The following is a 115343-nucleotide window of genomic DNA, read 5'->3' as shown; positions in this document are numbered from 1 at the left end:
GTATATCGTCAATTTGAAGCAGAGCTTGCTAGACAGTATTTGGACGGCGAAGATTATTTAACGCTGCTCGCAGAGCAAGTTCAGAACTCGGCTTATTTGCGTTCAGCATCCCTATGGATTGATGGTTTTCATGGCTTTACACCACAAGAATTCAATGTGCTTGGTGCATTGTTTGCTGCTTGCAAACAAGTGACGATTACGTTGTGCTTAGATCGTGAGCTGCAAGCAGGGGATAGTCCGGATGAATTGGATTTATTTCATCCCACAGCTACGACGATGGTACGATTGCAAGATATGATATGGCAACTTGGACTTGATGCGGCTGAAGTGATTCATCTCGCTCCCGAGCGTTCACCTCGATATGAAGATAGCCCTGCGCTTGCTTATTTGGAGCAGAATTTTGATCGTCGAATCGGTGGCGGAGCGCCTAAATACAAGCCCTTGCTTGGTGAGAAGATTGAAGACCAACTCGTTATTAGGGAAGCTGTCCATCGTCGTGCAGAAGTTGAGGGAGCAGTGCGTGACATGCTGCAGCTAGTTCGAGAACAGGGTGTGCGTTGGCGTGAAATGGCTATCATGGTGCGGAACATGGAAGGGTATCAAGACCTGTTAAACATGGTACTTACGGATTATGAGATACCACACTTTTTCGATCAGAAGCGTTCGGTTCTTCATCATCCTCTCGTGGAATTTATAAGGTCTGCACTCGAGGTTATTCAGCATAATTGGCATTACGATGCAGTGTTTCGGTGTATCAAAACGGATTTACTCTTGCCTGCTGGAGCGACATCGCTAAGGACAGAATTAGATAAATTAGAGAATTATGTACTTGCATTTGGAATTCAAGGCTATAGATGGACGGATGGCAAGCCATGGACGTATACATTTCGTGCCAATTTGGAGCAAGCAGAGGGTGAGGTTAATGAACAATCGGCTGAGCTTCAAGCGCTAAATACGAGCAAATCGTGGGTCGTAGGTCCTTTATTGGCGTTGTCCAATCGCCTTGCACAAGCACGTACGGTCAAAGCGCAGGTCGAAGCGGTTTATGAATTATTAGTAACTGTGCAGGCACCAGAGAAGTTAGAAGCATGGGCGCAGCAAGCAACGTTAGATGGAAATCCAGAGAAGGCTCGCGAACACGGGCAAATGTGGAACAGTGTCATGGATATGCTGGATCAATTAGTAGAAACCATGGGCGATGATGAATTATCCTTGGAATTGTTTAACGGTTTGATTGAAACAGGAATGGAAAGCATGAAACTAGGGTTAGTTCCACCATCCATGGATCAATTACTGATTGGCAGTATGGACAGGACACGCTCAAGCGGGATTAGATATGCCTATATTTTAGGTGTGAATGACGGGGTTATTCCTGCACAGATGGCTGAAAAAGGTGTCCTCACAGAAGCAGAACGCAGTGTTCTAATGGACTCTGGATTGCCAATGGCCGATGGAAGCCGTCGCAAGCTGCTGGATGAGCAATTTATTGTGTATACATCATTAACTGTTCCTGGCAAGCGGCTTTGGTTGAGTTACCCGTTAGCAGATGAAGAAGGGAAATCGTTATTGCCTTCGGAGTTGATCAGACAGATGCGACAGCTTTTCCCAAGTACGGATCAGACGCTACTTCTAGCGGAACCTTCAGCGGAAGCTTCCGAAAGCGAACAAGCTGCTTATCTGGCACATCCGACGCAGGCGATCTCTTATTTGGCTGTGCGTATGAAGCATTGGATGTTAGGCGGGCGTATGTCGGAATTATGGTGGGATGCGTACAATTGGTACGCGGAACGACCGGACTGGCAGCTGAAACTGCAATCAGTTGTTCAGGCATTGCAATACACGAACAAAGAGAAGGGGCTATCCATCCCTACTAGCCAAATGTTATATGGACAGCACTTGCGTGCTAGTGTTTCACGAATGGAGAAGTATGTGGCATGTCCGTTCTCGCATTTCATTTCTCATGGCCTAAGGCTGCAGGAACGTCGCGTCTATCGCTTAGATGCTCCGGATATTGGACAATTATTCCACGCAGCGTTGAATCAATTCGTCCAGAAGCTGCAGCAGGATCAGCTAGATTGGGGTTCACTTTCCGCGGAGCAATGTATGGAGAGGTCTGCACAGGTGGTAGATGAGCTTGCACCGAGACTACAAGGAGAAATTCTGTTGAGCTCGAGCCGCTATGCTTATATAGCTAGAAAATTAAAACAAGTGGTAGGAAGAGCAGCTGTCATTCTCGGAGAACATGCGAAACACGGTCAATTTCAACCACTCGGTTTGGAGATTGATTTTGGACCAGGCAAGGATTTACCTTCACTAACATTTGAATTGGAAAACGGCTGCACCATGGAGATTATCGGCCGAATCGACCGTGTGGATCGAGCGGATGGTGAAAATGGCGTTCTTTTACGAGTAATTGATTATAAATCCAGTCAAACAGCTCTGCAGCTTTCAGAAGTTTACTATGGATTATCCCTACAAATGCTGACTTACTTGGATGTTATTCTTACACATGCAGAGACATGGCTTGGAGTCCAGGCAAAACCTGCAGGCGTGCTCTATTTCCACGTGCATAATCCAATGTTACAACAGAAAAATGCGCTCGATCCTGCTTCCATCGAGAAGGAGCTGCGTAAACGATTCAAAATGAAGGGATTAATTACCGCTGATGCTGAAGTAGCTGGTTTGATGGATGATGAGCTCATCCATAGTTCGGGGCATTCCCAACTTATCCCTGTTGCACTAAAGAAAGATGGGAGTTTTTACTCGACTTCATCTGTTGCTACGGACGAGCAATGGGATACGTTGCGCACGTATGTACGCAAACAAGTAAAACAAATTGGTACGAGCATTACGGATGGGCATGTTGATATCGCTCCTTATCGGTTAGGGAAAAAATCAGCTTGTATGCACTGCTCGTATTCATCGATTTGTCAAATAGATCCTTTATTTGAAGGGAATGACATTCAAGTCTTTCGACCACGTGCGAAAGATCAAATATGGACGGATTTGGCTGCACAGGTTGCCAGTCGTGAAGGTAGAAAGGAGCGTACAAGGTGACACAACAGCAAGAACCTAAGCCTATCGGTAGTACATGGACGGATGATCAATGGGATGCGATAACCCTCAAGGGTCAGAATATGCTAGTTGCTGCTGCTGCGGGATCTGGTAAGACAGCGGTGCTCGTTGAACGTATCATCCAACGAATCTCCAATGAGTGGGAGCCCATCGATGTTGACCGACTACTCGTTGCTACCTTTACGAAGGCTGCAGCTTCCGAAATGAAGCATCGGATTCGAGAAGCGCTTGAGAAAGAACTTATGAAACAGCCCCATTCTCAACATCTGCGTAAGCAACTAGCACTTATGGGGAAAGCATCGATTACTACACTGCATTCCTTTTGTTTAGAAGTTGTACAACGTTATTTTAGTCTTATCCAATTGGATCCTGGTTTTCGGATTGCGAATGAAACTGAAGCTGATTTGCTGCGTCAAGATCTGCTTGGAGAGATGCTTGAAGAATATTATGCGGCGAGTAATGAGAATAGTGCCTTCTGGCAATTAGTGGACTCTTTCAGTGGTGAACGCAATGATAGTGCGATTATGCAGCTCATCCAGAAGTTATACGATGTATCGCGCAGCCATCCTTGGCCAGAGCATTGGTTAAGAGGTACGGCTTCTATGTTCGGGCAACGCGTAGAAGAAGCTAATCATGTGAGTATGGGTGAAGCTGCCGAGGTGGTGGAAGAAGCATTGCCTTATGTTGCCGCGACATCTGCACCTGTGGACTATTCACTTTGGGAACAAAGTCTTATTCGAGATCTTTCACTCGAACTTGAGGGAGCAGCGGACTTGCTAGGACAAGCCCTTCATATTGCTGAATCCCCAGGAGGTCCTGCTCCTTATCTCGATAATTTACGGGAAGATTTACTGCTCGTTCAGAACTTGCTGGAGACAACGACATACCCGTGGTCTGTCTTGTATCTTGGTTTTCAAACGGTCGAGTTCGGCAAGCTCAAAGCTTGCAAAGGCGATGACTATGATAAAGGAATGCAGGAAGAAGTTAAAGAACTACGGAACAAGGCCAAAGAGCAAATTAATAAATTAAAAGAAGAATTGTTTGGCAGGACACCTGAGCAATTTCATCAAGAAGTTGCCCTAATGGCGCCTTTGCTGCATGTCCTTGTTGATCTCATTGTTGATTTTGGTCAAAGATACCAAGCGGCTAAAGCAGCGAAGGGTCTGATTGACTTTGCTGATTTGGAGCATTACTGTTTGCAAATTCTTAGTGCGCCTGGTTCTATGCCTGGCGAGTTATATCCTTCTGAGGCAGCACAAGCGTATAGGAAGCAATTTGCTGAAGTACTCTTGGATGAATATCAGGATACGAATCGTGTCCAAGAAGCTATAGTTGAGTTGATTTCGACAGCCAAACCTGGAAATCGATTCATGGTTGGCGATGTAAAGCAAAGTATTTATCGGTTTCGACTGGCAGAGCCAGGCTTGTTTCTAGAGAAATACAAAGCTTATCGTTCTAATAAAGAATCTGCGACTGATGGAGAAATGAATGGTGGAAGAATTGACTTAGCAAGAAATTTCCGCAGCCGACTTCAAGTCGTCCATGCAGTTAACTTTATTTTTAAACAAATGATGAATGAGACTGTCGGTGAAATTGCTTACGATGAGCGGGCAGAACTGGTGTATGGGGCTGGGTATCCGCCTTCGGCATCTGATTGTTCGGTTGAAATGCTGATCATAGACCGTGCGAAAGACGGAGCCGATAAAACTGATGCGTTTATGGAAGAATCGGAAGAAAATGGGGACGAATCGAACGCTGATGGCACCGAAAGCGGGACTGACCCAGCTATGGAAGCTGAAGAACTGGAAACTGCACAGCTAGAAGCACGTACCATTGCGCGTCAAATCAAGGGCTTGTTAGGTACTGATATTCAAGAAGCCTTCCAAGTGTTTGATAAAAGAACGGGAGGCAATCGGCCAGCAACCTATCGAGATATTGTGATCTTACTAAGAGCAACGCAAGCTTGGTCACCGATTATCATCGATGAGCTTAAGAAACAGGGAATTCCGGCTTACGCCGAGCTCAGCACGGGGTACTTCTCGGCAACCGAAGTCGAGACGATGCTTTCTTTATTGAAGGTTATTGACAATCCGTATCAAGACGTACCTTTAGCTGCTGTTTTGAGATCGCCTATAGTGGGGCTGACTGCTGAAGAATTGGCACAAATTCGAGTTGCGGATAAGTCTGTCGCTTTCTATGAGTCTGTTCTGCGAACCGCTGGGCCAAATACCCATAATGACAATGAGCAGCTGTCCTTGAAATTGACTGCGTTTCTTGAACAATTGGAACAATGGCGAAATGACGCAAGGCAAGGCTCTCTCGCTGATTTAATCTGGCGTATCTTTAGACAAACGGGCTATTACGATTTTGCTGGCGGATTGCCTGGCGGCATGCAAAGACAAGCCAATTTAAGAGCGCTATATGATAGAGCTAGACAATACGAAAGTACTTCCTTACGGGGCTTATTCCGTTTTTTACGGTTTATCGAGCGGATGAAAGAGAGTGGGGGCGATCTTGGTACCGCTCGTGCGCTGGGGGAACAGGAAGACGTTGTACGTATTATGTCTATCCATAAAAGTAAAGGTTTGGAATTCCCTGTCGTATTCGTCGCAGGCATGGCGAAAATGTTTAATCAACGGGATTTGAATGAAGCATTTTTATTGCATAAAGAGCTTGGCTTTGGTCCGAGATTTGTAGATACGACGCTGCGTATCAGTTACCCGACACTACCGTCTCTTGCCATTAAAAAGAGGCTGAAATTAGAACTTTTGGCAGAAGAAATGCGTGTCCTCTATGTAGCACTTACAAGAGCACGCGAGAAATTATATTTGTTGGGTACTGTGAAATCTCTCGATAAGCTTCTGCGTGGATGGGGGCGTCATTTATCTAGGGAGGCTTGGTATTTACCCGATTTTGAGTTGGCAAAAGCAAAGAGCTATCTGGATTGGGTAGGACCGGCATTACTTCGTCATCCTGATGCTGTATTGTGGCGAGAAAAAATTGGCATAAGCGATATATCTTCTGATATACGTTTACTGCGGGATGCCTCGCAATGGAAGTTGTCTGTCATTACGCCAGAAAGCTTGCGGCAATTGGATGTACTTGAGGATTCCACTTTCGTGCCGGATCAAGATCGATTTATGGCGATTCAGCAACGCGAGGTTGTTACTACATCGGGGAAATGGAAAGATGCTTTAAATGAGCGATTGTCTTGGCAATATGAATTCCAAGATGCACCTAAACATTTTGCCAAGACGACAGTTTCTGAGATGAAACGTTTATCTGAGGTCAATCGCATCGCGGATGAGTTAGAGTTACCGAACGCTATGGAAACTGTGCCTACTCTGGGGGAAGTAACACTTTCCAATCAACCAGCTCCTTTAATTTGGCGTAGACCAAGATTCATGGAAGAGAAGAAGCTGACGGCGGCAGAGAAAGGGACTGTGGTTCATGCCGTTATGCAAAATATGTCTCTAGCGGAATTGCCTACTGAGGCAAGTATTCAAGGGACACTTCAAGAGATGATAGACAAACAGACCATGACGCAAGAGCAGCGTGATGTCGTAGATATTCCGGTTATTTTGAAGTTTTTTGAGACATCCGTTGGCAAAAGATTAATCCAGTCACACCATGTTCAGCGCGAGGTTCCATTTAGCTATGGACTCCCTGCAGTTGAAGTATACTCGGAGACGGATTCATCTACGCTTGGCGAGACCGTACTCATACAAGGTGTAATTGACTGTCTATTTGAAGATGAGCTAGGTCTCGTTCTCGTTGATTACAAAACGGACGCGGTTCGTGGCAGCACGGAAACAGAACTTCAACTTCGGTATGAGAAACAAATCGGCTTGTATGCACGAGCTGTGGAACATATTTGGAAACGCCCGATACACGGGAAGTACCTCTATTTCTTTGATGGAGCCAAGTTAGTAGAAATGTAGTCAATCAGTTGAAAGTAAGGCCAGGGCAGGAAGGAGATGAGACATGCGAATTTTGCACACAGCGGATTGGCATTTTGGACGAGCTTTGGAAGGACGAAGTCGGATGGAAGAGCAGGTCGCTTTTATGGATGAACTCGTACGAATTGTGGAAGATCAAGCGATTGATCTCGTGTTGATTGCAGGAGATATTTACGATAGTGTGAATCCTCCTGCTGCAGCGGAGCAACTGTTTTATGAAGGTATTGCGAGATTAGCTGATGGCGGGAGAAGGCATGTAGCGATAATTTCGGGCAATCATGACCATCCGGATCGGCTTGCAGCTTCGGGCCCGTTAGCAGCAACCCAAGGAATTACCTTGATTGGTTTACCGATTCAAGATATTCAGTCAATAGGCATACCACGTACAGGTGAGCTTGCACGTCTAATTGCATTGCCATATCCTTCGGAGTCACGTTTGAAAGAGCTGCTGTCCGAGGTTGCTGAGGAAGAAGTGCTGCGCAGCAAATATTCAGAGCGGGTTGGCGCACTTATTCGCAAACAGGCTGCTTCCTTTGAAGCGAGTACTGTTAATTTAATTATGAGTCACTTATATGTTCTTGGGGGTCATGAAACGGAATCTGAACGACCTATCCAGGTTGGTGGTGCTTATACGGTCGATACATCTGCTTTGGCAGCAGGTGCTCAATACGTTGCACTTGGTCATTTGCATCGTCCACAAAATGTGAAGGGGGCATCTCCTATTCGTTATAGTGGATCCCCGCTAGCCTACAGCTTCTCAGAAGCGGGCCAAGCCAAATCGGTTACGATACTTGATCTTGCACCAGGACAGGCAGCTGAGCCCGAGGAGATTTTCTTGACGTCTGGTCGCCCGTTAGTGAGTTGGAAGGCGAAGGAAGGCATTGGCCAAGTCCATCAGTGGTTAGATGAGCAAAGGGATAGCACGGCATGGATAGATTTGGAGATTACAATGACATCGGCCATGTCGATTGAACAAATACAATTATTACGCAAGTCGTATGAAGGTTTCATTCACATTCGACCTATCTATCCGGAAATGGAAGTTGTTCGTGCGGCGATGCCAAGAGCGGCAATTTCGATGGAAGAGCATTTCACGCGCTTCTATGCTCGCCAAACAGGAGGTGCGCAGCCAGAGCCTGCACTAATTCAATTATTCCTGGAGTTGCTGCAAGAGAAAGATCTTGGAGATTCATCTGGCGGAGAGTAATTGAGCTGGGATGAATGCACATAAGTGAGAATGTGGCAGGTGAAGATTTCCCTAACGAATGCCTGTGGATAAGTTTGCGGTGTGAATGAAAGGAGTATAGTACAATGCGTCCGATTCAGTTACAAATGTCTGGTTTGCAAAGCTATAGAGAGCTGCAAACGATAGATTTTAGCCAACTCGTGGATGCAGGCGTGTTTGGTATTTTTGGACCAACGGGCAGCGGGAAATCATCGATCTTAGATGCGATAACGCTATCCCTTTATGGCAAGGTTGAAAGAGCAAGCGGCGGCACGCAAGCGATTATGAATCATGCGGAGCAAACGCTGTTCGTTTCTTTTACATTTGAACTGACGAACGCCTCAAGCACAGCTCGCTACCGAGTAGAGAGGCAATTCAAGCGCGGATCAGAAATGTCAATTAACGGAACGATTTCACGTCTCTTACATATTCGAGATCAAGAAACCATTGTGCTTGCGGATAAGGCAGGCGAAGTCAATCTCCAGATTCAGAACATTTTGGGTCTGTCGATGCAGGATTTTACAAGAGCGGTCGTGCTTCCACAAGGAAAGTTTGCTGAGTTCCTGACGTTGACAGGTAAAGATCGTAGGCAAATGCTGCAGAGGCTGTTTCATCTTGAAACCTATGGGGATCAATTAAGCGCAAAAGTGAGTTCTAAAGTAAAGGAAACGGACAGTGTCATTAAACAGCTCATTGCTGAGCAGCAAGGCTTGGGTGATGCGACCGCAGAGGCTTTGGAAGAGGCGAATAGAAAGCTTCTTGAAACAGAACAAGAAGCTGTTCGAAGTCGAATTTATTTGGAGGGGCAGGAAAAGGCATACGAAGAAAACAAGCAAATTTATCAGTGGATACAAGAATCGGAAAGTCTTGAACATGAGCAACGGAAGCATCATGAACAAGAGGAGTTTGTTACGGAGAAAGAGCAGGTCTTGAAACTTGCGGAACAAGCGGAGCGGATGATTCCTTTCTTGGATCAACATCAATTAGCTGCTAAAGATGTGTCCTCAAGCGAAATGCTTCTTGCGAATGCAACGTCTTCTTTAGCACTTGCAGAAACAGATTATCAGCGAGCATTGATCGCTTTTGATAAAGCTGAACGCGCACTAGTCGAGCAAGAAGGACCATTGATGCTGCGTTTGGATCAATTGGAACAAGCACTTGTGATTGGACAGGAGCTTGAACAAGTACAATCGCAAATTCAAAGGGCACAAACACAAGAAGCTGAAGTGAAATCAGCCTTAGTGACTTTGCAAGCGGATCTGTTAAAAGCGCATGAAACGAAACAGAAAGCAGTAGCCAAACAAACAGAACTGAAAGCTCAACTAAAACAGGTTGAAACGGATACTGCGAAAAGGCAACAGCTGCAAAGAGCTGTACAGGAGAAAAAATCAATACTACTTCTTCAAGCTCAAGAGTCGGAAGCTCAAAGAAATAAGGATGACAAAGTAAAGACTCATAAAACTGTGGAGCAATCGAGAAATCAGATTGTGGATAAACAGAGGGTGTTGTATGCCCAGCTTATAAATTGGTTTGAAGCTAGTGCTTCGAGTGAACAGCGATTGCAGAAACAACAAGGTCTATTTACAGCTTTCTCAACCGGGCTTCAGGGGTGGTTGGAAGAGCAAAGAATGCAATTGAAACATCAAGAACGTCATGCCTTGGCAGCATTGTTGGCTGCTGAACTAGAGATGGGGGAATCGTGCCCCGTATGCGGATCCCTAGAGCATCCAGCGATTACTAAGAATGGTGAGAATGCAGACAATGTGGATACTGCAAGTGTTTCCGAAAATGTATTGCAACGCATCGAACCTTTCTTGCAGGGAGCAAAAGAACAACAGTATCTAGGGTTGCAACTCATTCGAAGAATGAGCGATCAGCATAAGCAAGCAGCGCAATTAAGTTTCCCTGATGAAGTCATAAATAGGCAACAAGTTGATAAGATTGAAAATAATCTGGGGCTTCAAGAAGCTGCGGTTGCTCAAGAAGTAGTAGCTCAAGTAAGTTCATTTAACGATTGTATGGCCATGAGCATGGAAGATTGGCAAAAGGCTTGGGAAAATGTGAATTCAGATTCTCAAGTCGTAGCTGCTCAAGTGGAAGAGTTGGAGAAAGCTTATGATCAGTTGATCAAAGAGCATGCACAATTGACACAACAAGATCTAGTCCTAGGTGTGCAAGTGGAAGCGGCGGCTAGTTTGGTTATGGAAGCTGAAGCTAGACTAAGCAGTTTAAAGGATGGGATTCAAGATCAGGCTCGTCAGTGGCAAGAGGGATTCGCAGAGCTGAGTTGGGATACTGTTGAGGCACGACTACAACAGCTCTTAGAAAATGAACGAATAGCCGATGAGCTGCGCGGTCGTATCGAGAAGAGTGTTACTTTCCTCGAAGAACTTCTTGTTAATATTGAGAAGCTTCAGCTTGCAGCGCAGGAGCACGATCGAACAGCCTTGCAGCTCCATGAGCGGCTGCAAGGGTTCGCGCAGCTCGCCGCCGACAAGTCGCGGCAGCTCGCTCTGCGCGCGCCTGGCGCGGCCGTGCCGCAGCTCATCGCGGAGGCGACCTCCGCGCTAGCGCAGCTGCGGCAGCTCGCGCAGCAGACCAAGCTCGCGCATGCTGCTGCGCAGCGAGAGCAGTCCCTGGCGGCGCAGCGCCACAGCGCCGCCGCCGAAGCCGCTGCCGCCGCGGCGCGGCAGCTCGCGCAAACCGAGCGCGCGCTGGCCAGCGCGCTCGAGAGAGGCGGCTTCGCTTCGCGCGAAGCCGCAGAGGCAGCGGCGCTGGCGCCTGAGCAGCGCCGCCAGTGGGCGCAGCTCGCGGCGGAGCACCGCGAGCGCGAGCAGGCGCTGCGCGCCCAGCTGGCGCAGCTGGCAGCGAAGCTGCAGGGCCGCGTGCTGAGCGCGGCCGAGTGGGCGCAGTCGCAGGCGCAGCTGAGCGACGCGAAGAACGGCGCCGAAGCCGCGCTGGAGGCGCGAGCCAAGGCGGCGCAGGGCGCCAGCGAGCTCGCTGCGCGGCACATGCGCTGGTGTGAGCTCGAAGCGCAGCGCGCGGAGCAAGCGACGCTGTTAGAGCGGCTTGGCAAGCTGCAAGCCGTGCTCAAAGCCAATGCCTTCGTCGAGTACCTTGCCGAAGAGCAGTTAATGCAAGTGAGTCGTGCGGCATCCGAGCGACTAGGTGAGTTGACACGACGACGTTATGGGATTGAAGTCGACTCTGGCGGTGGTTTCGTTATTCGTGATGATGCGAATGGCGGGGTGAAGCGACCAGTGGGCACACTGTCTGGTGGGGAAACCTTCCTTACTTCGTTAGCTTTAGCCTTAGCATTGTCTGCACAGATTCAGCTAAAAGGCGAATATCCTTTGGAGTTTTTCTTCCTAGATGAAGGCTTCGGAACGCTAGACCAGGAGTTGTTAGACATGGTTATTGGTGCATTAGAGAAACTTCATACAGATCGATTAGCTGTTGGCGTCATTTCTCACGTACCTGAGCTTCGTGCAAGGCTTGTCCGCAAGTTAATTGTTCAACCCGCAGAACCGTCTGGTCGTGGAAGTCGCATTACTCTTGAGGAACTTTAAAGGTTTCTTAATCAAAAAAAGGTTAATGACGCATGATGATCGGTCATTAGCCTTTTTTTCATTTCCTACCTACCCCTTAGGTAAAGATATCTTACCGAAACGTACAAGTTGGCATACACTGCACCAACTTGACGAAAAGGGGAATGTGCATGGCAACATTTCATGAAGCACTGAAACATAAGAATCGACTCTCGCCTGTCTTATTGAAAAGGGCAGAAGTGATGGGGGTAGGCGTTGGATATGCAGATCCCAAAAAGCCATCAGCGGGTGCGAGCGTTATTGTTTATACCCACCAAAAAATCGTCCCATCGGGATTAAACAATCTTAAAAGTGTTGCTTCGAAATTAGGTTCTTCAGTTCCTGTACGCTTTCTCTCTGCGGATTCTTTCAAAGCGCATGTAGTAAAAGCACCTAAACCGAAATTGTATAAGGTAACTACGTTTCAAAGTAGGAATCGTCCAGTGCCTGGCGGCGTGAGTATTGGCAAAACAAATCCTTTCTCGACAGGAACAGCAGGGTTAATCGTAATTAAGAATAATCAACTTTACATCTTAAGCAACAACCATGTGTTGATCAGAGATAATTCTTCCGCATTCTCAGAAACGGTTCAACCTGGACCAGCGGATGGCGGTGCATCCGGGTCAGATCGTGTGGGGAGAGCGTATCAATTTGTTCCATTACGTCCTGGTGAAGTTAATTTTCAAGATTCCTCGATTGCCCTTCCAACCTCAAACAGTCTACTAAACCCAAGGTATCTACGGAATTCATCAGGCGACTTAGTTACAGTGCCCGGGCATCTTCTGAGTTATCCTGTCGGACTTCAAGTGTTTAAATCGGGCCGTACGACAGGTTCTGTTAGAGGAGTCGTGGAGTCTAATAATGTGGATGTACGTGTCTCTTATGGCGGCAGTTTAGGTACACTGCTGTTCCGCAATCAGACTGTCATTGTAGGAACTTCGGGTCCAGTATCACTTCCAGGTGACTCAGGCTCAGTGTGGCTCCGCGCCAGCGATCGTTATGCGGTAGCGCTCAATTTCGCAGGTCCAGCAGATGGCTCTCGTTCCATTAGTAATCCGATCGGTGTAGTAATGGCTTCTTATGGTGTACGTACGGCTATTCCAGCTGCAGGTGGCACATATACCGCCGGTAAAGTGAAAGGAACTGCACTTCGTGGAGATGCTTCTTATGTGCAGCCTTTGACGGAACAACAACGGAAACGTACTAGAGCAATTTTGGTGAAATCGCACAAATAGAAGCCGAACTTATGGCTCTGAAGTCTAGCTTTGGTGGCCGAATAGGCAAAGGAATTACGATGAGTTTATGCTATCCGTAATTCCTTTTACATACTTACAGATGAATGCTTACCTACTGGCGAATCCAATTTCTGGTCGAATCGTCTGCCCCTCGAGTTCCAAGCCATAAGAAATAGATGTTAAATAAGCTAATTGCTTTTCATCATAAGCTGTGCCCTTTGAAACAATTTGATTTTTCTCAATGTAAAAAGGCTGAAACGACAACTCGATTTGCTCTTGAACAAGCTTCAAATGGAGCAGTCCTGTGTCTGCTTTGGGACCCGTTACATAGTCCGGGAACAGAAAATTACCAATGGAATAAGCAATTGGCTTGCCTTTGTAATATTCAAAACCTTGCAGCACATGCACGTGACTCCCGATGATTGCATCTGCACCTGCATCTATCATTTGTTTGGCGAATTCACGCTGCCATGCCTCAGGGCGATTGTTCATTTCCACGCCCCAATGCAGATAAATGAGTAGATAATCGGCGCCTTCGCGTTCTCGAGCAATCGCCTCAAGCACAGGCTTTCTATCGTAAGCTTGCGCAATACCAGGTTTGTTCGTACCTGCGAACCAATCCGCGGTTGGGATGAATCGAGAAAAAGCAAGAAATCTCACTGATTTTCCCTTCAGATTCACGCTCTTTGCTCGGTACGCTTCTTGTGCGTTCAAACCACCTCCCACATAGAGTAGGTTAGCCTTATTGAGATGAGTTAAGGTGTCGAGAAATCCCTTTTGCAAGAAATCCATAGAATGATTATTGGCTACGGATACCATGTCGAAACCAGCATTTTTCAGCCCGGTAAGGGATTCAGGATTGGATTTGAAATTATAGATCTGATTCGTATCCTTCTCTTTCTCTAACGTAACCGCCGTTTCCAAATTGACAAAAGCGAAATCAGCTTGAGCGATATCGGATTGAATATGAAGAAAGGGATAGTCAGGTCCATATTGATTGATCGCGTCTTTGACTGACCCATCGAACATCGCATCGCCAGCAAAGAGGATATGTAACGGTTCAGAAATATTTGTTTGCTTTGGTGGTGGTTGTACATATACGACATTGGAGGAAGTCTCGCTACCGCTTGTATTTGAATCAGACGGAAGTGCGTAGCTGCCATTCTCAGTTGCCTCTGGTGTAATGACAGTTGGTGCGGGGGAGAACGCGAATTGACTGCTTAAGTCTTGTGTAGTGGCTTCACAACCAACAAATAACATACTTAAACAAACTGCCATTAAGATAATTACTCTTTTATTTGTCATGGGATGGTAGCCCCTTCACGCGCTATTTCACAATATTCTAACAGCGGTTAATTGCAAAAGGGATCGAACCGTCGTAGTGATCTCATTAAATTCAGATCAATTTTGCGTGGTACGCAGGGAGAGGATTGTAATTTTTTTGACTTTTATGCTACTTTTTCGTTGCTCAGAACGTATCAAGTACATGCGAATAACTTAGAGCAATAGGAAAGGATGTCTGTATCTCTTGAAAATGAATAAACGAATAGGAATTCTATCACTTGCAGTTGGTATTCTTGCTGCAGGTATGGCGGGGGCGCCAGCACCAACTCGTGCTGATGTTGTATGGGATCATTGGACAACAGCGGAGTCGTTGCAAGCTTCTGGTAATTCCAAAGCTGCCGTACCCCATTGGATATATCTGGCTGACCATTACGCAAGTGCAGGGGACTGGGAGAATGCAGCCCTTTTCAGTGGCAAGTTAGACCAGTATTTTGACAATATCGGTGACTATGATCAAGCGATTCGTTATTATGAACAGGAAAATCAATATTGGGTCAATGCGGGTAAAGATTGGGGCGCTGTCAAATTGCAGCGTGCAGATCAAATTCGGACAACTGTTGAATTGTATCGGGAAGAAAGTAGCGAGGCCATCGTCCAAGAGCGAACTTCCCCAGATGGCACCCGATTGGCTAAGTTTGAACCTGCATACGGGACGTATTTAGGCATGTATTCCGAGCAAGACCCTAAAGTCGGCAATACCTTTACCAAGATGCAATCCGTCTATGGCAAAAAACATGCGATTTACCTAGCTTATGCGCATTGGGGACAAAGTTTTCCGTCTACCTATGCGAAGCGGGCCAAAGACGCTGGCGGTGCTTTGCAAATTGCGTGGGAGCCGGATAATGGCCTAGATCCTGTTACAGACGGAGCTTACTTACGCAGCTGGGCCAAAGAGGCGAAAGCCGCTGGAATTCCAATTTTTCTACGATTTGCAGGGGAAATGAATGGCGCTTGGGTGAAATGGCATGGGAATCCGGCACAGTATATTGCGAAGTTTAGAATGCTTCATGATGTATTTGCGGCAGATGCGCCTAATGTGGCTATGGTGTGGAGCCCAGGCGATGTACCGGCCAATGATATCGATCCCTATTATCCTGGCGATGCGTATGTTGACTGGGTTGGTGTCAGTTTATACATTGAGCCTTACGAAAATGGAGATCCTTCGCTTCCTTCCATGCTTGCGACAAGCAATGTAGAGAGACTTACAAGGTTGTACAACACTTATGCTGATCGGAAACCATTGATGCTGAGTGAGACGGGTGTTCCGCATTATTCCCATTCAGCTGATGAGGATTACACGGAATGGGCGAAATTAAACCTGCAACGTTTATATGAAATCATGCCTTACAAATACCCAAGATTGAAAGCCATCACGTATTTCAATGTGGATCAGCAAATGAATAATGCAAAGAATGATTACTCATTATCAACTTCTTCTGATATTCAAAGCTATTACAGCAAGTTGATTGCTAATCCTTATCTTCTTTCTGAAGTGAAGGACGGAGCTAAACCATCAGATCGTGTAGGATATGTACCGATTGATGCTAATCATCAATCATTTACGAAGCAAACGAGGATCATTCCTTTTATCAAAATTCCCCAGGTCTACATTGGTAAAGTGGAGTATCTGCTAAATGGGAGAGTTATTGCATCCCAAACGAGTTTGCCATACGGAATCGATCTCAAAGCTGGTGAAGTACCAGAAGGATCCGTGCTGCAGCTTCGTATTTTGAATACATCTGGTCAACAAGTAGCCTTTCGTACATTTGGTATATCCTCACAAGTTTCCGTGAATATCAATGGTGCTGTTCAACAGTTTGAACAAGCTCCTGTCATTGTGAATGGCTCAACGTTTACGCCGCTTCGCGCGATCTTTGAAGCTATGGGAGCCAAGGTGGACTATGAAGCGTCAACGCGATCTGTCACAGCAACCAAAGGAAGTACAACTGTGAAGTTGACGCTTGATCAAAGAACAGTGTATGTCAATGGCAAGCCGATTGAATTGGAAGAACCAGCTCGATTGGTGAATGGTTACACGCTTGCACCTGCTAGATTCGTAGGAGAAACCTTTGGTGGTAATGTGAATTGGGATGGAGCAACAAGAACGGTAAGCATTACTAGCAAATAAAGCGCAAAAAGCTGTTTCAATCTCTGACAACGTGTCAGATCTTGAACAGCTTTTTGTTTGTTAAAGTTTAGTAGTTATACATTTTGTAATGCTTGTTCCACTTCCTGTACGATGGCTAATGCCGCGCTGCGCGCACTCGAGAATGCGCGTTCAGCCAGCTCACCTTTACCTGTACAGCCGTCTCCACAGAAATAGAACGGAATATTCTCAACACGAGTTGGCAAAAGTCGGTTGGTTGCAATGTTTTTCACACTGGATACCATTGCTTTCTTCGAAACCCGCTTAACCGCAGTAACATCACGCCAGCCTGGGTAATGTCTATCGAATAGAGCCTCCATCTGTGATGTTTTATTGTCCAAATACGCTTTGCGTTCCTCATCGGTGTCGAAGTTATCGCTGAGGTAAGCGATACCCTGAAGCAATTGTCCACCTTCTGGAACTAACGTATGGTCTGTTGCGGAAACATCGCTGATGAATAGTTTATTATCCATGTCACTAATGTAACTGAATGGTCTAGCAACGACGTGGCTTAAGCCTATGTCATAAACCATTACCTCGGTTGCCGTGTTGGATTCGTAAGGAGCTAAGAAGGGTTCCCAAGCCGAACCTTTGAGTAATTTGACTACTTGTTGAACAGGCATTGCGAAGATGACTTTATCAAATGCCATTTCACGCGTTTTCGTTTTCAGTACGAACTTACGATCCTCATAACGAAGTCCGTCGACACCTTCCTGTAAGGCGATTTCCCATTTGCCGGAAGTGGTCAATTTCTGTTTGAGTTGATTTGTAATAACAGCCCAGCTGCCTAAGACATAGTTAACAGGTTTACTAGACAAGAACAAGTTGTGATAGTACTCGCTAATTACAGCGCCGGAGACGTTGCGTGCATCCTCAGGGGTAATGAAGAAGTTGGAGCAAACCAAATGCTCCCATAGCTCTTTAACATCTTCATCCGCATTGGATTCGGCAAGATAGTCAGCCAATGTCGCGTAGTTCTTAATATTGTGGATATTAGCAATAATGGCAGCAATTTCACCAACAAAACGAACTTTTTGAATCGTGCTAAGCAAATCCGTTTTGAGGAGGTTAATCGCATCTAATGGTGCGGTTGTAAGTTGGTTATGTTTGGCATAGACGACTTTGCGTTTATCGACTTGTTTAGAGGAGAAGGAAAGCCCGAGCTCGCGTTCCATTGTAGTCAAAGTATGACGATCAATACCGTAAATAGCGTGCGCGCCGTAATTTAGCGTGAAACCTGCTTTCTCATACGTGAAAGCTCGCCCTCCAAGCTGTGGACTACGTTCAAATAATATACCTTCTACATGGGGGTTTTCGGATAAATACGCGGCAGCTGTTAACCCAGCTAATCCTCCGCCAATAATGGCTACTTTCATTCGCTTTTCCTCCTTGGGGGTGGGTTCTACCTGCAGCGATGCGTAAGGTTCTTCTGAACGGAGACCTACCCATAACCAGGCTAAGTTGTTTTTCATCATGGAGAGCAGATCGGCATCTTCTTGATTGCACCAAGTGAGAATCGTTCCGGTATACATGCATACGAGCAGTTCAATCTTTTTTGGCTCCGGGAGCCAGTGCAGTAAGCTTTGAGACAAGACTTTTAATTGCTGGAGCTCTTCCGTTTTTACCGTATCATTCTGTAAAGAAAGTGCCTGCAAACTGCGAATGAGTCGGGGTGACATGTGAATATTCGACGCTAAGTCTAAAAATAGACGATTAATATGGCCTTCTAGCGATTGTACCTTCGAAGGGGGCTGTTTGACCCACTCTTGAATCAGCAGTGTTTGTTTACTGTATAACGCTGTAATAATGGCATCTTTACTCTTGAAATAATGATAAAAGGTTCCTTTGGACGTACTGGTTGCCCCGATAATATCATCAACAGATACATTCTCGTAGCCTTTCTCCATGAACATCGTTAGGGCAACTTCCATCATGACATCACGCTTTTTGCGGGTCGAGGCTCTCATGAATTGACTCATCCGCTCACTCCATTCAAACAATCCGTTTACACTTATTATATGCAAAAATAGACTTGCAGTCTACAAGTGAATTGACCGGCGTCAAATTGGAACCGCGGAATAAATAATCTAAATTATTCTTTACCGTGTGAGGCTTCTCCGTTCGGTATATACTTCACTTTAGAACTTCTTGAGAGGATGAAATAAAGACTTGAACAAACTAGATTTAGGTTGGCATGTAAGTTTCGATAAAGCGTTTGAGCCTTTTTTAAATGAAGAAGGATTTGTCGCAGGCCGCGTCTCCTTAGAACATAAACATATGTATCGCGTTCAGACGGAAGTTGGCGAAGTGTTAGCTGAAGTTTCGGGCAAAATGCGTCACCAAGCTCTGCGCCGCGAGGATTACCCGGCAGTAGGAGATTGGGTGGTACTATCAATACGAGAAGGGGAACAGCGTGCTGTGGTCCATGCGGTGCTTCCTCGTCGAAGTAAGTTTTCCCGTAAAGTGGCTGGTCAAGTCACGGAAGAGCAAATTGTTGCGACCAATGTAGATACGGTATTTTTGGTAAATGCACTGAATCAAGATTTTAATGTACGGCGAATTGAGCGCTATCTGGTTCTAGCTTGGGAAAGTGGTGCCAATCCTGTCATCGTTCTAAGCAAGTCTGATCTTTGCGCTAATCCAGATGAGTTAGCAGCTGAAGTGGCTGCCGTTGCTATTGGCGTTCCCATTCATATTATTAGTTCTGCTGAAAATCGAGGATTAGAGGAACTTGCTTCTTATATGACTAGCGGTCAAACTGTTGCGCTGCTAGGCTCTTCAGGGGTTGGGAAGTCGACCTTAGTTAACCGTATTTACGGTAAAGATATATTGAACACAGGCGATATTCGATCGGGAGATGACAAAGGGAAGCATACGACAACCCACCGTGAGCTGATTCTGCTGCCAGATGGTGGTATCTTAATCGATACTCCGGGGATGAGAGAGCTGCAGTTATGGAGCGCTTCTGAGGGCTTGAGTACTTCCTTCCAGGATATTGAGGAATTCGCCGATCAATGCTTTTTTCAAGATTGCAAACATGAGAATGAACCGAAGTGTGCGGTGAAATCCGCTCTAGATTCGGGAGTATTGTCCGCGGAGCGTTTTCAGAATTATGTGAAATTACAGAAGGAACTTGCGTATTTGGCTCGCAAAGAGGACAAAGGACTTCAAGCAGCTGAGAAAGCAAAATGGAAAAAGATCCACCAATCCCTCAAAAGTCAACCTCATCGCTAAATTCGATAAGATTTGGATTGGATTTTTTGATCGCTTTCCGATAAACTTATAGGTAAGTAGGATAACACTGTCGGGAGGACGAATGTATCAATGAGTGATTGTATTTTTTGTAAAATCATTGCAGGGGATCTTCCCTCTAAGAAAGTCTATGAAGATGATCAAATTCTAGCTTTTCATGACATCCAACCAGCAGCACCGATTCATGTTCTTATTATTCCGAAGAAACACTTTGCTTCTTTAGCAGCAGGTCAACCGGAAGATTGGGCAATCGTAGGGCAAATGCAGCGCGTCGCTGCGCAGATTGCTAGAGAACTAGAAGTAGAAGAATCCGGTTATCGGGTGATTACGAACATTGGAGCAAACGCAGGTCAAATCGTTCACCATTTGCATTATCATTTGATGGCAGGAGCTAGATTAGCACCGCTTGGTGTTCATAATTAATCTTTCTAGTAGGAAAGATTGGTTTTACGATTGACACCCTAATTACTATCACCTATAATGAGATTTGATGAACCGTTTTGTCTTAGATGGTCTGTTCGGAGGGAGGGAAAACTGTTGTCAGAAACTCGAGTTCGTAAGAACGAAACTATAGATGCTGCACTTCGTCGCTTTAAGCGTTCCATCGCTAAGGATGGCGTACTTGCAGAAGTTAAGAAACGTAAGCATTATGACAAGCCAAGCGTTAAGCGTAAGCTTAAATCTGAGGCTGCTCGTAAAAGAAAGTTCTAGGAGGCAACATGAGCTTAAGCGATCGATTGAACGAAGATATGAAACAAGCGATGAAGAGTCAGGACAAGTTTAAGCTCTCTGTAATTCGAATGGTACGTTCTACGATTAAGAATTCTGAGATTGATCTGAAAAGACCCTTAGACGACAATGAAGTGCTTGATGTTCTAACTCGTGAGATCAAACAGCGTAAGGATTCCCTCCAAGAATTTACCAAGGCAGGTCGTGATGATCTAGCCGACAACCTGAGTGCGGAACTTGTTATTCTAGCTGAGTACATGCCGCAACAGCTTTCTGAGGAAGAAGTGAAAGCCATTGTACAGCAGACCATCCAGCAAATTGGTGCTTCTTCCAAAGCGGATATGGGCAAAGTGATGACGGCATTGATGCCTCAGGTTAAAGGACGCGCTGATGGTAAACTTATCAATCAGTTAGTTCAACAATTATTAGGTTAATACCAAATATGTTTTGTGAAGATCGAGTGGACATTTCTGCTCGGTCTTTTTTCTTTACTAAAGTACTTTCTAATATTTCTACTAATATTCCGAAACAGTTCATAAGTTGTTGCGTACATACCTAGTGAGAGTAAGTAAGAAGGGAAGGAGTGAAGGACGATGTTTCTTGACAATCTATCCGCGTTTCTGACTCACCCTGTGACAGGTACAGTATTATTGATGGTTGGCATTATTGGGATTGCACTTGAGTTGCTTTTTTTCAGTAGTGGATTGCTTGCCTTGGCGGGAGTTGCTGGCTTTGGTTTATATTTCTTAGGTTTTTACTTGGCGGGCTTTGCGAGTTTTGGCGACTTAGCTGTCTTGGGACTTGGCTTGGTTCTCTTGATTTTAGAATTAGTTGTTCCAAGCTTCGGTATTCTAAGTGTATTAGGAGCGATTTGCCTATTCGGCGGAGTGTTGATGGCTTCTTCGGATCCCAAGGAAGCAGCGTATATGCTAATTATTGCCTTACTAGTCGCTCTTGTGGTTATCATTGCTGCAATTAGAACGTTTAAACATCGCGGCGTTTGGAACCGTTTCATTCTGAAGGAACAGCTAACGACGAGCAAGGGTTTTACATCGAGCCCTGATCGATCGAATTTAGTTGGTTTGATAGGGGAAGCCATCACCCCGTTGCGACCTGCGGGAACGGCATTGATTCAAGGAGAGCGCGTTGATGTTGTCACGCATGGTAGTTTTATTTCGGTAAATAAAGCCGTTATTGTTGTGGAAGTTGAAGGTGTTCGTGTTGTAGTGAAAGCGATGGATGACCAACCTAATCATAAGGAGGAAACAAACAAATGACGATTGAACCAGGTTTATATTTGGTGCTGTTAGCAGCGATTATTATTATTGTGTTGTCCATATTACTCAGTGTGGTTCCAGTTATGTTATGGATCTCTGCGCTGGCTTCCGGTGTAAGAATTAGCATTATTACCTTAATTGCCATGAGATTGCGTCGGGTAACACCAAGCCGCATCGTGAACCCAATGATTAAAGCTACGAAAGCGGGCATTGATCTTAGTGTGAACCAACTGGAAAGTCATTATCTGGCAGGCGGTAATGTTGACCGTGTTGTGAATGCGTTGATTGCTGCACATCGTGCCAAAATTCATTTGGAATTCGAGCGCGCGGCTGCCATTGATTTGGCGGGTCGTGACGTATTGTTGGCTGTTCAAATGAGCGTCAACCCACGTGTAATCGAAACGCCTAACGTCTCTGCTGTAGCGAAAAATGGTATTGAAGTGAAGGTTATTGCACGGGTTACGGTGCGTGCCAACATTGATAGACTCGTAGGTGGTGCTGGTGAGGAAACGATTATTGCCCGTGTCGGCGAGGGGATTGTAACGACCGTAGGTTCTAGTGAATCACATAAAGATGTATTAGAAAATCCAGACATGATTTCTCGCACTGTTTTAGGCAAAGGTTTGGATGCAGGGACAGCTTTTGAAATTCTGTCTATTGATATTGCAGATGTCGATGTTGGTAAAAATATCGGTGCCCATTTGCAAACAGAGCAAGCAGAGGCAGATAAACGGATTGCCCAAGCCAAAGCTGAGGAGCGCCGCGCAATGGCCGTTGCAGCTGAACAGGAGATGAAGGCGCGGGTAGTCGAAATGCGTGCTAAGGTTGTTGAATCAGAGTCGCAAGTACCTCTTGCCATGGCTGAAGCATTGCAAAAAGGGCAATTAGGTGTCATGGATTATATGAATCTCAAAAATATTGAATCCGATACGCAAATGCGTTCTTCATTAGGTAAAATAAACGATGGAAAAAATGAAAAAGAATAAGGTGTGTGAGGTGATCAAATGGAACAGCTTATCGCATTCTTATTTAAGAACTGGTATTTGGTCATTATAGCGTTAACCTTCTTCTATCAACTACAAGGCAGACGCAAGCGAGCTGAGCAGAGTGCACAAAGGAAAGGTATGCCGACTTTTGGTAATGGCCCAAGCGACGCCAGGAGGCCTGTAGAAGCGAAGAACGTGCAACCAGGTCATCTAAGTCCAACGAGTCATCAAGGACGTACACAAGACGATTTTAAACAGTCTGGGCTTGGTAAGACAAATGCAGTAACACAGAAACAGAAGACTTCCCCCTTTACGCCACAAGTGGTCAAAAGTACAACGGCAGTAAGTTCGCCTATTTACGCAGATGAGATCACAACGCCAAGCCAATTTCCCGATCAACCGAATCGGGATCAAGTTCTTCAGGGCGTTGTTTGGGCAGAGATACTAGGCCCGCCACGTGCCAAAAAGCCATACCGTCGATAACGACTATTTCAGGAACGCCCTCTTGCTAATGCGAGGGGGCGTTTTTTTTATGTCTCTTTTTCATAAAAGCGGCCTCAGCCGCATAATTTGGTAGAAAGTCTATGCGCCTTTTCTGCATTCTCGATCTTTTAGTTAGAGGGGGTACTGCCCAGCTATGCGTCGCTTGACCCGCAAATGGAACCAGTTCACGGCCAAGATCCTTGATCTTCCCCAAGATGTTGTACAGGATTTGCCGCGAATCACGATGATCGGCAACGTACAGCTATATGTTGAGAACCACCGGGGCGTACTGCATTTTTCCAGTGAAATTCTGAAGCTGGAGTTAGCGAAAGGAACGCTGGAAGTATGCGGCCAACAATTGGTCATAAGAGCGATTCTTTCAGAAGAGGTATTCATTGAAGGCATCATCGATCATGTGAAATATATGCCTTAATATCGTGGTAGTGCGAATGAGAACTGGAGGCTGAGTCATGAAACAATCCCTATTCATTGCCCGTTTGCGTGGCTATGTACGCATTCAAATTAGAGGCAAGGACTGCGAAAGGTTGATTCGTCCCATGGTGGAGGGAGGCTACTCCATATGGGATATTCAAGCTGGCAAAGATGGGAAACTAGAGATGTACATCCTTATCAAGGATTTCTTCCGACTTCGGCCGCTTTTGAAACGGACAGGCTGCAGAATGCATGTGGTGGGGCGGTTTGGTCTGCCATTTTTCATGGATAGAATTGGACGGAGAAAAGTGTTGTTTGGCGGTATAGCTGCATTCATTATTAGTCTCTATGTGCTCACTTCATTGGTGTGGCAAGTCTCTGTGGACGGCAACGACCGCATTGCGTCGTCTGACATTTTGCAGGCCGCATCCAAGCAAGGGATACATAAGTTTCAGTGGAAATTTAAGTTGGACAAGACTGAGGAGCTTTCTCGCGCTATACAACAGCAACTGCCGAGCGCGGCATGGGTTGGCGTCGAAATCCGAGGGACGCATATCACGATTAAGGTTGTTGAGGCAACCATCCCCGGCAAAGATCCTTTGAAAAATCCGAGAAACATTGTAGCTTCCAAAAGTGCGCTCGTAACGGAAATACAATCGGTCAAAGGTAAGCCAATGGTGAAACCGAATACGTACGTTCGCAAAGGAGCTGTTTTGATCTCAGGTACGATCGGTGATGAGCAAAATAGTCAAATTGTGGTCGCAGATGGTAAGATAAGAGGAGTGGTCTGGTATACCTCCCGAATCGAAGTTCCGCTTACGAAACAATATAAAGTTTTTACAGGCGAAACCGAGCATCGGAGTTATCTCGTATTCGGATCAAGAGCGTTGCAACTTACAGGCTATGGGAAGACGGGCTTCGAGCATTTTGAGACACTGCCTGATCGCAAAACATTAGCTTGGCGGTCATATTCAATTCCTTTAGGTTGGCTGCATGAGAAAATTATGGAGGTCCATGTCGTAGAAGAGCCGGTGGAAGCGGCGAACGCAAAAAAGACGGGCATTGAGCAAGCTAGAATCAAATTATTAGGAGCTGCAGGCGAGGATGCAAGGATCGTCGGAGAAAAAATTTTGCATGAAAAAACAGAGAATGGTAAAATTTATATAGACGTTCATTTTGAGGTCGAAGAAAATATTGCTGAAGAACAACCAATTGTGACACAAGGAGAATGAGGCCCTGTTGATAGAAAATGCGCAATCTGTCCAAATTACATTGAAAAACCCAAATGAAGGATTAGCTTTATTTGGTCCGCAGGATAAATTTTTACATATCATCGAGCGGGAAATTGCAGCTCAGATCTTTACGCGCGAAGCCGAAATAACCATTCAAGGCAGGGCTGCGGAAGTGAACTCACTTCAGCAGCTCTTTGAAGTTCTACTGCAGTTAATCCGTAATAATTACACGGTAACGGAACGAGATGTGCTATATGCTGTTGAGCTAGCGAAACAAATGAAAGCGGAGCAGTTACTGGACTTATTCAAGGGTGAAATTACAACCACTCACAAAGGCAAGCCAATTCGTGTCAAAACGATTGGACAAAAGAAGTATGTGGATACAATCAAGAAGAAGGATATTGTCTTCGGGATAGGTCCAGCAGGAACAGGTAAAACGTATCTAGCTGTTGTTCTTGCAGTAACCCGATTGAAAGAAGGGGCTGTGAAACGCATTGTTCTTACACGCCCAGCAGTTGAAGCAGGGGAGAGTCTAGGGTTTCTACCAGGCGACTTACAGGAAAAAGTTGACCCTTATTTACGCCCATTGTATGATGCTCTTAACGATGTCCTAGGGCCTGAGCAAGTTGCGAAGTCACTAGAGCGCGGACTCATCGAAATCGCCCCTTTGGCCTATATGAGAGGGCGTACACTTGATGATTCTTTCATCATTCTAGATGAAGCACAGAACACGACACCAGAGCAAATGAAAATGTTTCTAACGAGGCTTGGTTTTGGTTCCAAGATGGTCATTACAGGGGATGTGACACAGATTGATTTACCTAGAGGGAAATCTTCTGGTTTGGTTGAAGCGTCTCGTATTTTAAGTGGCATTGAAGAACTAGGCTTTATTCATTTTGATGAGGGTGATGTTGTTCGACATTCACTTGTTCAGAAGATCATTGTTGCCTATAACGCTGAAATGAATAAGTAATCAGGCTAGGTTGGATAGATAGAGAGGAATGACCTCCGTAATGAAAAATGAAGTTCAAATGAAAGGCAAATTTCATTACCGGCTGAGCGGATGGAAATACAACACAGGCTTAAGAATAATCTTATTTCTCATATTGGGATTGATTTTCTACGCCACCTTGTATGCTAAGCTCGTTCCACAAGTATTCGATATTACCTTAGGTATGAAGAGTGAGAAGACGATTTATGCACCTGAGCAGATTGAGAACGCTGTTGCAACAGAGCAAGCCAAAGAAGACGCTGCGAAGCGCGTTCAGCCTGTTTATCGGAACGTTAATCTCAAGAACGAAATTATTAGTGATGCTATTTTTGATAAATTATCTCAAATCAATGCCGATGAAGAAGTGAAGTTTGATGATAAGGTGAGTATTTACCGTCGCGTAATCCCCCAGATCATTAGCGATACTACGAATGATACCATTAAAACGTTTCGTAATAGCGGACAGTACAACGACTTGTTATTGGAACAAATCCAACTTAGCCTTGCAGACCAGAAATATCCGCTTCCTGAAGAAGTATATTTTAAACTGCCAAGGTTGACCAAGGAAGACATTGCGGAGATGCGTCTCGTGACTAGAGATATTCTTATCAAGCTAATGTTGAACGAGCAGATCTTGGATGCACAGACAGCACGTGCTAAGGTCGCAGAGGTTGTGAATACATCTACCTTAGCGAAGAATACATCCCGTGAGATGGTAACGGAGATTGCCAGAGCATTGATTACGCCCAATAAGTTTTTTGATCAGAAGGGCACCGATGATGCCAAGGGACAAGCAAGGGCAAATATGAAGACCGTATATATTAATAAGAATGATGTCCTAGTTAAAGCTGGAGATGTTATTACGGAAGAAATATACACGCGATTGGAAAAGCTGAAGCTATTGAAGGATAAAGCCAATCATTTACCTCAGCTGGGGCTCGGAATCCTTTGCGCGCTCTTATCCTTTGTAATCTTTATATTTGTTAGGCAAAGTACTTTACAGGTGAAGTACAATAATTCTCAGCTAGTTATGCTAGTTCTCATCTTTGTGATGAATATCGCTGGTATGAAAATCATTTCACTGCTGCAGAATTTTGATTATCCCTTTATCGGCTATTTGGCTCCGACAGCACTTGGCAGCATCTTGATCGCGATTTTGTTGGATGCGCCGCTTGCTTTTATTTCATCGGTTTTATTCTCCATCATTGCCAGTATTATTTTCAATACAGAGCACGATTCGTTGTTCGATTTTCGGTTTGGCTTAGTGAGCTTAGTTATTTGTTTCAGCGGGGTATTTACGATTCAGCGTGCAAGCCAACGTGCGACGATATTGAAAGCAGGCTTAATGATCGCCTTTTTCTCCATGTTAACGATAACGGCGATGCTGTTGGTTGAAGACCATTTTCAACAAAGAGAAGCATTGATGTCTTTATCTTTTGCTACGGCTGGAGGGCTTGTAACCGTCGTGTTCGTCATTGGGCTGCTTCCATTTTTTGAAGCTTCTTTCGGAATCCTATCTCCCCTTAAGTTGGTAGAACTTTCGAATCCGAATCATCCATTGCTGCGTAAACTGCTAACGGAAACACCTGGCACCTATCATCACAGTGTGATGGTCGGTAACCTATCTGAAGCTGCGGCGGAATCCATTGGTGCAGACGGGCTTCTGTGTCGCGTCGGATCGTATTATCATGATATTGGCAAAACCAAGCGGCCTAGCTATTTTATTGAGAATCAGACGAATATCGAGAATCCTCATGATCGTATAGATCCGAATCTTAGCAAGTCCATTATTATTGCGCATCCGCGCGATGGTGTTGATATGTTGAAGGATTATAAAATGCCTAAACCGATCCGCGATATCGCAGAACAACATCATGGGACAACGCTCCTGCACTTCTTTTATCATAAAGCGAAGAAGCAAGGGGAAGAAGAGAACAGTGAGAAGGCGATACGTGAAGAAGATTTCCGCTATCCAGGACCTAAAGCGCAGTCGAAGGAAGCGGCAATTGTCGGAATTGCTGATAGTGTAGAAGCAGCTGTACGCTCACTGCGTAACCCGACCCTCGAACAAATAGATTCCATGGTAACCAAAATTATTAAATCACGCTTGGACGATGGTCAATTCAACGAATGTGATCTCACTTTGAAGGAACTTGATAAGATTGCCAAAACACTGAATGAAACATTGTTAGGGATCTTTCATTCTCGCATCGAATACCCAAGTGAAATAACGGCTAAGAAACCAGGCGCATAAGAAGGAGGGTTTGACCCTATGGCAAGTGTAGATTTGACATTAGCATGGAGTAGTGAACAGGAAGAGCGAGAAATATCGCCGGCATTTATTGAAAAGCTCGAAGAGTTACTCAAGCTTGCAGGTGAGCTAGAAGGCGTTTCTGAAGGGGAAGTTGCCCTCACTTTCGTTGATGACGAGACGATTCAAGACTTGAACAAGCAATACCGTAATTTAGACAAGCCTACTGATGTCCTATCTTTTGCGATGAGTGAATTTGGTGATGATGAAATTCAAATTAACTATGAAGATGATGGTGACGATGCTGAGGGCGAGCTTGAAGAGGGCGAAACCGTCTCCGAGGCGTTCATCGAGCCGCTTGGTGATATTATCATTTCCGTCCCGCGGGCGATTGCACAAGCAGCAGAGTACGGTCATTCTGTTGAGCGTGAGCTGGGCTTCTTATTTGTCCATGGCTTCTTGCATCTAATTGGATATGATCACCAGAGTGAAGAAGAAGAGAAAGTGATGTTCGCTAAACAAGAGGACATTTTACAGAAGGCAGGCTTGACACGCTAATGTCGGGCGGCTTCCGTAAATGGCGTAGAAGTTTTAGGTATGCCTATGAAGGAATTAAATATGCACTAGATACGCAGCGAAATATGAAATTTCATTTTTCCGTTGCGTTTCTTGTGTTATTGGCAGCTCTTTTTGTTCATTTATCCAAAACCGATATTTTGTTTATTTTGTTGGCCGTCACGCTCATGATTGTCACAGAATTAATTAATACGGCTGTCGAGAAAACGGTGGATCTTGCTATGCCAGACCGCCATCCGTTAGCCAAAATTGCGAAGGACGTCGCCGCGGCGTCCGTATTGGTGTCTGCTATGTTTGCAATCGTTGTCGGTTTAGTTGTTTTCTACGAGCCCGTCGATCAGTTGTTACGGCATGCCAGACTCGAAGAAACACCGATGTCAGCGGGAGCGATATGGATTTTAATTGCTCTAGTCATGCTTACGGTCATCGTCATTGAAACAAGGTTTTCGGACAAAGGCAAACTCGTTAGACCGAGTTTACTAACAGCGATTGCATTTGCAATTGCAACTGTCATCTTGGTGTTAGTTACTGAAACGATTGCCGCGTTACTTGGGTACACATTGTCTATTATTATCCTTATTGTCTTGTACGATAAGAAAACAAGGCCTTTCCCAGCACTCTTTTTGGGGGCAATGATCGGCATTGTCGTGACGCTCCTCGCTTTTACCTGTTTAAACATGCTATAACTTAACTATTACTAATAAATAAAAGGGTGGATGGCTATGAATCCGCAAGAACTCATTGAATTCGCAAAAGAAGCGATGAAGCGAGCCTATACGCCTTATTCCAATTTTCAAGTCGGTGCCGCGTTATTGGACGCGAATGGAAATGTGCATTTGGGGTGCAATGTCGAAAATGCAGCCTATGGACCGACGAACTGTGCCGAGAGAACTGCGTTATTCCGTGCTATTGCAGATGGGCATCCGAGGGGATCCTTTCAAGCGATCGCGGTAACTGGAGATACGGAAGGACCGATTTCGCCATGCGGCGTATGTCGTCAAGTATTAATCGAATTGTGCGAACCTGAAATGCCTGTTTATTTGAGCAATCTCAGAGGAGCTTTCGTGCAAACGACAGTGTCTGCTTTATTGCCAGGCGCTTTTACAACGAAAGATTTGCACACAAATGGAGGATAATTAGAAGTGGCCAAAAAAGAATTTAAATCAGGGTTTGTCGCGATTATCGGACGACCGAATGTCGGGAAATCAACACTCATGAACCAAATTATCGGACAAAAGATTGCGATCATGTCGGATAAGCCGCAAACAACTAGAAATAAGATTCATGGTGTGTACACATCGGATAATGGGCAAATTGTATTTCTAGACACGCCAGGTATTCATAAACCTACGTCTAAGTTAGGCGATTACATGAGTAAAGTTGCTCATGGGACACTTGGTGAAGTTGACGCTGTCTTGTTTTTAGTTGACGTAGTTGATGGTATTGGCGGGGGAGACCGTTATATTATTGAGCAATTGAAGCATATTGAAACTCCCGTTATTCTCGTGCTGAATAAAATTGATCTGGTACAACCGGAAGCATTGCTTGCGATTATTACCAATTACAAAGATCTATACAATTTCGCTGAAATCGTACCTGTATCCGCCTTGAAAGGCAATAATGTAACGACACTCCTTGAGCAAATTATTCGTTATTTGCCTGAAGGACCGCAATATTACCCTGCGGATCAAATTACAGATCATCCGGAACAATTCGTTTGTGCGGAGCTTGTACGTGAGAAAATTTTGCACATGACACGCGAAGAAATACCGCATTCTATTGCCGTTCAGATTGAAGACATGCGTGTCGAACCGAACGGTATCGTTCATATATCCGCGGTTATTTTCGTAGAGCGCGAGTCGCAAAAAGGTATCGTCATCGGTAAGCAAGGTGCGTTGCTCAAGGAAATCGGTCGTCAAGCCCGCCGTGATATTGAAACATTGCTAGGCTCCAAAACTTTCTTAGAATTATGGGTGAAAGTGAAGAAAGACTGGAGGAACCAAGATAGAGTTCTTCGTGATCTTGGTTTCCGACACGAGTAATTTATTTCCTAAGAGTACCAGTTTTTACATCGCATACTGAAGCGGTCAATGCACATCCTATGAACATCACGTTCGATGGGGAGGATGCTGAACATGAAAGATTTTTCGTGGACGTATTTTTCAAAGACCGGTGATGTGGACGCCTATCTGCTGTACAAACAAGTAACGGGAGAACCTGGTATGGATTCGGAAGTGCAAGAAGAGGATCAAAGTAACGAAGAACCGCTCGATGGTCTGAATATGTGAGGGGAAGCACTCATGTATTCAGAGCGGCCTTCATGGGGGAAGCTATTTGCTGCATAGCGTTCAAGGAATTGTCATTCGTAGCATGGACTACGGAGAAGGCAACAAAATTATTCGGTTATTTACTCCCGAGCTGGGGAAAGTCGGAGTCATGGCTCGCGGTGCGAAGAAACTGAAAAGCAAACATGGCGCCGTTACGCAGTTGTTTACGTACGGCGATTTTGTTTTTTTCAAACAAAGAGGTCAGATGGGATCTCTCAACGGAGCCGAAATTATTGAGGCGCATCATGCGTTGCGTGAAGATTTACACAAATCGGCCTATGCTTCGTATTTGGCAGAAATGACGGATCGTATGCTTGGCGATGAAGAAGGAAACAATTACCTATTTGAACAGCTCAAGGCTGGTTTAATGGCCATCGAAGAAAATAAAGATATGGAAATTGTCACCCATTTGTATGAAATGAAAATGTTTGACTTGGCTGGCTATTTACCGATAACAGATGCTTGCGTTGCATGTGGTGAAACAACTGGCATTACTGCTTTCGGCCCGAACATGGGCGGAACATTATGCAGTCGTTGTCGATATAAGGATCCCTCTGCGATTGCCATCGGTGATGGTGCTCAGAAACTGCTTAGACTTTTTCCGAAAATGGATATGCGAAGACTGGGGACTGTTCAAGTGAAAGCGGAAACGAAAACGCAGCTTAAGCGATGCATGCGTGCCTACATGGATGTTCATATTGGTGTGCAATGGAAATCAAGAGGATTTATTGAACAAATGGAGAAGTACAATATTTAAGAGGCCATGGATTGAATTGACAGGTGTTTCTCCCTTTGATATGATGTGGTGGAAAACGCCTCGCCCTTGTGCTATCCGCATATCGGTGAGGTTTTTCTCATGTTGTCGGTTCGGTTCTGGTGCATTTTACATACATATGCTAGCGTAGGGTCTGTCCCTGCTGAAAGGGGTTAGGAATATGGAACACCCACAAGCTACTCGCGTTTACGTTGTTTCGGATTCTGTCGGTGAAACAGGTGAATCTGTCGTTCGTGCAGCCGCTATGCAATTTCATCCCGTGCCTGTTGAAATCGTACGTGCACCATTCATTCATGATTTCGAAGGAATCGATAAAGTGATGAATGGGATACGAACGCATGGAGGGATCGTTGTATTTACACTAGTTATCCCCGAACTACGGGATGATTTGATAGCCAAAGCGAAACAATACGATATTCCCTACATCGATTTGCTTGGGCCTGTTGTGACAACGCTTGGGAAAGCATTGCGACAAGAACCGCGGAGACAACCTGGAATGATTCATCCTTTGGATGAAGACTATTTCAAGAAAGTTGAAGCTGTTGAATTTGCTGTAAAATATGATGATGGTCGCGATTTTAGTGGCATTCAGAAAGCGGATATCATTCTTTTGGGGGTATCGCGCACATCCAAAACGCCATTATCTATGTATTTAGCGCACAAACGACTGAAAGTTGCGAATGTACCTTTGGTACCGGAAATGCAGCCGCCAGCCGCCATTTATACCGTTCCTAGAGACAAGATTATTGGCCTGCGGATTGATCCTGATAAATTAAATGTCATTCGTCAAGAACGACTCCGTACACTTGGACTTGCAGAAAATGCAACCTATGCGAATGTAGAACGTATTAAAATAGAACTGGATTTTGCTGATAAAATTATGAGTAAAATCGGTTGTGTCATCTTTGATGTATCGAATCGCGCTGTAGAAGAAACAGCCAGTTTAATTATGGATCACATTGAACATATCTAGTAAGCTTTTATGATCTGGCTTGCAGGATTTTTTGTAAGTCCATCGTATATAATAGTACGGTGAGATTTCTTTCAGAAGGCAGGGGCTAACACTTGAGTGCAAGAAGTATTATTGTTGATGCCGATGCTTGTCCTGTAAAGTCGGAAATTGAACAGGCAGGTCGACAGTTTGGCGTACAAGTTGTCCTAGTCGCTTCATTCGATCATAAGATGAAGGAAAATCCAGGTGTGAAGGTAGTTCAAGTAGATCGTTCCGATCAGTCTGTCGATTTATATATTGCCAATCAGATTCGGTCAGGAGATATTCTGGTAACACAAGACTTTGGACTTGCCGCATTAGGACTAGCGAAAGGTTCCATTTGTTTGACGAATCGGGGGCAGGAATATACCGATAGTTCGATTGATTATTTGTTGGAACGCCGCCATGCTTCCGCCAAAATGCGAAGAAATGGGAAGCATACGAAAGGGCCAAAACCCTTTACAGAGACGGATCGTAAAAATTTTCTACATGGTTTGACAAATCTTTTGAAAAATTTGCAGGAAATCGAAAATGAATAGCGAATAGTAATTAGTCGGAAAAGCGACCTGAATTGTAGGTGGATTGAAATGAGGTACGGACGCATACCTGAAGAGGTTATTGAGGCTGTACTGAAACGCCATGATATTGTAGACGTCATCGGCAGGCATGTACATTTAAGCAAACAAGGGCATTATATGAAGGGACTATGTCCTTTCCACTCAGAGAAAAGTCCTTCATTCACGGTTACACCTGAGAAACAGATTTATCGTTGTTTCGGCTGCCAGGCAGGCGGGAACTTAATTCGTTTCATCATGGAAATCGAGGGCCTAAGCTTCGCAGAGGCCATCACGAAGCTTGCAGAAGACGCAGATATCCCCATTACGTGGGAAGAAGTGTCCGACGAGCAGAATGAGCAACAGCAAGAAAAAGCGACCCTTTTGAAAGCCTATGAATTTGCAGCGAAGTTCTATCATTATGTTGTGGGGAATACGGATCAAGGTAAAGCGGCTAAAGGCTATCTGACTTCTAGAGGAATCTCCGATAAGCTGATTGATACGTTTCAGATTGGTTACGCACCGTTAATGTGGGACACGCTCGTTCAACAATTGGACAAACGGGGCTTTGACTTAGCTTTAATGGAAAGAGGCGGATTAATTTCCGCAAAACATGAAGGTCATGGCTACGTGGATAAATTCCGTGAACGCATCATGTTCCCTATTTGTGACTCTACGGGTAAGGTCATTGCCTTTGCTGGCAGAGCCATGGGGGATGCGCAGCCCAAATACTTAAATAGTCCCGAATCCATTCTTTTCAACAAAAGTCGAACTTTGTACAATTTGCACCTATCTCGGCCGAATATGCGAAAGCTACAGCAAGCCGTTATTTTCGAAGGATATGTGGATTTGATCAAAGCTTGGGAAGCGGGCATTACGAATGGTGTTGCGACGATGGGCACGGCATTAACCAAAGAGCATGCTGCTTTATTGAACCGCAACGCGGATGAAATCGTCATTTGCTATGATGGGGACAGTGCTGGACAAGCTGCTGCTTTCAAAAGTATTCCTTTATTGGAAGACACCGGAAGCCGAGTCACGGTTGCGATGCTGCCAGATGGCAAAGATCCTGATGATTATGTTCGACAATATGGGTTTGACCGATTCGCAAGGGAGATTATTGGTGCTTCCGTGCCATCGATGAAATATAAGTTATTATATATCCGCAAAAATTTTAAATTGCATGAGGACGGTGAACGTTTACGTTATCTGCAATCCGCTGTGAAGTTAATTAGCCAGTTGCAATCTCCTATGGAACGCGAACATTATCTGAAACAGTTAGCTTCAGAGTTTCCGGATTCTTCCTATGAAGCCATGAAGTTAGATCTCCATGAAATCTTATTGCAATCGGAAAAAAACCGACCAGATGGGGATAATAAACCAATTCTGTGGAATAATGTTATGAATAATGGGAGACCAGCGGAACGAACAAAGAAAAAAACGCCCTCGTTATTACCGGCATATCATAATGCAGAGCGTTTGATTTTAGCCGTAATGATGCATGATCGAGAAGTATGTGCGCATGTTGAAGCGCAATTGGGTGATCAGTTTAATGTTGAAGCTCACGCAGTCTTAGCTGCTTATTTATATGCTTACTACGCTCAGTATTTAGAGCCCGACGCAAGCCGATACATTGCCATGCTGCAAGATGAACAGCTGGAGAGCTTGGCTAGTTCCATCGTTATGATGGGAGCTGGTCATGGACTAAACGAACAAGTGATTGACGACTATATTCGCCAAATTCGCAAAGTTCCAATGCAAGAAGAAGTTGAACGCAAGAAAGAAGAACAAGCTCGCGCAGTACGCGAGGGAGACCATCTTAGAGCTGCACAAATTGCAATTGAAATTATTGCCCTAGAAAAACAGTTAAAGTCATCATAGCTAGACTGATATGACTAGGGAGGAGGGAGTCCGTACCATGGCGAATGATCAGCGTACAGAATTAGAGACAGAATTGACCCTGGACCAGGTGAAAGACCAACTTATAGAGCAGGGGAAGAAACGGTCTTCACTAACTTACAAGGATATCATGGAGAAATTAGCTCCCTTCGATCAGGATCCTGAACAAATCGATGAGTTCTTTGAACAACTCTCCGAGCAAGGTATTGATGTGGGGAATGAATCAGATGAAGATTCGATGAATCCGGAAGAAAATGAGCGCGATGAATTTAACTTCGATGATGATCTGGCTCTGCCGCCGGGGATTAAAATTAATGATCCAGTTCGGATGTACTTGAAAGAAATTGGTCGCGTGCCGCTTCTTTCCGCGGAAGACGAAGTGGGCTTGGCTAAGCGAATTGAAAATGGGGATGAGGAAGCGAAGCGTCGTTTAGCAGAAGCTAACTTACGTCTCGTTGTAAGTATTGCCAAACGTTATGTAGGTCGCGGCATGCTATTCCTTGATTTGATTCAAGAAGGTAATATGGGTCTTATTAAGGCTGTGGAGAAGTTCGACCATACCAAAGGGTACAAATTCAGTACCTATGCTACTTGGTGGATTCGTCAAGCGATCACTCGCGCAATTGCCGATCAAGCGAGAACGATTCGGATTCCGGTACATATGGTTGAAACGATTAACAAATTGATTCGTGTTTCTCGTCAATTGCTGCAAGAATTGGGGCGCGAACCTACGCCAGAAGAAATTGCAAAAGAGATGGATTTGAGCACGGATAAAGTTCGTGAAATCATGAAAATCGCGCAAGAGCCAGTTTCCTTAGAAACGCCGATTGGTGAAGAAGATGATTCACACTTAGGGGATTTTATCGAGGACCAAGAGGCGCTCGCACCAGCGGATGCTGCTGCTTACGAGCTTCTAAAAGAACAGCTTGAAGACGTATTGGATACGTTAACTGAAAGAGAAGAGAATGTGCTTCGCTTGCGTTTCGGGCTTGATGATGGACGTACTAGAACATTAGAAGAAGTCGGTAAAGTATTCGGTGTTACAAGGGAACGGATTCGTCAGATTGAAGCAAAAGCTTTACGGAAATTAAGACATCCGAGCCGTAGCAAACGCTTGAAGGACTTTTTGGAATAAAATCGCTAGGAGTGGGCCCTGCCAAATTCGGCGGGGTCTTTTTTACGGTTTCCCACAAAATTTACTAAAATCTGAGCATTGAATCACCGATAAAGTAGCTAGGAAGGTGAGCGAATAGATGGATGCTGAGAGAAGAAAAGTGATAGTAAGAGAAATCGATCATTGGCGCCGGAGCAAATTGCTACCCGAGCATTATTGCGATTTTCTAATGAATTTGTATGTGGATGATGTGACACCTAAACCGGCTTCACTAATGGGAGTTTCGGCTACGGCTGTAACAAACAGTAATTGGAAAATATGGTTGTTTGCATTAGTGGCAATTGCTGCTCTTGCCTTATCTGCTCTTAATTTTAACTCTTTTGGTTTGCCAATGCAAATTGGTATTTCCACACTTTTTGTTATCATTTGTTATGCAGTTGCTTATAGACATAGGAGTCGTACGCCTGTTATTTCTTATGTCTTGTGCGGCATAGCATCTGTTGCTATGCTATTTTTAGGCATGCATATGATGGATTTATCGGGTATACACACACCAACAACGTATATTGGATATTTGGCATTTTGTAGTTGTATATGGCTATTTAATGGTTTAGTCGGACGAATGGCAATTTTCCAAATTTGTGGATGGCTAGGACTTCTAGGAACGTATAGCTGGTTGTTAATTCAAAAGTTAGATTATCCGTCTTGGTTTTCACTTGAAGCCAGCTGGATTCCTGTCAGTGTTGTTCTTATATGGATGGCTTGGCTTGCACATCACACGAATAAACAAGCGGCTAGCGTGCTCATGCTAGTAGGAGGCTTGGCTTGGTTTCTCCCTGAGGTGATGACCTTCCTTGTGGATGTAGATATCAGCTCGCGTGTCATTCAACTATCATTCACGGCCAAATTAGTTTCAGTAGGCGTAGCATTATTTGTGCTGCGAAAAAAATGGGTAGAGTGGGTAATGTAGGCTATGGTTAAATTATCGAAAAGACTTCAAATGATTGCTGATCGTGTACCAAGGGGTTCGAAAGTAGCGGACATCGGTTCGGATCATGCTTTATTGCCAACCTATTTGGCGCAGCAGGGAATTATTGTAGCTGCTGTAGCAGGAGAGGTAAATCCTGGACCTTTCGAGGCTGCACAAAGACAGGTGCTCGAGAGCGGTTTATCCAAGGTTATTCAAGTGAGATCTGGCGATGGGCTTGCAGTAATCGAGGCTGGCGAAGTGAATGTTATAACGATCGCTGGCATGGGCGGAAGCTTAATGGCGAGTATTCTAGAAGCGGGCAAAGCGAAGCTTCCTGGCGTTCAGCATTTGATTTTACAGCCGAACGTAGGTGAAGATCATGTGCGGCGTTGGTTGCTCTCCAATGGTTGGAAACTGGAGTCTGAAGCTATTCTCGAAGAAGATGGCAAAATTTATGAGATCTTAACTGCAGTGACTGCGGATGCTGAGGAGCGTGGAACATTAGAGGCGCTTTATACAGAGCGACAGCTTCCGGGTGGAGTCACCATTTCGAAGGAACGTTTGCAACAAATGGGCCCATATTTGATTAACGAAGCACCAGAGGTCTGGTTCACGAAGTGGGAGAGTGAGCTGAAGAAATTGGCGATGATCGTAGATCAGTTAAAGCTGTCCACTGCGGAAGCCTCCATTGCAAAGGCTGAGCAGGTAAGCCAAGAAATGCATGAAATAAAGGAGGTGCTAGCGTGTTTGCAAAAGGTCAAACCGTAATCCAGTTATTTGAACAGCTGGCTCCTAAGCATTACGCGATGGCAGAAGACAAGATCGGCCTGCAGCTTGGCTCACTTCAGAAGGAGATCACGAAAGTGCTGGTTGCTCTTGATGTAACCGATGCCGTTGTGGATGAAGCCATTGAAGTTGGGGCGAACTTAATTATTGCACATCATGCGATAATTTTTAGACCGTTAGCACATCTTCAGACCGAGACACCAGCAGGCCGTTTGTATGAGAAATTAATCAAAAATGATATCGCTGTCTATATTGCTCACACGAACCTTGATGTAGCTGAGGGTGGGGTTAATGACCTGCTGTCGGAGCAATTAGGCCTAACGGAAATGACACATCTGGAAGATGTGCATACAGAAAAGCTTCAGAAGCTCGTTGTCTTCGTGCCAGAGACGCATCATCAAGTCGTGCTGGATGCCTTGTTTAAAGCGGGGGCTGGCGGCATTGGCCAGTACAGCTCCTGCTCTTTCAATATCCCCGGTACGGGCACATTCCTGCCGCAGGAAGGAGCGACTCCGTTTATCGGGGAAGTTGGGAAGCTGGAACGCGTACAAGAGGTACGCGTGGAGACGATCGTAACCGCTAGCGTACAACGCAAAGCGGTTACAGCTATGCTGAAGGCCCACCCCTACGAGGAGGTGGCCTATGACCTCTACCCGATGGACCTCAAGGGTAGAGTGTTCGGTTTGGGCCGCGTGGGCAAGCTGCCCGCGGCAATGACGCTTCGCGAGCTCACCGAGCACGCGAAGGTGGTGTTCGACGTGCCGACGGTGCGCGTCGTCGGCGATCTATCACGGCCCATCCGCAAGGTGGCCGTGCTGGGGGGCTCTGGCGGCCGCTACATGCGGCACGCCATGTTTGCCGGCGCCGATGTGCTGGTCACCGGCGACATTGACTACCACACCGCGCACGATGCGCTTGCGGCGGGGCTGGCCCTACTCGACGTTGGGCACAACGTCGAGAAGATCATGAAGCGCGGCGTCGCGGATTATCTTGCCGCGCAGTTGGCTAAGACAGATACGCAGGTACTTCCATCTGCGATTAATACTGAACCGTTTCAGTTCGTATAAGAAGCACTCGGATGCTTCTGGAAAGAATGGAAACGTCCATGTGTTGTAATTCGTAGGCATTCCTAGTATACTAGCCTATGCAATGGAAAGTTTGACAGACAATCGCTGGCTATGGGTAAGCCATAGCGAGAGGAAAGTCCGGGCTTCATAAGGCAGGGTGCTGGATAACGTCCAGTCAACGCGAGTTGAAGGATAGGGCCACAGAAATGGACCGCCGATGGCTTGAAATATAGCACAGGCAAGGGTGGAACCGTGGTGTAAGAGACCACGAGGTTCTATGGTGACATAGATCCTGGTAAACCCCACTTGGAGCAAGACCTAATGGAACGCTAGCTGCTTTCGAGGCAGCAGTCTTCGCCTGAGACGCGTTCGGGTTGGTCGCTTGAGCTGTGCAGCAATGTACAGCCTAGATAGATGATTGTCGCTTCAATAGTGGCAGGGGAGCAGACGCCCGTTATGACCACTGGAAGTACAGAACCCGGCTTACGGCAAACTTTCCACTCAGTCGGTTATACCCGCAAGGCTTTGGCTTTGCGGGTATTTTATTACAAAATCAATAAAACCTTCAATCCCGCCCAAAATTGGGGATTGAAGGTTTTTAACTGTGCATGGAAGGTGGTGAGTGTTCTATTTCTCAAGTCCCAAGCTGCCCGCATATTTCTTCGGTACTAAATGTAGTTGACGCGCTAACTCCTGCGGCCAGTAGGACAAGGGAGCAGCCGTATCTTGCTTCGCCATCTCGAGTGCTTTGACGACATCGATGACGCCGTAACCAAAGTATTTGTCATGGCCCTTGTCGCCCAAATCCTGAGCGGACTGTCTCATAATTTCATAGACATCTGTATTTTTCAAGTTGGGATTAGCTGATCGAATTAACGCAGCAAGTGCTGTCACATGCGGACTAGCCATGGATGTACCAGATAAGGCAGCATATTGATTGTTGGGATACGTACTCGCGATGGTGACACCAGGGGCAGTCACATCGATATAGTCGCCGTAATTGGAGAATGGCGCTTTCTCGTTCTGTGAATCAATTGCAGCAACAGCAAACACCTCGGGATAAGCAGCTGGGTATCCAGGCTGTTCGGTATTGTCATTGCCGCTAGCTGCAATGAGGGCAACGTCTTTATCATAGGCGTACTGAATCGCATCGTGAAGAAATCCAGAGTCTGCATAATTGCCGAGACTGAGGTTCATGACTTTTGCACCGTGATCTGTTGCCCAAATGATCCCTTGCGCGACTGAATACGTACTGCCTGCACCAGTCTGATCTAGAACTTTGACGGGTAGGACTTTGTTAAACCATGACATCCCTGCAACACCCAACTGATTGTTAACAAGTGCAGAAATGACGCCTGTCACATGCGTGCCATGACCAACATCATCTTGAGGATTGTCACTTCCACTAATGACATTGTAACCAGGCAGCAACTGCCCTTGCAGGTCTGGATGTGCCAAGTCTACCCCCGTATCAACAACGGCGACAATGACATTGTTCGCTCCGCGATTAATCTGCCAACCTTGCACTGTTTCGATCAGAGGCAGATTCCATTGATACTTTTGATATAAATTATCATTGGGCATGAAGTTGGATGAGACTGGTGTTTGATTGCTGTCTGATTGGGTGCTTGATGGATTTGAATCGGTTCGTTCTTGATCATCATAGTAATCATTGGTCATATAAAGAAAGTGTGGTTCAACATACACAACGTTCCATTTGCCAAAGTAGGCGATCAATGATTTAGCGTCTCTATCATTCGTTCGAAATACGTACGTATAGCCTAGTTTTTGTGCAGATGTTGCATGGATTTCGTTTTTAATTTGATTGAGTTGAGCTTCTGATGGATCCGTTTTGAAACGGACAACGACTTCATTCTGTTGATAATGGCTAGTTCCTTGATTATCTTCAGGATGATCGACAATCTTTTCTTGGAGCGTATTCGTTTCAACGGCTTTTACTTTCCACCGGTTTTCATTCGGATAAGGCTCTAGTCTTAAATTCTTCATCTGATGATCGGTCACTTGTGCGAGTACGTCTTGATGAATGACCCCGACAAGCGAATCTTCACCACTTGATGAAGGGGTTCCTTGGACGAAATAAACGTGATGTCCAGCGCCGAATTTGGGTGACTGGTAATGCTTGCCCCCATCTACGGCAGTTTTTGCTTCTTTTAGATAGGCCGCGGACTGGTCTTTATAAGAAGAGGGGAGATCACCAGATTTGATGCCCTGCTCCCAAGCTTGGCCGCGTTTGGACCACACAAGTACATCCATTTTTTCGTGATGGCTTCGCATGTTTTTCAAGACATTGGTTACAGGCTCACCGCCTTCAATCCGACTTAGCATGGTCGTGTAATCGATCGCGCATTGACTTCTGCACAGTTCATCTGTAAGCTTCACATCTTGTTCGAGCAGCGCAAGCTTGGACGTTGTTTCATACTTGGCACTATAAACCTCAGGACCAGGCTTAGAGCGTTGTTGATGCTGTCCAGGAAAGAGGACAACCCCTAATCCTAGTACAACCGCGACGGTGGAGAGATAACGCCACATGATCATGCCCTCCTTGTTGTTTGTAGAAAAGCTAACGCATTAGTGGAAAACATATTAACTACTAGTAGGGTTAGGCGAGCGGTAATCTTTTATGCATGGTAACTGGTGTTTTACATATACCACTTCGGGATAAATTATGGTAGGATAGAAGTAGCGCAATTATAGGAGGTCTTCTAACATGGCTGTTTTTAATGTGAAAAATGTTTGTGATTCCACGCGTACGAAACTTAAAGAAACGACTGCCAAAATGGAACTGTTTCTTAATCAACATTCGCTCTCACTGTTAAATGTGGAAAATGATCCAGCAATGGATGAATTTTACCGCGGGTATTTGCAGGACACTCGTCATCTTTTAGTTTTCTGTGAAGTGGCATATGAGAAATTAGGCGTAAGTTTGAGACGACCTACATTTAATGTTGATTTTTCGGAAAAAGTGCTCTATGAGGTATACCATACATGTGTTAATACCTTTTTCTATCCTAAGAATGAGTGCTATTCGGAAGATGGTCGTTACGCTTACACTGGACAAGATGCAATTCGTTTCCGTAAGAAACCTTCACGTGAAGTACGTGATTTAACGATTGAATTGTCCAAAGTATTCGAAGAGCTTCGTGAAGATCTTGCTTACTATGAAACAGATTACATCACACAGCGCCGTATGCAAGGCGAAAAAGTTTAATCAACCACAAATCAACCAACAAAGGGATGCGGATAATCACGCATCCCTTTTCATATACAAGGGAGGAATTCGGTATGGAGCTAGAACAATTAGTCCGCATTAGCAAGGACATCATTAAGTTGAATCAACATCCTAGCGGTGGTTACGTAGCTTCTCCTCTTTTTTCAACCTATTCCTATAGTTGGCTGAGGGATGGCACGTTTATAGCAAATGCAATGGACCGTGTAGGAGAAACGAATAGTGCGGAGCAATTCTACCGCTGGGTACATCGAGTTCTGAAAGACAAACGACCGCGGCTAACGGAACTTATGCGCAAACACGAGAATAGGGAATGGATTGATCGTTCGGAGTTCTTGGGAACCCGATATCACTTGGATGGGCGAGATGATCATTCAGAGTGGGGTCACTTTCAATTGGACGGTTACGGCGCTTGGATTTGGGGGCTTGTCGAACATATTCGCATAACGGGACATAAGACACTTTTGGAAGAGTTCAGGGAAAGTATTGAGATAACCATAGATTATGTGATGACATTCTGGCACTATCCTAACTTTGATTGCTGGGAGGAATATCCCGATTATGTTCATCCTGCAACATTAGCTTGCTTATTTGGAGGACTGAAGGGGCTAGGTGAGCTGGAGGGACGTCAGGACTTGATCGAGAAAGCTGAACTCATTCGTCATTTCATACATACCCATGCCGTTCATGAAGGACGTTTCGTAAAGTCTATTCATTGTGTGAATGAAGTGTGGCAGCCAGCACTATTGGGTGTTGATGCAAGCCTCATGTGGCTCGCCCAGCCATTTGGTGTGTGTGAAGCAAGTGACCCTATTATGCTCAGAACGATGGAGGCTATTGAAAGGGATCTTAAGCATGAGGGTATTCAGCGGTATATGGAAGACAGATATTACGGTGGTGGTGAATGGCTGCTGCTCACGGCATGGTATGGTTGGATTCAGCTTGAACTGGGCAATAAACAAGAAGCAGAGCGTTGTTTGTCTTGGATAGCAAGCAAAGCGGATGCGCTGGGACGTTTACCTGAGCAAGTGGATGATTATCTTCGAGAACCCCATGTATACGAGGCATGGATTGAGAAACACGGCGAACCAGCGCTTCCACTTTTATGGTCACATGCGATGTTCTTGGTCTTATCTGACAGACTTACCTAGGCATAGATCACTCCTGAGGCGGGCAAATTGTTAAGGGGGTGATAATGATGCCAGCAGTTAAATGTGCAGTAGCGAATTGTGAATATTGGTCACAAGGAAACAACTGTCATGCGGATACGATCATGATTGAAATTGATGGACATGCGAATGCGAGCTACAATGAAGAATTTGCTTCTGAGGAATCGTTTGATACTACTCATCAAGATACTGCAACTAAAGCGGCTAATACGTGTTGCCACACGTTTAAAGCTGCGACCAAACACTAGGTATGCGTAACGCGGAGGTAGCATGAATAAAGAGGAAAGTTCTTTAGACAATGCCACCAAGGAGCGCTTCCAGAAGAGTCAGCTTCATCTCGAAAGCGGACTTCATGTCCAAGAAGAATATGCAGCTGAGATTGCTGTCCCTCAGACTAGAATAAGCCGAGATTATAAGTCTAGTTCGACTTCGACTGTCTCTGATGAGGAAGTAGCTGAGCTCGTAGAAGCTGTAACTCGCAACAAAGCAGTAGGATATGTCGCACTGTTTGTTGCTCTGGCCTCCTTATTTGTATGGCCGGTATTGCTTGGAATTTCAGGTATTATTCTCGGAATTATTGCATTTGTCATGGGGAATAAGAGCTTGGGTTCTTGGTCTGTTGTGCTTGGTTTAATAGCTGTTGCCTCGTATTTCTTATTAATTCCATATTATTCCTAGCAAGTAAAGCAAGCCGAGAAAATCGGCTTGCTTTTATTTTATTTCTGAAAAAAGGTGAAAAACAGCTTTAGAGAGCCATTTTTCACGTGTAAAGGCGCAAGAAGGGCTCATTTTAATATGTTTACGCCCATTTGCTCGTACTATTTGGCTTCAAGTGTCATATTCGCACCTTTGAATGATTACAGTATTATTATATAATGAATATTGATATTTCATCATTTTAAAATCGAAAATTAAGGGAGGTGTACCTACTCTCCTGGGTGCAGTATTGCGCTTGTAAGGGGATAGGTAAGGTATTGGAAGATCCTTTGCCCGAAACGTTAATCAGTTTTCTGTTAATGTTTGGACTAGTGTTGTTAAACGGTTTTTTTGTCGCAGCAGAATTTGCAATGGTGAAAGTGCGTGGAAGTCGAATTGAATCGCTTGTCGGTGAAGGCCGGCGGAATGCCAAGTTTGCTCAAGGAATTATGAATAATCTGGATGCTTACCTCGGGGCTTGTCAATTAGGAATTACACTCACTTCCTTAGGACTTGGTTACGTTGGTGAACCGACGTTTGCCAAAATTTTGGAGCCATTATTTGCTCCACTGGGATTACCAGACACCGTTTTTCACACAATTACTTTTATTATTGCTTTTTCCTTAATGACGACACTTCATATCACATTAGGTGAACAATTTCCTAAGACGTATGCAATTCGTAAAGCCGAACAAATTACGTTGCTATCTGCAGGACCCATGGTATTATTCTATAAAATGATGTACCCGTTCATTTGGATTTTGAATGGCATTTCGAATTGGATGCTGCGCCGTGCTGGGATCGAGCCCGCAACGGAACATGAATCTGCGCATACGGAGGACGAAATTCGAGTCCTGATGCAGGAAAGCCACAAAAACGGACTAATAGATAACACAGAGCTCACGCTTGTTGATAATATATTCGGATTTGCTGAGACGACAGCGCGCGAGATTATGATTCCTCGTACAGAGATGGAATGCTTGTATGCAGGACTTTCTTATGCAGAGAACTTAGCTATCGCGATCAAAGAAATGCGAACGCGTTACCCGGTTTGTGATCCAGATAAGGATAACATTATCGGATTCGTTCACATTAAGGATTTGCTGAAGCCAGATGCCAACTTGAAAGGCATTAAGAAAATCATTAGACCGATTACCACGGTACCGGATTCCATTCATATCAGTGATCTGCTTAAAATGATGCAGAAACGCAAGAGCCAAATGGCTTTGCTCATCGATGAATACGGCGGCACGTCAGGTCTAGTCACGCTTGAAGACATTATGGAAGAAATCGTTGGTGAAATCCAAGATGAGTTCGACGAGGAGCGCCCAACGATCGAGATGAAAGATGAGCATACATTCTCTATTGATGGATTGTTGTTAATTGATGAGGTCAATGAATATTTCGGACTTGAGATCGAGTCAGATGACTATGACACCATTGGCGGGTGGATTTATTCCCAAACTGAGATTCCCCCTAGTCGCAATCAACAGGTAAGTTATAACGATGAGTTCATGTTCATTGTAGAAGAAACCGATCATTTGCGCATATCACGTGTCACAGTGAGGAGATCATTGAATGACAATGAAATGCTGCATCAGAATATTTCTTGAAAGGCAAGAGGGGACAGTCAATAGACTGTCCTTTTTTCTATATAATAAAAGTATAGTCGGCAGGGCTCAAAACGTGTACAATGGATACATCAATAATGAAAAAGCGAGGTCGGAGAATGAACAGCATCACGAATACGCAAAGCATTGACCCTAGAGTGTTGAAGGAGCTGCTTCAGCTTCAGACGATGAGTAAGATAAGTCTTTTCGCAGATCAACCTTCATCTTCAAACACAGACGAAACTAGTGATTTTAGTGAGTTATTGAACACATTGATGGGTCAAGGTGTGAGTTCCGGCATGGATCCGCTGGACGAATCTACTCTTAATTTATCGCTAAGCAGCTTGCCAAGCGCGTTAGGCGCCTTGAATAAATCGTATACGCCATTGCAGTCCCTTTCACAGTCAACAGCTGCACCGCAGTTCGAAGGTCTCATTGGACAAGCTAGTTTGAAATACGGTGTAGACAGCTCTTTGGTAAAGGCGGTCATTCAACAAGAGTCTTCGTTTAACCATCAGGCGGTTTCATCCGCAGGTGCCAAAGGTTTAATGCAGCTTATGGACGGAACTAGCAGCGGATATGGGGTTACGAATCCATTCGATCCGAAGCAGAACATCGATGCAGGAACGAATTTCTTAAGTGGCTTATTGAAGAAATACAATGGCAACGAAGGTGTTGCGCTTGCTGCTTACAATGCAGGACCGGGACGTGTTGATCGCTTAGGGATAAAGACGGATCAGGATTTGACAGCTAAGCTTCAATTCTTGCCAAAAGAGACACAAGCGTACGTTTCGAAAGTCCTTAATCATCGTAGTAATTTTGCTCAATAAGTCAGGTTCCAATGGGCTGATTTTCGCATAAGAGATGCGGAGATCGGCCTTTCGCATTGTTGCCGTTTACTTGAGTTCTCATTGGATATACGTTTTAATAGGGAAAGCATCCCACGCAACAAGTAGGGGTATGAAGGGGAACTTGGAAACCATGCTTTATATGGATTACGCGGCGACATCGCCGCTTTATGAAGAAGTCATAGCAACAATCGCGGAAGTAATGAAATCCCATTATGGCAACCCATCCTCGATTCATCGCCTTGGTGTAGAAGCGGAAAAGCTGCTGCAGAGCGCGAAAGAAGTTATAGCATCCTCTTTGAAAGTATCGGCGAGTGAAATCATCTGTACTTCAGGGGGCACGGAGAGTAATAACTTAGCGATTAAAGGCGTAGCCTACCATTATCAGCACAGAGGTAAGCATCTCATTACTACCCAAATTGAACACCCATCCGTTAAGGAAGTATTTGCGGCTCTTGAGCAAGAGGGGTATCGCGTTACCTATCTGCCTGTGTCTAAGTTCGGTAGCGTACAACTTGAGGAACTTCAAGCTGCTATTTGCGAAGATACGATCCTAGTTAGTGTTATGTATGTGAATAATGAGATTGGCACGATTCAACCGATTCAAGCCATAGGTCAATACCTCGCAGGATTTCCGAAAATCATATTTCATGTCGACGCCGTACAAGGTATTGCTAAGCTTCCGCTAGATCCGAAGGCGTGGGGAATCGATCTTTGCAGTGCTTCTGCGCATAAATTTCGAGGGCCCAAAGGTGCGGGATTCCTATATAGGAGAACAGGCGTGCAACTCAAACCTCTGCTTGCGGGAGGCGGACAAGAATTTGGTGTTCGTTCAGGAACGGAGAATGTTCCTTTGATTGTCGGTATGGCCAAAGCACTCCGAATCAGTATGGACAATCTTGCATTAAAAATAAGTCGTAAACAGTCGTTCCGGAGACAATTGTTGACTGGTATCGCGGCCATACCTGAGCTATCGGTTTCAGGTTCTGAGCTGGATCACGAGATGGCTCCGCATATCGTTCATTTTGCATTTGCAGGAATGAAAGCAGAGGTTGTCGTGCATGCCCTTGAACAGAGGGGAGTCTACATCTCAACGAAGTCGGCATGTTCATCCGGCGAATCGGAGCCTAGTGAGGTCATGCTGGCAGTGGGATACCCGCGGGATGTGGCCACTAGCGGCTTGCGGATCAGCTTTTCTGATGAACATCAAGAGCAAGATATCGCGCTATTCCTGCGCTCATTACAAGAGGTGGTCAAGGAGCTTGCTCCCATGAGAAATCCATCTGTCATTCATAGGGGGAAGCGAAATTGAAACCGGATTGTTTAATATTGCGTTTTGGCGAAATGATGTTAAAGGGTAAGAATCGCAAACGTTTTGAACGAAGTGTGATGATTCAAATTCGTAAAGTTATGAGTTCTTTTCCTGATGTTAGGTATATTCCTGAGTTTGGACGCGTATATGTGGAGCTAGGGGGTGCCGTTTATGAACAGGCCGCTGCTTCCTTACAGCGTGTTTTTGGACTTGCATCGTTCAGTCCAGCTTACCATGCTCCATTAGAACTAGCGTCTATTCAAGAGACAGCGCTGCAGATGATGCAGGCATTACCTAAGCAGCCAACGACGTTTAAGGTGACAGCTCGCAGAGTCAATAAAGCATTTCCACATGACTCTCAGCAGATGAATTACTTGGTTGGCGGCTATGTGCTTCAAGCGATTCCAGGATTGCAAGTGGATGTTCGAAATCCTGAGGTTGAATTGCGAGTAGAAATCCGAGAGGATAAGGTGCTTTTATACGTTGAAGTCATTGAAGGGGCGGGTGGATTTCCATCAGGAACAAGTGGCAAAGCGCTGCTTATGCTGTCCGGCGGTATTGATAGCCCTGTTGCAGGCTGGTTAGCCATGCGAAAAGGTTTGACCGTGGAAGCTATTCATTTCCATAGTTACCCTTATACGAGCGAGCGAGCCAAGGATAAGGTCATCGAACTGGCACATCAGTTGGCAGGCTACACAGACTCTTTAAAGCTTCATATGGTGTCCTTCACTGAGGTTCAAACTTCTATTCACCGTGCGTATCAAGATAATCTACTAGTTACGCTTATACGGAGAGCCATGTATCGAATTGCTGAGCGAATCGCGGATCGAGAAGGACTTGGAGCACTCGTTACAGGTGAGAGTTTGGGGCAAGTAGCTAGTCAAACGCTGCCAAGTCTACATGCCATAGGGCGTGTGGTTACACTGCCGCTTTTACAACCGTTGATGATGATGGACAAGCAAGAAATTATTGGGATTGCTGAATCGATTGGAACTTTTCCTATTTCGATTTTACCTTACGAAGATTGTTGTTCCTTATTTCTTCCACCTTCGCCAAGTACGAATCCAAACTTACGCCTTGTGGAGAAGCTAGAAGACAGTATGACATTTTTAAATGAGCTTATTGATAAAGCCGTTCTAGAAACGGAAACTATTGAAGTCGTACATGGACAATTGAAACTGGAAACTAACGCCCATTTATTCTAACTCCTCGATGCCGCTATGATCGCATTCGTTCCAATCATTTGCTCTCCGTGTTCGTCAGGAGGTCATGAAGCTATGATTGATGCGCTTTTATTATTTCTGCAAATTATGTTAATTAATATCGTTCTAAGCGGCGATAATGCTGTTGTCATTGCCTTAGCTAGCAAGAACCTCCCACTGGAGCAGCGGAAGCTTGCGATATGGTGGGGGGCGTTCGGTGCTATTGCCTTGCGCTTAATACTGACACTTGTAGCTGTGAGTCTGCTTTCCATTCCTTTTATCCAAGCTGGCGGTTCTGTCTTGCTGTTATGGATTGCTATAAAGCTTCTTACGGATGAGGATGGGCATTCGAATGTTAAAGAAGCTTCAACGCTGGGCAAAGCGATTTGGACCATTATTGTCGCAGATTTCGTTATGAGTTTGGATAATGTATTGGCTATTGCAGCCAAAGGAAACGGCAACAACACGGTCATTATTCTAGGTATTGGACTAAGTATTCCGATTATTATTTGGGGAAGTACACTCGTCATGAATTTATTGCAGAAATACCCGATTCTAGTTTTTATCGGAGCGGGCATACTTGGATATACCGCAGGGGAAATGTTTGTAAAAGATGAGAAAATGATCGACTGGCTGTTGCATGATTATGAGTTCTTACATGTTTGGATCCCCATTCTGGCGACTGTCGTCGTAATTGCATCGGGTGTAATCGCCAAAGGGGTACGAATGTTTCAACTTAAAACACGGAATGAATAATTGCGAAGCACGCTGACTTTAGGTCAGTGTGCTGTTTTTTTTGTGCCAAGCGAAAGCCCATAATGACCAGCCATAAATCAAGAGGAAGAGAATAATTAATGCTGTGGAATACCGATACATTATGGCGTAACTGCCACTCCAGTTTGCGAGTGCCCCTAGCGCCATAGCCCCTAACCCAATACCCAAATCATTGGCAGAGAAGAAGGTTCCATTGGCTGCGCCTCTCCGTTCAAGGGAAGAACGTTGAATTGTCCATGCCTGTAATGCGGGTTGTATGGAACCGAATCCAACACCATAACATAAGGCTGCAATAGCGAGGCTAGTATTGGAATTCGCATACGAAAGCAACACAAGGCCTGTAATCGTGAATGCTGCACCAGGGAGCAGAACCCATTCGGGCCCTTTGCGATCAAAGAGAACCCCAGTGATTGGTCTTACAAGCAGCACCATACTTGCATTGCTTAAGAAGAATAAGCCGACATTGGGGATACCTGCTTCTAAACCGAATAAGGTAATGAAGGTTACGATTCCTCCGTAACATACTGCACTGCATAGGAGCAGGGCGGAAGGGAGGAGTGCACTTTGTTCCCAAAGACGATCTACAAAGCGAGGTCGTTGTTGAGGTTTCTCTGATAGAAGCGGTTTGGGATATATAATGAATAGCGAGCTAAACAGAGATAGAAGAGCAAGAATGGTTGAGATTAAAAGCACATAAGAAAACCCAAATGACTGCATGACCGATAAGCCTGTTAAAGGTCCGATTGCCATGGCCAAGGTGTTGGATAACCCATAATAACCCATTCCCTCGCCGCGGCGTTCCGGAGGGATGATATCGGCAATGACAGTTCCGAGTGAGGTCGTCGACAATCCCCATCCAATCCCATGGACAAAACGTGCCGCTAGAATAAGTGTAACTGCAGCAATATAGGAATAACCAGCAATCGTAAGTGCGCAAATCGCTAAACCGACTAGGAGAACATGCTTTCTGCCCAATAGGTCTAATGCTCTGCCTGCGAATGGTCGTGTCAGGAGGGAGGAAATAGTGAAGATCCCAATAACAAGCCCAACCTGGACGTTGTCTCCACCTAATTGAGAAAGATGAGTTGGTATCGTAGGGATGAGCATTTGAAAGCTAAAAAAAAGCAGTAAATTCGCGAGTGATGTGATCAGAAAGGCTTTGGTCCAAAGTGGTTTCCGCTCAGATGTATTGCTCGTAAGAGTTTGTTTCATGATGCCTCCCCAGTCGAACATCAGACAACCATTGCCAAGGCAAAGGGTACTGTGCGAGCTTTAGTATACCCCGACAATTGGAATTGAACGCAAAGAACTCCAACGAGAAACACCTAGCATTTTCATGTCACGTAAGCTAAAATATTTGTTGAAGGGTGTCGATTTATTAACCGATTTCACCCTATTTACTATGTGTCCACTTTAGGAGGGGTTCGTATCGCTAGAAATAGCTACTCCATTGGTATTGTATTTATTGGCTTGGCTGTCTTATTGCTGCTAGGCAAATTAGGAGTCTTCCAGTTGCTGGTTTCCTTTTTTTGGCCGCTTGTCTTACTCGTTCCTGGACTGCTCTTTCATTTGTTGTATTTTAACCGTCGATTACCTGCTGGCGTACTCGTTCCTGGCGGCATTTTAACCTTATACTCACTTATGTTTTTCTTTTGCAACTTGTTTGGATGGGGTGCCATGTCTTATATTTGGCCAGGCTTCATTCTAGGACCTGCTATTGGTTTATATGAGCTTCACTTGTTTGATCGGGGGAGTGATCGGGGCATTTGGATTGCCGCTATGGTGTTAGGAATTATTTCAGCTGCGCTTTTTGCTTTGACTCTGCTAGTCAAATTAGGGATTTATGTAATCGCTTTGATCCTTGTAGTTGTTGGACTTTCCATGATTTTCCGAAAGCGAAGACTGTGGTGATCTAACTTCTTTCCAGTTAAAAGTTTTGTTAAGTGTGCCTTTTGTCTTGCATAATGTCGAGAAACTGCGTATACTAAGTGTAAATGTCAAGCGTCGGCGCTTATGTCCGACGCTTGTTTTATGAACAGAGACGAAAATTATAGGGTAGAGAGGGTTTGACATTCATGCACGCAAGAGACAAGATTCGCAATATTGCTATTATTGCACACGTTGACCACGGTAAAACAACACTCGTAGATAAATTGCTTCAACAATCCGGAACATTCCGCGATAACGAAGCTATTCAAGAAAGAGCGATGGACTCCAATGATCTAGAGAGAGAACGCGGTATTACCATCCTTGCCAAGAATACGGCGATTAACTATAAAGATTACTTGATCAACATTGTAGATACACCAGGACATGCTGACTTCGGTGGAGAAGTTGAACGTATCATGAAAATGGTAGACGGCGTATTGTTGGTTGTCGATGCTTTCGAAGGTACAATGCCACAAACGAAATTCGTTCTACGTAAAGCACTTGAGAGCAACTTATCTCCAGTCGTAGTTGTAAACAAAATTGACCGTCCGAACGCTCGTCCTCAAGAAGTTGTTGACGAAGTTCTAGACTTGTTCATTGAGCTTGGCGCTACTGACGAGCAACTTGATTTCCACGTTGTGTATGCTTCCGCATTGCAAGGAACGTCAAGTCTTGATCCAGAGAAACAAGATGCGAACATGGAAGCTATCTATGAAACTGTTGTTAACCACATCCCATCACCAACAGAAGATGTTGAACAACCGCTTCAATTCCTAGTTACATTGATGGATTACAATGAGTACTTGGGTCGTATCGGTGTAGGCCGTGTGAACCGTGGTAAAATCCGTCAAGGTCAAACTGTTGCAGTTATGACACGTGAAGGCGGGCAAAAACAAGCTAGAATCGAGAAACTTTTCGGTTTCAGCGGTTTGAAGCGAATTGAAATTGAAGAAGCAGCTGCAGGGGATATCATTGCCATTGCAGGTATCAAAGATATTAACATTGGTGAAACCGTAGCAGATCCTACGAACCCAGAAGCTTTGCCAGTCTTGAAAATCGATGAGCCAACGCTTCAAATGACATTTATCGTAAACAACTCGCCATTCGCTGGTCGTGAAGGTAAATGGGTTACTTCCCGTAAAATCCGTGAGCGTCTATACAAAGAGCTTGAAACAGATGTTTCCCTTCGTGTTGAAGATACAGACAGCCCGGATGCCTTTATCGTATCTGGCCGCGGTGAGCTTCACTTAGGTATTTTGATCGAGAACATGCGCCGTGAAGGCTTTGAATTACAAGTTTCCAAACCTGAAGTTATCATTCGTCAAATCGACGGACAAAAAATGGAGCCGATTGAGCATTTGATCATCGACGTTCCAGAAGATAGCATGGGTTCCGTTATGGAGAGCTTAGGTTCTCGTAAAGCCGAAATGGTCAACATGATCAACAACGGCAGCGGTAACGTTCGTCTAGAGTTCAAGATCCCAGCGCGCGGTTTAATCGGTTACAGAACGAACTTCTTGACACTAACTCGTGGTTATGGAATTATGAACCATGCATTTGACAGTTACGGCCCTTACCAAGGAGCTGGCGTTGGCGGACGTCATGAAGGTGTACTTGTATCCAGCGAATCCGGTGTTTCCACACTTTACGGAATTCTTTCCGTTGAAGATCGCGGTATCTTGTTCGTACATCCACAAACAGAAGTTTATGAAGGTATGGTTGTTGGTGAGCATACGCGTGACAATGATATCATCGTTAACATCTGTAAAGAAAAAGCAGTAAATAACATCCGTTCCGCGAACAAAGAAGAAACGGTGAAAATGAAAACACCTCGTTCGTATTCTTTGGAGCAAGCTCTTGAGTATTTGAACGATGATGAGTATTGCGAAATTACGCCGAAATCGGTTCGTATTCGTAAAAAGATCTTAAACAAGAGCGAGCGCGAGCGTGCTGAGAAGCACCGCAAAACAGCGGAAGCTAACGTTTAATTCACAAAGTATTCGAATAAAGGGAAATGTCGGCTTTCTAGCCCCATTTCCCTTTATTTTATTGTCGTTTTAAGGGATAATGAGGAAGGACTTACTTTGGATGACATAAACTATGAATGAAATGGAGTGTATGTTCGTTGACTGCCCTGAATGAATGGTTTGCCAATCATCTCTTGATTACGTATCTATTAATCTTTGTTTTCATGTCCTATGTGTACAATAAAGTGTTTCGTACACGCAAGCTGCCTGTACTCAAAGCGGCTCTTATTTATGTGCTATTAGCACTTGGTTCCATCATGCTCCTCGTATTCCAAATCGTAGGATTACCTATTGTACTTTGTTTGGCTGTAGCTATCTCATTAATGTTGATGGTGAGAATTCGTTATTTTATTGAAAAAAGAACCGGCAAAAGGCCGACTTAACGAGTAAGGAGTTCATGCCTTATGACCCGATATTGGTTAACGCCTATTCTCAGTTATTCACCGCTGGTGTTGGGTGCTGAGCGCGTGAGCTGCTTGCCAGACGCTGAATTCGAATCGTTCCGACAACTGGCAAGCAATCAACATCCTCGCTTGCTGCCAATGTTCAAATCGAGCCTGCTGCTTAGTGATGATGAAGAAGTGTGTGGTTCAGACCTCGTAGAATTAGATTTAAGGGATGAAGGTGATATTGTCTTTGACAGTAAGCCTTTTCATCTTTCACACTGTGCAGAAGCCTTTATGGATCGTTTGTTGACGAGGGTGGAAGCCAAGGCACTCCTAATGGCGATGGATGAGCAACGGAAAGCTAGCTTTGGCAGACATGAAGTGTGGATTAAACAATGGATGGATTGGTTAAATGCCGGTTATGATATTGTTCTACTAAGAGAGGATGGCTGATTTCAATGAAGTTAGGGGATGCTTTTTTCAATTGGCTGCAAATGCATATCGTATCCCAGGCTCGGCCTGATGATGAAGCGGCGAAGGATACATTGGATTTTTTTGCTCTTATTTTAGTTGAAGATCACGGGGTCAGTAATCTTGAAGTGTTGCCCATGGATGATCCGATGAAAATATGGATTGGCTATGATCACGAAGGCGAATATCATAAGCATTGTTTCGACCGGGAGAGTGCGGAAAAACTGTTGGATGATATCAATTCAAATCCCATTTACAATAATCAGTAACGGTCAGACCGTGTGAACATCTGTGGACATAACTTTAACAAATCAACGTACACTTAAATATATCTTGGCAATAAAGGAGTGCCTGTTGATTTGAAAATAGATACATAATGGTGGAACGCTTGGCACTCACTATGCTATACTGTAAGTGTAAGGAGCGTTTTCAACCACCTAGTAGGAGGCGCAAACGATATGGCTGAATATCTTACTGCTGCACCGATGCAATGGATAGCGAGCGCCCACATGATGAATACAGCCCAATATGCGAAAGCTTGTGAGAGCCGAGATGCCCTAATTTCACTCGGCCGAGTTTTTGATGCGATAAAAAAAGCCTAGATCTGCGTTTGCAGTCAGGCTTTTTGTCATCTACAGCGATTTATCGGGCTGGTACCTGAGGGCTATCCCCATTCGGACCTGCATTATCGATGTCAGGATCGTTTCGGATATCACGTGGCAGTTGCGGCATTACGCGACCAACGATATCAGCCATTTGTTCTGCGAAGCCTTGTATAGGTCTTCCTGCTTGAATGTTATCCCGGATGTTGCGCAAGCGTTGATCCAAATCCATATCAGCCGTCACGATCGCATTAACCCCATAAGGATCTTTCTTGAGTGCTTCAGCGACCGAATATTTAACGGTTCCGACTTTGGCTCGATCAAGCTCCTTCTTAATATTAATGCCGACGACAGCTGTATTGCCGAAGACGACGCAATGTGCGCTTTCAACCTGCGGGATACCCATTGCTAGGTTTTCCAAATGCGCTGCAACCGCCTTAGAATCTTTGATTTCTAGCTTTTGCGGAGCAATTTGTTGAACTTTTACTTGATTTTGATTCGTATCTTGAGAGGGGGCACCACTTTTCGGCGCTTGACTGCAGCCTACCGCGAGGATCAGTATCAGTCCGCATACGTATATTAGTCTCACCAGAATCGTTCCCTTCTTTCCTTGAATCTCGCGTTTAGTTTGTCCTGTACAGTTAGGTTGTATGTATGAATATAACCAATGATCTAACGCCAAATCTGGGAGGGGACACACCAATGAAAAAAATTTACGTGTTAGATACCAATGTACTTCTTCAGGATCCCAATGCTTTATTCGCATTTGAAGATAATGAAGTAGTCATACCCGCCGTGGTGTTGGAAGAAATCGATTCTAAGAAACGAAATGCGGATGAAATCGGTCGCAATGCTAGACATGTGTCGAGATTGCTAGATGGATTAAGATCGAAAGGCAATTTATCCGATGGAATTACACTCGAACATGGCGGCAGTATTAAAGTGGAGCTTAATCATCGCAGCTTTGCCAAGCTGCAAGATACGTTTGCTGAACTAACGAACGACAATCGCATTCTAGCGGTTGCTCTTAATTACCATTTGGAAGAACAAGAGAATGATGAGGCTAGACCTGTTGTTATAGTTAGTAAAGATACATTGGTCCGGATTAAAGCGGACGTTCTGGGTATCCCGGCACAGGATTACTTAACAGATCGGATTGTAGCCCAAACCGATATGTATACGGGCTATATCACACTCTTTGTTCACCCTTCGATTATTGATGAATTTTATTCGTATCGCTTCTTGACCGTTACATCACTTAATTTGAGCTATATGCTGCACCCGCATGAATTCGTGATATTACGTGATGAGCTAGGCTCTTCCAAGTCCGCCTTGCTCAAAGTTACGCCAGATGCCAAAAAGCTTGAGCCGCTTTACATGAGTAATGATCCCATCTGGGGAATCGCCGCGCGTAACGCGCAGCAGCGAATGGCACTTGAGCTACTGCTCAATGACGATATCCCGCTCGTCACCCTAACTGGGAAAGCGGGTACAGGTAAAACGCTGCTAACATTAGCTGCGGGGCTCATGAAAATTGAGGATGATCGTAAATACAAGAAACTGTTAATTGCTCGTCCGGTCGTTCCGATGGGCAAGGATATCGGTTACCTGCCTGGTGAAAAAGATGAAAAGCTGCGTCCATGGATGCAGCCGATCTATGATAATTTGGAATACTTATTCGATACCAAAAAACCAGGTGATATAGAAAAAATACTTGCTGGTCTAGGTAGTATTCAAGTTGAAGCGTTAACGTACATTCGTGGACGTTCCATACCTGGGCAATTTATTATTATTGATGAAGCGCAGAACCTTTCCAAACACGAAGTGAAAACGATTGTATCTCGGGTAGGAGAAGGCAGTAAAATCGTGCTCCTTGGCGATCCAGATCAAATCGACCATCCATACCTCGATGCCTCCAGCAACGGGCTTACGTATGTGGTAGAACGCTTTAAACAGGAAGGTATCAGCGGACATATCACATTGGAACGCGGTGAACGGTCACATCTGGCCCAATTGGCAGCGGATTTGCTCTAAAAGAAGAAGAGCCCACATCAGCTGATGTGGGCTTTTTGCTGCATTACCGTAAAATTTCAATGCTCACGCGATAGGCTTTGGCGATGCCGTGCATCAGCTCCTCGAACTGTCGATCAACAATATACACGTCGCGGTGCTCAGCGTCCTTATATTGTGCAATGAGGTGCTCTTCCACCTGAAGAGCTGCTTGATCAACGTCAACAGGGGAACTATTCGCAGTAAAGCGGAAGGGGATCACGATTTTATCGTACAAATAATTATGCTCTGCGCGACTAGTGAACCCGTAGTCACTAAACAGATCCGTCAACTCAGCCGATTCATCCAGAAGGCGAAGTTCCATCATAGATGTCTCAATATGAAAGTGGTCCATCACTTCAAGTGCGGCACGTTGCTGTTCTTCATTGCTGACAATTAGCATTTCTTTATCACGATCGAATAACTGGGCTTTGCCGGCAAGCGCTTTGACGACTTGGGCATAGAAGCCAGGTATTTTCCCCTCGGGTAAATCCATCATTAAACCTATCTTGAATTCCATTTTTGATGATCCTCACTTTTCCATGCATTATCCCTACTAGTTTACAGAGATAATTTGAGTTTAACAACTGCCACGCCTTTTTTGGTTTCGACACTGGTTACATCGAGGTAACTGACTACTTTTTTCGGTACAAACCCAAGTGAGAATTCCTTGGTAAAGTCCTCAATGGTTGTATCAGGCAGCTTGAAGCTATTAAATTCTAGATTATCAACAACAAATCGTATTTCATTTAGTTTTTCAGCGTTCGTAAGAAGGACGAAGTTACCTTGTATAGCTATCTGCAAGTCACCTTTTTTACCAGTCGCGATCATAGAGCCATCTTTGAATTCGAAATTTAATGATTTCAGAAGCTCACTCTTGGAGTGAAGATACGTATTGAAATCGGTATCTGTGAGATTGATAATTGGCGTAGTCGAAGTCATGCTAATATATTTGCTATCTCCCATCAAGAATTGCGGCAACTCACGGAAAGCCGTGGATAAATTGTCTAAGTAATCTCTGGCCAAAGGCAAACCCTCTTGCTTCCATTGATCATTCAAGCTTTTAATTTGCGTTGCAATGACTTGAGCTTGGGCACTGACCGCCAATTGTTTATCCAATTCTTCTTGGAGTATAACGAGTCTCTCGCGCTGTTGTAGAAATTTATCTTTGGTAACTTGTAGATCAGTCCTAGCAGTCGCGAGTTCCGTTTGCAACTTGGTGAGCTGCTGGAAGGAATCCGTAAACTTCGCGAGTGAGCGATGGTCATTCGTGACGATCATTTGTAAGTATTCGAACATGCGTAAGACGTCGGTGAAAGAGTTTGCTGCGAATAGCAGCATCCAGATGGAGTCTCGATCTCCTGTATAGTAAGCTCGGAGCACTTTACCTGCATGCTTGCGAGTTGCATCCACATTACCGCTTTGTTTTACGATATCTTGTTCATTCTGTTTAATCTGCTCGCCGATTTTGGCATCCTGCTCATTGAGTCGAGCGACCTCTTTATCGATTTCGAAAATCGTGAGCCCTTTCTGAAGCAGCTCTTTGGCTTCGTCTTGAGATGATTTGGTTTCTTCGGCTAAAGCACCGCCATAAGGCAATGTAAGTTGTGCTAATAAAACAATGGATAACAGCAAGGCTGTGAGTTTTTTAGAATTCATTGATGGTATTCTCCCCCTATGAATAGATTATCATATTTCTATTAAATGAAGCACAAAAAAATACTTACCTTTGGGGAAAGGTAAGTATTTAACCTTGTTCCTATTTTTTGGGCGCAGGCGTTAAGAGCTTAAGAATATCATCGAAACTCTTCACCTTAGCAGGAATTTCCTTAGTCAGAGCAGTACCTTGATTAATCGCATCATTGGTTTGATGAAGTGTAATGTGATTGTCGAGGGCTTTGCCGTCTAGGGTCACTGTGAACGTGATATCGAGTGTTTGATCACGAATAAACCCCTGATCGTCAATTGCAATCTTCATGCTGCTCGGTGCTTTAATTGCAATGCCGTTCATCCCGTTTTTCTTGAGCGCATCTGCTTTATCGGCAGGCAATAAGCCGTTGGTTTGTAAAGTGCCGATGAACTCTGGTAACTTGGCTTGGAATTGTGTATTTATGTCTTTGACATTTTTGGCAGTTACATCAACTTGTATCGATTTGGCTGAGGATCCGTCTGCTAGTTTAATGGGATCTTTGGCTTGTTTGAACCATTTGGCATCGAGTCCATCAAAAACCAATTTCGTAAGTGCTGTAGAAACTTGAGGTGTATTTTTCAATGTGTCAGCTGAAAGTGGACTAGGCGATGTACTGCTCATTTTGGCCAAATCAATGGCGTAGAACTCATCCCCTGTCTTATTTAAGGCTGGCATATTAAAATATAATAGGCTATCTTTAATGAGAATTGGTATATCGATAGGCGATGTAGATCCCTTGGGCGTTATACGTAAATCTGATTGATACTGAAGTGGATCTACTTGACTAATTCCTTTCCAAGTAATCGTGCTCTCTCTAATCAAAGATAACAACCCGTTCGTAAGAGGGTTAGCTGATTTCATGAGACCATCACTAATTGCGAGAGTTGTGCTTCCATCAAACGTATACGATTTCAGTTCCGATTGTTTGTTAACGGATTGTTGAAATGCTTCTTTAACTTGCGTATTGTCTGTACAAGCGGTCAACGAGACTAGGCCAATTGCCGTAATTGCTGTTAGGGTCATCCATTTTTTTGTCATGCGGGCTGTCTCTCCTTCCATAATCCTTTATCATTATAAGGGTTTCTTATTCATTTGTCTGTAAGTAAAGAACTGGGGGTTATACAATCGTGAATCAAGTAGGATCTGCTAGCATTACAACTGTACTGAAGGAACGAATTAGTTTGACTCGAGATCAACGAATATCCTTTCGAGACTATATGGAAATATGCTTATACGAGGATGCTGTCGGGTATTACCGGAAGGATCGAATAAAGATTGGCAAGCAAGGAGATTTCTATACAAGTTCTTCCATAGGGACAGTAATGGGTGAAATGGTAGCCACTTTCATATATAAACATTTGCAAGCCCAAGTCAATCATCCTCTTCCAATTGAAATCGTTGAATGGGGTGGAGGGAATGGGCGAATGGCAAGCCAATTGCTTGATGAAATGAAGCGGGTTGTACCCGATATATACAAATGTATTACGTATACTCTTATTGAATCGAGTGAGTATCATCGAGGGTTGCAACAAGATCAGCTTGTGGAACATGTGGAACGTATTCGTTTCCTGGATGAATCCGATTGGCTCAGTGAGCCCCCGCGCGATAATGTGTTTGTATTGGCGAATGAATTATTGGATGCCTTCCCGGTTCACCGTCTGCAATACAAGGATAGGGCCTTTCATGAATCGTATGTGACTTGGCAGGATCATGAAACCTATTGGCAAGAAATTTGGTCACCACTTGAGCCTGGACGCATATTAGACTATCTAAATGCATTAGAAGTTCAATGGCAAGATGGGCAGATATGCGAAATGAATCTAGATGCCATAGATTGGTATGTCCGACTATCGAAACGGATGCTAAGCGGGTGTGTAATCGCCATTGATTATGGTGACGTAGAAGAAGAGGTGTACGCCTCTCATCGGCTTCAAGGGACATTAATGTGCTATCGGAAGCATGAGGCTCACGATAATCCTTTTATCGACCCTGGTGAACAGGATATTACGGCACACGTTAATTTCAGTTTATGTCAGAAGGCAGCGGTTTCTGCAGGTTTTGATCCATTCGTGTTTCAGACGCAGCGTCAGTTCTTAGTTGAGCAGGGTATTTTGGAAAAATTGCAAAGTCACTTTGATCCGAATCCATTCAGTGAGGTGTCCAAAAGAAATCGGTCGATCCGCCAATTGCTGTTAAGTGATGGCATGAGTGAATTGTTTAAAGTGTTTATAGCTATTAAAAAAGGTGAACCGGCATAATGCCGATTCACCTTTTTGTTTGTCATCAGTGTTAGATGGACATTTTGAAAAATGACCAATACGTAAATCCGCTGAAGGAGATAATCATATATCCCCAGAACAGCAATATGTAAGTACGTTCTGACAAGCGCATATAGCCTAGAATGACGAATACGGCAGTTTGAAAAAAGAAAATCAGAGACATAGGTATCATATCGCCAGCTAAGCTCATTAGTGCGATAACAAGTGTCCAAAACCCTAGAACCCGAAACATGCGATCCATTCTCGTTACATCCCCCTCTCGTACCACGTTGCACAATAACTACAACACATTATACCGTTTGATCTAAGTGGTGTAAACCGTCAAACGGTGACGAAATTGAAAACATTTCATCATATAGACGTAGTATGTCTTTTTATACGAATCCCATGTATGAGTGTCAAAAAATTTGGCAATACCATTTAGTATCAAATAGATTCTATGAACTCTAGTACGGGCATAGAAATAGTAATAATGGCAACGAATCAATTGTTATCTGACTGACTAATTGATTCTTATTTATGATGTATCCGCAGGTAGGAGAGAATTTGATCAGGATTCGAAGCTCCCGAAAAGGAGAGACTTTGCTCTCCGACCAAAGATCCCTATAATTTGTTAGGAGGTTTGGCCTTATGTCGGCTATTAGACAAGATGCTTGGAGCGATGAAGACGACTTAATTTTAGCGGAGTTGACATTGCGTCATATCCGAGAAGGAAGTACACAACTATCTGCGTTTGAAGAAGTTGGCGAGCGCATTGGAAGAACCGCAGCAGCGTGCGGATTTCGTTGGAACAGCTTTGTGCGGAAGAAATATGAAGCAGCTATACAAATTGCCAAAGCGCAGCGTCAGAAACGGACGCAGCTGAAAAAGCATGCCCCGGTTTCTATTTCCGGATCTTCTTCCATTGGTTTATTGGATAGTCCAGATGTATCTACCGGCAAGAATGAAGTATTTACAGAAGAAACGTTATCCATTGATGCTGTTATTCGTTTCTTACGTCAATGGCGCAGCACCTACCAGGATATGAATCGTCATATCAAAACGTTGGAAAAAGAACTGCAGGATAAAGAGGACGAACTCGATAGACTTGGCAGAGAAAATAATAAGTTGAATAAACAAGTCAATGAAGTTGAAACCGATTATCGTGTTGTAAATGATGATTATAAAGCGCTTATTCAAATTATGGACCGTGCCAGGAAAATGGCCTTTCTCGTTGAGGAAGAAGAAGAAGAGAAGCCGCGTTTCAAAATGGATGCAAATGGTAATTTGGAAAGAGTCGATTAATCTTTATTTGGCTTAGATGGAAAGCTGCAAATCAAGGTGAGCCTTGGTTTGTGGCTTTTTTGCTGTATAATAATGTCTACTAAGATAAAGGTGGTAGTTATATGCATATCATGATCATCGGAGCAGGCTCTCTCGGCCTTCTTTTTGCTGCTAAGATCGCTCCTATTTGTTCGCAGTTAACGGTAGTAACACGATCTGAAGAGCAAGCTAGAGAATTGACCGAATGTGGTATTCAAATCGTAGGGGAGGACTCGCAAGAGCCGATTCTAGAGAAGTCTATCCGATTCGAAAGCTATTCCGAGGCGATGATCGAAGGTGCAAGTCCACTTGCGCGGCAAGTCGATTATATCTTCCTAATGGTGAAGCAGCCGTCAATTTCTTATGAACTTATCAACTATATGCAAAGTCAAATGACTTCTCGCACCTTCCTCATATGCTTTCAAAATGGCGTTGGCCATGAAGTGAAATTAAGCCAAGCTATTGGGTGGGATAAGCTTTTGTTTGCCGTCACAACAGAAGGGGCCAAACGAGTAGGTCCTGCATCTGTCAAACATACAGGACATGGAATCACATATCTTGGAGCGTTGCAACCGGATCGTATTGAAAGCTCTGATGATCAACATATTTTCATTGTACAGATGTTAGAGTTAGCAGGATTTCGTGCGGAATTGTCGAAAAATATGGAGGTCAGAATTTGGAGTAAGTTAGTCATTAATGCGGTTATTAACCCGCTTACAGCTATTCTTCGTGTTCCAAATGGTGGATTACTCCGTTCAACTTGGCGTCTTTCCCTTATGAAAGATCTGTATCAAGAAGCGCTTGGTTTGGCTAGTGCCAAAGGTATAGAACTTCCTGCAGACTTATGGGATACCATTCAAGCTGTATGCGAGGCGACACAATCGAACCATTCCTCCATGTTGCAAGATATCGAAGCTTCGCGACTTACAGAAGTTGACTATTTAAACGGCAGTCTAGTGAAGATGGGCAATGAAATGGGACTTGAACTGCCTGTACATAGCTTGGTGTATAGATTGATTAAAGCGATAGAAAATTAAGAGGTGAAACCTTTTGCTGAATAGTTTCGTTAGTCTATTATCTACCATATATGCCATGTTGGCTGTGGCGCCATTTATCACGTTTGTATTAGTGTGGTTCCTCATCTTCTTATTTCTGAAGGATAAGAAGATGACGACGCGGTTTACTATGGATGTCACGACTTTGTTTCTGCTAGGGTCCGTTTCTTTGATGTGGAATAAACTTTTTCATACCCAATTTGGGTTTTGGTTAATTGTCCTAATCTTATTAATTGCTTTCGGTATCATTGGGGGTTATCAAAATCATTTGAAGGGGAAAACTAATTTAATCAAAGTAGGCAGATTGGTATGGCGGCTTAGCTTTGTTGGCTTATCTGCGCTATATATTCTGTTGTTTTTCGTCCATATAGGTAAAAACTACCTTTTTTCAACATAGCAATCATTAGAATTTCCAATACTTAGATATAATGGGCAATAATTAAGACGATGTTTGTAATATTTATTTGAGATTTGTAGAAAATAACAAAGAATATCGTCTAGATTTTATTGACCTATGGTTGTATAATTAAAAATCGTGAAGGTAAATTTTTTTACCCATTATTTATACAAAGGTAAATTAATTGTGGACAAACTCTATGTATATGTTATAATTCCTTGCGTAGACTCTAGTAAATTTTTTTACCAGAGGTTTGAGGGATATAAACTTACATTAGAAAAGCGGTTTCATTGGTTTTTGGGTTGAAGGTGCGATGTTTGTGTTATGAAAGCTGACAAATCACCTAGCCATAGATGTCTAGACATACATATTTTAAAGGAGGAGTTTATATGAAAGCGACAAAGTGGGTTACTACAGCAGTAGCATTAACGCTTATGGGAAGTGTAGCAGTTGGTTGTGGTAAAAGTGAGGAGACTCCAGCGGTATCACCAACAGATGGTACAAAAGGTACTTCGGCACCGGCTTCCAACAAACCTCAAGAAATTAAAATCAATTTCTCTGCTGAGCCTCCGATTATGGACAGCTCCAAAGCAACTGCGAATGCTGCTTTTACTTTCATTAGCGCATTTAACGAAGGTCTATATCGTACAGATAAAGATGGTAAAGCAGTAGCTGGTCTTGCGAAAGATATGCCTAAAATCTCTGCTGATGGTTTGACGTACACAATCGACATTCGCGACAATGCGAACTGGTCTGATGGACAACCAGTGAAAGCTCAAGATTTCATTTATTCCTTTAAGCGTACATTGGATCCTGCTACAAAAGGGCAATATAGTTTCGTAGTAGCATGGATTAAAGGTGGAGAAGCGGTTACTAAAGCGAAAACTCCTGAAGAAGTTAAAAAAGCACAAGATGCGCTTGGTGTTAAAGCAATCAGCGACAAGCAAATTGAAATTAAACTAGAAAAACCAGTTGCATTCTTTACACAAATGCTTGCATTCGGAACTTTCTTGCCACAACGTGAAGATTTCGTTACGAAAGCTGGCGACAAATACGGTGCTGAAGCTGATAAAGTAATCGGTGCTGGTCCGTTCATTTTGAGCAAATGGGATCATGGCCAAACACTTGAGCTTGTTAAAAATGAAAAATATTGGGATGCTGCAAATGTGAAATTAACAAAAGCGACAGTCAACATTGTTAAAGACACAAATACAGGCCTTAACCTATATGAAACAGATGCGGCTGATTTGACTGAAATCAACCGTGACCAATTAACTTTGTACAAAGGAAAACCGGACAACCAGCCTAAACCTGAGTTGACGAACTCCTACTTGATGTACCAAGTGAAGAAACAACCAGCACTAGCGAACAAAAAAATTCGTCAAGCGCTTGGTATGGCAATCGATCGTCAAGCTTATGTAGATACAGTTCTTGCTAATGGTTCCGTTGCTTCCACGGGTCTAGTGCCAGGTGGTACTTCTGACGGTGCTGGCGGTGAATTCCGTAAAACAGCAGGCGACACGCAACCGGCTTTCGATGCTGCTAAAGCAAAAACATTGCTAGCTGAAGGTTTGAAAGAGCTTGGCTTAACAGCTCTTCCTAAAATGAAAGTGAACGCGGATGATACAGAAACTGCGAAAAAATCACTTGAGTTCATCCTTGCACAATGGAAACAAAATCTTGGTTACGTAGCAGAAGCGAACCCAGTTCCTCATGCATTGCGTATCGAGCTTTCCTCCAAAAAAGATTTCGATATCGTTCTTTCCCTATGGGGCGCAGATTACAACGATCCAATGACGTTCTTGGATATGTGGGTAACTGGCAGTGAGTTTGACGAAGGTGATTACAGCAACCCTGAGTACGATAAACTTGTGAAATCCGCTCAAACGGAAACAGATACAACGAAACGTGCTAAGTCTTTGGTTGAAGCTGAGAAAATCCTTATGGATGATCAAGGTGTAGCTCCTTTGTACTTCCGTACTCGTGCATACCTGAAAAAGACCAATATTGATGGTTTGATTCTTCCATCATTTGGTCAAGAGTGGGAATTGAAATGGGCTTCAATTAAGTAATCTTATCAAGTAGTTTAGAGCAGAAGGGGCCGTTCGCACCTCGTGGGAGCGGCCTCTTCTAACTTTCTTGTCTTATAATTTAATAAAGGAGGAGCAATATGATTAAGTTCATTCTTCGCCGTTTCCTATATGCGCTTATTACGTTATGGCTAATTGCAACATTTACTTTCGTTCTAATGAAAAACTTGCCAGGTAATCCATTAGGAGAAGGCGCTGAGAAGATTCCGAAAGCTACGAGAGATATGTTGATGAAGCAATATGGTCTTGATAAGCCATTGTGGGAACAATACTTAACATTCATGAACAATATCATCCATGGCGATCTAGGAGCTTCCTTTCAATTCCCTGCTCACAAAGTTACGGATATTATCAAACAAGCTTTCCCATCATCCTTAGAACTTGGATTAATTTCAATTGTGATCGCAATTGTTGTTGGTTTAACTTTAGGGATCATTGCAGCCTTGAAACATAATAAAGCTGGGGATTATACAGCGATGTTCATTGCGATTCTTGGTGTTTCCATTCCGTCTTTCGTACTTGGGCCGATGCTTTCTTATTATGTAGGTGTAAAGTGGGGGATTCTACCTGCTGGTTTATGGAAAGGTCCTGAATACAAGGTGTTGCCAGCAATTGCGTTGTCTTTCGGTACTATTGCCATTTTGGCGCGGTTAATGCGTACGTCAATGTTAGACGTTTTGAATCAAGATTATATTAAAACAGCGAAATCAAAAGGTTTGTCAACTATGACAGTTGTAGTTAAGCATACAATTCGTAATGCGATATTGCCGGTTATCACGATTATAGGCCCAATATTTGTAAACGTCATCACAGGTACGTTAGTTGTTGAACAAATTTTTAGTGTACCAGGTTTGGGTAAACATTTTGTATCGTCTGTATATTCGAATGACTATACAATGATTTCTGGATTAACGATATTTTACTCAGCAATTTTGATTGTCGTTATTTTTATTACTGATATTGTGTACGGCTTAGTAGACCCTAGAATTCGTCTTGGGAAAGGCGGGAAATAGTTCATGCAAACTCCAAAAGATTCAACAGAGACTAACTTCAAGTTTGCTCCCGTTGCAAATAAATCTTTAACTGGTGAAGTCATTGTTAGGCCTTCGCTCAATTATTGGCAGGACGCTTGGAGACGACTTAAGAAAAATAGACTGGCTATGGCTGGCTTAATTATACTGGTTGCTTTGATCGTACTATCGATTATCGTGCCATTTGTTTCAAGCTACGATTATCAGACGCAAAACTTAAAGCTTAAAAATGCAGTACCAAGCAGTTCGCATTTCTTTGGAACGGATGACTTCGGCAGAGATGTTTGGACACGTGTGTGGTGGGGTACCCGAATCTCGCTATTTATTGGTATTACAGCGGCTTTGATTGACTTAGTAGTTGGTGTTATTTACGGAGGAATCTCTGCGTATTACGGTGGGAAAGTTGATGAAGTGATGCAACGTTCCATTGAGATTGTTTACGCGATTCCATTCTTGTTGATCGCCATTCTATTAATCATGGTTATTGGTTCAGGGGTTTCTTCCATTATTATTGCTTACAGTATTACAGGCTGGGTTCCCATGGCACGGCTTGTACGTGGGCAAATGCTTACGCTTAAAGAACAAGAGTTCGTATTGGCTTCTCGTACACTGGGAGCTTCTCCCATGAGAATAATTATGCGTAGTTTGATCCCTAATGCGCTTGGTATAATTATTGTACAGATCACATTCGTTGTGCCATCTGCCATTTTTACCGAAGCATTCTTAAGCTTTATCGGTCTTGGTGTAAAGCCGCCGCTGGCATCGCTAGGCAACTTGTTGTCAGACGGCGCTAACTATATTCGGTTATATCCGCATCGCCTTATTTTCCCGACGATTGTGTTCAGCTTAATTCTATTGAGCTTCAATCTACTCGGCGATGGGCTTCGTGATGCGCTAGATCCAAAAATGCGCAAGTAAGAAGGGGTGAATCATAATGAGCACCAAAGACAATTTACTAGAAGTAAAAGATTTGAGAGTTTCATTCCATACTTATGCGGGTGAAGTTCAGGCTGTTCGCGGCGTATCTTTTTCTTTGAAAAAAGGTGAAGTGTTGGCGATTGTAGGTGAATCCGGCTGCGGGAAATCCGTAACGGCACAAACGCTCATGCGTTTAATTCCTACTCCGCCTAGTTATATAAAGAGTGGCTCTATCATGTTTGATGGCAAAGTGGATATTACGAAGCTTTCCAACAAACAAATGGAGAATATTCGTGGCTCAGAAATGGGTATGATTTTCCAGGATCCAATGACTTCTTTGAATCCAACGATGAAAATCGGTGATCAGATTACAGAAGGTTTGATTAAACACGAAGGTTTAAGTAAAAGCGCTGCAAGAGACAAAGCGATCGAGATTCTAAAACTTGTTGGAATCAATTCGCCTGAAGGTCGTATTCATCAATATCCACACGAACTTTCCGGTGGTATGCGACAACGTGTTATGATCGCAATTGCCCTTGCATGTTCGCCGAAACTTCTGATTGCAGATGAGCCGACAACAGCACTGGACGTTACTATTCAGGCGCAGATTATTGATTTGATGAAGAAAATTTCTGTCGAAACGGACTCATCCATTATCCTGATTACCCATGATCTAGGCGTTGTTGCTGACATGGCTAAGCGTGTTGTTGTTATGTATGCAGGTAAAATTATTGAGCAAGGCACCGTAGATGAAATATTCTATGAGCCGCAACATCCATATACATGGGGCTTGCTTCGTTCTGTGCCGCGGTTGGATACGAACACGAATGAGGAGCTTGTACCAATTCCAGGTACGCCGCCAGATTTGTTCGCTCCACCGAAAGGGTGTGCGTTCGCAGCTAGATGTCCGTATGCGATGAATCACTGTTTGGAAGAAGATCCAGCTCATTCCGTGCTATCTGAAACACATTCAGCCGCTTGCTGGCTGCTTCACCCGGATGCGCCGAAGGTTGAACGTCCTGTAGGAGTGGGAGGTAATAGGCATGTCTAAAACATTAGCGAAGTCTGAAAAACCGATTTTGCAAATTCGCAATATGAAGAAGCATTTCAATCTTGGAAACGGCAAGGTTTTGAAAGCCGTAGACAACTTTTCTATAGAAATTAAACGTGGTGAAACGTTTGGACTTGTTGGCGAATCTGGTTGCGGGAAATCCACAGCTGGAAGAACCATCATTAAGCTTTATGATGCAACGGAAGGCGAAGTCATTTTCGATGGCGAAGATGTTCATAAGCTGACAGGGAAAAAGTTGAAGGAATTCAACCGGAATATGCAAATGGTATTCCAAGATCCTTACGCATCCCTGAACCCGCGGATGACGGTAGGAAATATCATTGCTGAAGGTATTGATATCCACGGTCTATACAAAGGTGCCCAGCGCAAAGAGCGTGTTATGGAATTGCTCCGCGCAGTTGGTTTGAATGATGAGCATGCAAGCCGTTTCCCGCATGAATTCTCAGGCGGCCAACGTCAGCGTATCGGGATTGCTCGTGCGCTTGCGATTGAGCCGAAATTCATCATCGCAGATGAGCCGATTTCTGCATTGGACGTTTCCGTACAAGCGCAAGTCGTTAACCTTTTCAAAAGATTACAGAAGGAAATGGGTTTAACGTATTTGTTTATCGCACATGACTTGGCGATGGTTAAGCACATCTCTGACCGAATCGGGGTTATGTACTTAGGGAGCCTTGTTGAAGTAACGACATCCGATGAGCTTTACGCAAAGCCATTGCACCCTTACACACAATCTTTGTTATCTGCGATTCCGATCCCAGATCCAGAAATTGAACGTACGCGTGAGCGTATCATTCTTCAAGGTGATGTGCCGAGTCCGCTCAATCCGCCAAGTGGTTGTCCGTTCCGTACGCGTTGCCCACAAGCGATGGCGAAGTGTGCAGATTCCATGCCGCCAAGCAAAGAAGTGGAACCAAATCACTTTGTAGCTTGTCATTTATACTAATCAGGTTAGCCGTCCCGAAAGGGGCGGTTTTTCCTCGTAGTTAGATAAGCGCATAATTGTAATTAGAAAAAATACAGTTTTGACGATTTCAGAGCTACCGTGTACAATCAAAGGATAGATGTTTTATTTGTTATGAAGAGGAGAAACTGGTCGCATATGCAAATGGAAACTTTTCATTGGAAGAAAAATCAGACTTTGGCGGAAGATTATATAACAGATAAAGGCAACGCGAAATCGTTGTTCCCTTATCATTTTACAAATGCGGAAGATTGGCAAGGTCGTGTCGGTTGGCTAGACGGAGCCGTGAATGCTCCGCATGTCGATCGTAAGCGGCTTGTAGAGGTGCTAGAAGCCTACAATAGACGTGTAGGGAATACAGAAGTGGCACTTGAGCATATCGCGGCATTAGGGGACGGGCAGACGCTTGCTATCGTCGGTGGTCAGCAAGCTGGATTGTTTGGCGGACAGTTAATGATTCTTTACAAAGCCATCACGATTATTCAGTTAGCCCGGGAATGGCGCACCAAGTTGCAGCGCGCAGTTGTCCCGATTTTCTGGATTGCTGGCGAGGATCACGATTTCGATGAAGTCAATCACGTTCATGTGTTGTCGAACACGCAGCACATTGAGAAATTGAAGGTAGAGCATCCTTCCGGCATTAGAACTTCCGTGAGTCGCTTGCCACTGACCTCAGAAGCATGGGAAGAGGCCTTGCATAAGTTAGATCAATCATTAATGGATACGGAATTCAAAGCCTCATTATTAGATAAAATGCGTTCAGCTGTTCAAGATGGAGCGACGCTTTCAGATGCTTTTGCTCGTTGGATGGCGATGCTGTTTGGTGAGTATGGGCTTGTGTTGATCGATGCCGATGAACCTTCGGTTCGTGCATTAGAATCATCTATGTTTGAGAAATTGATCGCGCAGAATGAGTCATTTGCTGCTTCCTTAATGCGCAGTCAAGCTGAAGTTAGCCAAGCGGGATATGGAATACAAGCAGAAATTCATGAGGATGCTGCGAATCTCTTTGTATTCGCTGAAGGTGCGAGGTTGCTGCTTCATCGTGAGGGTGAACTTTTTGCGGATAAGAAAAATACGGTTAAATATTCGAAGGTAGATTTGCTTGCGAAAGCAATGTCGACGCCTGAACAGTTGAGTAATAATGTCATGTCGCGTCCGCTTATGCAGGAATTTCTGTTTCCCGTTCTGGCGACGGTTTTGGGCCCGGGGGAGATTGCTTACTGGGCGCTGACCAAGCAAGCGTTTGAGCATTTTCATATGCGGATGCCGATTGTGGTGCCGCGCTTGGAGTTCACTCTGATCGAAGGTACGATCAAGAAACAGATGGACAAATATGAGCTCACTTTGACGGATGTTCTGGAACGCTTCGATGAGAGGAAACAAGCTTGGTTGGATGCGCAAGACACGCTTCAGCTTAACGAACGCTTCCAGGCTGTTAAGGAATCCTTCTTAAGCACATACGCTCCTCTAGTTGAGTCTCTTGGTGGGATTAATCCGGGCGTCAAGAAACTTGGCGATACGAACCTAGCCAAGATCGTGGAACAAATCGATTACTTGCACCATAAGGCAAGCGAGGCGTCGCATACGCAATTCGATGCTGCAATCAGGCAGCTGGACCGGGTTCGGTTAACGATTTTTCCGTTAGCCAAGCCACAAGAAAGAGTGTATAATGGGTGTGCTTATCTTAATCGTTATGGGAATGTTTGGCTCCAACAATTGCTTGAGACGCCAATACCTGTAGACGGCACGCATCGTATCTATTATTTGTAGGAGGAACGAACATGACAACGGCAACAAATAGTATTGTAACTGATATGGCGCTAGCGCCAGATGGTCATTTGAAAATTGATTGGGTTCAGGCGCATATGCCTGTGTTGAATCGCATTCGTGAGCAATTTGAGAAAGAACAGCCTTTCAAAGGTTTGAAAGTAACAATCTCCTTGCATTTGGAAGCTAAAACAGCTTACTTAGCTAAGGTTGTTAAAGCTGGTGGAGCTGAAGTTACAATCACAGGAAGTAACCCCCTGTCCACGCAAGATGATGTATGTGCGGCGCTTGTTGAAGATGGGATCACGGTATTTGCCAAATACAACCCAAGCCCAGAAGAATACAAAGAGCTACTAATTAAATCCTTGGAATCCAAACCAGATCTCATTATTGATGACGGTGGCGACTTAGTCTCCCTTCTTCACTCGGAACGTAAAGATCTAGCTGTCAATGTGCGCGGTGGTGCTGAGGAAACAACAACGGGTATTCTTCGTTTGAAAGCGATGGAGAAAGAAGGGAAGCTTGGTTTCCCAATGGTTGCTGTTAATGATGCCTATTGCAAATACTTGTTTGATAACCGCTATGGTACTGGCCAATCCGTTTGGGATGGCATTAACCGTACAACAAACCTAGTCGTTGCAGGTAAAACAGTTGTTGTAGTTGGCTATGGCTGGTGTGGTAAAGGTGTGGCTATGCGTGCTAAAGGCTTAGGCGCTAACGTCATCGTGACTGAAATCGATGCGATCAAAGGCGTTGAAGCATATATGGATGGTTTTGCCGTTATGCCAATGATTGAAGCAGCAAAATTAGGTGATTTCTTCGTTACCGTTACTGGAAACCGCGATGTTATCCGTGGCGAACACTACAAAGTGATGAAAGACGGCGCGATCCTATCGAACGCAGGTCATTTCGATGTTGAAGTGAACAAACCTGAGCTAGAAGCTTTGTCTTCCTCCAAGCGCACAGTTCGTCGTAACATTGAAGAGTATCAGCTAACAGACGGTCGCAAAGTGTATATCTTAGCTGAAGGTCGCTTAGTTAACCTTGCTGCTGGAGATGGACATCCGGCTGAAATTATGGATATGACGTTTGCACTCCAAGCGATGTCCTTGAAACATGTGAATGATACGTATCAAACACTAGGAAATACCGTTGTTAATGTTCCTTATGTGCTGGATGAGCAAGTTGCTCGCTTCAAGCTTGAATCCCTAGGTACAAGTGTAGATGCCCTTTCCGATGAGCAAAAGGCTTACCTAGACAGTTGGGATGAGCACTAGAAGATAAATGAAATAATGAAGATGCCCTTTGGTCCACTGATGTGGATTGAAGGGCATTTTCGTTTGAGTTTGTTAGAGAAGAAATTAACTACATGAAATACTTTAATCGAATACAACTACTGTCTGTTGAGCTAACAAACTACGCACTAACCAATCCGCGAAACGACTCGTGACTTGACCCACGGACTGACTCATGAACGGTGATCGGGGGCAAGGAGGGCAAATAGATGGAAATTGTACAGTTAAGTATTATAAAAGTTGCAATTTCTGCCCCGCAAAACTAGCCAACCTCACTGACCAAATCAACCCGCGAGCTCCACCCCAACTCCACAAATACTCTTAAATACCAATCACTCCGCAGCCAGTAACCACTCAAGCCTCACTCCGTTCACACAACCATTCCATCAGTCGCAAAAGACTTTATCTCTTTTATTTCAATCTACATTGTTTCCGTGCAACTTTCGAGTTCGTTATTCCGTTTGAAGGGTGTATATCCTATAAATGGTAATAAGGGGGCGTGTTGCAATGAGAATAAAGAGTAGAGCAAGCTTAGCGGTTGGGGTCGTCTTGTGTATGTTGGTGTTGGGCGCTTTGGCAGGATGCAGCACATCTTCTAAGAGCGAACAATCTGCATCTATGGCAGATTCCAAAGGTGAAATGAACAGCGTCCAAACCTCTGGTGCGACAGCGGATCAGTTTGCCAACAAAGATGTAAACGCAAGTAATGCCGCTCCAGCAGCTATTGCGAAGGAATCCACAACGATAGCTCCAACCACGGAGGGAAAAACCGCTGCGCCAAATGCTGTGATACCGGCAACTGGCAACGATCAAGAAGCAGGCTTCAATCGCAAACTTATTTATCGGGCCAATCTCGTTATGCCGGTCGAAGACTACAGTAGGGCTCAGACCCAGCTGCGGGATCTCGTTGCACTAAGCGGGGCTTACATTTTGCAGTTCTCCGAGAGTGCGAATACGGGTGAAAAGGGTGGGACGTATACGATTAAAGTCGCAGCGAATGGATTTGTATCTATGCTGGACGGCCTAGAAAAGATAAGTCCAGCTCTTCAAAGGAACGTACAAGGACAGGACGTAACGGAAGAGTATGTTGACCTTAGCTCGCGTTTGACGGCAAAACAACTCGTTGAGTCCAGGTTGCTAAGTTTTATGGAAAAAGCATCGAAGACGGATGATTTACTAGCATTTTCGAATGAGCTTGCCAAAGTGCAAGAGGCGATTGAGCAAATCAAAGGTAGAATGCGGTACTTAGATCAAAATGTTTCGTATTCTACAATAGAGCTGCGGATGTATCAACAAACGGGTAAAAAGCCGCTGTTATCTGACCCGAATGAACTAACTTTAGCGGAGCGCGTTGAGAAGGCATGGGGCTCCAGTCTGAATGTATTGATTGCTGTCATGCAAGGCGTCCTCGTTTTCCTCGCAGCCGCGGTGCCGGTTCTAGTCATTTTACTGCTTATTGCCATTCCAATTTGGGTATACAGACGCAAACGGAATGAACGATTAAGGGAATTAAGAATCCACCTGAAAGAACAACAAGTATCTGAAAATGCACTTGAAGTTACGGAACAAGGAACAAAAGGCACAGAATAGACCCAAAAAACGAAATAAATTTAATTAATCCTGCTAACTAAGCAGGATTTCTTTTATTTTTAGCGAATTATGATTCAAATGTGGTGAAAAGTGGTACAAAGTGGAGGGAAAGGGGGGCTTGATGCTATGTTTATGGGAGAATATCAACATAGCATTGATGAGAAAGGCCGAATGATCGTACCGGCTAAATTCCGTGAAGCCCTTGGCGAAGCTTTTGTCATCACACGTGGTCTTGATCAGTGCTTATTTGTATATCCGCAATCCGAATGGTTAATTCTCGAACAGAAGCTGAAAGCATTGCCATTAATGAAGTCAGATGCACGTGCATTTACCCGGTTTTTCTTCTCTGGTGCCACAGAATGTGAGCTTGATAAGCAAGGCAGAGCCAACATTCCGAGCAATCTTATCGACCATGCCAAGTTAGAGAAAGATTGTGTTGTCATCGGAGTTTCTAATCGTGTGGAGATTTGGAGTAAGCAAGTTTGGGAAAGCTATGCCAATGAGTCTGAACAATCATTTAATGAAATAGCAGAGAAGCTGGTCGATTTTAATTTTGATCTATAGAAATTTTGAGTAAAGAATAGGCTTACGAAGTCAGTTTTGCCAAGGCGAAACTTTTAGGAGGACAACTAGTGTTTCATCATGTGACTGTACTTAAAGAAGAATCTGTAGAAGGTTTACATATAAAACCAGATGGTGTGTACGTGGATTGTACGATGGGAGGCGCGGGGCATAGCTCGTTAATCGCATCCAAACTAGGACCAGAGGGGCTGCTCATTGCCCTTGATCAAGACGATATTGCTTTAGCTAATGCGCAGACGGTGCTTGCTCCTTATCTAGACCGCGTAGCGATCATCAAAAGCAACTTTAGAGAAATCGAACATGTACTTCGCGGTGTGCCCAAAGCAATGAAGGATGGCAGGCCCCAGGTTGATGGCATTCTGTTCGATTTAGGTGTATCATCTCCACAGTTGGATGATGGTGATCGCGGATTCAGTTACAACCATGATGCTGAACTTGATATGAGAATGGATCGGGATACAGAACTGACGGCCAAAACGATCGTTAATGAATGGCCAGCTGACAAAATTGCTAAAGTGTTATTCGAATATGGGGAAGAAAAGTTCTCGAGACGAATTGCTGGTGTCATTGTAGAAGCAAGAGAGAAGAAGCCGATTGAAACAACGGGAGAACTCGTGGAATTGATCAAAGAAGGGATTCCAGCTGCCGCAAGACGGACAGGGGGGCACCCGGCCAAACGAAGCTTCCAAGCGTTACGAATCGCTGTGAATGACGAGCTGGGCGCATTTGAAGAAGCGCTGCAACAATCACTTGATTGTTTGGCGCCTCAAGGACGCATTGCAGTCATTACATTTCACTCCTTAGAGGATCGCATTTGCAAACAATTTTTTGTGAAAAATGTGGAAAAATGTACGTGCCCGCCTGCTTTTCCAATGTGTGTATGTGAGAAGCTTGGGGATTTGAAGCTCGTTACACGGAAACCGATTCTACCTAGTGAACATGAATTAGAAGTCAATCAAAGAGCCAGATCGGCGAAATTAAGAATAGCAGAAAAGCTTTGACCAAGGGAGGAATAAGCGATGTCATATATTCAAGGCAATTTGGCACTTGATCCGAAACGGAAACCGAATTCTGGGCAACGTGTGAAGATAAAAGAAACAACGAAGGTTGTTTATCGCAACTCCTCATTGCCAGCGCAAGAGAAAATGCTCTATTTATTCACAGTCGTACTCTGTGTTATTGTTGCAGGTGTAATCATTTGGCGGTTTGCTGCGATCTATCAGATGAATGCGAATATTTTGAAAATGCAAGGTGAAATCCGTGAAATTCAAGCGCAGAACAGTGCGCTCAAACAAGAAGTAGAGAAGTTGCAAAGTCCTGATCGTTTAAAAGAGGAGGCAGTACGCCTCGGGTTTAATTTACAAGATACGAAGCAAGGTAATGTTGTCGCTCAATCATCTTCATCTACGAAGACGAAATCTAGTACTACTACTGCAACAACGAGTGGGAAAAATACGAAAACAGCTTCTAAACCGTAACAGGCAGGTACTCATATGACAAAAAAAATTAAGTTACGTTCTTTGCTACTTGGAGGGTTTTTTACCCTTCTTTTTGTTGTCCTCATGGTTAAAGTCTATTGGATTCAAGTAGTAGATGCTTCTTGGTTGCTAGAGAAAGCAGAGAAGCGATGGGAAACAGATAAAGTACTGGCCCCTGTACGCGGTTCAATTTTGGATCGCAACGATAAGGTGCTTGCTGTAGAAGCAACCGCTTATACGATTGCACTGAATCCGAAAGTGATTGATGCGTTGCACATTGCTGAGGATGTGACGCAGGGGCTGGCTGACATTTTGAAAGAATCTGAAGCATCCCGTGCAGAGCTAGTTGATAAAATCCGCAAGTTTTCGACAAAAAGGAATTTGGACGGAACGGATTTCGCTGCGAACGTCGAAGTGAGAAATGAAGGCTGGAAGATTGAGAAAGAGAAAGCGGATCAAGTTCGCGCGCTCATTACCAATTTGCAAACGAAACTGGGCACCAAGAAAAGTGTGGGTATCTCGATTTTGGAAGATGAAAGGAGATACTATCCTGGTGAAACTTTGGCTTCCCATATTCTGGGGTATACGAATAAAGAAGGCGAAGCCGCACTTGGGATGGAGCTTAAACTCAACGATACGCTGCAAGGCGTTCCCGGTATGCTAAGCTATGAAAAGGATGGTAAAGGGGTGGAACTTCCCGATGCCAAAGTCAACTTTAAACCTGCGGAAGATGGAAAAAATGTCAGACTGACAATCGACAAAAACATACAGTTTTATCTAGAGAGCGCGTTAGCCAAAGTAAATGACAAATGGCACCCGAAAAGCCTGACAGCCATTGCTGTTGATCCGAAGACTATGGAAATTCTTGGTATGGCAAATACACCGAGTTTTAATCCGAATACGTACTGGAATTACGATCCACAGAAAGATTTTAGAAATGGCGCCGTCGCTTCTCGGTATGAACCTGGGTCTACGTTTAAACTAGTTACCCTTGCGGGAGCTGTGGAAGAGGGACTGTTTAATCCCGCAGAAACCTATCAATCCGGGGCGATTAAAGTCTCAGACCGTATACTCCATGACCACAATCTCGTTGGTTGGGGGAAAATTACTTTCTTAGAAGGATTGAAGAGGTCAAGTAACGTTGCTTTTGTGAAGCTAGGCATAGAGAAACTAACGCAGAATAAACTGCGTGATTATATTAATAAGTTCGGATTTGATCAAAAAACGAATATTGATATGCCAGGTGAAGTTAAAGGGCTTATTGATATGAAATATCCCTCTGAGTATGCAACAGCAACCTACGGGCAAGGGAAAGTCGTTGTAACGGCTATCCAACAAACCGCAGCGTATGCAGCGATTGCAAATGGTGGGAAATTGATGTGGCCGCACATTGTGAAAGACATTCTTGATCCCAAAACAGGCAAAGTTATCACGGCGTATGAACCACAAGTAATTAGACAAGTTGTGAGTCCGCAAACGGCAACGCAAGTGAGCGGGTATTTGGAACAAGTCGTATCTGACCAAGAAGTAGGGACTGGTAAGCTTGCTTACATGGAAGATTATCGCATTGCTGCCAAGACGGGGACAGCCAATATCGTACTTCCTGGTGAAAAAACGTACTCTTCCGATACGTGGGTTATCTCTTTTATTGGCTATGCGCCCGTTGAGGATCCACGGATTCTAATCACCTTGATCGCTGATCAGCCTGATCTAGGCGGAAACTATCATTTGGGCGGACAAGTGCTAGCGCCAGCATTTAAAGAAATTGTTGGTGAGTCTTTGCAATATATGGGCGTTGCCTCCAGTAAGAAGCCGAAAACGATCACCAAAGAAGCGAATCGCCTTAATGTACCTAATATGATGGATGTTACTTCGACAAGTGCGAAAGACACTGCCAAAGATATTGGCCTATCGCTCGAAGTGTTTGGAAAAGGTGAGAAAGTGGTCGATCAGTTCCCGAAGGCGGGGACACAGATTTTATCAACGCAGCATATTTATGTTGCCATGCAGCCTGTTGAGGAGATGCCGCTTCCGAATCTAGTAGGCAGATCGCTTCGAGATGCGGTTGAAACGTGTTCCTTTTTCAAAATTGACTGTCAAACTTCAGGAGAAGGCTACGTGTCGGAACAATCCGCTGACGGAGAAGGGCGTGGCGTCACGCTGCAACTTAAACCACTAGGTAATAACGCAGACACAACAAGCGGTTCGAGCCCTGTTGCAACACCTGGAAGTACACCGACACCGTCAGCAACGCCGAGTGTCAAAACGGAAACACAACGTACGACAGCAAGTAAGCAACGTTAATGAACAGCTTGTTCTAACCCCTGTTTGTCCCGAATAGTCATGTTAGGAATGAACATGACAATAGTGGGAAGGGAGACTGAACGTTCATGCGGGCTTCTAACGTTACCGTTCGTCGGAGATTGTTTACGGCGTTAATTATTGGAACTGTCATCTTTACTGCACTTATCATCCGCTTAGCTTATGTCCAGCTTGTAATTGGACAAGATCTAGCGAAGAAGGCTGAGGACAGTTGGCGAAGAGAAATCGCATTTGCCCCGAAGCGGGGTGAAATTCAAGATCGCAACGGGTTGACTTTGACTTATAGTATGAGCACGCCGACGATTATCGCCATTCCCGTGCAGATTCAAGATGCCCGTGCCACGGCTGCTAAGCTTGCAGAAGTGCTAGAAGGCAACGAAGAAGATATTTACAAACAAATTACCAAAAAAACGTCGCAAAACAATATAAGACCCTCTGGCCGTAAGATTTCGATTGAGAAGGCACAAGAGGTCAGAAAACTAGAATTGCCAGGTATCGTCGTAGCCGAAGATAATAAACGTTATTATCCCTATGGGTCATTAGCGGCACATATCCTTGGATTTGCGGGAATTGATAAAGGGTTGACGGGAATCGAATCGAAGTATAATTCACAGTTGACTGGTTTGGCAGGCAATATTGCCTATATGACGGACGCAGCTGGCCGGAAATTAGCTGGCACAACGGATACGTACACGCCACCCAAAGATGGGCTCAACGTGAAATTGACCATCGATAGCCATTTGCAGTCGGTGATGGAACGTTCGCTTGATCAAGCGATGGTACAATATCAAGCGCAGAATGTCATTGCGATCATGATGGATCCGAATACCGGAGAGATCTTATCGATGGGCAGCCGCCCAACCTATGATCCAGGCAATTATACGGAGTCGCCGGCGGAGACGTATAATCGAAATTTACCGATTTGGAAAACGTATGAGCCTGGTTCTACTTTCAAGATTATTACGCTTGCTGCAGCGCTGGAAGAGAAGAAAGTTGATCTCAAGAATGAACAGTTCTTTGATCCAGGTGCCATTGAAGTTGGCGGTGCTCGGTTGCGTTGTTGGAAGCGTGGTGGACATGGCAGCGAAACGATGTTGCAAGTTGTTCAGAACTCTTGTAACCCAGGGTTTGTCGTGATGGGACAGCGGTTGGGGAAAGAGAAATTATTTGATTATATTTCCCGATTTGGTTTTGGTAAGAAGACGGGAATTGACCTTGGCGGTGAAGAGAATGGGATTATGTTCAAACCATCGCAAGTAGGGCCTGTGGAATTGGCAACAACCGCATTCGGACAAGGGGTTTCGGTTACGCCAATCCAACAAATTACAGCGGTGTCCGCAGCCATTAATGGCGGCAAGTTGTTTAAGCCCTATGTGGCGAAGTCGTTCTCCAATCCAGATACGGGTGAAGTTGTCGATGTGGTCGAGCCTGAACTCGTGCGTAATGTCATCTCGGAAGATACGTCCAGACAAGTGCGTGAGGCGCTTGAGAGCGTTGTAGCGAAGGGGACAGGGCGGAATGCCTTTATTGATGGCTACCGTGTAGGCGGGAAAACAGGAACAGCCCAGAAGGTTATCAATGGACGTTATTCACCTGATGAGCATATCGTATCATTCATTGGTTTTGCGCCAGCGGATAATCCGAAGATTGTTGTGTATGCAGCTGTGGATGATCCGAAAGGCATTCAATTCGGTGGCTTGATTGCAGCTCCATTGGTCAGAGATATCATGGCGGATGCGCTGCGTTACATGAAGGTTGAACCGGACAAAAATCAGCTTGATAAAGAATATCGTTATGGTGAAATTCCAGTCGTTGAAGTTCCGGACTTGGTTGGAGCGTCAGTTGATGATATATTAGAAGACCTGAATATGAATTTTAAGCTCGCCAAATCAGGAAATGGGAAATATGTTATCTCGCAAGCGCCTAAAGCAGGTTCACGTGTGGATCAGGGTTCAACGATTCGAATTTTCTTATCTAATGTGGATCCAGAGAAATAGCGATTTTACACATGTCTCAAAAAAAGATTCACGAATAAGACATGTTTAGCTTTTCTACTCGCATAAAATTGTCCATAATAGATAGATAAATCTAGGAAGAGAGGGTTGCTTATGAAACTGCAGGAGCTTGCTTCCGCACTGCTCATTACCCATATACATGGCGATAAAGACACGGAGATCACGGGAATTGAGGCAGACTCTCGTAAAGTAAAACAAGGGGATTTGTTTCTGTGCATCCCTGGGCTGACAGCTGATGGTCATGACTATGCCCCCAAAGCGATTGCGCTCGGGGCTTCTGCGCTTGTAACAGAGAGAGTGCTGGACGTACCTGTCCCTCAACTAGTTGTGAAGGATGCGAGATATGCGATGGCTGCTCTTTCTGCGCATTTTTTCGGATACCCAAGTAAAGAACTTAAGATTATCGGCATTACGGGGACGAATGGTAAAACGACATCTACGTATATTTTAGAGAAAATCATGGCAGATCAAGGCAATGTGACAGGCTTAATGGGTAATATTCATATCAAAATTGGCGATGACTACATAGAAAATAAAGCGACGAATACACAAGAAGCTTTGGAACTGCAACGTATTCTAAGGAAAATGGCTGACGCCGGGACAGATTATTGTATCATGGAAGTCTCTTCTCATGGTCTTGCTATGGGTCGAGTGAAAGGGATACAGTTCCGGTCAGGGATATTTACGAATCTGACACAGGATCATTTGGACTATCACAAAACAATGGAGGGCTATGCGGCAGCGAAAGGGCTGCTGTTCTCACGACTTGGGAATGGTTTCTCGGCGGATCCGAGTGCTCGTCAATATGCGATCCTGAATGCGGATGATGAAGCTTCAGAGACGTTTCATCGCTTAACAGCTGCCCAAGTGATTACGTATGGGATTGAGAACGATTGTGATGTGCGTGCTTCCGACATTCGGATGACGTCCCAAGGAACTGAGTTTCAGTTGCATTCTTTTGCAGGAGAAACTTCTATTCACATGCAGTTGGTAGGGAAATTCAATGTGTACAATGTGCTTGGGGCGATCGCTGCGGCCTTGGCTGAAGGCATTCCACTGGAGGCAATCCGTGCGAGCGTAGAGCGTATCGCAGTCGTAGAAGGCAGAATGGAAGTTGTTAACGAGGGCCAGGATTATCTGGTCTTGGTTGACTATGCGCATACGCCTGATGGTTTGGAGAATGCTCTTTCTACGGTAAGTGAATTTGCTGAAGGTAAGATTATTACCGTATTTGGCTGTGGTGGGGATCGTGATAAAACGAAGCGTCCTCTCATGGGGAAAGTAGCAGCCCATTATAGTGATCTTCTTTATGTGACGTCGGATAATCCGCGAACGGAAGATCCAGACGGGATATTGGCAGATATTGAGCCAGGGCTCAAAGAAGTTAATTACCCTGCAAATCAGTATATTTTGTTGGCTGATCGTAAAAAAGCGATACAAAAGGCTATTGAAGGGGCAGGCCCTAAAGATGTAATATTGATAGCGGGAAAAGGCCACGAAACGTATCAGGATATCATGGGTGTCAAGCATGATTTCGACGATCGTTTGGTGGCTAAGGCTGCGATAAAGGGGAGAACACAGTGATCCAGCGTACATTAGGTCAAATAGCAACGATGCTCCACAGCGAGGTGTCGGGTGTTCATGGTGACATTTTGATTAAGGGAGTGTCTACGGATACGCGTTCGATTCAGGCTGGCAGTTTGTTTATCCCGCTAATCGGAGAGAATTTTGATGGTCATCAATATGCGCAAGATGCGTATCAAAAAGGGGCTGCGGCTATTCTCTGGCAAGCCGACCATGGTCCGGCGCCAAGCGATATCCCTTGTATTCAAGTTGATAATACACTTGAAGCTCTTCAGGGGTTGGCCAAAGCTTACCGCCAAGCGCTCTCCGTGCGCATTATCGGTATAACCGGGAGCAATGGGAAGACAACAACCAAAGACTTGGTTGCAGCTGTCCTAGGAAGCACTTACAAGGTTCATAAAACAAAGGGAAACCTGAATAACCATATTGGTTTACCGCTCACGCTCCTGCTGCTTGAAGAAACGACGGAATTTGCCGTCGTAGAAATGGGCATGAGTGGACGCGGCGAAATTGCTTTGCTGTCTGAAATCGCAGAGCCAGAAGTTGCCATCATCACCATGATCGGTGAATCGCATATGCTTCAACTTGGTTCAAGAGATGAAATTGCTCGTGCCAAGGCTGAAATCGTGACAGGTATGCCTGCCAATAGCTTGCTCATCTATAACGGGGATGAACCTTTGATTGAGCAAGCATTAAGTGAACTGGCGCTGCCGACAGGCTTCAAGCGCGTTCGTTTCGGCCAAGGCCACGATAACGATCGTTACCCAACGGCTATCCGAATGGATGCGGATGGTGCTTATTTCACCATCAATTCCCCTGGATATGCGGAATTGTTTATACCTCTGCTTGGCACACACAACGTCGTGAACACGCTAGCGGCTATTGCCGTCGGCGAGACCTTCGGCGTCACGCCAAGTGCAGTTGCAGCGGGGCTTCGCGCGCTGCAGATGACAAGCATGCGCATCGAGAAGCTCACGGCAGCCTCTGGGCTGACCGTGCTTAACGATGCGTACAACGCCTCCCCCGCCTCGATGCGGGCGGCGATTGCCCTGACCGAGCAGCTGAGCGGCTTCGGTCGGAAGTTCCTCGTGCTCGGCGACATGCTGGAGCTTGGCGAGCACGAAGAGCAGTTCCATCGCGGCATTGGCGCGATGTTGTCCCCGGAACGTGTAGACTACGTCTTCACGTTCGGGCGTCTTGGCCGCTTCATCGCGGATGAAGCGACTAACGCTTTTCCGCAGGCGCAGGTGCGCGCCTACGACGACAAGGCGCAGCTCGCGGAGGAGCTCGCAGCGCTTGCAAGCGCCGAGGATCTCGTGCTCGTGAAGGGCTCGCGCGGGATGCGCCTTGAGCAGGTTGTCCAAAGTTTATTAGCCTAATCAGCTAATTCGTTTGCAATACATGAAATCGAGTGACGGAAATGAGCAGGGGGAACCAACGTGGAAAACGCGGTATTATTAACAATGGGTGTGGCATTTGTGCTTGCGCTAATCATGGGGCCATTATGCATACCTATTTTGAGAAGGATGAAATTTGGACAGCAGATTCGTGAGGATGGCCCGCAAGGACATCTCAAGAAGCAAGGTACACCAACGATGGGCGGCGTCATTATTTTACTCGCGCTTTCCTTGGCTACACTTCGTTTTGCTGATAAAAATACAGATTTACTCATTTTATTAATAGCTTCCTTAGGTTATGGACTTGTTGGTTTTCTTGATGACTATATCAAAATTATTTTCAAGCGTTCCTTAGGGCTTACAGCGAAACAAAAACTTTTTGGTCAATTATTGATTTCAGCTATTGTCTGTTATTTACTCGTAATGCAAGGACACAGCACAGATATTTATGTGCCATTTGTATCGTATCATTTGAATGCAGGCTGGTTGTACTTTCCGTTAATGGCCATTTTGATGCTAGGCGCTTCGAATGCCGTTAACTTTACAGATGGCTTGGACGGCTTGTTAGCGGGGACAAGTGCAATTGCATTTGGTGCTTACACGATCATTGCCATGAACAATACGCAGCCAGAAGCAGCTATCTTCTCCGCAGCCATGGTTGGCGCTGTGCTTGGATTCCTCGTCTTCAATGCGCATCCAGCCAAAGTCTTCATGGGTGACACGGGCTCATTGGGAATCGGAGGCGGACTTGTTGCCGTGGCCATCCTAACGAAAGCAGAACTCCTTCTTGCTATTATTGGCGGAGTATTCTTAGTTGAAATTTTATCCGTCGTGATCCAAGTTGTTTCTTTCAAAACAAGGAAGAAACGTGTGTTCAAAATGAGTCCAATCCACCATCACTTTGAATTGGTTGGATGGTCTGAGTGGCGAGTTGTTATTACTTTCTGGGTCGTAGGTCTCGTACTTGCTCTGCTCGGATTATATATGAATGAGGTGTTGTAGAACATGAAGCATCCGCGGGATTATCGTGGACTTGAAGTGATCGTACTTGGCTTGGCTCGCAGCGGTGTCGCTGCAGCTAAGCTTTTTCATCAAAAAGGAGCTCTCGTCACTGTCAATGACAAAAAGGAACGAAGCGCGTGCCCTGAAGCCGACGAACTGGAGGCTCTGGGTATTTCTGTTGTATGTGGGTTTCATCCGGAGTCCCTTGTACATGAAGGGGTTGCGCTAGTTGTTAAGAACCCAGGAATTCCCTATTCGGTAGATCCTATTCGAAGAGCAGAACAGCTGGGAATTGAAGTTGTAACCGAAGTTGAGGTCGCCTATCAATTTTGTGAAGCACCAATTATCGGGATTACAGGCTCCAATGGGAAAACGACAACAACTACGCTTATTGGGTTAATGCTGGATTCGGCAGGTTTGAAGCCTGTGGTAGCCGGAAACATTGGCCGTGCTTTAACGGAAGCAGCACCTGAGGTGACTGCTGAGAATTGGATGGTTGTTGAATTAAGTTCTTTTCAATTAAAAGGGACAACAGCATTTCGTCCAAACATTGGCTTGCTGCTGAATATTTACGAAACACACTTGGACTATCATGGCTCTATGGACGATTATGTCGCTTCGAAAGCTAAGATTTTTGCAAATCAAACGGAAGACGATACCGCTATATTGAATTGGGATCACGACGTATGCCGCCGACTCATGCCTAATTTAAAGGCGAAACAATTTCATTTCTCAAGGGAAACTAAGCTTGATTATGGCGTGTATTTGGATGGTGAGACGAACTGTCTGGTGTATGCGAACGGGCAGGGTGCCATTCAAACCATCATGCCAGCTTCGGACATGGGCATACCAGGCAGCTTTAACGTGGAGAATGCGCTGGCAGCCGCTGCAGCGGCCATTACAGCTGGTGTATCCCTAGACGTGATTGCTCAAGTATTACGCAGCTTTCGGGGCGTAGAACACCGTCTCGAGCTCGTGAGAGAGCTAGAAGGTGTAACCTTTTATAATAACTCGAAAGCAACGAATTCCTCGGCTACAATCAAGTCGATTGAAGTTTTCGAACAACCGGTTATCCTGATTGCCGGCGGTTTAGATCGCGGTTCGGATTATATGGAACTACTGCCAACCTTCCGCGAGCAGATCAAAGGGGTTGTCACATTAGGGCAAACGAAAGAAAAAATCAAGCATATTGCCGAATTGGCAGGGATTAGCAAGGTACAAACCGTCGATACTGCTAAGGATGCTGCGGACGCGGTTGAACAAGCCGTTCAGCTTGCTTGGCAAATGAGTGAGGGAGGAGACGTAGTTCTTCTTTCACCCGCATGTGCAAGCTGGGATATGTTTCCATCCTTTGAGGACAGGGGACGCATGTTTAGGGAGTCCGTGCATAACCTTTAAGTAGGGCTTATCCAACTTGTATAGGGAGGCCCACAACTGACAAAGAGGTGTCTGTAATGGGTAAAGCACGCTCCGCTCCTGACATTTGGATTATTATTCCGACCTTGCTGCTTTTGACAATCGGCGTTATTATGGTCTACAGCGCAAGTAGTGTACTTGCATTTCGTGAATTCGGTGATTCTTTTTATTATTTAAAAAGGCAGCTGATTTTCGCAGTTTTAGGCATTGTTGCCATGTTCTTTACCATGAACGTTGATTATTTAGTTTGGAAACGATTTGCGAAGTTAGCCTTGTTTGTTTGCTTTGGTATGTTGGTTATTGTACTGATTCCTGGTATCGGCGTTATTCGTGGCGGTGCCAGAAGTTGGCTGGGTATCGGTGCTTTCGGGATTCAACCTTCTGAATTTATGAAAATAGGGATGATTCTGTTTCTTTCCAAAATGCTTTCCGAAAATCAGTCCAAGATAACATTGCTAACCAAAGGGTTGTTGCCGCCACTAGGTATTATGGGGTTGGCATTCGGGCTAATTATGCTGCAGCCGGATTTAGGAACTGGGGTCGTGCTTGTTGGTGCCTCTCTTCTCATTATATTTACGGCTGGTGCGAGATTGCTTCATCTTTCCTATCTAGGTATGATAGGGGTTGCGGGTTTTATTGGTCTCGTTATTGCCGCACCCTATCGTCTTAAGCGAATAACTGCCTTTCTCGATCCTTGGCAGGACCCGCTGGGCGCTGGTTATCAATCTATTCAATCCTTATATGCGATTGGACCTGGCGGATTAGTAGGACTTGGACTTGGGATGAGTCGGCAAAAGTATAGTTATTTACCTGAGCCGCAAACCGATTTTATTTTTTCTATTATCGCTGAAGAGCTTGGTTTTATTGGCGGTACGTTGGTTCTGCTGCTCTTTACCATTCTAGTATGGCGAGGAATGCGTGCAGCGATTACGGCACCGGATACATTTGCCAGCTTAATTGCAGTAGGCATTATCGGCATGATCGCCGTTCAAGTTATTATTAACATCGGCGTAGTTATTGGCATGTTCCCGGTAACAGGTATTACGCTGCCTTTCATAAGTGCAGGGGGGTCGTCGCTGACACTCATGCTGACATCCGTCGGCATCTTGCTTAATATATCCCGCTATTCGAGGTGACAGGGGAATGAAGACAATTGTATTTACCGGAGGTGGCTCCGCAGGCCATGTTACCCCTAATCTAGCGCTGATGCACAAGCTGAAGCAGCTAGGTTGGGATGTTAAATACATAGGCTCGGCTACAGGTATTGAAAAAGAGATTATTGATCGAGAAGGGGTTCCCTTTTACCCGATTTCTTCTGGGAAATTGCGTCGATATTTTGATCTCAAAAATATAAAAGATCCATTCAAAGTCATGAAAGGTGTTTATGAATCGTATCGGTTACTTAAACGTTTGAAGCCCGCCATTGTCTTTTCGAAAGGCGGGTTCGTTTCCGTTCCAGTTGTTCTAGGAAGTCGTATGAACAATATCCCAGTTATTATCCATGAATCCGATATGACGCCTGGACTTGCGAATAAAATTTCCATTCCTTTTGCAACGAAAGTCTGTGTGACATTTCCTGAATCCCTTCCGCACATTAAGGGTGGTAAGTCTGTTCTTACTGGCTTGCCGATCCGTGAACATATGAATAGTGGTAAAGCAACACATGCGCTTCAGCTTTGTGATTTCCATACGCAGAAACCAGTGATTTTAGTCATGGGAGGTAGTTTGGGGTCGCAGGTACTGAATCAAGCAGTACGGGCTAACTTAAGTCGATTACTCCCGCAATTTCAGATCGTGCATTTGTGTGGCAAAGGAAATATATCGGAAGAGCATCTTTCTACCCGTGGTTACAAGCAATTTGAATACTTGAACGAAGAGTTGCCTGATGTGATGGCGATGACGAATCTCGTTATTTCGCGTGCAGGTGCAACGTCGATCTTTGAGTTTCTAGGTTTAGAGAAACCTATGCTGTTAATTCCGTTATCCCGTCAAGCCAGTCGAGGTGATCAAATACTGAATGCAGCGTCCTTTCAGAAGGCCGGTTATGCCGATGTCATTCAGGAAGAAGACTTAACCGCTGAGAAGCTTGCCGATCACGTCGAAGCGCTTTACAAGGAACGTGAGATCTATAAAGCAGCGATGCAATCACGTAATGAGAGTGATGCTGTAGCTGCTATCGTTAAATTGATTGAAACGCATAGCCATTCGTTGTGATTTTGTTAAACCGTATAGGCGATTGTCACACTCTAACCGATTTTACATAAACTACACTATAACCGTGACAGACACCTAAGGCTTCATAAAGTGAACAAGGAACGAAGAACGGCCGACTTCGCTCCCATCCTTATGAATGAAATGGAAGAACTTGTATGATCCAAATCTTACATCTCAACATTTCGCCCTACGTTCTGTGAAGGAGGTTTTCCCATGCAGAAGTTAATAGCCGACTTAAAGGCATCCAATATTGGCGAGATAAGAACGAATGAACGATTAGCTCCATATACCACTTGGAAAATCGGCGGTCCGGCTGATTGCTTGATTATTCCCCATTCCAAAGAGCAGGTAGCTGCTGCCATCAAGTTTCTTTATGAGCGCGGCGTACCTTGGACAGTAATTGGCAGGGGCTCTAACTTGCTTGTCGGAGATAAAGGAATTCGAGGTGTCGTGATTAAGTTAGGTCATGCGCTAGATACCCTCCGATTTGAAGGTTCGATGGTCTACGCAGGAGGTTCCTATTCGTTCATTAAATTGTCCGTACTCGCAGCCAAAGAAGGTTTGACCGGACTGGAGTTTGCTTCAGGAATCCCCGGTACTGTGGGAGGCGCCGTCTACATGAATGCAGGGGCTCACGGGTCCGATGTGTCACGCATACTCAAGCAGGCTGAAGTCATCCTGGATACAGGGGAATTGGTCGTTATGCAGGCAGAAGATTTACAATATGCTTATCGACATTCTATTTTGCACACATTGCCTGGCATTGTAACAGAAGCTGTCTTTGAATTACAGGTTGGAGACCGCAACGAAATCGCAGGGGCTATGGCTGCTTATCGTGATCGGCGTTTACGTACGCAACCTTTGCAATTAGCTTGCGCAGGAAGCGTATTCCGTAACCCCGAAGGGGGCTTTGCAGCAAAGCTCATCGAAGAAGCAGGCCTGAAAGGCAAACGTGTCGGTGGAGCAGAGATCTCTATGCTTCACGCCAATTTCATTGTTAACACGGGAGAAGCTACAGCCGAGGACGTTCTTACTCTTATCAACGAAGTACAGCTGATCGTAGAGCAATCGTACGGTATTAAGCTAGTACCTGAGGTTCTGGTAATGGGTGAGAGGTAAATCGGAGGTGGAATTTTGGAGAAGCTCGTTATCGAAGGTGGAAGACCTCTTACGGGAGCCATCCAGATACACGGCGCTAAAAACGCCGCATTACCCATATTAGCTGCGTGCTTACTTGCGAGTGGTACGCATACTTTGCACAATGTTCCTAATCTGCTCGATATCGACACCATGTTGCGTATTCTACGATCACTTGGTTGTCGAGCCGAGCAGCAAGGAGATACGGTAACCATTACAACATCCACAGTTCATTCCTCCCACATCCCCGAAGAATTGATGGGTCAGATGCGATCTTCCATCTTTCTCATGGGTCCGCTTCTCGCTAGATTCGGCAGTGTCACTGTGTATCAACCTGGTGGCTGTGCAATCGGCGAACGTAAAATCGACTTGCATCTCAAAGGTTTACAGGCTCTAGGAGCCGATATTGAAGAATTCTCTAATAGAATTGTCTGTTCTGCCGAAACCTTGCAAGGGAATGAGATCTTCTTGGACTTCCCAAGCGTTGGGGCGACAGAGAATATCATGATGGCTGCTGTGAAAGCAGAAGGTACGACAACGATTTATAACGCTGCACGCGAGCCAGAGATACAGGATTTGCAAAACTTCCTGAATGCGATGGGCGCTGATATAATTGGAGCAGGAACGGATACAATCACAATTCGTGGTGTCACTGCTTTAACTCCTTGCACGTACCGGATAATTCCAGATCGTATTGTTGCAGGAACTTTCCTAGTTGCTGCAGCGGCTACCAAAGGTAATATTACTTTGGAAAGAGTAAACCCTGCTCATTTAACATCGGTTATCCATGTGCTTAAGCGTGCAGGTGTTCAAATCATCGCAGACGGTGATATAATACATGTAAGCTGCAAGGCAAGACCCAAGGCAGTTGAACGTATCGTGACGTCGCCTCATCCTTCTTTCCCTACGGATTTACAATCACAAGTCATGGTACTTTTATCTCTAGCAGATGGACTAAGTGTGATGAAAGAAACGATATTTGAAGGTAGATTTAAGCACGTGGATGAATTGTCTCGGATGGGGGCAGACATACGCGTAGATATGAATTCAGCCTTTATCCGTGGTGTGCCGAGGTTGTATGGTGCTACAGTTGAAGCGACTGATTTACGAGCTGGTGCTGCTCTTGTAATTGCCGGTTTAGCTGCGCATGGCACAACGATCGTTGAGCAAATTCATCATATCGATAGAGGGTATGATAGGATCGAACATATGTTAGTCAGACTAGGGGCTTCTGTGCGTCGACAAGCGCCGGTTCCCAGTGAGTAATAGTTTGTGTGACAATCGCGTATCCCTTCCTGCATGCAGGAGGGGATTCACGATATTCATTGGTATCGGTCAAATGAATCGATATAAATATAATTAGGTGGTGCACCCTCTTGTCCGAAGATAACAAAGTACCAACGTTGCCAGTACCTAAGCCGCGTGCGCGTACGAATCGGAAGCTGCTCTCTTTTTTGATTATTTTTTTCCTAACGGTTCTCGTTATATTGTTTTTCCAGTCTTCACTTAGTCGAATTAGTCGGATTGAAGTAGAGGGGAATGTACTATTAGCATCTGACGCAATTGGACAAGCTACCCAAGTTGCAGTGGGTGATCATTTTTTTGCAGTGACCTCTAAGACGATTGAACAGCGGCTCTCTGGGATGCCTATGATCAAGAGTGCTGACGTGACCAAAATGTTTCCCGGTCTCATCCACATTCAAGTTGAAGAGTTTCCTAAAGTAGCATTTCAGATAGATCCTAACGGTAAAAAGCAAGCTGTGCTCGCAGATGGCAATGTGATTGATCTCCCAGCTGGCAGCGGTATTCCGCTCGACATGCCCATCTTGACCGGTTGGACGGATACAGATCCGAATAAAGCGGCGCTGTGTAAAGTGCTAGGAGAAATCCCGCAGAGTGCCTTGTCAGACGTATCAGAGATTAAGCCGGATCCATCGGAATCGTACCCTGACAAAATTAAGATTTACACACGCTCGCAATTTGAAGTCCATACAACCATTGCTTACCTGCCTGATAGAATTGATAACTTGCCGGGGTACATTGCTGGACTAGCGGAGGATCACATCTCTAATGGCGTCATCACGATGCTTGAAGTTGAATACCATACACCTTTCGCAACAAGTGGAGATTCTAAAGTAGATTCCAAAACAGATCCTAAGTCAACACCGAAATCTACGCCGAAATCTACACCAAAGCCATAACATCCGATATTGTGCCGAGATGTTTACAAAAAATCGTAGCAGAGACTACTCAATCTCTGAAAAAAATGTTAAAATTAGTTTTATGGTTAAATAGGCTCTATCTGCATACTCTATTTTTTCTTGTATTTACTAGACGAATTTGTTTGCATTTTACAACAGTGAAAAGAGAAGTTAAAGTTGGTTTTCAAATGCAAAAATAATGTAGAAAAAAGAGGGAATATGGCGGTTGTGTGGAATACGTATAGGAGTATTTGTGAAGATTTTGCAATTTTACCTAAGTTACAGGAGGTGCCAGGGGCTTGAGCAACAATGATATCATTGTTAGTTTAGACATCGGTACATCCAAAGTTCGAGCTATTATTGGGGAAGTTGTTAACGGAACCATTAATATAATAGGAGTGGGATCTGCCGAGTCAGAGGGTATTCGTAAAGGCGCAATCGTTGACATTGATCAAACTGTACATTCGATTAGAAGTGCTATTGATCATGCTGAGCGAATGGTCGGTATACAAATTTCCGAGGTTTACGTTGGAATTTCAGGAAATCATATTTCTCTTCAATCAAGTCACGGCGTTGTTGCTGTTTCCAATGATGACCGAGAAATCGGAGAAGAAGATATTGATCGCGTCATTCAAGCGGCAAGGGTCATCGCATTACCTCCCGAACGTGAAATAGTTGGAGTTGTACCTAAGCAATATTTGGTTGATGGGCAAGAAGGCATTAATGATCCACGCGGAATGATCGGTGTTCGTTTGGAAGTAGAAGCGACGATTATTACTGGAGCCAAAACGGGCATACATAATTTAATGCGTGTTGTGGAAAAATCCGAATTGAAGGTTGCAGGACTTATTTTAATGTCGCTTGCTTCTGGTAATTTGGCACTTTCCAAAGATGAGAAGGCAGTAGGGACCGTTTTAGTTGATATCGGTGCTGGTGCAACAACAATTGCCGTTTTCGACGAAGGTAATTTAGTTGCAACGTCAACGATTCAGATTGGCGGAGAATTTATCAGCAATGATATTTCGATTGGCTTACATACGCAGCTGGAAATTGCTGAGAAGATTAAATTGAAATATGGCTGTGCATCCGTAGATGATTCCGCACCTGATCAAGTGTTTAAAGTGACGAGAATGGGCAGCAATGTTGAAAAAGAATTCTCTCAAGTTGATCTTGCAAATATCGTTGAGCCTCGTGTCGAAGAGATTTTCCAATTAATTCGTGCGGAAGTTCATCGTTTAGGTTTCGGAAATCTCGCAGGTGGGTATGTACTTACGGGTGGAACTGTGTGTATCCCAGGTATTCTGGCGATTGCACAAGCTGAACTGGCTACATCTGTACGTATTGCAGTACCTGATTACATCGGGGTACGTGATCCTTCCTACACGAGTGGTGTTGGTATTATTCAATTCGTCTCCAAATACATGAAGAATCGTAATTCAGGTGTCACCAAAAAAGTGGCTGCAAAGACTACCAAAAAATCCTCCGATAGTCAAAAGCCAGGTTGGGTTGATCGAGTTAAAAATTTCTTCAGTGAATTCATTTAGTGAACGTTAAGTTAGGGGGATATGGCTCATATGTTTGAATTTGATATGGATTTAGATCAATTAGCTCAAATTAAAGTCATCGGTGTTGGTGGCGGCGGTAGCAATGCAGTGAATCGCATGATTGAAAACGGTGTTAAAGGTGTTGAATTTATTACCGTAAATACGGATGCACAGGCGCTTCATTTGGCCAAGTCCGTTCATAAATTGCAAATTGGCGATAAATTGACCCGCGGTCTAGGCGCAGGTGCAAATCCTGAAGTCGGGAAGAAAGCAGCAGAAGAGTCAAGGGAGACGATTCTGAATACGCTTCGCGGCGCAGATATGGTGTTCGTAACGGCAGGTATGGGCGGTGGTACTGGTACAGGTGCTGCTCCAGTCATTGCTGAAATCGCTAAAGAGGTAGGCGCACTAACGGTTGGTGTAGTAACGCGTCCGTTTACTTTCGAAGGACGTAAACGTTCTTTACAAGCAGAGCAAGGGATTGCTGCATTGAAAGAGAAAGTGGATACGCTCATTATTATCCCGAACGACCGTCTACTTGAGATTGTTGATAAGAAGACTCCGATGCTTGAAGCTTTCCGTGAAGCGGATAATGTTCTTCGCCAAGGTGTTCAAGGGATCTCAGATTTGATCGCAGTACCAGGACTTATCAATTTGGACTTTGCAGATGTCAAAACGATTATGACTGAACGTGGTTCCGCCCTTATGGGAATTGGGGTTGCTACTGGTGAGAATCGTGCGGCAGAAGCAGCCAAAAAAGCGATCTCGAGTCCATTGCTAGAAACATCCATCGAAGGCGCACGTGGTGTACTTATGAACATCACAGGCGGTATGAACCTCAGCCTGTACGAAGTGAATGAAGCGGCTGATATCGTGGCATCTGCTTCTGACATTGAAGTCAATATGATTTTCGGTGCTGTAATTGATGAGAAGTTAAAAGATGAGATCTTAGTTACGGTGATTGCAACTGGTTTCGAACATAAAGCGGCTCCTATCCATCAGTCTATCAAACGTCCGGTATCACCAGGACAACCAGAGACGTCTTCTGCTCCAGATAACCGCTTAAATAATCTTAAACCTTTTGGTGCACAACCTTCTAATGATCAATTAGATATTCCGACTTTCTTACGAAATCGCGGACGCAATACTGACAAATAATTACATAATAATTGTCTAGAGACCGAAGCCCTACTTGATGTAGAAGCTTCGGTTTTTTGTTGTTCTGTAAGTTTTTCGCCGATGGACAGGACCGCGTTAACTGACAAAAAAAGTAGCTTCCTACTAGCATGTTTAGACAGACTTTGAATTTGGAATCCAATATACTGATTTAGAAGCGGAAAGTTTCGTCATGAAATTGCTAGATAGTGCCGTTCTTGGAGGTGAGGCATGGCGTGGTTGTCTATGCAGATCTCATTTTCCTGTTGAACTTTCTGGTGGATGCAGCCCTACTTTTAGTCACTGCAAAAACGCGGAAAATAGCGTTCACCTGGTGGAGAATTGCACTTTCTGCAGCATTAGGGGCGTCTTATGTCGTTATGATGTTTTTGCCAGTTCCCACTTTGCTATTTACATTTTCTGTGAAATGTATGTTTTGTACAGGTATGATTATAACCGCTTTTGGATACGGTTCCTTACAAAATTTATTGCGGAATATGGGAACATTCTTACTCATTAATTTTGCTGTTGCTGGCGGGATGTTCGGTATTCATTATGTGCTAGCCTCTTCATCTGATGTTATGAAAGGAATCGTGTTTACGCAATCTGGCGTCGCCATGTTTCAATTTCAAATTGGCAGCATCGTGTTTGTGGCCCTGCTCCTGCTTCCACTTATCTGGTGGTTTAGAACAGTATTCCAGAGTAGTAAGCAGCGAGAAGTGATGACAACCTATTTGGCAGAGGTTACCATTCACATTGGGGATTTCATTGCTACTTGCAAAGGATTGATCGATACGGGGAATCAACTGTATGATCCTTTGACGCGCACACCTGTTATGGTTATGGAAGTATCGGAATGGGGAGATGTTCTGCCCGAGCAATGGCTGCAAAGGATCCGGTCAGCAGATGTGGATCAAATCATCAGCGGCATAGGCGTAGAAGAGTTTATTTGGCAGGACCGATTACGACTCGTACCTTACCGTGGGGTCAATCGCAACACACAATTTATGCTGGCTATTAAACCCGATAAGGTGGTGATTAACCATAATGAATCGCAGTTGGAGGCTACGAAGGTGCTCATCGGGCTTGATGGAGGAAAACTGTGCAGTGATGGTTCCTATCAAGCTATAATTCATCCCGCATTAATTCAAGCTGGTTAAAGATTGGTTCAGTCTTACAAAGTCAGTTTTCCATTGGAAAACGCAGCTTAGCTTACGATGAAAGTTTTGCTATGGCAAAACTCTTAGGAGGAAACTAACATGTTCTTGAAGTGGAAACTGCTTATTCAACTAACGTATTATCGTATATTAATGATGCTAGGACTCAAAGGTGAGGAAATCTATTACATAGGTGGTAGTGAAGCATTGCCACCGCCGCTTACGCGTGAAGAAGAAGAATACTTATTGGAAAAGTTACCATCCGGGGATGCGGCTATTCGCGCAATGTTGATTGAACGTAACCTGAGATTGGTTGTCTATATAGCAAGAAAATTCGAGAATACGGGCATTAATATTGAGGATTTGGTTTCCATCGGAGCGATTGGGCTTATCAAAGCCGTGAATACATTTGACCCCGAGAAGAAGATTAAGCTTGCAACATATGCCTCGCGCTGTATCGAGAATGAAATCCTAATGTATTTGCGGAGAAATAGTAAAATTCGAACAGAAGTATCGTTTGATGAACCGTTGAATATTGATTGGGATGGTAACGAACTTCTTTTGTCTGATGTATTAGGGACAGAGAATGATACTATTTATCGGAACATCGAAGAACAAGTAGACCGAAAGCTCTTACATAAAGCACTAGATAAACTTAGTGAACGTGAACGTATTATTATGGAGCTGCGGTTCGGATTGCAGGATGGGGAAGAGAAGACACAGAAGGACGTTGCAGATCTGCTGGGTATTTCGCAATCTTATATCTCTAGATTGGAAAAACGCATTATTAAGCGACTGCGCAAAGAGTTTAACAAGATGGTCTAAATTTTTTTTTTGGCAGTCCATGTCGAAATTGTTCAGGTGTCACGGGAGGGAGCGAGTAAGTACCCTTTTGTCAAGTGGCTGAGCAAGGGATGAGGCAGGAATAAATCGACCGCTCACGGGGATAATTAACAGTAATGTTTCTCCTTGGGAGGTAATCACGGTGACCCGAAATAAAGTTGAGATATGTGGAGTTGACACCGCCAAACTGCCTGTGCTGACCAATGCAGAGATGCGTGAGTTGTTCACTGACCTGCAAACTAAACAGGAACGAACTGCAAGAGAGAAATTGGTCAATGGCAATTTAAGGTTAGTACTGAGTGTGATTCAGCGGTTCAACAATCGTGGAGAGTATGTGGACGATCTCTTCCAAGTTGGTTGTATTGGTTTGATGAAAGCCATTGATAACTTTGATTTAAGTCAAAATGTCAAATTCTCGACCTATGCCGTACCGATGATTATAGGTGAGATACGCCGCTACTTACGAGATAATAACCCGATTCGCGTTTCTCGTTCCTTGAGAGATATTGCTTACAAAGCATTACAAGTTAGAGACAGTCTAACGAATCAAAACTCACGCGAGCCATCGATTTATGAAATTTCTGAAGCTTTGAATGTGCCCAAAGAAGATGTCGTGTTCGCACTCGATGCCATTCAAGATCCTGTATCGTTGTTTGAGCCCATTTATCATGATGGGGGAGATCCTATCTATGTCATGGATCAAATCAGCGATGAGCGCAATAAAGACATGTCATGGATCGAGGGTATCGCATTGCGCGAAGCGATGCATAAGCTGAATGCAAGAGAAAAGATGATACTTTCCATGCGATTCTTCGAAGGGAAGACTCAGATGGAAGTGGCCGATGAGATTGGCATTTCTCAAGCACAGGTTTCAAGGTTAGAGAAATCAGCGATTTGTCAGATGCAGAAACATGTGAAATCCTAATTTAAGTAACAAAGACTGGAACGGCTGAGGTAGACAAGCCGTGAAGGTCTTTTTTTGTTTGATAGGACATTTTGCCCATTAGGCACATATACTAATACAAATTCAGTACAAATTCTAATGAGATATGTGGTGATAGGCCTCATGAAAATATCTGATTTCCAGACGAAGGATGTAATTAATATTGTGGACGGCAAGAAGCTTGGACAAATCAGTGATTTGGAGCTTGACCTGCGCCAAGGACGAATCGAATCCATTGTAGTTCCGAATCAGAGTCGTTTTTTTGGACTGTTCGGAACAGGGACCGATGTCATTATTCCGTGGAAGCATATCGTAAAAATTGGTGCTGACGTTGTGCTTGTGAAGCTAGAGGATGTTCGGCCATATCGTCAAACGGACGAAACCGAAGGGGTGTATGAGTTTAATCGTCAGTTTCGAAATTGACGATTGACACACGGGGGAAGCTGGATCAGCCGTATAAGCAGCTGAGCAGACATCGTGTGTCTTTTTATTTTATGCTAAAGTAGAGATATACAATATGGGCTGGAGGGATTTACATTGGAACCATTTGTCTTAGAACCAACCATTCATTCAGACGAGGATCGTCCGGTCCTTTTACCAATAGCCTCTTGGATGTCATTATTTCCTGAGATTACGGCTGGCTTTAGCACACGTATAGGTGGTGTAAGTCAGGCTCCCTATTCAACGTTAAATCTCGGTCTGCATGTGAATGATAATCATGGCGATGTCGTACGTAATCGTGAGCGGGTTGCAGAGGCTATAGGGCAGTCATTTACTTCGTTTACATATGCAGAGCAGGTACATGGGAAAGACATTGCTATCGTCAGTTTAGACGAGCAAGGCAGGGGGCGTGACAGCAGAGAAAAGGCTTTGCAAGCGAAGGATGGATTTATAACTAAAGAGACAGACATCGTGCTCTGTGCGCAATTTGCGGATTGTGTACCGCTATTCTTCTATGATCCCGTCCAGCGTGTGGTAGCTCTTGCACATGCAGGGTGGAAAGGTACTGTGCTAAACATTTCCATGGCTACAATATCCTTAATGACACATACTTTTGGTAGTCGGCCTTCGGATATCCGAGCAGCCATAGGGCCCTCAATCGGCGTTTGTTGTTATGAGGTTGATCAGGCGGTTGCCTCGCGCGTAAGGTTGGTTTTTGATGAAACACAGTTATCCACAGAGGATCAAGTTGCAATTATCAAGGATAAAGGTAATGAGAAGTTCATGTTGAATTTGCAATTATTAAATCAGAAATTAATCGAGCAAGCAGGAATTTTGTCGTCCCATATCGAAGTAACTCAGTTATGTACGAGTTGCCGAACCGATCTTTTCTTTTCGCATAGAAAGGAAGGCGGTTCCACAGGGAGAATGGTCGCTTGGATCGGTCTTCGCTAACTGGAACTGGGAATGTGTTTGAATTGAGGTGTAGAGAGAATGAGCGTATTGGAACGCAAACAAGAGGTTGAAGCTCGGATAGCAACGGTATGTCGAGAGTCAGGTCGTCTAGAAAATGACATTAAGATTATCGCAGTAACCAAATATGTATCTTTGGAAACGACAGAACAAGTATTGAACACGGGTCTACAGCATATTGGAGAAAATCGTTGGCAAGATGTAAAACCGAAATGGGAAGCACTGCATGAGCGTGGTACATGGCATTTCCTAGGGCATTTGCAGACGAATAAAGTGAAGGATGTCATCGGCAAATTCGCTTATATTCACTCCTTAGATCGGATGTCCCTTGCAAAGGAACTGGACAAGCAAGCTGCTGGATTGGGGATAACCGTTAATTGTTTCTTGCAAGTAAATATTTCTGGTGAAGCTACGAAATATGGCGTATCGCCGCAAGATTTTTTCCAATTTGCAGAAGAGGTAAGTAAGCTTACTCATATTCGCGTCTGTGGTTTGATGACGATGGCGCCTTATGAGTTAGAATCCGAAGAAACGAGACCTGTTTTTCGTGGATTACGTGAGCTGCGGGACCAATTGAATGAACGAAGCGTGTTCCCTTATAAAGTGACTGAGCTATCTATGGGGATGTCAGGCGACTTCGATGTGGCTATTCAAGAAGGTGCAACGTGGGTTAGATTGGGTACTGTATTAGTAGGTAAAGAAGGCTAAAGGGCATTAGGAATAGGATTCCTATGTGTAGGATTTCGATAGGAGGGAAGCGTTATGGGTGTATATAACCGATTTATGAACTTTCTTGGTCTTCAGGAAGAGGAAGAAATCGTGGAGCGTGAACGGATTGTAGAAGCGACAGAAGAACCTGAAACCAATCCATATGAATTACGTAATAAAAATAAGGCGAATGTCGTCAGTATTCATTCACAGAAGAATTCACGCGTTGTCCTAAGTGAACCTCGCACTTATGAGGAAACACAGGATATTGCGGACCATCTGCGCGCTCGTAGAGCGGTTGTCGTGAATTTGCAACGAGTTCGCGGCGATCAAGCGATCCGAATCGTAGATTTCTTGAGTGGTACGGTTTACGCATTGAATGGGTCTATCTCTAAGCTTGGACCGAATATTTTTCTCTGTACACCAGACTCAGTAGATATTCATGGTCATATCTCTGAGATGATGGGCGAGGAATAGACGCATATCCCCAAACACATAGACAGAGGTGGGAAACAACCGTGGATAACGTTTACTCTTTTTTAAGCGTTTTGACAGAAATTTATTATTTCATGATTATTGGTTATTTGATCTTATCTTGGTTTCCAAACGCACGTGGCAGTTTTGTCGGTGGACTGCTTTCGAAGTTGGTTGAACCGTATTTGGCTCCATTCCGCAAAATTATACCAAGTATCGGTTTCATTGATCTATCGCCAATCGTGGCGTTGATCGCTTTGAAATTCGTTGTAATGGGTATCTTTGCCGTACTTGATTTCATTGTGGGGATTTTCTAGTCTTGACGAAAGATATTTATGGACATTTTCACCAAGACGAGCATCATTTTGTGGATAAGGCCTGGGATTGGGTAGAGCGAGCCGCGCAGCAACATGCCGTGAAATTAACCGATTTCCTCGATCCCAGACAGGCTTTCATTCTCCATTCACTCGTCAACCGACACCCGGATGTACATTGCCGATTGGATGGCGGCTATGAAGCAGCAGAGCGTAAGCGGGCTATTATCGCACCTGACTACCGCAACTTGGACAGTGATGACATGGCGATGGCTGTGTTAGCTGTATCCTCAGGTGATGGCAAATTTCTAACATTGGAACATGGAGATTACATGGGCGCCATTCTTGGACTCGGCATGAAGCGGGACAAGGTTGGCGATATTCATGTTATAGAGGGTGGCTGCCATTGCTTGGTAACTCAGGATGCAGCCGACTATTTGCATTTGAATTTGTCACAAGTACATAGAGTGCATGTCCAGACGGAATTGCTCTCTTTAGATAAATTGGAAGTAGCGCAAGTGCAACTTGATGAATTGCATCTATCTGTTGCCTCCATGCGTATGGATGGTATTGTGAGCGATGTATTCCGACTTAGTCGGGCCAAAGTGTTAATACCCATTCAAGCCGGTCGCTGCCGTGTAAATTGGAAATTGGAAGAAGATCCGAGCAAGCCGCTTAAAGAAGGCGATATGATCTCCTTACAGGGTTTTGGTAGGTTTAAAGTGCTTGAAGTGGAAGGCGTATCGAAAAAAGGTCGAATTCGTGTGAAAATCGGCAAGTTTGCATGATCATGGAACATTTATCCACGAACCATGCAGGAATTGCTAATTTTCTGTCGAACTGAACTGTATAGACATGGGTGTAGGCTAGCTTTAGACAGGCTCAGCTTATGCTTACGAAGTCAGTTTTGCTGCGCAAAACGCTAAGGAGGGGCACTGATGCCATTAACACCGCTAGATATACATAATAAGGAGTTTTCACGTTCGTTTCGTGGTTATGATGAGGATCAAGTGAATGAATTCCTAGATCAAGTCATCAAGGATTATGAAGCGCTTATTCGTGAGAATAAGGATTTGCAGAACCAATCGATGGCCTTGCAGGAGCGTTTGGATCATTTCACGCATATTGAAGAATCGTTGAGCAAAACGATCATCGTAGCTCAAGAGGCTGCTGATGAAGTTAGAAGCAATTCCAAGAAAGAAGCTCAGTTAATTCTGAAAGAAGCGGAGAAAAATGCGGATCGGATCATTAACGAATCTTTGACGCGTTCTCGCAAAGTAGCTCTTGAGATTGAAGAACTCAAGAAGCAAGCTTCCATCTATCGTACGCGCTTTCGGACATTACTTGAAGCACAGCTTGAATTGTTGAACACAGAAGGCTGGCAAAGTATGCAGTTTGAAAGTAAGGAAGAGTAGGTTAGGTGTTGTAGGACCTTATCATATTGACTATGCCTGCCAGATTGGGTATACTCCTGATAAAAGTATCGCAATAAAGCTATGACTGGAACGAGTAGGGCGTTATGAGCAGTGTCAGCGAATTAGGGTTGTGGTGTGAGCCTAATCTCTGCAGCGTACCGAATATCCCCCAGGAGCGTCTCTTGAAACCTAGTAGGGAGAAACGGGTCATGCCGTTACACATGATCGAGTGAAGAAGCTCTGTTCGACGTGCCTATAGGTGTGTGCACGACGCTTTTTAACGAGGGTGGTACCGCGAGTTTAAGTTTCTCGTCCCTTTTGGGATGAGAGGCTTTTTTTGTTTTCTAGACTAGGATAGATTGAAGCAGGAGTGGAGTGGTAAAGATGGATTATGGAAAAACATTAAACCTATTACAAACAGAATTCCCGATGAGAGGTAATTTGCCTCAAGCGGAACCGAAGATGCAAGAGCATTGGGCGGCTGAAGATATTTATGCAAAAGTGCAAGAGAGCCGTAAGGGCAGGACGAAGTTTATTCTACACGATGGGCCTCCTTACGCGAATGGAGATATTCATATCGGTCACGCACTTAACAAAGTGCTTAAGGATATTATCGTACGTTTCAAAACGTTGCAAGGCTTTGACGCGCCCTACGTTCCAGGTTGGGATACGCATGGTTTGCCAATCGAGCAAGTGATCACAAACAGTGGGAAAGTCGATCGCAAGAAAATGACGGTTCCGGAATTCCGTGAATATTGCAAAGAATACGCCTTGCAATCTGTTGAGAAACAGAAGAGTCAATTCCAACGCCTCGGTATCCGTGGAGATTGGAAGAACCCGTATATCACTTTGCAACCAGGCTATGAAGCACAGCAAATTCGTGTTTTCGGTACCATGGTACAAAAGGGTTTCGTTTATAAAGGGTTGAAGCCTGTCTACTGGTCCCCATCATCGGAGAGTGCTTTGGCTGAAGCTGAAATCGAGTACAAAGAGAAAACGTCAACATCCATCTATGTAGCGTTCCCAGTGAAGGATGGCAAAGGTAAACTGCCTCAAGATGCAGCCATCGTCATCTGGACAACGACAGCATGGACGTTACCTGCGAACTTAGGAATCTCTTTACATCCTGAATTCGAGTATGCAATTGTTCAAGCGAATGGCAAGAAATACGTGCTGGCACAAGGGCTTCTTGCAACAGCGGCGAAAGAAATTGGCTGGAGCGAATACGAAGTATTATCTACGGTCAAAGGCAGCGAGTTGGAGTTTGTTACATGCCAACATCCGTTCTATGATCGCGAATCCCTGGTTATGGTTGGCGAGCACGTTACATTAGAAGCAGGTACAGGGTGTGTACACACAGCTCCTGGGCACGGGGAAGACGACTTTGCAATTGGTCAAAAGTATAACATTGGCGTGTTGTGTCCAGTGGACGATCAAGGACATTTTACGGCTGAAGCACCAGGTTATGAAGGTATGTTCTATGAAAAAGGCGGCAAGCTGATCATTGAGCAGTTGAAGGAGTCAGGTTTGTTGCTGAAAGCTGCTGACATTCAGCATCAATACGCACATGACTGGCGTACGAAAAAACCTGTCATTTATCGTGCAACCGAGCAATGGTTTGCCTCGATTGATAAGTTCAGACAAGAGATGCTGGAAGAAATCAAGCAAGTGAAATGGACGCCAGAGTGGGGCGAAGTTCGCCTGCACAACATGATCGCTGATCGTGGAGACTGGTGTATTTCCAGGCAACGTGCGTGGGGCGTTCCAATTCCTATTTTCTACTGCCGCAGCTGTAATGAGCCGCTTGTCAACGAACAAACAATTGAGCATGTTGCCCAGTTATTCGAGCAAGAAGGTTCCCAAGCTTGGTTTACCAAGGAAGAAAAAGATCTGCTTCCACATGGTACTACATGTTCCAAATGCGGTCATGGCGAGTTCCGTAAAGAAACGGACATCATGGACGTATGGTTCGACTCCGGTTCCAGTCATGTTGCGGTTCTTGAGTCCCGACCTGAACTTCAATGGCCGGCTGATTTGTACTTGGAAGGTTCAGACCAATATCGCGGCTGGTTCAACTCTTCCTTGATCACTGGTGTGGCGACGAGAGAGAAGTCCCCGTACAAAGGTATTCTGAGTCATGGCTTCACGTTAGATGGCGAAGGACGCAAAATGTCCAAATCCATCGGTAACACGATTGATCCGAACGTGGTTTGTGGTAAATTAGGCGCTGATATTCTTCGTCTATGGGTTTCTTCTGTAGATTATCAGTCCGATCACCGGATTTCGGACAATATTTTGAACCAAACGACGGAAGTTTATCGTAAAATCCGTAACACAATGCGCTTCCTGCTTGGGAATTTGAGTCAGTTCAATCCAGCTACAGATCGTGTTGCACTTGCGAGTTTATCCGAATTGGATCGCTACGCGTTGATTCGTTTGAACCGTATGATCGAGAAAGTTATCAAAGCATATGAAGCATACGAATTCCATGTTGTGTACCAAACGATTCACCACTTCTGTGCGGTTGAAATGAGCTCCTTCTACTTGGATATCATTAAGGATCGTCTCTATGCGAATGCAGCTGAGGATCCAGCACGTAAAGCGTCGCAAACTGTGTTGTATGCTGCATTAACTGCGATTACTAAACTGATTGCGCCTATTCTTCCTCATACAGCGGATGAAGTATGGAAGTACATTCCAGGTGTGGAATTAAGCTCTGTACAACTTGCTGAATTGCCGGAAGTAGAAACAAGTGTGTACAACGAGGAATTGGAAAATAAATGGAACTCCTTCTTGGAGGTACGTGATGACGTGCTGAAGGCGCTAGAAGAAGCGCGTAAGGAGAAAGTCATTGGTAATTCCTTAGGGGCAGCGGTGAATTTGTATCCGAGTGAAGCGATGTTTGCTTTGTTGACACAATTCGAACAATTGGATCAGTTGTTCATCGTGTCCGCTGTTAACCTACATCCAGTAGGTACTACTGTACCTGAAGGTGCACTTCAATCCAAAGATGTTGCTATTGCCATCGCTGTTGCAGACGGTGAGAAATGTGAACGCTGTTGGATAGTGACACCAGAGGTTGGGCACAGTAAAGAGCATCCAACTCTCTGCGTCAGATGTAATGATGTTGTGACTGCTCATTATCACGAGTAGTGGAACCAAACGAGCTTACGCAATATGCGAAGCTCGTTTGTCCTGTTTTTATCAAGCTCAACTCTTGCATCTATTCATCATCTAGGTCGGCAGTTCTTTCGGGTTCAAGAAATGGATCGCCTTCATCACTATGCATATATTCGTTATAAGCTTTACTTCGTACAATGGTCACATGTTCACCATAGAGGTCAGTGGCTACAAAGCTTTCAAATGACTCTACATAGCCTTCCAATTCATCGGATTCAATGTACATGTCATTGTAGCTCTCCACTTGGTTGTTTTCAGCGAAAGCGGGGGTGTTTGAGGTTCCCCAGCTTTCAACGATTTGCCAAGCATCTTCACCGTCGAATTCAGTTTCGTTATTTTTCTCATCGAAGCTTGTTCGCCCGAAAGGTGGGTAAAGAACTTGCTCTTCAACAGGACGACGAAATGATTGGTCAGGATCTGGCACGTGTTCTATGCTGTATAACGTTGTAGGTATAGCTTGTAGGCGTTCATACGGTATAGGCTGATGGCTAAACACACATATACCATAATCCCCGCTGTCGATACGAGCTAATGCTTCATTGACTTGCTCTAAATGCATCTCAGCATGTTCATTAAGCGAGATATCTTTTGCTCGTTCAAAAACTTCGGACCCGATATCACCGGGATGATTGTCGTACATGGAGAGCTCGCCTATAGAATCAGAGAACGAATTCGCGAGCCCGAATTGATCATTCGAAGCGAAATGCTTCTCAAGTGCAACCTTCTCCTCCAACAGTTGTACATATAAGGTTTGTAATTGTTCATCAGTTAAATGGCTCATAGGTCGTACAGCTCCCTTCTAACAGCTCACTTATACCGTTTAGGATGCCGATAGACCGTTTTTTTTAGTGAGGTAATTCCTTGAAAAATAGGAATGTACAAGTTGTTCACAATGTAGGAGGTACACTTAAATGAAATATTTGAAATATTACCTGTATGCACTTCTTGCATTCATTCTAGATCAAGTTACGAAATGGATCATTGTGAAAAAGGTGCCGCTCGGCGAAGAACGTCCAGTCATTGGGGATTTTTTCATGATTACGTCCCATCGTAACCGTGGTGCGGCTTTTGGCATTTTACAAAATCAACGATGGTTCTTCATTATCGTAACGATTCTCGTGTTAGCCGGCATTATTTGGTACATGCAGAAGACGATTCGTGAAGGTAAAGTATTGTTACCTTTCGCTTTGTGTTTACTATTTGGAGGAGCATTCGGGAATTTCGTTGACCGTGCCTTGTTCGCAGAAGTTGTGGATTTCTTCCAATTTACATTTGATTTTAACTTTTTCGGCAAAGAAGTTGATTATATCTTCCCAATTTTCAATGTAGCGGATTCTTGCATCGTTGTCGGGGTTATTCTGATCTTCATTGAGTCGATACTAGCATCACGAAAAGAGAAAAAAGGAGCAACACATGAACACAAACCAGACCTCACCTGAGTCCGTCTCCCAAGAATTGATTGAATGGACAGTTGAATCTCAATTTGAGGGTGAACGAATCGATAAATGGATTACAGAGGCGTTGGAAGAAGAAATTTCACGAACACTTGTCCAACAATGGGTCAAAGATGGCCACGTTAAGGTGAACGGGAAAGTGGTAAAACCTAATTACAAGCTGTCTTTGCAAGATGTCATTGCATTAGTCATTCCAGAGCCTCAAGGCGTTGAGCTGCTAGCGGAAAACATTCCTCTGAATGTTGTGTACGAGGATAGCGATGTGATTGTTATCAACAAACAGCGTGGACTCGTTGTTCATCCTGCACCTGGACATTACTCTGGCACCATGGTGAATGCATTAATGTACCACTGTAAGGACTTATCCGGCATTAATGGCGAACTTCGCCCTGGTATTGTGCATCGGATTGACAAGGATACTTCAGGCTTAATTATGTCTGCCAAAAATGATAAAGCGCATGCTAGCCTTGCCGAGCAATTGAAGGCGCATACCGTCAATCGCAAGTATATTGCCTTGGTACACGGACATATTCAACATGATCAAGGGACGATCGATGCGCCGATTGGACGCGATTCTCATGATCGTAAGATGTACACCGTTACGGAGAAAAACAGTAAAACCGCGATAACGCACTTCGTTGTTATCGAACGATTTGGCGATTTTACTCTCGTAGAGTTGAAATTGGAGACTGGTCGTACGCACCAAATTCGTGTGCATATGAAGTTCATTGGCCATCCGCTAGTTGGAGATCCGATGTATGGCAAGAGCAAAGGGATGTTGATGGATGGACAGGCTTTGCATGCGGCGATTCTAGGCTTTGAACATCCGCGTACAGGGGAATGGATGCAGTTCGAAGCGCCAATTCCGCCAGATATGGAGCACCTAATATCAACGATACGGACAACTTAGTTCTTGTTCACTGGAGAGAGGAGAGCTACGCATGTTGGAACATTTGGTTAACCCGCAGGTCAAAGATATTCAAATATCAGGTATCCGCAAAATTTCAAATCTAGTCAGTACGATTCCTGGTGCTTTAACTCTAACAATAGGCCAGCCTGATTTCCCAACTCCGCGGCATATTATCGAGGCAGGCCAAAGGGCTTTGGATCAGAACAAAACAGTCTACACGCCAAACCCAGGCTTAATCGAGCTTAGAGAAGCTGTTTCTAACTATGTCAAAGTCAAATATGGCCAATCGTATCGCGCGGCGGATGAGATTATCGTCACAGCAGGTGCGAGCCAAGCTGTAGATATTACGTTGCGTACAATTTTGACCCCAGGTGCTGAGGTTATTATTCCGGCTCCGATTTATCCTGGATACGAGCCTTTGATTCACTTGGCAGGTGGCGTTCCTGTCTATGTGGATACAAGAGCGAATGGCTTGAAATTAACTGCTGATCTGTTGGCGCCATACTTGACCGAGAAAACACGTTGCGTGATTCTATGTTACCCGTCAAATCCGACAGGTCAGGTGCTTACGGAGAAGGAGATTGCTGATTTAGCAGAACTATTAGCTGATCGCGAACTATTTATTTTATCAGATGAAATCTACAGTGAACTCGTGTATGGGGTCCAACACCATTCCATAGCTACTGTTGGCAAGTTACGTGAGAAGACAATCGTCATTAATGGCTTGTCCAAATCTCATGCTATGACGGGGTGGCGTGTAGGTTTTACACTGGCCCCTGCGTACCTTACAGCGCACATGGTGAAGGTTCACCAGTACAATGTGACCTGTGCGAGCTCAGTAAGCCAATACGCAGCTCTGGAGGCGTTAACAGTCGGAATCGACGATGCACTTCCAATGCGTGAAGCCTATGTTGCCCGCCGGGACTACGTTTATGATCGCTTGCTCGCAATGGGGATTGAGTTGGAAAAGCCTGACGGAGCGTTCTATCTGTTTCCTTCTATTGCGAAGTTCGGTTTGTCGTCGCAAGAGTTTGCGATGAGATTGTTACAGGAAGAGCATGTTGCCGTTGTGCCAGGCGATGCTTTCACGTCCTTCGGGGAAGGGTACATCCGGATTTCCTATGCTTATGCACAAGAAGTGTTGGAGCAATCGTTGGATCGTCTTCAGCGCTTCGTAAGTAAATTGTAGTAAGGTAACCATCGCTGGTTTACAGCGGTGGTTTTTTGGTTGTATGAACCCAAATATTCTCTAATAAATGGAAAATATACAGTTAATTCGGGCGGTTTTACCCGATATAATAGTTTAGATGGAAAAGCTACAGCTAATTTCAAAGGAAATGCTAGATTTAAAGAAAATGAGGGGGAATAACTGCATGAAATCCATTTAATTGTGTTTTAGAATGTTTTAGGCTGAAATTAGCTACATAAAATCCAGTTATATTTTTGTTCGGTAATAAGTTTGAATAGTGTGGGGCTGGATGGAAATAAACGGGGAGTTGTATTGCGATCAAGAGATCATAGGTTATGGATTGGGGGAAAGTTAGGGAAACGTAGTGGAGTAAAGTTAGGATGATGTGTGAATTAAACTAGCATAAAGTCAAGCTGGAGAGTAGAGTGAAAGGCGTTGGAGGAGAAAAGTTGGAAATAGAAGAGCCTCTCAATCTATCTCCGCATGGAGGCGATCGAGAGGCTTATTCGTGTTTAGCTAGATTTATATCGGAGATAGGCGGTAATTGTATCAATAGCTACATCTATGGCGCGCTCATCGGGATCAAGTTTGGCATGATGCAGGCCATGAGGTGTTTCGACACCTAACCAGAACATAAAGCCAGGAATTTTCTCCAAGAAGTAACCAAAGTCTTCGCCAGTCATCGCTTCCGTACATTCGAACAATGTGACGTTATCACGTCCACGAAGCCAGTCCATGAATTCAACAGTCAAGGCAGGATCATTATACACTTGGCGGTAATTCGAGCCCCAATCAATTGTGACTTGGCATTCGAAGGAAGCTTCAATACCCGCGGCGACCGCTTCGATACGTCCCTTGACCTTGTTCATTGAAGCTGCAGAGAGCGTGCGAATCGTGCCCTCTAAGCGAGCCCTCTCCGCGATGATATTCTGCTTCGTTCCAGCTTCCATTTTGCCAATCGTGATTACTGCGGAATCCAAAGGATTCACGTTACGTGACACGATCGTTTGAAGCTGTCCAATCATCTGTGTTGCCGCGATGATCATATCATTCGCTTGATGCGGATAGGCCGCATGGCCTCCTTTGCCAAGGAGATCAATGAACAATTCGGATGTGTTAGCGAAAAGGATCTCAGGACGAACAGCGATTGTACCGACAGGATACTCTGGTGCAATATGGAGTGCAACCATCTGATCAGGCATCCAATCTTGCAATTCCTCGGCAGCTAACATCGGCAATGCACCGCCAGGGCCTTCCTCAGCTGGTTGAAACAACACAACAAGATCATCCTGCATCGGATTCGTTACGAAGTGAGTCACAACGCCCATGCCGATCGACATGTGAAAATCATGCCCACAAGCATGCATATAGCCCGGATGCTGGGAGGGAAATGGCAACGTCGTCTCTTCCGTGATTGGAAGCCCGTCCATATCAGCGCGATACCCAAAGCGTTTGCTTGGGTTTAAGCCTTTGATATAAACGAGAATCCCCGTACGCCATGTCCGAATGGTTAAACGATCTTGCGGGAGCTTGGCCAACTGGTCAAGAAGGAGCTGCTGTGTTTTGAACTCTTGGAATCCCGGCTCCGGGATTTGATGCAACTGACGTCGCAGCTCTACAAAAGGGCTAAGCATAACGATTTCCCTCCAGATCTAGATGACCTTATAGGGTACGTAGGTCTGCTAGAATTTCGGTTTTGGATTTCGTTTTATCGTCTACTTTTTTGATGACGCGTGCAGGAGCGCCTGCAACTACCGTGTATTCTTCAACATCTTGCGTAACGATAGCTCCAGCAGCTACAACGGAACCTTTACCGATGCGCACGCCTTCTAGGATAACCGCGTTAGCGCCAACAAGAACGTCATCTTCGATCACACATGGTTGTGCAGAAGGCGGCTCGATAACACCAGCGACAACTGCGCCAGCGCCGATGTGACACATTTTACCTACTTGTGCGCGACCGCCTAGAACTGCGTTCATGTCGATCATCGTGCCATCGCCAACGGAAGCTCCGATGTTGATAAGTGCGCCCATCATGATAATTGCGTTATCGCCGATATGTACTTTGTCGCGAATAACAGCGCCTGGCTCGATGCGAGCGTTGATGTGTTTCAGATCCAACATAGGAATAGCGGAGTTGCGACGATCGTTTTCAACTACGAAGTCAACGACTTTATCTTTATTAGCTTCTAGAATCGGCGCAAGTACGCTCCACTCACCGAAAACGACACCGCTGCCGCCAGTAATGAACGCTTGGCTGCCTTCGCCAAACTCAAGGCCATCAAGGTTACCTTTTACATATACTTTGACTGGAGTTTTCTTTTGGCTTTCTTTAATAAACTGGATAATTTCTAGGGTATTCATTTCAGACATGGTGACATCTCCTTCAAATTTATGATTGACTCTCCTATATTAGCAGAAAGGGAGCAATTGAGCCAATCTGTTTACACAGCTTTTTGTGCGAATTGACTCTCATAGAGTTCTGCATAGAAGCCTTGTTGTTCGAGCAACTCGCCATGAGTGCCTTGTTCAATGACAATTCCTTGATTCATCACTAGAATAAGATCAGCTTCTCGGATCGTAGATAACCGGTGTGCAATGACGAAACTCGTGCGATTTGCCATCAAATTGTTCATAGCACGTTGGATAGAAACTTCAGTTCGCGTATCCACACTACTTGTTGCTTCATCAAGAATTAATATAGCAGGGTCAGCAAGTACTGCACGTGCAATGGTGAGCAATTGCTTTTGACCATGGGATAGATTGGACGCTTCTTCATTTAAAATCGTATCATACCCATCCGGCAGCGTACGTATGAAATGATCTGCATATGCCGCGCGCGCGGCTTCTACAATCTCGTCATCCGTAGCACCATGACGTCCATAAGCAATATTGTCGCGGATCGTGCCGTTAAAGAGCCAAGTATCCTGTAATACCATGCCGAAAAGTCCACGAAGATGGCTGCGAGACATATTGCGCGAGTCGACTCCATCAATAGAAATGTGGCCGCTCTGCAATTCATAGAAGCGCATGAGCAGGTTGACTATCGTTGTTTTGCCTGCACCAGTGGGTCCCACGATCGCTACGGTTTGTCCTGGCTTCACATCGATATTCATATTGTTGATAAGGGGGGTATCTGTTTTGTAGGAAAAAGAAACATTATCGAATTGAACATGTCCCTTAACCTGAGCAACGGAGTCAGTTACTTTATTCTCCAAAACTTCTTCATCTTCATCGAGTAATTCGAAAATGCGCTCTGCTGCTGCGATCGTAGACTGAATAACATTCGCGATATTCGCCACTTGTGTTATAGGCATGCCAAATTGCCCGGAATATTGAATGAAGGCGAGAACGTCTCCTATTTTAATGGCGTTATGAGTAACCATGATGCCACCGATGACACTCACGAGCACATAACCAATATTGCCGATGAAGGACATCAAAGGGAAGATGAGCCCTGAAATAAACTGTGCTTTCCAACCAGAATGGTACAGCCGATCATTAATTTCATTGAACGTATCAACGGATTTCTTTTCCCGCCCAAAAGCTTTAACGATCGTATGCCCTGTATACATTTCTTCTACGTGTCCATTGAGCTCGCCAAGCGTTCGTTGTTGCCCTTTAAAATATTTTTGAGAACGGGTAGCAATCATCTTGGTTCCAAATATGCTAAGCGGCAGCGTAACAATTGTAGCTAAGGTGAGCAGCGGACTGATGGTCAGCATCATGATAATGATACCGATTAAAGTGACAACGGATGTGATCAACTGCGTTAAGCTTTGCTGCATCGTGGAGCTGATTGTGTCCACATCGTTCGTTGCACGGCTCATCGTATCGCCATGACTTCTAACGTCAAAGAAGGAGAGTGGAACACGAGTAAGTTTCTCACTGATATCACGTCGCAGATTGAAGACAATGCGCTGTGTAACCCCAACCATAATCCGTTGTTGAATGTACAAGAGGACAGAGCTGAATATATAGAGAGCAGCTAGGATCAGAATGATCTGTAGAATCGCATCAAAATCAATTTTGGCTCCTGCGATCCCTTTCATTTTGCCAATAGCACCTTCGGACAACTTCGTAACCGCGTTCCCCATCAGTTTCGGACTGATGATACCAAACAATGTGCTCAATATGGAGGCTAGAAGTACAAAGGATATGGACACACGAAAAGGCTGCAAATAGGTCATGAGTCTTTTCAAAGTAGCTTTAAAATTCTTCGCTTTCTGGACAGGCATTCCCATGCCAGCCATGCCGCCACGGCCTATGAAACCTGGATTCATACCAGCAGCCGGTCGCCCCTGTTCTTTGGGTTTCTCACTCATGCACTTTCCTCCTCTGATAGCTGAGAAGCAACAATTTCCTGATAAACCTCACAGGTTCTCATAAGCTCGCTATGCGTACCGATTCCTGCAATTCTTCCTTCATCTAAAACGATAATTTGATTCGCATCCATAATGGTGCTGACTCGCTGTGCGACAATGATCATGGTTGCTCGTGCAGTTTCTGATTTAAGCGCAGCACGCAGCTTCGCATCGGTTTTGAAATCAAGGGCCGAGAAGCTGTCATCGAAAATATAAATATTCGGTTTACGTGCAAGTGCTCGTCCAATAGCTAGTCGCTGCTTCTGGCCGCCTGATAGATTTGTTCCGCCCTGGGCGAGAGTGGAATTGAAATTATCTTTCATGCCTTGAATGAAATCAGCGGCTTGCGCAGTCGAAGCTGCAGCGGCTAGTTCCTCATCTGTCGCGTTATCATTTCCGAAGCGGAGGTTATCCGCAACTGTTCCTGAGAATAGGACAGCTTTCTGAGGCACATAGCCGATTTGGTTTCGTACACTCTCTAAGGAAAGGGAAGGCAACGGTTGGCCATTCAACGCAATTGTGCCAGATTCCACATCATAGAATCGAAGCAATAAATTGAGGAGGGTTGTTTTGCCAGAACCTGTTCCTCCAATTATCGCAGTAACCTCTCCAGGCTGTGCTCGGAAAGAAATGTCTTGAACAGCTGGCTGTTCAGCTCCCGGATAACTGAAAGTCACATGATTGAATTCAACGACGGTTTGATCAGATTGAAGTGTTTGTGCATGGTTTGCACTATGTATGTTGGACTGAATAGCAAGGACCTCATTAATACGTACTGCAGATGCAGATGCGCGCGGAATCATCATGAATATCATCGTCATCATGAACATGCTGAACATAATTTGCATCGCATATTGGATGAAAGCCATCAAATCCCCAATTTGCATCTGATTGTTATCAATCCGAATGCCGCCATACCATAGGATGACAACGATGCCAAGATTAAATACAAGCATCATGATCGGCATCATCGTAGCCATGATCGTATTGACTTTTACAGCGATTTGGGTGAAATCAAGATTCGCTCGTTCGAATTTCGTTTTCTCATGACCCGAACGGTTAAATGCACGGATGACGCGAATACCGGTTAAATGTTCTCGCAAAACAAGGTTGATGCCGTCGATTTTAATTTGCAGCGTTTTGAATAAGGGAAGACTTGTACGCATAATCACGGCAATCACAATGACTAGAATGGGGATGACCGCATACAGGACAATTGCAAGATGCGTATCTTTGTACGAGGCCATTATGACGCCACCAACGAGCATGGTTGGTACACCAATAAACATTCGCATCATGACGACTAATTGTTGTACTTGTGCGATATCATTCGTTGTTCTTGTAATGAGAGAAGACGTTCCAAGCTTATCGAATTCATGCAAAGAGAAGCTCTCGACATGAGAGAAGAGGGCACGACGTAAATCTCTCCCGAATCCGGTTGCTGTCTTAGCAAGCAAATAGCTAGCGACCATGACACAGGCCATGCCGCCCATGGCAACCAGAAGCATATAAGCACCAAATCGAAGAATGTAGTTCACGTCGCCTTTGACTACCCCTACATCTACGATGTCTGCTAGTAAGGTTGGTAAGTACAGTTGTGCAAGCGATTGCAACAGCATGAGTGTAATGATGGCAACCACCGAAACCCGGTAAGGTTTCAAATACCTAAACAATTTGAACATAGTTTCCTCCTTCATTTTGTAACCTCATAGATTTGGAATTTACTAGGTGGGAAAGCGAGTTTATATGTAAATTATAACACATGGTCTCATTTTTGCTCAAAAAAAGAAGATCGAAAAATATTGACTTATGGTGTCGAAAGTGGCATAATTCTTTTAATTACATATGTGCCTTTAAAAACAGTCCAGAGAGGCTGGCAAGGTAAAACGATAAG

Annotated in this window: 102 protein-coding genes, 1 other RNA gene and 1 other annotated feature (1 of these 104 only partly in view); of the genes, 89 read left to right on the top strand and 14 right to left on the bottom strand. The window is 44.6% G+C overall.

Annotated elements, in window-relative coordinates; translation table 11 throughout:
- The 5 genes from addB to AC58PV_RS20910 all read left to right on the top strand — a co-directional run.
- Positions 1 to 3057, top strand: the 3' portion of a protein-coding gene (gene addB / locus AC58PV_RS20930) for a helicase-exonuclease AddAB subunit AddB (protein WP_497434308.1). Its footprint begins 498 nt before the window's first position; only the last 3057 of its 3555 coding nucleotides appear in the window; the start codon falls outside the window, past its left edge; it ends in the stop codon at positions 3055 to 3057.
- A complete protein-coding gene (gene addA, locus AC58PV_RS20925) occupies positions 3054 to 7016 on the top strand; it encodes a helicase-exonuclease AddAB subunit AddA (RefSeq protein WP_497434307.1) in 3963 nt (1320 codons plus the stop codon). Before addB ends, addA begins: the two co-directional genes overlap by 4 nt.
- 43 nt (positions 7017 to 7059) lie before the next feature.
- Positions 7060 to 8241: an exonuclease SbcCD subunit D gene (locus tag AC58PV_RS20920; RefSeq protein WP_497434305.1), complete on the top strand. Its 1182-nt coding sequence runs from the start codon at positions 7060 to 7062 to the stop codon at positions 8239 to 8241.
- A 104-nt stretch (positions 8242 to 8345) separates the two neighbouring features.
- The gene (locus AC58PV_RS20915) at positions 8346 to 11828 is read left to right on the top strand and encodes an SbcC/MukB-like Walker B domain-containing protein (RefSeq protein ID WP_497434304.1); all 3483 of its coding nucleotides are present in this window, start codon (positions 8346 to 8348) and stop codon (positions 11826 to 11828) included.
- Positions 11829 to 11977: 149 nt separating this feature from the next.
- Positions 11978 to 13081, top strand: coding sequence for a chymotrypsin family serine protease (locus AC58PV_RS20910; RefSeq protein WP_497434303.1), 1104 nt, complete (start codon positions 11978 to 11980; stop codon positions 13079 to 13081).
- A 108-nt stretch (positions 13082 to 13189) separates the two neighbouring features.
- Here AC58PV_RS20910 and AC58PV_RS20905 read toward each other — a convergent pair whose 3' ends face one another.
- Positions 13190 to 14386, bottom strand: coding sequence for a CapA family protein (locus tag AC58PV_RS20905; protein ID WP_497434302.1), 1197 nt, complete (start codon positions 14384 to 14386; stop codon positions 13190 to 13192).
- Positions 14387 to 14615: 229 nt separating this feature from the next.
- Between AC58PV_RS20905 and AC58PV_RS20900 the strand changes: the two genes are divergently transcribed.
- Entirely contained in the window at positions 14616 to 16553 is a 1938-nt protein-coding gene (locus AC58PV_RS20900) for a stalk domain-containing protein (RefSeq protein WP_497434439.1), read from the top strand.
- 74 nt (positions 16554 to 16627) lie between these two features.
- Here AC58PV_RS20900 and AC58PV_RS20895 read toward each other — a convergent pair whose 3' ends face one another.
- On the bottom strand, positions 16628 to 18550 hold the full coding sequence (locus tag AC58PV_RS20895) for an FAD-dependent oxidoreductase (protein WP_497434300.1): 1923 nt from the start codon (positions 18548 to 18550) through the stop codon (positions 16628 to 16630).
- Between the two features lie 190 nt (positions 18551 to 18740).
- Between AC58PV_RS20895 and rsgA the strand changes: the two genes are divergently transcribed.
- The 25 genes from rsgA to rnpB all read left to right on the top strand — a co-directional run bounded on the left by rsgA (position 18741) and on the right by rnpB (position 39764).
- Positions 18741 to 19805: a ribosome small subunit-dependent GTPase A gene (rsgA, locus tag AC58PV_RS20890; RefSeq protein ID WP_497434299.1), complete on the top strand. Its 1065-nt coding sequence runs from the start codon at positions 18741 to 18743 to the stop codon at positions 19803 to 19805.
- A gap of 90 nt (positions 19806 to 19895) precedes the next feature.
- Positions 19896 to 20246, top strand: a complete 351-nt coding sequence (locus tag AC58PV_RS20885) for a histidine triad nucleotide-binding protein (protein WP_497434298.1) — start codon at positions 19896 to 19898, stop codon at positions 20244 to 20246.
- 114 nt (positions 20247 to 20360) lie between these two features.
- A complete protein-coding gene (gene rpsU / locus AC58PV_RS20880; RefSeq protein ID WP_028558020.1) occupies positions 20361 to 20534 on the top strand; it encodes a 30S ribosomal protein S21 in 174 nt (57 codons plus the stop codon).
- A gap of 8 nt (positions 20535 to 20542) precedes the next feature.
- A complete protein-coding gene (locus AC58PV_RS20875) occupies positions 20543 to 20986 on the top strand; it encodes a GatB/YqeY domain-containing protein (protein ID WP_057314579.1) in 444 nt (147 codons plus the stop codon).
- Between the two features lie 159 nt (positions 20987 to 21145).
- The gene (locus AC58PV_RS20870; RefSeq protein ID WP_497434296.1) at positions 21146 to 21829 is read left to right on the top strand and encodes an NfeD family protein; all 684 of its coding nucleotides are present in this window, start codon (positions 21146 to 21148) and stop codon (positions 21827 to 21829) included.
- A complete protein-coding gene (gene floA, locus AC58PV_RS20865; protein WP_497434295.1) occupies positions 21826 to 22815 on the top strand; it encodes a flotillin-like protein FloA in 990 nt (329 codons plus the stop codon). The genes AC58PV_RS20870 and floA overlap by 4 nt, the downstream gene beginning before the upstream one ends.
- An 18-nt stretch (positions 22816 to 22833) precedes the next feature.
- Positions 22834 to 23298, top strand: a complete 465-nt coding sequence (locus AC58PV_RS20860; RefSeq protein WP_497434294.1) for a YqfB family membrane protein — start codon at positions 22834 to 22836, stop codon at positions 23296 to 23298.
- 154 nt (positions 23299 to 23452) lie between these two features.
- Positions 23453 to 23731 (top strand): sporulation protein YqfC, encoded by a 279-nt coding sequence (yqfC, locus tag AC58PV_RS20855; protein ID WP_056609736.1) that lies wholly within the window; start codon positions 23453 to 23455, stop codon positions 23729 to 23731.
- Between the two features lie 37 nt (positions 23732 to 23768).
- A complete protein-coding gene (gene yqfD / locus AC58PV_RS20850) occupies positions 23769 to 24962 on the top strand; it encodes a sporulation protein YqfD (RefSeq protein WP_497434293.1) in 1194 nt (397 codons plus the stop codon).
- A 10-nt stretch (positions 24963 to 24972) separates the two neighbouring features.
- The gene (locus AC58PV_RS20845; protein ID WP_497434437.1) at positions 24973 to 25935 is read left to right on the top strand and encodes a PhoH family protein; all 963 of its coding nucleotides are present in this window, start codon (positions 24973 to 24975) and stop codon (positions 25933 to 25935) included.
- A gap of 40 nt (positions 25936 to 25975) precedes the next feature.
- Entirely contained in the window at positions 25976 to 28207 is a 2232-nt protein-coding gene (locus AC58PV_RS20840) for an HD family phosphohydrolase (protein ID WP_497434291.1), read from the top strand.
- Between the two features lie 18 nt (positions 28208 to 28225).
- A complete protein-coding gene (gene ybeY / locus AC58PV_RS20835; protein ID WP_497434290.1) occupies positions 28226 to 28762 on the top strand; it encodes an rRNA maturation RNase YbeY in 537 nt (178 codons plus the stop codon).
- Positions 28762 to 29466, top strand: coding sequence for a diacylglycerol kinase (locus AC58PV_RS20830; protein ID WP_497434289.1), 705 nt, complete (start codon positions 28762 to 28764; stop codon positions 29464 to 29466). The genes ybeY and AC58PV_RS20830 overlap by 1 nt, the downstream gene beginning before the upstream one ends.
- Before the next feature lie 36 nt (positions 29467 to 29502).
- Positions 29503 to 29916 carry a cytidine deaminase gene (gene cdd, locus AC58PV_RS20825; protein WP_497434287.1) on the top strand — a complete coding sequence of 138 codons (414 nt, stop codon included), beginning with the start codon at positions 29503 to 29505 and terminating at the stop codon, positions 29914 to 29916.
- Positions 29917 to 29922: 6 nt separating this feature from the next.
- A complete protein-coding gene (gene era, locus AC58PV_RS20820; RefSeq protein ID WP_497434286.1) occupies positions 29923 to 30822 on the top strand; it encodes a GTPase Era in 900 nt (299 codons plus the stop codon).
- A gap of 93 nt (positions 30823 to 30915) precedes the next feature.
- Positions 30916 to 31068 (top strand): YqzL family protein, encoded by a 153-nt coding sequence (locus tag AC58PV_RS20815; protein ID WP_082593664.1) that lies wholly within the window; start codon positions 30916 to 30918, stop codon positions 31066 to 31068.
- Between the two features lie 46 nt (positions 31069 to 31114).
- The gene (gene recO, locus AC58PV_RS20810) at positions 31115 to 31864 is read left to right on the top strand and encodes a DNA repair protein RecO (RefSeq protein ID WP_497434285.1); all 750 of its coding nucleotides are present in this window, start codon (positions 31115 to 31117) and stop codon (positions 31862 to 31864) included.
- A gap of 178 nt (positions 31865 to 32042) precedes the next feature.
- Positions 32043 to 32855 (top strand): pyruvate, water dikinase regulatory protein, encoded by an 813-nt coding sequence (locus tag AC58PV_RS20805; protein WP_497434284.1) that lies wholly within the window; start codon positions 32043 to 32045, stop codon positions 32853 to 32855.
- 92 nt (positions 32856 to 32947) lie between these two features.
- On the top strand, positions 32948 to 33412 hold the full coding sequence (locus AC58PV_RS20800; RefSeq protein WP_497434282.1) for a YaiI/YqxD family protein: 465 nt from the start codon (positions 32948 to 32950) through the stop codon (positions 33410 to 33412).
- A gap of 48 nt (positions 33413 to 33460) precedes the next feature.
- Positions 33461 to 35308, top strand: a complete 1848-nt coding sequence (gene dnaG / locus AC58PV_RS20795) for a DNA primase (protein ID WP_497434280.1) — start codon at positions 33461 to 33463, stop codon at positions 35306 to 35308.
- A 37-nt stretch (positions 35309 to 35345) separates the two neighbouring features.
- Positions 35346 to 36461, top strand: a complete 1116-nt coding sequence (gene rpoD, locus AC58PV_RS20790) for an RNA polymerase sigma factor RpoD (RefSeq protein WP_028558036.1) — start codon at positions 35346 to 35348, stop codon at positions 36459 to 36461.
- A 118-nt stretch (positions 36462 to 36579) separates the two neighbouring features.
- A complete protein-coding gene (locus tag AC58PV_RS20785) occupies positions 36580 to 37410 on the top strand; it encodes a hypothetical protein (protein ID WP_497434279.1) in 831 nt (276 codons plus the stop codon).
- Between the two features lie 3 nt (positions 37411 to 37413).
- Positions 37414 to 38178: a tRNA (adenine(22)-N(1))-methyltransferase gene (locus tag AC58PV_RS20780; RefSeq protein WP_497434277.1), complete on the top strand. Its 765-nt coding sequence runs from the start codon at positions 37414 to 37416 to the stop codon at positions 38176 to 38178.
- Entirely contained in the window at positions 38154 to 39263 is a 1110-nt protein-coding gene (locus tag AC58PV_RS20775) for a Nif3-like dinuclear metal center hexameric protein (protein WP_497434276.1), read from the top strand. The genes AC58PV_RS20780 and AC58PV_RS20775 overlap by 25 nt, the downstream gene beginning before the upstream one ends.
- Positions 39264 to 39349: 86 nt before the next feature.
- Positions 39350 to 39764, top strand: an RNA gene (rnpB, locus tag AC58PV_RS20770) — RNase P RNA component class A.
- A 126-nt stretch (positions 39765 to 39890) separates the two neighbouring features.
- Here rnpB and AC58PV_RS20765 read toward each other — a convergent pair.
- On the bottom strand, positions 39891 to 41813 hold the full coding sequence (locus AC58PV_RS20765; RefSeq protein ID WP_497434275.1) for a S8 family peptidase: 1923 nt from the start codon (positions 41811 to 41813) through the stop codon (positions 39891 to 39893).
- Positions 41814 to 41991: 178 nt separating this feature from the next.
- Here AC58PV_RS20765 and AC58PV_RS20760 point away from each other — a divergent pair, with 178 nt between their 5' ends.
- The 9 genes from AC58PV_RS20760 to AC58PV_RS20720 all read left to right on the top strand — a co-directional run bounded on the left by AC58PV_RS20760 (position 41992) and on the right by AC58PV_RS20720 (position 50103).
- The gene (locus tag AC58PV_RS20760) at positions 41992 to 42492 is read left to right on the top strand and encodes a YpuI family protein (protein WP_028558040.1); all 501 of its coding nucleotides are present in this window, start codon (positions 41992 to 41994) and stop codon (positions 42490 to 42492) included.
- Positions 42493 to 42566: 74 nt separating this feature from the next.
- Positions 42567 to 43661, top strand: coding sequence for a glycoside hydrolase family 15 protein (locus tag AC58PV_RS20755; protein ID WP_497434274.1), 1095 nt, complete (start codon positions 42567 to 42569; stop codon positions 43659 to 43661).
- A gap of 44 nt (positions 43662 to 43705) precedes the next feature.
- The gene (locus AC58PV_RS20750) at positions 43706 to 43927 is read left to right on the top strand and encodes a DUF1540 domain-containing protein (RefSeq protein ID WP_497434272.1); all 222 of its coding nucleotides are present in this window, start codon (positions 43706 to 43708) and stop codon (positions 43925 to 43927) included.
- A gap of 22 nt (positions 43928 to 43949) precedes the next feature.
- Positions 43950 to 44357 carry a hypothetical protein gene (locus AC58PV_RS20745; protein ID WP_497434271.1) on the top strand — a complete coding sequence of 136 codons (408 nt, stop codon included), beginning with the start codon at positions 43950 to 43952 and terminating at the stop codon, positions 44355 to 44357.
- A 338-nt stretch (positions 44358 to 44695) separates the two neighbouring features.
- Entirely contained in the window at positions 44696 to 45988 is a 1293-nt protein-coding gene (locus tag AC58PV_RS20740; protein ID WP_497434436.1) for a hemolysin family protein, read from the top strand.
- 116 nt (positions 45989 to 46104) lie between these two features.
- On the top strand, positions 46105 to 46815 hold the full coding sequence (locus tag AC58PV_RS20735) for a lytic transglycosylase domain-containing protein (protein ID WP_497434270.1): 711 nt from the start codon (positions 46105 to 46107) through the stop codon (positions 46813 to 46815).
- Between the two features lie 151 nt (positions 46816 to 46966).
- Entirely contained in the window at positions 46967 to 48145 is a 1179-nt protein-coding gene (locus AC58PV_RS20730; RefSeq protein ID WP_497434435.1) for a cysteine desulfurase family protein, read from the top strand.
- Positions 48142 to 49350 (top strand): tRNA uracil 4-sulfurtransferase ThiI, encoded by a 1209-nt coding sequence (gene thiI, locus AC58PV_RS20725; protein ID WP_497434269.1) that lies wholly within the window; start codon positions 48142 to 48144, stop codon positions 49348 to 49350. Before AC58PV_RS20730 ends, thiI begins: the two co-directional genes overlap by 4 nt.
- Before the next feature lie 72 nt (positions 49351 to 49422).
- Complete coding sequence (locus AC58PV_RS20720; protein ID WP_497434267.1) at positions 49423 to 50103, top strand: TerC family protein; 681 nt, start codon at positions 49423 to 49425, stop codon at positions 50101 to 50103.
- Positions 50104 to 50121: 18 nt separating this feature from the next.
- Here the strand turns inward: AC58PV_RS20720 and AC58PV_RS20715 are convergent, their stop codons facing one another.
- The gene (locus tag AC58PV_RS20715) at positions 50122 to 51333 is read right to left on the bottom strand and encodes an MFS transporter (protein ID WP_497434266.1); all 1212 of its coding nucleotides are present in this window, start codon (positions 51331 to 51333) and stop codon (positions 50122 to 50124) included.
- 300 nt (positions 51334 to 51633) lie between these two features.
- On the opposite strand from AC58PV_RS20715, the gene AC58PV_RS20710 reads away from it, so the two are divergent.
- The 6 genes from AC58PV_RS20710 (at position 51634) to AC58PV_RS20685 (ending at position 55536) form a co-directional block, all read left to right on the top strand.
- Entirely contained in the window at positions 51634 to 52032 is a 399-nt protein-coding gene (locus tag AC58PV_RS20710; protein ID WP_497434265.1) for a hypothetical protein, read from the top strand.
- A gap of 164 nt (positions 52033 to 52196) precedes the next feature.
- A complete protein-coding gene (typA, locus tag AC58PV_RS20705; RefSeq protein WP_497434263.1) occupies positions 52197 to 54038 on the top strand; it encodes a translational GTPase TypA in 1842 nt (613 codons plus the stop codon).
- Positions 54039 to 54184: 146 nt separating this feature from the next.
- Positions 54185 to 54460, top strand: coding sequence for a YlaH-like family protein (locus AC58PV_RS20700; RefSeq protein WP_497434434.1), 276 nt, complete (start codon positions 54185 to 54187; stop codon positions 54458 to 54460).
- A gap of 21 nt (positions 54461 to 54481) precedes the next feature.
- Complete coding sequence (locus tag AC58PV_RS20695) at positions 54482 to 54916, top strand: hypothetical protein (protein ID WP_497434262.1); 435 nt, start codon at positions 54482 to 54484, stop codon at positions 54914 to 54916.
- Between the two features lie 5 nt (positions 54917 to 54921).
- Positions 54922 to 55203 (top strand): hypothetical protein, encoded by a 282-nt coding sequence (locus AC58PV_RS20690; protein WP_497434261.1) that lies wholly within the window; start codon positions 54922 to 54924, stop codon positions 55201 to 55203.
- 189 nt (positions 55204 to 55392) lie between these two features.
- Positions 55393 to 55536 carry a hypothetical protein gene (locus AC58PV_RS20685; protein ID WP_497434260.1) on the top strand — a complete coding sequence of 48 codons (144 nt, stop codon included), beginning with the start codon at positions 55393 to 55395 and terminating at the stop codon, positions 55534 to 55536.
- 40 nt (positions 55537 to 55576) lie between these two features.
- Here the strand turns inward: AC58PV_RS20685 and AC58PV_RS20680 are convergent, their stop codons facing one another.
- Positions 55577 to 56125, bottom strand: a complete 549-nt coding sequence (locus AC58PV_RS20680) for a YhcN/YlaJ family sporulation lipoprotein (RefSeq protein WP_497434258.1) — start codon at positions 56123 to 56125, stop codon at positions 55577 to 55579.
- Positions 56126 to 56238: 113 nt separating this feature from the next.
- Here AC58PV_RS20680 and AC58PV_RS20675 point away from each other — a divergent pair, with 113 nt between their 5' ends.
- Positions 56239 to 57570 carry a PhoH family protein gene (locus AC58PV_RS20675; RefSeq protein ID WP_497434257.1) on the top strand — a complete coding sequence of 444 codons (1332 nt, stop codon included), beginning with the start codon at positions 56239 to 56241 and terminating at the stop codon, positions 57568 to 57570.
- Between the two features lie 43 nt (positions 57571 to 57613).
- Here AC58PV_RS20675 and AC58PV_RS20670 read toward each other — a convergent pair whose 3' ends face one another.
- The 3 genes from AC58PV_RS20670 to AC58PV_RS20660 all read right to left on the bottom strand — a co-directional run bounded on the left by AC58PV_RS20670 (position 57614) and on the right by AC58PV_RS20660 (position 60313).
- Positions 57614 to 58105, bottom strand: coding sequence for a hypothetical protein (locus tag AC58PV_RS20670; RefSeq protein WP_497434256.1), 492 nt, complete (start codon positions 58103 to 58105; stop codon positions 57614 to 57616).
- Between the two features lie 41 nt (positions 58106 to 58146).
- The gene (locus tag AC58PV_RS20665) at positions 58147 to 59244 is read right to left on the bottom strand and encodes a hypothetical protein (RefSeq protein ID WP_497434255.1); all 1098 of its coding nucleotides are present in this window, start codon (positions 59242 to 59244) and stop codon (positions 58147 to 58149) included.
- 100 nt (positions 59245 to 59344) lie between these two features.
- Positions 59345 to 60313, bottom strand: a complete 969-nt coding sequence (locus tag AC58PV_RS20660) for a hypothetical protein (RefSeq protein WP_497434254.1) — start codon at positions 60311 to 60313, stop codon at positions 59345 to 59347.
- Between the two features lie 89 nt (positions 60314 to 60402).
- On the opposite strand from AC58PV_RS20660, the gene AC58PV_RS20655 reads away from it, so the two are divergent.
- Positions 60403 to 61533, top strand: a complete 1131-nt coding sequence (locus tag AC58PV_RS20655; RefSeq protein WP_497434252.1) for a class I SAM-dependent methyltransferase — start codon at positions 60403 to 60405, stop codon at positions 61531 to 61533.
- A gap of 31 nt (positions 61534 to 61564) precedes the next feature.
- Here AC58PV_RS20655 and AC58PV_RS20650 read toward each other — a convergent pair whose 3' ends face one another.
- Positions 61565 to 61795: a DUF2626 domain-containing protein gene (locus tag AC58PV_RS20650; protein ID WP_028558057.1), complete on the bottom strand. Its 231-nt coding sequence runs from the start codon at positions 61793 to 61795 to the stop codon at positions 61565 to 61567.
- Positions 61796 to 62184: 389 nt separating this feature from the next.
- On the opposite strand from AC58PV_RS20650, the gene AC58PV_RS20645 reads away from it, so the two are divergent.
- The 38 genes from AC58PV_RS20645 to ileS all read left to right on the top strand — a co-directional run bounded on the left by AC58PV_RS20645 (position 62185) and on the right by ileS (position 105505).
- Positions 62185 to 62838: an RsfA family transcriptional regulator gene (locus tag AC58PV_RS20645; protein ID WP_497434251.1), complete on the top strand. Its 654-nt coding sequence runs from the start codon at positions 62185 to 62187 to the stop codon at positions 62836 to 62838.
- Between the two features lie 101 nt (positions 62839 to 62939).
- On the top strand, positions 62940 to 63893 hold the full coding sequence (locus tag AC58PV_RS20640) for a ketopantoate reductase family protein (RefSeq protein WP_497434249.1): 954 nt from the start codon (positions 62940 to 62942) through the stop codon (positions 63891 to 63893).
- A 13-nt stretch (positions 63894 to 63906) separates the two neighbouring features.
- Complete coding sequence (locus AC58PV_RS20635; protein WP_497434248.1) at positions 63907 to 64308, top strand: DUF3397 domain-containing protein; 402 nt, start codon at positions 63907 to 63909, stop codon at positions 64306 to 64308.
- A 389-nt stretch (positions 64309 to 64697) separates the two neighbouring features.
- Positions 64698 to 66380 carry a peptide ABC transporter substrate-binding protein gene (locus AC58PV_RS20630; RefSeq protein ID WP_497434246.1) on the top strand — a complete coding sequence of 561 codons (1683 nt, stop codon included), beginning with the start codon at positions 64698 to 64700 and terminating at the stop codon, positions 66378 to 66380.
- 98 nt (positions 66381 to 66478) lie between these two features.
- Positions 66479 to 67411, top strand: coding sequence for an ABC transporter permease (locus AC58PV_RS20625; RefSeq protein ID WP_497434245.1), 933 nt, complete (start codon positions 66479 to 66481; stop codon positions 67409 to 67411).
- Positions 67412 to 67414: 3 nt separating this feature from the next.
- Positions 67415 to 68347, top strand: a complete 933-nt coding sequence (locus AC58PV_RS20620) for an ABC transporter permease (protein WP_497434244.1) — start codon at positions 67415 to 67417, stop codon at positions 68345 to 68347.
- Between the two features lie 16 nt (positions 68348 to 68363).
- Positions 68364 to 69398, top strand: coding sequence for an ABC transporter ATP-binding protein (locus AC58PV_RS20615; RefSeq protein WP_497434243.1), 1035 nt, complete (start codon positions 68364 to 68366; stop codon positions 69396 to 69398).
- Complete coding sequence (locus tag AC58PV_RS20610; protein WP_497434242.1) at positions 69391 to 70365, top strand: ABC transporter ATP-binding protein; 975 nt, start codon at positions 69391 to 69393, stop codon at positions 70363 to 70365. Before AC58PV_RS20615 ends, AC58PV_RS20610 begins: the two co-directional genes overlap by 8 nt.
- A gap of 156 nt (positions 70366 to 70521) precedes the next feature.
- On the top strand, positions 70522 to 72156 hold the full coding sequence (gene bshC, locus AC58PV_RS20605; RefSeq protein ID WP_497434240.1) for a bacillithiol biosynthesis cysteine-adding enzyme BshC: 1635 nt from the start codon (positions 70522 to 70524) through the stop codon (positions 72154 to 72156).
- 11 nt (positions 72157 to 72167) lie between these two features.
- Entirely contained in the window at positions 72168 to 73430 is a 1263-nt protein-coding gene (locus AC58PV_RS20600; RefSeq protein ID WP_497434239.1) for an adenosylhomocysteinase, read from the top strand.
- 525 nt (positions 73431 to 73955) lie between these two features.
- The gene (locus tag AC58PV_RS20595; protein ID WP_497434237.1) at positions 73956 to 75038 is read left to right on the top strand and encodes a DUF4349 domain-containing protein; all 1083 of its coding nucleotides are present in this window, start codon (positions 73956 to 73958) and stop codon (positions 75036 to 75038) included.
- Between the two features lie 126 nt (positions 75039 to 75164).
- On the top strand, positions 75165 to 75602 hold the full coding sequence (gene mraZ / locus AC58PV_RS20590; protein WP_497434236.1) for a division/cell wall cluster transcriptional repressor MraZ: 438 nt from the start codon (positions 75165 to 75167) through the stop codon (positions 75600 to 75602).
- A gap of 68 nt (positions 75603 to 75670) precedes the next feature.
- Positions 75671 to 76621 (top strand): 16S rRNA (cytosine(1402)-N(4))-methyltransferase RsmH, encoded by a 951-nt coding sequence (rsmH, locus tag AC58PV_RS20585; protein WP_497434235.1) that lies wholly within the window; start codon positions 75671 to 75673, stop codon positions 76619 to 76621.
- Between the two features lie 18 nt (positions 76622 to 76639).
- Complete coding sequence (locus AC58PV_RS20580) at positions 76640 to 77098, top strand: septum formation initiator family protein (protein WP_497434234.1); 459 nt, start codon at positions 76640 to 76642, stop codon at positions 77096 to 77098.
- Between the two features lie 15 nt (positions 77099 to 77113).
- The gene (locus AC58PV_RS20575) at positions 77114 to 79402 is read left to right on the top strand and encodes a penicillin-binding transpeptidase domain-containing protein (protein ID WP_497434233.1); all 2289 of its coding nucleotides are present in this window, start codon (positions 77114 to 77116) and stop codon (positions 79400 to 79402) included.
- An 86-nt stretch (positions 79403 to 79488) separates the two neighbouring features.
- Positions 79489 to 81417 carry a stage V sporulation protein D gene (locus AC58PV_RS20570; RefSeq protein WP_497434231.1) on the top strand — a complete coding sequence of 643 codons (1929 nt, stop codon included), beginning with the start codon at positions 79489 to 79491 and terminating at the stop codon, positions 81415 to 81417.
- 111 nt (positions 81418 to 81528) lie between these two features.
- A complete protein-coding gene (locus AC58PV_RS20565; RefSeq protein ID WP_497434230.1) occupies positions 81529 to 83019 on the top strand; it encodes a UDP-N-acetylmuramoyl-L-alanyl-D-glutamate--2,6-diaminopimelate ligase in 1491 nt (496 codons plus the stop codon).
- Entirely contained in the window at positions 83016 to 84398 is a 1383-nt protein-coding gene (locus AC58PV_RS20560) for a UDP-N-acetylmuramoyl-tripeptide--D-alanyl-D-alanine ligase (RefSeq protein ID WP_497434229.1), read from the top strand. Before AC58PV_RS20565 ends, AC58PV_RS20560 begins: the two co-directional genes overlap by 4 nt.
- An 84-nt stretch (positions 84399 to 84482) precedes the next feature.
- Complete coding sequence (gene mraY / locus AC58PV_RS20555) at positions 84483 to 85418, top strand: phospho-N-acetylmuramoyl-pentapeptide-transferase (RefSeq protein WP_497434433.1); 936 nt, start codon at positions 84483 to 84485, stop codon at positions 85416 to 85418.
- Between the two features lie 3 nt (positions 85419 to 85421).
- A complete protein-coding gene (gene murD / locus AC58PV_RS20550; RefSeq protein WP_497434228.1) occupies positions 85422 to 86816 on the top strand; it encodes a UDP-N-acetylmuramoyl-L-alanine--D-glutamate ligase in 1395 nt (464 codons plus the stop codon).
- Positions 86817 to 86872: 56 nt separating this feature from the next.
- Complete coding sequence (spoVE, locus tag AC58PV_RS20545; protein WP_497434226.1) at positions 86873 to 87970, top strand: stage V sporulation protein E; 1098 nt, start codon at positions 86873 to 86875, stop codon at positions 87968 to 87970.
- Between the two features lie 7 nt (positions 87971 to 87977).
- A complete protein-coding gene (gene murG, locus AC58PV_RS20540; protein ID WP_497434225.1) occupies positions 87978 to 89048 on the top strand; it encodes an undecaprenyldiphospho-muramoylpentapeptide beta-N-acetylglucosaminyltransferase in 1071 nt (356 codons plus the stop codon).
- Positions 89049 to 89261: 213 nt separating this feature from the next.
- The gene (gene murB / locus AC58PV_RS20535) at positions 89262 to 90167 is read left to right on the top strand and encodes a UDP-N-acetylmuramate dehydrogenase (protein WP_497434224.1); all 906 of its coding nucleotides are present in this window, start codon (positions 89262 to 89264) and stop codon (positions 90165 to 90167) included.
- A gap of 15 nt (positions 90168 to 90182) precedes the next feature.
- Entirely contained in the window at positions 90183 to 91451 is a 1269-nt protein-coding gene (gene murA / locus AC58PV_RS20530) for a UDP-N-acetylglucosamine 1-carboxyvinyltransferase (RefSeq protein WP_497434222.1), read from the top strand.
- A 110-nt stretch (positions 91452 to 91561) separates the two neighbouring features.
- Positions 91562 to 92386: a cell division protein FtsQ/DivIB gene (locus tag AC58PV_RS20525; protein WP_497434221.1), complete on the top strand. Its 825-nt coding sequence runs from the start codon at positions 91562 to 91564 to the stop codon at positions 92384 to 92386.
- 299 nt (positions 92387 to 92685) lie between these two features.
- Positions 92686 to 93930, top strand: a complete 1245-nt coding sequence (gene ftsA / locus AC58PV_RS20520) for a cell division protein FtsA (protein ID WP_068670692.1) — start codon at positions 92686 to 92688, stop codon at positions 93928 to 93930.
- Between the two features lie 30 nt (positions 93931 to 93960).
- Positions 93961 to 95088 carry a cell division protein FtsZ gene (gene ftsZ / locus AC58PV_RS20515; protein WP_068670690.1) on the top strand — a complete coding sequence of 376 codons (1128 nt, stop codon included), beginning with the start codon at positions 93961 to 93963 and terminating at the stop codon, positions 95086 to 95088.
- 233 nt (positions 95089 to 95321) lie between these two features.
- Positions 95322 to 96245 (top strand): sigma-E processing peptidase SpoIIGA, encoded by a 924-nt coding sequence (spoIIGA, locus tag AC58PV_RS20510; protein WP_497434220.1) that lies wholly within the window; start codon positions 95322 to 95324, stop codon positions 96243 to 96245.
- Between the two features lie 99 nt (positions 96246 to 96344).
- Positions 96345 to 97067, top strand: coding sequence for an RNA polymerase sporulation sigma factor SigE (gene sigE, locus AC58PV_RS20505; protein ID WP_068670686.1), 723 nt, complete (start codon positions 96345 to 96347; stop codon positions 97065 to 97067).
- A 160-nt stretch (positions 97068 to 97227) separates the two neighbouring features.
- Positions 97228 to 98010, top strand: a complete 783-nt coding sequence (gene sigG, locus AC58PV_RS20500) for an RNA polymerase sporulation sigma factor SigG (RefSeq protein WP_056612640.1) — start codon at positions 97228 to 97230, stop codon at positions 98008 to 98010.
- 141 nt (positions 98011 to 98151) lie between these two features.
- Complete coding sequence (locus tag AC58PV_RS20495; RefSeq protein ID WP_497434218.1) at positions 98152 to 98451, top strand: YlmC/YmxH family sporulation protein; 300 nt, start codon at positions 98152 to 98154, stop codon at positions 98449 to 98451.
- A 114-nt stretch (positions 98452 to 98565) separates the two neighbouring features.
- Positions 98566 to 99423, top strand: coding sequence for a peptidoglycan editing factor PgeF (gene pgeF / locus AC58PV_RS20490; RefSeq protein WP_497434217.1), 858 nt, complete (start codon positions 98566 to 98568; stop codon positions 99421 to 99423).
- Positions 99424 to 99462: 39 nt separating this feature from the next.
- The gene (locus AC58PV_RS20485) at positions 99463 to 100149 is read left to right on the top strand and encodes a YggS family pyridoxal phosphate-dependent enzyme (RefSeq protein ID WP_497434216.1); all 687 of its coding nucleotides are present in this window, start codon (positions 99463 to 99465) and stop codon (positions 100147 to 100149) included.
- Between the two features lie 54 nt (positions 100150 to 100203).
- A complete protein-coding gene (locus AC58PV_RS20480; protein WP_056612633.1) occupies positions 100204 to 100626 on the top strand; it encodes a cell division protein SepF in 423 nt (140 codons plus the stop codon).
- Positions 100627 to 100667: 41 nt separating this feature from the next.
- A complete protein-coding gene (locus tag AC58PV_RS20475; protein ID WP_157256863.1) occupies positions 100668 to 100940 on the top strand; it encodes a YggT family protein in 273 nt (90 codons plus the stop codon).
- 2 nt (positions 100941 to 100942) lie between these two features.
- Positions 100943 to 101725 carry a YlmH family RNA-binding protein gene (locus AC58PV_RS20470; RefSeq protein ID WP_497434215.1) on the top strand — a complete coding sequence of 261 codons (783 nt, stop codon included), beginning with the start codon at positions 100943 to 100945 and terminating at the stop codon, positions 101723 to 101725.
- A gap of 150 nt (positions 101726 to 101875) precedes the next feature.
- Complete coding sequence (locus AC58PV_RS20465; RefSeq protein WP_497434213.1) at positions 101876 to 102352, top strand: DivIVA domain-containing protein; 477 nt, start codon at positions 101876 to 101878, stop codon at positions 102350 to 102352.
- A 72-nt stretch (positions 102353 to 102424) separates the two neighbouring features.
- Positions 102425 to 102672, top strand: a binding site (T-box leader).
- A gap of 64 nt (positions 102673 to 102736) precedes the next feature.
- Positions 102737 to 105505 carry an isoleucine--tRNA ligase gene (ileS, locus tag AC58PV_RS20460; RefSeq protein ID WP_497434212.1) on the top strand — a complete coding sequence of 923 codons (2769 nt, stop codon included), beginning with the start codon at positions 102737 to 102739 and terminating at the stop codon, positions 105503 to 105505.
- A 70-nt stretch (positions 105506 to 105575) separates the two neighbouring features.
- On the opposite strand, the gene AC58PV_RS20455 is transcribed toward ileS, so the two are convergent.
- Positions 105576 to 106313 carry a TraR/DksA C4-type zinc finger protein gene (locus AC58PV_RS20455; RefSeq protein ID WP_497434211.1) on the bottom strand — a complete coding sequence of 246 codons (738 nt, stop codon included), beginning with the start codon at positions 106311 to 106313 and terminating at the stop codon, positions 105576 to 105578.
- Positions 106314 to 106452: 139 nt separating this feature from the next.
- Between AC58PV_RS20455 and lspA the strand changes: the two genes are divergently transcribed.
- Genes lspA through AC58PV_RS20440 form a run of 3 tightly spaced genes read left to right on the top strand, consistent with a single transcriptional unit; the run spans position 106453 to position 109085 of the window.
- Positions 106453 to 106971, top strand: a complete 519-nt coding sequence (lspA, locus tag AC58PV_RS20450; RefSeq protein ID WP_068671042.1) for a signal peptidase II — start codon at positions 106453 to 106455, stop codon at positions 106969 to 106971.
- Entirely contained in the window at positions 106946 to 107896 is a 951-nt protein-coding gene (locus tag AC58PV_RS20445; RefSeq protein ID WP_497434210.1) for an RluA family pseudouridine synthase, read from the top strand. The genes lspA and AC58PV_RS20445 overlap by 26 nt, the downstream gene beginning before the upstream one ends.
- A 34-nt stretch (positions 107897 to 107930) precedes the next feature.
- Complete coding sequence (locus tag AC58PV_RS20440; protein WP_497434431.1) at positions 107931 to 109085, top strand: aminotransferase A; 1155 nt, start codon at positions 107931 to 107933, stop codon at positions 109083 to 109085.
- Positions 109086 to 109597: 512 nt separating this feature from the next.
- Here AC58PV_RS20440 and AC58PV_RS20435 read toward each other — a convergent pair.
- The 4 genes from AC58PV_RS20435 to AC58PV_RS20420 all read right to left on the bottom strand — a co-directional run bounded on the left by AC58PV_RS20435 (position 109598) and on the right by AC58PV_RS20420 (position 115131).
- Positions 109598 to 110719 carry an N-acetyldiaminopimelate deacetylase gene (locus AC58PV_RS20435; protein WP_497434209.1) on the bottom strand — a complete coding sequence of 374 codons (1122 nt, stop codon included), beginning with the start codon at positions 110717 to 110719 and terminating at the stop codon, positions 109598 to 109600.
- Positions 110720 to 110747: 28 nt separating this feature from the next.
- Positions 110748 to 111458, bottom strand: coding sequence for a 2,3,4,5-tetrahydropyridine-2,6-dicarboxylate N-acetyltransferase (gene dapD / locus AC58PV_RS20430; RefSeq protein WP_497434207.1), 711 nt, complete (start codon positions 111456 to 111458; stop codon positions 110748 to 110750).
- A gap of 71 nt (positions 111459 to 111529) precedes the next feature.
- Positions 111530 to 113410: an ABC transporter ATP-binding protein gene (locus AC58PV_RS20425; protein WP_497434206.1), complete on the bottom strand. Its 1881-nt coding sequence runs from the start codon at positions 113408 to 113410 to the stop codon at positions 111530 to 111532.
- Positions 113407 to 115131 (bottom strand): ABC transporter ATP-binding protein, encoded by a 1725-nt coding sequence (locus tag AC58PV_RS20420; RefSeq protein ID WP_497434205.1) that lies wholly within the window; start codon positions 115129 to 115131, stop codon positions 113407 to 113409. The genes AC58PV_RS20425 and AC58PV_RS20420 overlap by 4 nt, the downstream gene beginning before the upstream one ends.
- Positions 115132 to 115343: the final 212 nt, after the last annotated feature.

The sequence above is a fragment of the Paenibacillus sp. J22FR83 genome (assembly GCF_059691955.1).
The sequence above is the reverse complement of the archived record's forward strand: the minus strand, read 5'-3'. Positions and strand labels throughout refer to the sequence as shown.

Excerpts from the sequence above, each read along its gene's own strand:
- AC58PV_RS20920 (WP_497434305.1), top strand. The coding sequence starts at position 7,060 with ATGCGAATTTTGCACACAGCGGATTGGCATTTTGGACGAGCTTTGGAA.
- AC58PV_RS20915 (WP_497434304.1), top strand. The coding sequence starts at position 8,346 with ATGCGTCCGATTCAGTTACAAATGTCTGGTTTGCAAAGCTATAGAGAG.
- AC58PV_RS20910 (WP_497434303.1), top strand. The coding sequence starts at position 11,978 with ATGGCAACATTTCATGAAGCACTGAAACATAAGAATCGACTCTCGCCT.
- AC58PV_RS20905 (WP_497434302.1), bottom strand. The coding sequence starts at position 14,386 with ATGACAAATAAAAGAGTAATTATCTTAATGGCAGTTTGTTTAAGTATG.
- AC58PV_RS20900 (WP_497434439.1), top strand. The coding sequence starts at position 14,616 with ATGAATAAACGAATAGGAATTCTATCACTTGCAGTTGGTATTCTTGCT.
- AC58PV_RS20895 (WP_497434300.1), bottom strand. The coding sequence starts at position 18,550 with ATGAGTCAATTCATGAGAGCCTCGACCCGCAAAAAGCGTGATGTCATG.
- AC58PV_RS20885 (WP_497434298.1), top strand. The coding sequence starts at position 19,896 with ATGAGTGATTGTATTTTTTGTAAAATCATTGCAGGGGATCTTCCCTCT.
- AC58PV_RS20875 (WP_057314579.1), top strand. The coding sequence starts at position 20,543 with ATGAGCTTAAGCGATCGATTGAACGAAGATATGAAACAAGCGATGAAG.
- AC58PV_RS20870 (WP_497434296.1), top strand. The coding sequence starts at position 21,146 with ATGTTTCTTGACAATCTATCCGCGTTTCTGACTCACCCTGTGACAGGT.
- floA (WP_497434295.1), top strand. The coding sequence starts at position 21,826 with ATGACGATTGAACCAGGTTTATATTTGGTGCTGTTAGCAGCGATTATT.
- AC58PV_RS20860 (WP_497434294.1), top strand. The coding sequence starts at position 22,834 with ATGGAACAGCTTATCGCATTCTTATTTAAGAACTGGTATTTGGTCATT.
- yqfC (WP_056609736.1), top strand. The coding sequence starts at position 23,453 with ATGCGTCGCTTGACCCGCAAATGGAACCAGTTCACGGCCAAGATCCTT.
- yqfD (WP_497434293.1), top strand. The coding sequence starts at position 23,769 with ATGAAACAATCCCTATTCATTGCCCGTTTGCGTGGCTATGTACGCATT.
- AC58PV_RS20840 (WP_497434291.1), top strand. The coding sequence starts at position 25,976 with ATGAAAAATGAAGTTCAAATGAAAGGCAAATTTCATTACCGGCTGAGC.
- ybeY (WP_497434290.1), top strand. The coding sequence starts at position 28,226 with ATGGCAAGTGTAGATTTGACATTAGCATGGAGTAGTGAACAGGAAGAG.
- AC58PV_RS20830 (WP_497434289.1), top strand. The coding sequence starts at position 28,762 with ATGTCGGGCGGCTTCCGTAAATGGCGTAGAAGTTTTAGGTATGCCTAT.
- cdd (WP_497434287.1), top strand. The coding sequence starts at position 29,503 with ATGAATCCGCAAGAACTCATTGAATTCGCAAAAGAAGCGATGAAGCGA.
- AC58PV_RS20815 (WP_082593664.1), top strand. The coding sequence starts at position 30,916 with ATGAAAGATTTTTCGTGGACGTATTTTTCAAAGACCGGTGATGTGGAC.
- AC58PV_RS20805 (WP_497434284.1), top strand. The coding sequence starts at position 32,043 with ATGGAACACCCACAAGCTACTCGCGTTTACGTTGTTTCGGATTCTGTC.
- dnaG (WP_497434280.1), top strand. The coding sequence starts at position 33,461 with ATGAGGTACGGACGCATACCTGAAGAGGTTATTGAGGCTGTACTGAAA.
- rpoD (WP_028558036.1), top strand. The coding sequence starts at position 35,346 with ATGGCGAATGATCAGCGTACAGAATTAGAGACAGAATTGACCCTGGAC.
- AC58PV_RS20785 (WP_497434279.1), top strand. The coding sequence starts at position 36,580 with ATGGATGCTGAGAGAAGAAAAGTGATAGTAAGAGAAATCGATCATTGG.
- AC58PV_RS20780 (WP_497434277.1), top strand. The coding sequence starts at position 37,414 with ATGGTTAAATTATCGAAAAGACTTCAAATGATTGCTGATCGTGTACCA.
- AC58PV_RS20765 (WP_497434275.1), bottom strand. The coding sequence starts at position 41,813 with ATGTGGCGTTATCTCTCCACCGTCGCGGTTGTACTAGGATTAGGGGTT.
- AC58PV_RS20760 (WP_028558040.1), top strand. The coding sequence starts at position 41,992 with ATGGCTGTTTTTAATGTGAAAAATGTTTGTGATTCCACGCGTACGAAA.
- AC58PV_RS20755 (WP_497434274.1), top strand. The coding sequence starts at position 42,567 with ATGGAGCTAGAACAATTAGTCCGCATTAGCAAGGACATCATTAAGTTG.
- AC58PV_RS20750 (WP_497434272.1), top strand. The coding sequence starts at position 43,706 with ATGATGCCAGCAGTTAAATGTGCAGTAGCGAATTGTGAATATTGGTCA.
- AC58PV_RS20745 (WP_497434271.1), top strand. The coding sequence starts at position 43,950 with ATGAATAAAGAGGAAAGTTCTTTAGACAATGCCACCAAGGAGCGCTTC.
- AC58PV_RS20740 (WP_497434436.1), top strand. The coding sequence starts at position 44,696 with ATGTTTGGACTAGTGTTGTTAAACGGTTTTTTTGTCGCAGCAGAATTT.
- AC58PV_RS20735 (WP_497434270.1), top strand. The coding sequence starts at position 46,105 with ATGAACAGCATCACGAATACGCAAAGCATTGACCCTAGAGTGTTGAAG.
- AC58PV_RS20730 (WP_497434435.1), top strand. The coding sequence starts at position 46,967 with ATGCTTTATATGGATTACGCGGCGACATCGCCGCTTTATGAAGAAGTC.
- AC58PV_RS20720 (WP_497434267.1), top strand. The coding sequence starts at position 49,423 with ATGATTGATGCGCTTTTATTATTTCTGCAAATTATGTTAATTAATATC.
- AC58PV_RS20715 (WP_497434266.1), bottom strand. The coding sequence starts at position 51,333 with ATGAAACAAACTCTTACGAGCAATACATCTGAGCGGAAACCACTTTGG.
- typA (WP_497434263.1), top strand. The coding sequence starts at position 52,197 with ATGCACGCAAGAGACAAGATTCGCAATATTGCTATTATTGCACACGTT.
- AC58PV_RS20695 (WP_497434262.1), top strand. The coding sequence starts at position 54,482 with ATGACCCGATATTGGTTAACGCCTATTCTCAGTTATTCACCGCTGGTG.
- AC58PV_RS20690 (WP_497434261.1), top strand. The coding sequence starts at position 54,922 with ATGAAGTTAGGGGATGCTTTTTTCAATTGGCTGCAAATGCATATCGTA.
- AC58PV_RS20685 (WP_497434260.1), top strand. The coding sequence starts at position 55,393 with ATGGCTGAATATCTTACTGCTGCACCGATGCAATGGATAGCGAGCGCC.
- AC58PV_RS20675 (WP_497434257.1), top strand. The coding sequence starts at position 56,239 with ATGAAAAAAATTTACGTGTTAGATACCAATGTACTTCTTCAGGATCCC.
- AC58PV_RS20670 (WP_497434256.1), bottom strand. The coding sequence starts at position 58,105 with ATGGAATTCAAGATAGGTTTAATGATGGATTTACCCGAGGGGAAAATA.
- AC58PV_RS20665 (WP_497434255.1), bottom strand. The coding sequence starts at position 59,244 with ATGAATTCTAAAAAACTCACAGCCTTGCTGTTATCCATTGTTTTATTA.
- AC58PV_RS20660 (WP_497434254.1), bottom strand. The coding sequence starts at position 60,313 with ATGACAAAAAAATGGATGACCCTAACAGCAATTACGGCAATTGGCCTA.
- AC58PV_RS20650 (WP_028558057.1), bottom strand. The coding sequence starts at position 61,795 with ATGGATCGCATGTTTCGGGTTCTAGGGTTTTGGACACTTGTTATCGCA.
- AC58PV_RS20645 (WP_497434251.1), top strand. The coding sequence starts at position 62,185 with ATGTCGGCTATTAGACAAGATGCTTGGAGCGATGAAGACGACTTAATT.
- AC58PV_RS20640 (WP_497434249.1), top strand. The coding sequence starts at position 62,940 with ATGCATATCATGATCATCGGAGCAGGCTCTCTCGGCCTTCTTTTTGCT.
- AC58PV_RS20630 (WP_497434246.1), top strand. The coding sequence starts at position 64,698 with ATGAAAGCGACAAAGTGGGTTACTACAGCAGTAGCATTAACGCTTATG.
- AC58PV_RS20625 (WP_497434245.1), top strand. The coding sequence starts at position 66,479 with ATGATTAAGTTCATTCTTCGCCGTTTCCTATATGCGCTTATTACGTTA.
- AC58PV_RS20620 (WP_497434244.1), top strand. The coding sequence starts at position 67,415 with ATGCAAACTCCAAAAGATTCAACAGAGACTAACTTCAAGTTTGCTCCC.
- AC58PV_RS20615 (WP_497434243.1), top strand. The coding sequence starts at position 68,364 with ATGAGCACCAAAGACAATTTACTAGAAGTAAAAGATTTGAGAGTTTCA.
- AC58PV_RS20610 (WP_497434242.1), top strand. The coding sequence starts at position 69,391 with ATGTCTAAAACATTAGCGAAGTCTGAAAAACCGATTTTGCAAATTCGC.
- bshC (WP_497434240.1), top strand. The coding sequence starts at position 70,522 with ATGCAAATGGAAACTTTTCATTGGAAGAAAAATCAGACTTTGGCGGAA.
- AC58PV_RS20600 (WP_497434239.1), top strand. The coding sequence starts at position 72,168 with ATGACAACGGCAACAAATAGTATTGTAACTGATATGGCGCTAGCGCCA.
- AC58PV_RS20595 (WP_497434237.1), top strand. The coding sequence starts at position 73,956 with ATGAGAATAAAGAGTAGAGCAAGCTTAGCGGTTGGGGTCGTCTTGTGT.
- mraZ (WP_497434236.1), top strand. The coding sequence starts at position 75,165 with ATGTTTATGGGAGAATATCAACATAGCATTGATGAGAAAGGCCGAATG.
- AC58PV_RS20580 (WP_497434234.1), top strand. The coding sequence starts at position 76,640 with ATGTCATATATTCAAGGCAATTTGGCACTTGATCCGAAACGGAAACCG.
- AC58PV_RS20575 (WP_497434233.1), top strand. The coding sequence starts at position 77,114 with ATGACAAAAAAAATTAAGTTACGTTCTTTGCTACTTGGAGGGTTTTTT.
- AC58PV_RS20570 (WP_497434231.1), top strand. The coding sequence starts at position 79,489 with ATGCGGGCTTCTAACGTTACCGTTCGTCGGAGATTGTTTACGGCGTTA.
- AC58PV_RS20565 (WP_497434230.1), top strand. The coding sequence starts at position 81,529 with ATGAAACTGCAGGAGCTTGCTTCCGCACTGCTCATTACCCATATACAT.
- mraY (WP_497434433.1), top strand. The coding sequence starts at position 84,483 with ATGGGTGTGGCATTTGTGCTTGCGCTAATCATGGGGCCATTATGCATA.
- murD (WP_497434228.1), top strand. The coding sequence starts at position 85,422 with ATGAAGCATCCGCGGGATTATCGTGGACTTGAAGTGATCGTACTTGGC.
- spoVE (WP_497434226.1), top strand. The coding sequence starts at position 86,873 with ATGGGTAAAGCACGCTCCGCTCCTGACATTTGGATTATTATTCCGACC.
- murG (WP_497434225.1), top strand. The coding sequence starts at position 87,978 with ATGAAGACAATTGTATTTACCGGAGGTGGCTCCGCAGGCCATGTTACC.
- murB (WP_497434224.1), top strand. The coding sequence starts at position 89,262 with ATGCAGAAGTTAATAGCCGACTTAAAGGCATCCAATATTGGCGAGATA.
- ftsZ (WP_068670690.1), top strand. The coding sequence starts at position 93,961 with ATGTTTGAATTTGATATGGATTTAGATCAATTAGCTCAAATTAAAGTC.
- sigE (WP_068670686.1), top strand. The coding sequence starts at position 96,345 with ATGTTCTTGAAGTGGAAACTGCTTATTCAACTAACGTATTATCGTATA.
- AC58PV_RS20495 (WP_497434218.1), top strand. The coding sequence starts at position 98,152 with ATGAAAATATCTGATTTCCAGACGAAGGATGTAATTAATATTGTGGAC.
- AC58PV_RS20485 (WP_497434216.1), top strand. The coding sequence starts at position 99,463 with ATGAGCGTATTGGAACGCAAACAAGAGGTTGAAGCTCGGATAGCAACG.
- AC58PV_RS20480 (WP_056612633.1), top strand. The coding sequence starts at position 100,204 with ATGGGTGTATATAACCGATTTATGAACTTTCTTGGTCTTCAGGAAGAG.
- AC58PV_RS20465 (WP_497434213.1), top strand. The coding sequence starts at position 101,876 with ATGCCATTAACACCGCTAGATATACATAATAAGGAGTTTTCACGTTCG.
- ileS (WP_497434212.1), top strand. The coding sequence starts at position 102,737 with ATGGATTATGGAAAAACATTAAACCTATTACAAACAGAATTCCCGATG.
- AC58PV_RS20455 (WP_497434211.1), bottom strand. The coding sequence starts at position 106,313 with ATGAGCCATTTAACTGATGAACAATTACAAACCTTATATGTACAACTG.
- AC58PV_RS20445 (WP_497434210.1), top strand. The coding sequence starts at position 106,946 with ATGAACACAAACCAGACCTCACCTGAGTCCGTCTCCCAAGAATTGATT.
- AC58PV_RS20435 (WP_497434209.1), bottom strand. The coding sequence starts at position 110,719 with ATGCTTAGCCCTTTTGTAGAGCTGCGACGTCAGTTGCATCAAATCCCG.
- dapD (WP_497434207.1), bottom strand. The coding sequence starts at position 111,458 with ATGTCTGAAATGAATACCCTAGAAATTATCCAGTTTATTAAAGAAAGC.
- AC58PV_RS20425 (WP_497434206.1), bottom strand. The coding sequence starts at position 113,410 with ATGAGTGAGAAACCCAAAGAACAGGGGCGACCGGCTGCTGGTATGAAT.
- AC58PV_RS20420 (WP_497434205.1), bottom strand. The coding sequence starts at position 115,131 with ATGTTCAAATTGTTTAGGTATTTGAAACCTTACCGGGTTTCGGTGGTT.